The organism is Mycobacterium sp. NPDC006124 (genome assembly GCF_040614235.1).
In the GTDB taxonomy this organism is placed as follows: Bacteria; Actinomycetota; Actinomycetes; order Mycobacteriales; family Mycobacteriaceae; genus Mycobacterium.
Genome location: NZ_JBEXUA010000002.1, coordinates 559,416 through 641,580 on the forward strand (window position 1 = coordinate 559,416; position 82,165 = coordinate 641,580).

Consider the following 82,165-nt stretch of genomic DNA (forward strand, 5'->3'; position numbering starts at 1 on the left):
CGACGCCGTCGAGGCTGATCATCGCCTGGAGCTGGGTCCCGTCACCCTCCTGCAGAGTCGCGAAGCACAGCTTTCCGGAGTTGCGCGCGAAGACCACGCGCCCGGCGATCCCGACGACGTGGCCGCTCTTGGTGTCGACCTCGAGATCGGCGTGCTCGATGCGCAGTTCGGCGAGCGTATCGGTGCGGGCCACCTCGACCGGGTAGGGATCGCGCCCGTCGGCGAGCAACCGTTCCCGCTTGGCCTGCCGGATCCTGAACTGCTCGGGGAGATCGGAGTCGTCGTTCTTCTGACCGGCGTCGGGGACATCTGCGGAGCTCACGACGTGCCAGCTTAAATGAGGCTTGAATGGTCGGATGCCCGCGACCGTCGACGCGACTGCGGTCGCCGCCCTGTCCGACGAGCCGCTGGACTGGCGATACAAGGGTCTGCCGTCGAGCTGGTGGGGGCGCACACCGGCCCAGGTGCGCGCCGACGGCCCGGACCCGTTCGACGACGGCGCGGTCGGGCCGCTGTGCGTGCTGAGCGAATCCGCCCTGGCCGACAACCTCGCGACGATGTCGCAATGGTGTCGCGACCGGGGTGTCGAGCTGGCCCCGCACGGCAAGACCCACATGGCGCCACAGCTGCTGGCGCGGCAGTTCGGCGCGGGCGCCACGGCCGTCACGCTGGCGACGATCAGCCAGGTGCGGACGTTTCGCGCGTTCGGCGTCGACCGCGTGGTGCTGGCCAACGAACTGGTCGATGAGGCCGGGTTGCGTTGGCTGGCAACCGAACTGGACCGTGACCCCGACTTCCACCTGGTGTGCTGGGTCGACTCGGTTCGCGGCGTCGAGCTCGCGTCGGCCGCCCTGGCCGGCGCCGGCGCGCACCGCAGACTCGACGTGTGCGTCGAGGTCGGCATGGCAGGGGGACGTACGGGGTGCCGGGGTGCGACCGAGGTCGACGCCGTCGCGCGTGCCGCCGCGGCGTCGTGTCACCTGCGACTGGTCGGGGTCGCAGGCTACGAGGCCGCCACGGGCCACGACGTGACCCCGCAGGCGCGCGAGCGGGTGCGCGACTATCTGCGGGAGGTGCGGTCTGCGGTACGACGCCTCGCGACGACGTTCGAGACCGACGACGTTCTGGTCAGCGCCGGCGGCAGCACCTACTTCGACGTGGTGGCCGAGGAGCTGACCGGGTGGGCCAGCGCCGCCCCCGTTCGCACGGTGCTGCGCAGCGGGTGCTATCTGACCCACGACGACGGTCTCTACGACCGCACGTCACCACTGCCCGCCCTGCGGCCCGCGTTGACGGTGTGGGCGCAGGTCGTCTCGCGGCCGACCCCGGAGCTGGCGCTGCTGACGATGGGTCGCCGTGACGTGTCCTTCGACCAGGGCTTGCCGGTGCCCTACGGGTTGTCCGACAGCGCCGTCGGCGCGCTCAACGATCAGCATGCGTATCTGCAGGTGGGGCCCGCCGATCGCGACCGCGTCGAGGTGGGTGCGTGGCTGGAGTTCGGGATATCGCATCCCTGCACGGTGTTCGACAAGTGGCAGCTGATCCCGGTGCTCGACGACCGGCGGCGCGTCGTCGACCTGGTCCGCACGTTCTTCTAGGGCCGGCTGGCGAGGTCTATCCAGCCGAGCCGCCGACTGATCGTCTCGGCCGCCGCGACGGTGCGCTTGGCGGTCTCGACGAACTCGCCCTCGCCGAGACGGTAGGACGGGCCCGACACGCTCAGTGCCGCGACCACCCGTTCGTCGGCGTCGTAGACGGGGGCCGCGACGGCGTTGAGCCCGACTTCGAGTTCCTCCCGCACACACGCCCAACCACGCTCGCGCACGACGTTCAGCTCGGCCAGCAGGGCACTGCGGGTGGTGACGGTGCCGTCGGTGAACGATTCGAGCCGGGTCCCCAGCACGTCCCGCAACTCGTCGTCGTCGAGGGCTGCGAGCAGCACCTTGCCGCTGGACGTGGCGTGGGCGGGACAGCTCTGGCCGATCCAGGTGCGCAGGGCGATGCCGGCGGGGCCGATCGCCTCGGCGACGTTGACGATGCGGTCACCGTCGAGCACCGCGAGGTTGGTGGTCTCCCCAGACTCCAGAGCCAGGGCGTCGCAGGCCGCCTGGCTCTGCTTCACCAGATCCAATTGGGCGCTGGTCGCACGGGCCAATCTGGCGATCGCGAACCCGAGCCGGTACTTGCCCCGGTCGGCGAGCTGCTCGACGTAGCCGCGGGCCTCCAGCACCGAGATGATCCGAGACACAGTCGATTTGTGCACGCCCAGCTCGGTGGCGATCTCGGTGACACCGGCCTGCCCGAGGGTCGCCAGGATCTCCATCACCAGCAGGGCACGGTCGACGGATTGGACGGACGCAGACCGTCCGCCGTCGTCGCGGGTCTTGCCGTTCTCCGGTCGTGGCATCGGATTCGACCCTATACGGCGGGGATTCCGAAGTTGCCGACACGTCGCTGCACGGCACCGATCTCGCGTAGTCCGTCGTTGAGCAGGCTGCGGTTCAGCGGCGACAGCTCGGACATCGTGATGACGTCGCCGGGACTGTGCCCGACGGAGAGTTGCTCGACCTGGTGGGTCATCCGCAACCGCTGCAGCATCACGAACACCTCACCGAGGGTCTCGGCGTCCCGCTCGCTGAGCGCCCCGCACGCCGCGGCCGCAGCCAGCCGGGTCGGCGTCGACGCGGATGCGACGTCCCCGACGAGACCACCCCACCGCGCCAGGTTGACGATCGGGGTCACGGCGTGGCTCTTCAGGTCGAACGTGCCGCCCCGGCGGGACAGCACGTCGCGTAACGACCGGGCCCGCACCCGCCCGGACAGTGCGTCGAGCAGTTGCAGCCGCAATGCATTTGGATGTTCGGCACGCATCCTGCGGTAGGCCGCCGGAACCGCGTGCAGCTCGGGCTCCCCCCACACCACCCGGCCGTCCAGCAGCAGCGACGACATGATGAGCCCCTTGCCGGCCAGCGGATCCTCCAGCCAGCCGCGGGCTGCGCGCGACCAATCACCCTGGGAGCGCGAGAAGTTCGGACTCCAGGCGACGGCGCCGTTGCTGTCCGACGGCAAGCCGCAGCCGTCGAGGATGGCGTGGGTGCGCCGGGCGACGGCCCGCCATCCGTCGGCCGACGTCGACCGGTCGTCGCGCCATGACAGCGCGCTGTCGACGTCGGAGGACGGCATGGCCTCACGTCTGGCGATGCTGCCCAGCGTCAGCCAGGCGAAGCCCGACGTCGGGGTGGCGGCACCGGAGTTAGCTTCGGCGAGAGCGAGTTCCAGCGCCCGGCGCACCACGCTGTCGATCACGATGGACAGGATGCCGCTGGTCGCGGCCGCCTTGGTCCCGCTGCGGAACAGTGTGCTGGCGGTGTGGGTGACGCGCTGGGCGGCGGCCTGCAGTTCGTCGGCGGTCGCCGCCACACCGATCGAGCGCCGCAGCGTGAAGCTCTGTCGCGCGGAGGCGGCGAGCAGATCGGCGTCCTCCAGGACGCCGATCACCCCTCCGCGCGCCGAGGTGACCGGCATGTGGCGAAGCCCGCTCTCCAGCATCGACATCAGCACGGTCTCGGCGGTGAGGTCGGCGGTCACCCGGCGGGCCGGCGCGCTCATCACCCGGGTGATCGGCACCTCCACCGAGAGCCCCGCGGCGACGACGCGGGTGCGCAGGTCCCGGTCGGTGAAGATGCCGAACTCCCCGTCCGGCAACGGAATCAGCGCATACGACACGCGGTGTTCGGTCATGCGGACGACGGCCTCGCGCACCGAGACCTCGGGCGCGACGATGAGCACCTCGCCGTGCACCAGCTCGCCGACCGGTCTGCTGTCGGCGACGGGCACCAGGGCGGGGCGGGCGCGCGCGTCGGTGCTCCAGGCCGAGGACGCCAGGAACGCCAGCCCCGCCGGGGTGGCGAACTGGGTCCGCACGAGCTCACCGGGCAGCCGGATCAGCGTGCTGGGCTCCGAAGCCCGCGCGACGAATTCCATGCCGCCCCCGGTGAGCAGCGGCGTGTACCCGAAGATGCCGCCGGGCTCGACGACGTCGACCCCGGCGCCGTCGGCGGCTTGCAGCGCCACGCGACCGGTGCGCACCATCCACACCTCACCGGGCACCTGCGCCGAGTAGTCGGCCACCACCGCACCGGTGGCGAAGGAGACGGACACCGAACCCGCCGCCAGGTCGGCCAGTTCGTCGGCCGTGGCCGACTGGAACGGCGTGTGTTCGCCGAGGAACTGGGTCAGGTCCCCCGGATCAGGTCCGCGCACTTCTCGGCCATGGTCATCACGGTGATGTTGGGGTTCACCGCAGGCAGTTTCGGCATGGCCGACGCGTCGACGACCCGCAACCGCGACACGCCCTTGACCCGCAGCTGCGGATCGAGCACGGCCATCGGGTCGTCCACCGCGCCCATCCGGGCGGTCGCCGCCGGGTGGTAGACCGTGTTGTGCGTCTGGTGCACGTAGTCGAGCAACTCGTCGTCGGTGGTCGCGTCGGGCCCCGGGGCCAACTCCCGGGCGATCCACGCCTTGAGCGGCGCCTGGTCGGCGATGGTGCGGGCCAGGCGCAGACCGGTCAGCATGATGCGCTCGTCGTAGCCCTCCGGGTCGGTGAAGTAGCGGGGGTCGACGCGCGGCCGGTCCCGGTAGTCCAGGCTGCGCAGCCGGACCGTGCCCCGCGAGCGGCCCTGGGTCACGTTGGGGGTCAGGCAGAATCCGTTGTCCGTCGTCGGGTAACCACGCCGCAGCGTGTTCATGTCGAACGGCACGCTGCCGTAGTGCATCATCAGGTCGGGCTGGGCGGTTCCCTCGTCGACGGTGGTGAACAGCCCGATCTCCCACCACTGCGTCGAGGTGGTCACCATCGGCTTGGCGGCTTCCCAGAACACCAGGCCCTCGACGTGGTCGTCGAGGTTCGAGCCCACCCCCGGCGAGTCCACGCGGACCGGGACGCCGATCTCGCGAAGATGCTCGGCGGGACCAATACCGGAGAGCATCAACAACTTCGGCGTGTCGATCGATCCGGCGGTGACGATCACCTCGCGGCGTGCGGTCACCGTGTCGTAGCCCGTGAGGTCCGGCCGCTGGTAGCGCACGCCGGTGGCCCCATTGGCGTCGTCGAAGAGGATCTCCGAGACCCAGCAGTCGGTGCGGACCTCGAGGTTCTTGCGGGAGTCGAGGATTGGATGCAGGTAGGCGTGCGAGGTCGACATCCGGGTGCCGTCGGCGCCGACGTTGATCTGGAACCAGCCCGCGCCGTTGCGCACCGTCTCGCCGCGGTTGAAGGCCACCGTCGGTAAGCCGGCCAGCGCCGCCGCGTCGAGCACGGCGGTGCCACACGGGTCGTTCGGCGGGACGTCGGCCAGGCGCACCGGGCCGTCGTGTCCGTGGTCACCCGGTGCGTCGTTGGTCTCCAAGCGCTTGACCAGTGGGAGGATGGTGGCGGAATCCCAACCCGTGCAGCCCATCTCGACCCACTCGTCGAGACACTCGGCGGGTGGATGGAACGCGATGCACGAGTTGTGCGACGAGCAGCCGCCGAGCACCTTGGCACGGGCGTGCCGCATGAAACTGTTGCCCTTCTCCTGCGGTTCGACCGGGTAGTCCCAGTCATACCCGGAGTCGAGCAGGTGCATCCACTTCGCCAGGGGCAGGATGTCGTCGTTGCCGACGTCGGTGGGCCCGGCCTCGACCAGGCACACCGTCACGTCGGGATCCTCGGACAGCCGGGCGGCCAGCACGCAGCCGGCCGTTCCCCCACCGGCGATGACGTAGTCGAAGGTGCCCGCGTCTGCCATCAGGCCTGCCCCGACACCAGGTCGTCGGGATCGGCGTCCGACTTCGTCGCGGCGGCATGGGACTCGAGGGTGCCAATGTGGTTGCGGCCCTTGATTGCGTACCACAGCAGACCGGCACCGAGGATCACGCCGATGTAGACGAACGCGCCCCAGGTGTTGTACCAGGGGTCGCCGTACACGGCGACGCGCGGCCAGGCGAGGTTGAGCGCCATCCCGATGCCCCACACCACCGCGAGGATGTTGACCGGCATGCCCCACTTGCCCATGGTGAAGTAACCGCCTGCCTTCAGATCGGGCGGCGGCCACTGTCCCTGGAACCGCTTCTTGAGCATCGGGCCGGTGACCATCAGGTAGGCCAGGTAGATCATGATGATCGCGATCGAGGTCAGCACCGTGAAGATCTTCGGCTGGCCGATGTTGATCACCAGGATGATCGCCGCGATCACGCCGATCACGACGGCCGGGATGATCGGCGTCTGGGTCTTGGGATTGACGCGAGCGAGCTTCTCGCCGAACGGAAGTGCGTTGTCGCGTGCCATGGCGAACGTCAGCCGGATGGCCGCGGTGTGCACGGCGAGGGTACAGACCGTCACCGCGACGACGATGCAGACCAGGAACACCTTGCCCAGTGGTCCCCACATGACCTGCTCGACGATGTACTGCAGACCGCCGCTGCTCTCGCCGATCTTGGGATCGTTCAGGTCCGGTGCCGACATCACGGCGAACACCAGGATCGCGCCACCGATGACGAAGGAGGCGAGGATGGCACGCAGGATGGCCTTGGGCGCAGTGCGTCGCGGCTCGACGGTCTCCTCACCGAGCGAGCTGGCCGTGTCGAAGCCGTACATCACGTAACCCGATGCCAGAGAGGCGATCAGGAACGCCCCGAGATAGCCGCCCGGCAGCCCGGCCCCGTAACCGTTGGTCTGGAAGAACACCCCGGGACCACGGGTGGTGCTGCACGCCAGGATGATCGCGATCAGCACGGCGGCGATCAGCTCGATGAACACGCCCGCGCTGTTGATCATCGCCATGAGCTTGACGCCGAGGGCGTTGACGACCGTGGTGAACGCGATCAAAATCGTGCCGAGCAGCACGGCGTTGCCCGCGAACGACGCGGGGGTACTACCGTCGCCGATGATCTGGAATCCGCTCCAGAGCCTGGGCAGGTTGAGCTGGTAGGCCAATACCACCGCCGAGATGGTGACGATCGACGCGGTCAGCATCAGCCAGCCAGAGGACCACCCGACGATCTTGCTGCCCAGCTTCTTGGACCAGTTGTAGACCGACCCGGCGACGGGGTACTTCGCGGCCAGTTCCATGAAGCACAGCGCGACGGCCATCTGGCCGACGAACACGATGGGCCACGACCACAGGTAGGCCGGGCCCGCGCTGCTGAAGCCGAAGTAGAACAGCTGGAAGGTGCCGGTGAGGATCGAGATGTAGCTGACCCCGGCCGCGAAGCTGGCGAACTTGCCGATGCTTCGGTCCAGGGATTCCTTGTAGCCGAAGTCGTCCAAGCCGCCGCTGTCGACGCTCGGAGCCTGCGGGTCAACTGCCATGGGGGAGCCTTTCGTCGCGAGCTTGCCGCCTGGGCCCGGTCATTCGCCCTTGAACCAACCTGCGGGCTTTGGTGCGGTGTTGTGCCAAATATGCTTGAGCTCTTGATATTCCGCGAGCCCGGTGGGACCGAGCTCCCGGCCGTTGCCCGACTTCCCGAACCCGCCCCACTCCGCAGCCGCGGTGTAGTAGCCGAAGTCGTTCAACCACACCGTGCCGTGCCTCAACGCGCGCACCACACGTTCGCCTCGCGCCGGGTCGGACGTGCGCACGCCCGCCGCGAGACCGTACTCCGTGTCGTTGCCGAGGGTGATGGCCTCGGCTTCGGTAGTGAACCGCTCCACGGTCAGGATCGGTCCGAAGGTCTCGTCCCGAACGATGCCCATCGACCGGTCGCACTGGTCGAAGATCGTAGGCAGATAGAAACTTCCGGCTGCCAGCGCCGGATCCGACGGTCTGGCGCCGCCGGTGACGAGCTTGGCGCCCTCGGCGATCGCCGAGGCCACATGGGCCTCGACCTTGGCGCGGTGCTGCTCGGAGACCAGCGGACCGGTCTCGCTGACCGGGTCCATGCCGTCGCCCATCCGGATCTTCTCGGCCCGGGTGACCAACTCGGCGACGAAGTCGTCGGCGATCGACTCCTCGACGATCAGCCGGGTACCGGCCGAGCAGACCTGACCGGAGTGCAGGAACACCCCCGTCAGCACCTGGTCGACGGCGGCGTTCCACGCGTCCCCGGTGCCGATGTCGGCGAACACGAGGTGCGGGTTCTTGCCGCCGAGTTCGACGGCCACCTTGGTGACGTGGTCGGCGGCGGTCTTGGAGATGGTGCGCCCCGTGGCCAGTCCGCCGGTGAACGAGATGAAGTCGACGTCGCCGTTGTCCGTCAGGGCGGCGCCAAGGGTGGCGCCGCTGCCCTGGACGAGGTTGACGACGCCGGCGGGCACACCCGCTTCCTCCAGCAGATGCACGAAGGCGATCGTCGACAGCGGCGTGACCTCGCTGGGCTTGGCGACCATCGTGCATCCCGCACCCAACGCCGGGGCGATCTTCCACGACATCTGCAGCAGCGGGTAGTTCCACGGGGCGATGAGCACGCACACCCCGATGGGCTCGCGCACGACGCGGCTGATGACGGCCGGGTCGCCGACGTCGACGAGCCGGTCGGCCTGCACGCCGACGAGCTTGGCGTAGTACTGGAACACCGACGTGACGTCGTCGATGTCGATCCGGCTCTCCGCCAACGTCTTTCCGGTGTCGCGGGTCTCCAGCAGCGAGAGCTCCTCCCGGTCGCGCTGCAGCAGGTCGGCGATCCGCATCAGCAACGCGGCCCGTTCGGCGACCGGCGTCGCCGGCCACGCCCCGTCGTCGAACGTCGCGCGGGCCGCCGCCACGGCGTCGAGGGCGTCGGCGGCGGTCGCCTCGTCGACCACGGCGGTGACGCTGCCGTCGGCCGGGTTGACGATCTCGCGGGTGCCTGCGTCCGAGGCGTGCCGCCACTGCCCACCGACGTAGAGGTCGGGCTCACCGTTCACGTGTCACCTCGCGTCGTTGGCGTCGGGCGCCAGCCTGATGTCGCCGCCGGAGCGGCTCCGTCGCCGATTCGGGACACTACCCACTCGTGGAACTCCGCGATGTGATGTTCGGAAGGAACGAGTACGCCGCCGTGGCGGTACGCCCGCGACGACATGGCGGGCTGGGTGCGCTCACACGCCGCGAAGTCCTGCTCGTTGACCCGGTGGAACAGCGCGACCGAACGGGAGACGTCGCGGCCCTCGGCCACCACGTCGGCGGTGTAGAGCCAGTCGCACTCGACGATGGTGCGGTCGGGGGCGAGCGGGTACATCCGGTGGAAGATGATGTGGTCGGGCACCAGGTTGACGAACACCGTCGGCCTGATGGTGATGGCGTAGTAGCGGCGTTCCTGATCCTCGGTGACCCCGGGGAGATTCTCGAAGCCCGCACTCCCGTCGATGGTGAAACCGGCTATCTCCGAACCGAATTCGGCACCATGGCCTACGTAGTACTGAGCTGCGAGGCCCTGGGCGAACTCCGGGAGCACCTCGGTGAGCTCCGGGTGGATCGTCGCGCAGTGGTAGCACTCCATGAAGTTCTCGACGATGAGCTTCCAATTGGCCGCCACGTCGTAGACCACCCGGCGGCCGACGCTCAGACTCGCGACGTCGTAATGGTCGATCGCGCTCGCGTCGCCGAGGCGGCGGGTCACCTCGCCGACCACGTCGTCGGCGAACGACGGCGGGTCGTCGGCCAGGCAGACCCACGCGTAGCCGAGCCACTCCTCGAGCGCGACGGACACCAGGCCGTAGGCGTACCTGTCGATGCCCTCGCCAGAGGCGTCCTTGAGCGACGCCAGGTTGGGTGCGGCGATCAGCTTGCCGTCCAGCGCGTAGGTCCAGGCGTGGTACGGACACTGCAGGCTGCGCTTGACCTGACCCTCGGACTCGGTGCACAGTGCGGCCCCTCGGTGGCGGCACACGTTCAGGAACGCCCGCAGGGCGCCGTCCTTGCCGCGAACCACCAGGACGCTCTCGCGGCCCACCTGGACCTTCTTGAATTGGCCCGGGTTGGGCAGGTCGCCGGAACGCACCGCGCAGAACCAGAGCTTCTCGAATATCTCGTCCTGCTCGGCGGCGAAGATCCTCGGGCTGGTGTAGAACTCGCCGGCCAGGGTCGCCAGCAGTGCCGGCGGATTGTCGATCGTGGTCATCGCTTTCCTCTGCTCATCGCTTGATGCGCGTCATCTCGGGATCCACCACCGGCTCGGCGTGAACCGTCGCGCCGTAGCGGCTGCCGCGGTAGTCGACGGCGACCACGTCACCCGGCGCGGTCGTGGCGGGCAGCCACGCGTAGGCGATGCAGCGCCCGACCGTCGCCGAGTAGGCCGCGCTGGTGACGTAGCCGGCACATTCCGCGGTGCCGTCGAGGAACACCGGCTCCTTGCCGAGCACCACGGCCGTCGGATCGTGGAAGACGATGCTGCGCAGCGCCTTCTGCGGTGGCGCCGCCGCCTCCAGCGCGGCCTTGCCGACGAAGTCGTCCTTGGTCATCCGCACCGCGAAGTCCAGACCTGCCGCGGCTGGAAGGTGTTCGGCCGTCATGTCGGTGCCCCACGAGCGGTAGGCCTTCTCGATGCGTAGGCCGTTGAACGCGATTCGGCCGGCGGCGATGACGCCGTGCTCCTGCCCGGCGATCCACAACAGGTCCCACAGCGCTGCCCCGTACGCGGCGTCGGCGTAGATCTCCCAGCCGAGTTCGCCGACGTAGGACACCCGCATCATGGTCACCGGGATGGCGCCGAGGTGGGTGCGCAGCGCCCGGAAGTACTTGTTGCCCTCGTGGGAGAGGTCGTCGTCGCAGAGGGGTTGGGCCACGTCGCGGGCGGCAGGCCCCCACAGCCCGACGCAGCACGTGCCGCCCGTGATGTCGCGGACGGTCACCGAACCGTCGTCGGGCAGGTGGCGGCTGATCCAGTCGAAGTCCATCGGACCGTTGGCGCCGACCTGGAAGCGGTCGGCGGCCAGCCGGGCGACGGTGAGATCGCTTCGGACGCCTCCGGTCTCGTCGAGCATCAGCGTGTAGGTGACCGAGCCGACGCTCTTGTCGACGTTGTTGGTGGTGAGTCGCTGCAGCAGGTCCGCGGCGCCGCGGCCGGCGACCTCGTAGCGGGTCAGCGGCGTCATGTCGTACATGGCGACGTGGTGGCGGGTCCAGTGGGCCTCGGCGATGGAGATCGGCGACCAGAACTTCGCCGACCACTCGTCACGCTCGGGGAAGGCGAGCCCCTCGTCGCGAAGTCGCAGTGCCAGTTCGCCGTTGGCCTCGTACCAGGCGGGCCGCTCCCAGCCGCCGCCCTCGAAGAAGAACGCGCCGAGCTCTTGCTGACGCGAGTAGAAGGGACTGGTTCGCAGCCCGCGGAGCGCCTCGCGGAACTGGTGCGGATGGATGATGTCGTACACCTCGACGAACGCCTGCGAGCTGGTCGCCATGATGAAGTCGTCGGTCTTGGCGACGTCTTCGAAGCGGTAGAGGTCGCACTCGTGCACGTCGGTGGACGGGGCCCCGTCGATGATCCATTCCGCCGTGGCCTTGGCGACCCCGGCCGAGTGCGTCACCCACACGGCCTCGGCGACCCAGAAGCCGCTCAGCTCGCGGTGCTCACCCATGATGGAGAAGCCGTCGGGGGTGAACGAGAAGATGCCGTTGAAGCCCTGCTCGACCTTCGAATCACCCAGGACGGGAGGCAGTTTCGTGGATTCTCGCCACGCCGGGACGAAGTCGTCCTCGGTGAAGGGCAGCATCGACGGCATCTGCTCACCGGCGGTGTCGGCGTCCAGGGTCGCCAGATCCACGGGCATCGGCTGGTGTCCGTAGTAGCCGATGCCGATCCGGTCGACGTGCTCGCGGAAGTAGAGGTCCTGATCCTGATGCCGCAGGATCGGCAGCCCGGCCTCGGCGGCTTCGGTGTTGCGGCCGACGAGCGGTTCGATGCGACCGGTCATCGCGTACTGGTGCGCCATCGGGACCAGTGGCACGACGAGCCCGACCTGTTTGGCCAGCCGCGCGCCCCAGAATCCGGCGCAGCACACCACGACGTCGGCGGGGATGACGCCGTCGGCGGTCCGGACGCCGGTCACCTTGCGGCCGTCGTTGACGATGCCGAGCACTTCGGTGTTCGGCCGGAACGTGGCCCCGCGGGCGGTCGCCGCGAGCGCCTGCGCCTCGACGGCACGGACTGCCTTGACCAGACCATCGGTGGGCGTGTGGAACCCGCCGAGGATGCGGTCGGCGTCGAGCAGGGGGTGCATCTGCGCGCACTGGGCCGCGGTCAGCAGCTCGCCGGGGATTCCCCACGATTGCGCCCAGCCGGCCTTGCGGTGCAGGTCGGCCCAGCGCTCTGGCGTGGACGCGACCTCGAGACCGCCGGTGGGGTTGAAGGCCCATCCACCCGCGTGTTCGAGGGCGCCGAACTTGGCGACCGTGTACTTCGCGAACTCCGACATGGTCTTCGACGGGTTGGTCTGGAACACCAGGCCGGGGGCGTGCGAGGTCGACCCGCCGGTGGTGAACAGGGGACCTCGGTCGACGACGGTGACGTCGGTCCAGCCGCGTGCGGTGAGTTCGTCGGCCAGGGAGCCTCCGACGATTCCCGCACCGATGACGACGACCTTGGGGGCTGCCAAGATTTCCTCCGACTGTTGCATGGTGCGCAACTAAACTGCGATGCGCAACACATGATTCTCCCGTGCAGGCCACTCGTCAACAGGAGGACGTGGCGAGTCGGGTTCGGCAGAGTCGGGTCTAACGGGCGTTGCGAAGCTTGCCCCGGCCGTCGTTCTGGTTGCGCTCGAACACCAGGCGCAGACCCTCGAGGGTGAGGTGCTGGTCATAGTGCGCCACCGTGTGAAGGTCGGGCAGCAACAGCGGGGCGGTGTGCCCGGTCGCCACCACCGCGACGTCGTCGCCGGCGAACCCGTCGACGTCGCGGCGAACCCGGTCGACCAGACCGTCGACCAGGCCCGCGAAGCCGAACACCGCACCGGCCTGCATGCACTCCACGGTGTTCTTGCCGATCACCGATCGGGGCCGGGTCAGCTCCACCCGCCGCAGCGCGGCCGACCGGGCGGCTGCGGCGTCCGAGGACACCTGGATGCCCGGGGCGATGGCCCCACCCAGGAACTCGCCCTTGGCCGACACCACGTCCACGCAGATCGACGAGCCGAAGTCGACGACGATCGCCGCGCTGGCGTACTTCTGGTAGGCGGCGAGGCAGTTGACGATGCGGTCGGCACCGACTTCCTTCGGATTGTCGACCAGCAGCGGGATGCCGGTCCGCACGCCCGGTTCGATGAGCACGTGCGGCACCGACGACCAGTACTGGTCGAGCATCACGCGGATCTCGTGAAGCACCGACGGCACGGTCGACAACCCGGTCGCACCGGTCAGCCGTTCGGCGTCGTCACCGATCAGACCGTCGATCGTCAGGGCCAGCTCGTCGGCGGTCACCTCGGCCTCGGTGCGGATTCGCCAGTGCTGCACGACCTTGGCGTGGTCGCCCGACCCCGAGATCAGCCCGACGACGGTGTGGGTGTTGCGGACGTCGATCGCGAGCAACACGGCGCTAGTTCCTCCACGGCAGTTCGCGGCCGAGACCCGACTCGACGCGGGGGTGCCCGTCGACGCCCGCCGACGCGCCCACGTCGACGGCGATGTTGTCCAGCAACCGCGTGCGACCCAGCCGAGCCGCAACCAGCATGCGCGCCGCGCCCTCCGCCGGCGCCGGCCCGAGCCACGGATCCCTGAGCTCGAGGTAGTCGACCTCCAGCGAAGGCACCTCGTCGAGCACGGCGCGCGCGGCGTCCAACGCGCCCTCCGCGCCGCGCGAGGCGGCGTACATCCCCGCGAGCAACGCCGCCGACAGTGCGCCGGCCTGCTCGCGTTCCTCGTCGTCGAGGTAGCGGTTGCGCGAGGACATCGCCAGACCGTCGGCCTCCCGCACGATGGGCACCCCGACGATCTTCACGTCGAGGTCGAAGTCGTCCGACATCTGCCGGATCAGCACCAGCTGCTGATAGTCCTTCTCGCCGAAGAACGCCCGGTCCGGCCGGACGATCTGCAGAAGCTTCAGCACGACGGTGAGCATGCCCGCGAAGTGCGTTGGGCGAGAGGCGCCTTCGAGCTCGGCGCCGAGCGGTCCGGGGTGAACCGTCGTCCGCTGGCCGTGGGGATACATGTCGGCGGCACTCGGCGCGAACACGATCTCGACGCCCTCGGCTCTCAGGAGCGCCACGTCGTCGTCGAGGGTGCGGGGATACGCGTCGAGGTCCTCGCCCGCGCCGAACTGCAGGGGGTTGACGAAGATGGACACGACGACGACCGCACCGGGCACGCGTCGGGCCGTCCGCACCAGCGTCAGATGCCCCTCGTGCAGCGCTCCCATCGTGGGCACCAGCACGACACGGCGACCGGTGGCCCGCAGCGCGCGGGTCACACCGGCGACGTCGCCGACCTTGGCGTAGAGGTTGAGCTCACCGGCGGTGAACTTCGGCGGCCTCTGGGCGCTCACGGGCGACCCCCTTCGTTCGGCTGGCCAGTCAGGGCGGCGAACACCTCGGCCGGGGCGTGTGCGCGCTGGGCCGTGCGCAGTGAGTTGGTCCGGTAGGCCTCGGCCAGTTGAGGATTCACGGCGTCGAGGGCCCGCAGATGGGCGGTGACCGCGGCGGCGTCACCGCGCGCCACCGGCCCGGTGAGCGCGGACTGACCGCGTTGCAGCGCATTCTCCAGCGACGCCCGCGCCAGCGGGGCCAGCACCCGCTCGGCGATGCCACCCGGTGCGTCGCCGATGGCCTCCTGGCCGAGCAGTTCCTGTCCCCGCAGCGCCGAGCGCAATGCCTCCACCGCGTCGAGCACCACGGTGACGACGTGGTTGCCACCGTGGGCCAGGGCTGCGTGATAGAGCGCTCTGGCCTCCTCGGGGACGCCGAACGGTTCGCCGCCGACCTCCAGGACCAGCGACTGCGCCACCGCGTACCCGACGTCGTCGGCTGCGGTGATGCCAAAGCACGCGCCGGAGAGCCGGGCCAGGTCCTCGTCGGATCCGGTGAACGTCATCGCCGGATGAATGGCCAACGGGATGCATCCGCGCTCGCTCAACGGAGCCAGCACGCCGATGCCGTTGGCACCGGAGGTGTGCACGACGATGGTGCCCGGGCGTACCGAACCGGTGGCGGCGAGACCGGCGACCACCCCGGCCAGTTCGACGTCGGGGATGGCCAGGATCAGCAGCTCGGCCTGGGCGGCGACGTCCTGGACCGGCAGCACCTGGGTGTCGGGCAACCGCCGTTCGGCGCGCTGCCGGGAGGCGCGCGAGATGGCACTGCAGGCGACGACGACGTGTTCGGCCCGTTCCAGGGCGACACCCAGGGCGGTGCCCACCCGGCCGGCGGAGATGACGCCCACCGTGAGCCGGGCCGGACGCAGTCCGTCGGGCTGCACCATCGCAGACGACCTCGCAGGCTAGTGGTTGTGAGCGTCGAGACTAGCTCACTCGTCGCGGCGCCTGCGACGGCCGCCTCCGGTGGTGCCGGCCTGCAAACGGGCCATCAGTTCCGAGACCGGCTGGCCGCCGATGTGCTGGCCAGCGGGTTCCTCGTCGTCCTCGCCGCCGCGGTGTCGTGGCACCGGCGCGTCCGGGGCCTCGGGTGACGGCGGGGCCGGCGTGGCCAGGGTCGGCGGCGTGCGGCGGGCCGAGTCGGCGTCCTCCGCGGCGGCCGCGTGACGGGCGCGACGCGCCGACTCCGCGGCCGTCTCGACCGTGTAGTGCCGGCCCGGCCTGGCGGCCTCGGTCGGGGGCGGCGACATCATCGGTGGTGGCGGCGTCGGCGTCGGCGGGGATGCGGGCGGCGGGGGCGGGGGTAGCGTGACGGGCTCCGGCTGACGGGGCTCGGCGACGTCGTCGCCGGTCACCGGTGAGGTCCAGTTGCTGCCCGGAACACCGGCGGGGATGAACTGTCCCTGCGCGGGGGCGGGTCGCCAGCCCGAGTCCGCGGGTTCCCGAACCGGTGAAGGCTCGACGGGCATCCACGGCAACCGGGTCTCCTGGGGCGGGGGCGGCACGGGTTCCGGCGCTCTGCGCCGTCCCTCCGTCCGAACTTCCGGCCGGGGTTCGTCCACGGGCGGTGGCGGACGCCAGCCGGCGTCGGCCCGGCCCTGCTCGGAGGCCAGTCGGTGGGCTCCCCCCGGGGTCAGCGGGGCCCATTCGTCGCCGTCGGGCTGAGGCTCCACCGGCACGTCGATGATCGGGCTTTCCTCGGTGTTCGGATCGCTGTCGAAGTCGGCGGCGACGTCGACGGGGTGGTCGTCGTCGTGGGCGTCGATGCGGCTGCTGATCACCCGGCCGGGCCCGAAGCCGCGGTCGTCGCGCTGCGGCGATGCCTGGGGCACGGCGTCCCAGTCTCCGAAGTGGTGCACGGTCGTGCGTTCGGTCTCCAGTGCCGGCCGGCTCTGCAGGTCGGTGTCGAAGATGATCTCGAGGTTCGCGCGCAGCGCCGCGAGTTCGGCGCGCAGGCTGGCCACCTCGTCGGAGGTCTGGGCCTGCAACTCCGAGGCGAGTTCCCGGCGCAGCTGGGTCTCGATGGAGAGTTCGTATTCGCGGCGCGCCGAGATCTCCCGGTCGAGTTGGAGGTCGTAGACCAACTTCAGGTCCCGGGACTTGGCTTGGTCGAGGTCGGCCTGGCGGCGGTAGATGAACGACACGAAGGCTCCGACCACCGCGGCCCACAGTGCGACGATCACGGCAAGCTTCAGCAGGGCGACCTTGTCGGTGAACACCAGCGCCGAACTCGACACGATGGCAAGCACCAGCAAAGCCGTCAGCAGCAACGAGCCCGGCCTGCGGTTTCCGCGTCGCGCGCGGACCCCACGAGTCGGTTCGGTCATGGGCCGACTGTACCTGCGACGGCCCTCATCGCGTACCGACCGCGTCGGCGATTCGCCTGGTCAGATGCACAGACGAGCTAACCGGGCACACCGTCGGCGTCCTCGGAGGGCTCGTCGGGTGACTTGCAGCAATGCTCGAGCCAGAGGGCCGCGACCACCAGGGCCAGCGCACTCGCGGCGGCCACCACGGCACCCGTGGAGCCCTCGGCGGCGACCCGCAGGACGCTGCGTTTCGGAATGAAGAAGGCGCTGACGCCCAACCACCACCCCAGCACGAGCGCACCGACCCACGCCGAGGCCTTCGCGATCATCACCCCGCGCGCCACGGCCAGCGGGTGCACCCGGCCGGGTCCGACGCCGACCTTGCCGTCGCCGATCTTGCTCCGCACGTAGAACGCCCAGCCGGCCACCGCGACGGCCAGCACGAGCAGCGACACCCCGGTCAGCACCGTGATCGGCGGGAACGATCCTAACGTCCGCGACGTCACCACGTAACCCAGCAGTGTCAGGAGCACCACCGCGATCGTCAGGTCCCGTTTGCGGGTGGGGCCCATCAGCGCTCCAGGACGTCGGCGACGGGCCGCACGCCGTCGCGCTCGGCGGGATCGAGGCCGGCGAGCACCTCGCCGACTGGACGCGCGGTGCCGTCGACCGTCAGCGTCGCCGCCGAGTCGGCGGCCAGCCACGGCACGAGGACGAAGGCCCGCTGGTGCGCGTACGGATGCGGCAGGGTCAGCTCCTCGTCGGCACTGACCACCTCCTGGCCGCCGTCGTGGCAGGAGATGAGGTCGACGTCGAGTGTCCTTGGACCCCAATGTATCTCGCGCGTACGATCAGCGGCTCGTTCGAGTTCCTGGCCGCGGCGCAGCCAGGCGCGGCAATCCAGCCCGGCATCGGAGGCGACGACTACGGCGTTGAGGAACGGCCCCTGCTCGACGCCGCCCCAGGCGTCGGTCTCGTACACCGGCGACACGGCGCACACGGCCGAGCCGAGCCGGTCGACGACGGACTGCAGATGCGCGAGGCGGTCGCCGACGTTCGACCCGATGGACAGGACGACGCGGGTCACGGCGCCGAACCGGCCCGACCACCCCGTCGCGACCGGCGGGCCACGACCGCCACGTCGGCGAAGGTCAGCGGGATGGGCGCGTCGGGCTTGTGCACCACCACCTCGACGGCGTGCAGGCGTTCGTCGGTCATGATGGTGTCGGCGATCTCGGCGGCCACGGTCTCGATCAGGTTGCGGGGCGGTCCTGCGACCACGTCGGCCGCCAGTCGAGCCAGTCCGCCGTAGTCGACGGTGTCGGCCAGGTCGTCACTCGCCGCGGCGGCGGCGAGGTCGATCCAGACCGTGACGTCGACGACGAAGTCCTGGCCGTCGCGACGCTCGTGGTCGAAGACGCCGTGGTTGCCACGAACTGTCAAGCCGCGCAATTCGATTCGGTCAGCCATGGTCGGTCTCGCCCTCCCAGGTGGGCGCCGTCTCCCACGCCTCGACGACTTTGAGCGCGTCGACCGTCGCGGCGACGTCGTGGACCCGGACGCCCCACGCGCCGTGCATCATCGCCAGCGCCGAGATCACCGCGGTCGCGGTCTCCCTGCCGCCGGGCGGCCGCAGTTCTCCCGCGTCGTCGGCGAGGAGTGCGCCGAGGAAACGCTTCCTGGACGCGCCGACGAGCACGGGCAGGCCGACGTCGACGAATTCCGGCAGGGCCGCCAGCAACGTCCAGTTGTGCTCGGCGGACTTGGCGAAACCCAGACCGGGATCGATGATCAGCTTGCCGGGATCCACGCCGGCATCGACGGCGGCGTCCACCGCGGCCATCAGCTCCCCGCGCACCTCGGCGACCACGTCGACGTAGGGCGGGACGTCGTGCGGGCGGGCGGGGTCCACCGCACGCCAGTGCATGAGAATCCAGGGCACGCCGGCCTCGGCGACCAGCCGGGCCATGTCGGGATCGGCCCGGCCACCGGAGACGTCGTTGACGATCGTGGCGCCGTTCTCCAGCGCCGCGCGCGCCACGGCGGCGTGCATGGTGTCGATGCTGACGGTGACGCCCTGCTCGCCGAGCGCCTTGACCACCGGGACCACCCTGGCGATCTCGACCTCCGGGTCGACTCGAGTCGCCCCCGGCCGGGTCGACTCGCCACCGACGTCGACGATCGCCGCGCCCGCGGCGGCCAACGCCAGCCCGTGCTCGACCGCGCGGTCACGGTCGAGGTACAGACCGCCGTCGGAGAAGGAGTCGTCGGTGACGTTGACGACGCCCATCACCTTCACCCGGGTGGCCGTCACTTGCGGACGATGAGTTCCAGCGCCTCGGACCGCAACGCGCCGTCGGTCTTGAACTGGCCGCGGACCGCCGAGGTGGTGGTGGAGGCACCCGGCTTGCGGATGCCGCGCATCGCCATGCAGAGGTGCTCGGCCTCGATGACCACGATCACGCCGCGGGGGTCCAGCTTGCGCATCAGCGCGTCGGCGACCTGACCGGTCAGCCGTTCCTGCACCTGGGGTCGCTTGGCGTACAGGTCGACGACCCGGGCGAGCTTGGACAGGCCCGTCACCCGGCCGTCGGCGCCGGGGATGTAGCCGACGTGCGCGACACCGTGAAAGGACACCAGGTGGTGTTCGCACGTCGAGTACATCGGGATGTCCTTGACCAGCACCAACTCGTCGTGCTGCTCGTCGAACGTCGTGTTGAGCACGTCGTCCGGATTGGAGTAGAGCCCGTCGAACATCTCCCGGTAGGCCCGCGCGACGCGGGCCGGCGTGTCGACCAGACCGTGCCGGGTGGGGTCCTCGCCGACGGCGTACAGCAACTCCCGAACGGCGTTCTCGGCGCGTTCCTGGTCGAACGTCGCCGGCACGAAGGCAGGCGGGTTGGACGAGACAGCAGTCATCGAAGCTCCGTTTCGGGTCAGCTGGCCGAGGGCTTCGCAGGTCCACCGTCGGAGTCGTCGGCGTCGCCTTGCTGATGCGGCGCCTGTCCACCACCGTGCGGTGCGGGCGCCCCCGGCTGGGGGTACGGCTGATAGGGAGGATATGGCTGCGGATAGGGCTGCTGGTAGCCGCCCTGCTGCGGTGGCGGACCCCAGGCCGGCGGCGGAGGGGGCGGCGGGTACTGGCCGGGACCCTGCGGCGGCCAGCCCGGGGCGTGCCAGTTGGCGGGTGCCCCGTAGTTGGGCTGCGTCGACCCGCCGGGCGCGCCGTTCTGGCCGGGGCCCGACGAACCGTTCTGTCCGCCGTGCGACCCGTTGCCGTTGTTGCCGTTGCCGTTCTGGGCGGTGCCGTTCTGGGCATTGCCGTTCTGGGCATCGGCCGCCCGGCTCGCGGCGGCGATCGCCGCCTTGAAGGCAGGTTCCTTCATCGGCGGCGGCCACGGCTCGCCGCGCTCGATGGCCAGCTCGCCAGGCGTCTTGATCGGCGGCTTCTCCGACGGCACCCGGCCACCGAAGTCGTCGAACATCGTCAGGCGCGGGCGCTTCTTCACGTCGGCGAAGATGGCCGCGAGCTCGGCGCGGTGCAGGGTCTCCTTCTCCAGGAGTTCGCCGGCCAGCACGTCGAGGACGTCGCGGTACTCGGTCAAGATCTCCCACGCCTCGGTGTGCGCGGCCTCGATCAGCTTGCGCACCTCGTCGTCGATGATCTGGGCGACCTCGTGGCTGTAGTCGGCCTGCGTGCCCATCGAGCGGCCCAGGAACGGGTCGCCGTGTTCGGTGCCGTAACGCACGGCGCCGAGCTTGGAGCTCATGCCGTACTCGGTGACCATCGCGCGGGCGATCTTGGTGGCCTGTTCGATGTCGGAGGACGCTCCGGTGGTGGGCTCGCGGAAGATCAGCTCCTCGGCGGCCCGGCCGCCCATCGCGAACACCAGTCGGGCGATCATCTCCGAGCGCGTCATCAGGCCCTTGTCGTCCTCGGGCACGGCGACGGCGTGACCGCCGGTGCGCCCGCGCGCCAGAATGGTGACCTTGTAGATCGGCTCGATGTCGGGCATCGCCCAGGCGGCGAGGGTGTGGCCACCCTCGTGGTAGGCCGTGATCTTCTTCTCGTGCTCGCTGATGATGCGACCCTTGCGGCGAGGGCCGCCGACGACGCGGTCGACCGCCTCCTCGAGGGCTGCGGCCGCGATGACGGTGCCGTTCTCGCGGGCCGTCAGCAGCGCGGCCTCGTTGATCACGTTGGCGAGGTCCGCACCCGACATTCCGACGGTGCGCTTGGCCAACCCGTCCAGATCCGCGTCCTCGGCGATCGGCTTGCCCGCCGAGTGCACGCGCAGCACCGCGCGCCGGCCCGCGATGTCGGGGTTGGACACCGGGATCTGCCGGTCGAAGCGGCCCGGCCGCAGCAGCGCCGGGTCGAGGATGTCGGGACGGTTGGTCGCGGCGATGAGGATGACGCCCTGGCGCTCGCCGAAGCCGTCCATCTCGACCAGCAACTGGTTGAGGGTCTGCTCGCGCTCGTCGTGCCCACCGCCGAGCCCGGCGCCGCGCTGACGGCCGACGGCGTCGATCTCGTCGACGAAGATGATGCAGGGGCTGTTCTGCTTGGCCTGCTCGAACATGTCGCGAACGCGGGACGCGCCGACGCCGACGAACATCTCGACGAAGTCCGAGCCGGAGATGGTGAAGAAGGGCACCCCGGCCTCGCCGGCGACCGCGCGGGCCAGCAGCGTCTTGCCGGTTCCGGGCGGACCGTAGAGCAGTACGCCCTTGGGGATCTTGGCGCCGAGGGCCTGATACCGCGTCGGGTTCTGCAGGAAGTCCTTGATCTCGTAGAGCTCCTCGACCGCCTCGTCGACGCCGGCGACGTCGGCGAAGGTGGTCTTGGGCAGGTCCTTGTTGAGCTGCTTGGCCTTGGACTTGCCGAAGCCGAAGCCCATCCGGCCGCCGCCACCCTGCATGCGGGAGAACATCACGAACAGACCGACCAGCAACAGCAGGGGCAGCAGGTAGATCAGCAACGACCCCAGGATGCTGCCCTGGTTGACCATGGTGTTCGTCTTGACGTTCTTGGCCGTCAGGGCGTTGAACAGGTCGACCCCGTACCCCGTGGGGTACTTGGTGATGATCTTGTCCTTGCCCTCGGTGTCGCCGTTGCCGTTCTTCAGGTCGAGGCGGACCTGCTGTTCGCGGTCGTCGATCTGGGCCGAATTCACGTTGTCGCCGTTGATCTGGCTGACCGCCACCGAGGTGTCGACCGGCGTGTAACCGCGGGTGTCGTCACTGAAGTAGTAGAAGGACCAACCGAGCAGCAGGACGACCGCTATGACGGTCAGGGTGCGGATGACGTTCTTACGGTTCATTCGTTGTCTTAGGCCAGCGGGACTCGTGGGCTGAGTCGGGGCGGGCCGCGTCCTTCCGATAAGCACAGGTTGGGTTCGTCAAGGCTACCGCTTGACCAACGATCGACGGTTCCCGACGTCTCGTGCTTGGCTCAGCCGGTGATCACCCCGACTCAGCGGCTCGTACGGACCAACGGCGTGACGCTGCGGGTGACCGAGGCCGGTGACCGTGGGGCGCCCGTCGTCGTGCTCGCGCACGGCTTTCCCGAGCTGGCATTCTCGTGGCGCCACCAGATTCCGGCCCTGGCCGCCGCCGGGTATCACGTGCTGGCCCCCGACCAACGCGGCTACGGCGGTTCCTCGGCGCCGACGGCGATCGAGGACTACGACGTCGTGAAGCTGACCGGCGACGTCGCGGGGTTGCTCGACGACGTCGGCGCCGAAACGGCCGTCGTCGTCGGACACGACTGGGGTTCGGTCGTGGCGACCAACTTTCCGCTGTTCCACCCGGATCGGGTCTCGGCGTGCGTGACGATCAGCGTGCCCCCCGTACCCCGCCCCCGGGTGCCGCCGACCCAGGCATGGCGTGCCGCGTTCGGCGAGAACTTCTTCTACATCCTGTACTTCCAGGAGCCGGGACCCGCCGATGCCGAACTGGCCGCCGACCCGGCCCGGACCATGCGGCGGCTGATGGGCGGCATGCGCTCGACCGACGACACCAACGTCTTCATCCGGATGGCCACGCCCGGGCCGGAGGGCTTCATCGAGCGGCTGCCCGAGCCGGCCGGCCCGCCCGACTGGATCACCCCGGAGGAGCTCGACCACTACGTCGCCGAGTTCACCAGAACCGGATTCAGCGGAGCGCTGAACTGGTATCGCAACTTCGACCGGAATTGGGAGCTGACGGCGGCCACCCCGTCCCCGACGATCGCCGTGCCGACGCTGTTCGTCGGCGGGACCGCGGACCCCGCGCTGGCGATGACACCACGCGACCGCGTGGGTGATCTGGTGACGGGACCGTACCGGGAGGTGTTGGTCGAGGGCGCTGGTCACTGGCTGCAGCAGGAACGCCCGGCCGAGGTCAACGCCGCGCTGCTGGAGTTCCTGGCGACTGCCTGATGCAACGGTAGGGTGCGTGCCATGCCGAAGCCGCTGACCCGACTGCTCCTCCTCGCCGGGGCGGCGCTGACCGCCGCGGCCGTGGTGGGCTGCGACTCCACCGCGGCTCCCGCGGCGGTGCCGGGGACGGCCGCCCCGAGGCAGGTCACCGTGATCGGCGAGGGCAAGGTCGACGGCACGCCCGACACCCTCGTCATCAGCCTGTCGATCGCCGCGACGGCTCCCGACGCGATCGGTGCGTCCAACCAGACCAGCAGCCGCGCGGCGGCGGTGACCGACGCGGTGGCCGGCCAGGGCGTCGACCGCAAGGACATCAGCACCACGACGGTGACGCTGCAGCCGCAGTACGGCGGTGCCGACAACACCACCGTCGTCGGATACCAGTCCAGCAATTCGATCGACGTCAAGGTGCGCAAGATCGAGACCGGGCCGCAGGTCCTCGGCGTCATCACCACCACCGGGGGTGACGCCACCCGGATCAACTCGGTGACGTACTCGATCGAGGACGACTCCCAGCTGGTCAAGGACGCGCGCGGCCGGGCCTTCGACGACGCCAAGAGCCGGGCTCAGCAGTACGCCCAGCTCTCTGGTCTCGACCTCGGAAGGGTGCTGTCCATCTCCGAGACCGGCGGTGTGACTCCCCCGCCGCCGTCGCCGGTGCGGTACGACGTGGCGGCCGCGGCACCGCTGTCACCGGGCCAGCAGACCGTCGGCTTCGCCGTCACGGTCGTGTGGGAGCTGGGCTGACCCCAGCCCGTCAGACCACCGCGGCGATCTGCACCGGGATTCCGCTGAGCACCGCCGTGCCCGAGAGCGGGTCGACGGTCAGTCCGTCGTTGAGCTGGTTGACGTTCACGCCGGGCTGCCCCGCCGCCACGGCCAGCGCGGTGCCGTCGACGTCATGACCCCAGCCGTGGGGCAGCGACACCACCCCGCGGCGGATGCGGTCGGTCACCTCGACCGGAACCACCAGCTCGCCGCCGGGCCCCTTGATCCTGGCGTCGGTCGTCAGGCCGAGCTCGGTGGCGTCGTCCGGGTGGATCTGCAGCGTGCACCGGTTGGTGCCGCCGGCCAGCGCGGGCAGGTTGTGCATCCAGCTGTTGTTGGACCGCAGGTGCCGCCGGCCGATGAGCACGTAGCCGTCGGACGCGCCGGGGGCCGCCGACACCGACTCGCGCAGGCGGGCGACGTCGGCGACCAGCGGGGCCGGGGCGAGCTCGACCTTGCCCGACGGGGTGCGCAGCACCTCCCGCACGCGTGGGCCGAGCGGTCCGAGGTCGACGCCGTGCGGGGCGTCCTCGAGCGCCTGCAGCGTCAATCCGCCGGGGGTGGCGCCGAAGCCGTCGCCGAAGGGGCCCAGCCGCAACATCATGTCCAGGCGCCGTTGGTAGCCCGGTCCCGCCGGCAGCATCGCCGTCAGTTCCTCGATCGAGCGACCCGCGACCGGCGAGTGCGGGTCGGCCACCTCCTTGCCCAGCGTCGCCGCGATGACCTGATCGTCGACCAGCGACGGGTCGGCGTCTGGGCCGAGCCCGGCGATCGCCAACGCCAGCCGGGACAGGATCTCCGGCTCGTCGGGTTGGCCGTCGTCGAGCGGCAGTACCGGCGGTGAGTAGCGAGCGTTGTTGCGCACCGCGGCGTTGGCCAGCGCGATGTCGTAATGCGCGCTTCGCGAGGGCGGCGGCGGGGGCAGGATCACGTCGGCGTGCCGCGTCGTCTCGTTGAGATAGGGGTCGACGCTGAGCATGAAGTCCACGCCGTCGAGCGCGCGGCTCAGCCGGGCTCCGTCGGGAGCCGAGAGCACCGGGTTGCCGGCGACGGTGATCACGGCCTTCACCTGACCCTCGCCCGGAGTCTCCAGCTCCTCCGACAATGCGGTCACCGGCATCTCGGAGAGCACCTCGGGGAATCCGGAGACCCGGCTGTGCCACCGGCCCACCAGGAATCCGCGGCCGGGGCGCGGCGGTCGCGGCGCCGGTCCGACCGGAGACTGGGGGAACATCACCCCGCCGGGCCGGTCGAGGTTGCCCGTCAAGACGTTCAGCACGTCGACCAGCCAGCTGCCGATCGTGCCGAACTCCACCGTCGAGGTGCCGATCCGGCCGTAGACCGCCGCGACCCGCGCCTCGGCGATCTCCCTGGCCACCGCGCGGATCTCCTCGGCGGCGACACCGCAGTGCTCGGCGACGTGCTCGGGGGCGAACTCCCTGGCCAGCGCCTGCACCTCGTCCACCCCCTCGACGAGGTCGGTCAGGTGGGCAAGGTCGACGAGGTCTTCGTCGAAGAGCGTGTGCACCATCGCGAACAGCAGCGCGGCGTCGGTGCCGGGGCGCGGGGCCACGTGTCGGTCGGCCAGTTCGGCGGTGCGCGTGCGCGCCGGGTCGATCACCGTCAGACGGCCGCCGCGCTTCTTGAGCGCCTTGAGCTTGCCGCCGAAGTCCGCGGCGGTCGCGATGCTGCCGTTGGACACCAGCGGGTTGGCGCCGATGACGACGAGGCATTCGGCGCGGTCGAGGTCGGGCACCGTGAACGCCACCGGATTGCCGAACAGCAGCCCGAGCGCGACGTGCTTGGGCATCTGGTCCAGGGTGCTCGCCGAGTACACCTGCCGCGTGCCGAGACCGCGAATGATCAACGGCACGTACAGGGCCCCGGCGATGGTGTGGGCGTTCGGATTGCCGGCGTAGACCGCGACCGAGGATCCACCGTGCTCGGTCAGCACGGCGCCCAGACCGGCTGCCGCTGCGGCGAAGGCCTCATCCCAACCCACCTCGACGAGTTCGCCGTCGCGCCGGATGAGCGGCCGGGTCAGGCGGTCGGGGTCTCCGTCGAGTTCACCGAAGCTCGCACCCTTGGGGCAGATGTAACCGGCACTGAACACGTCGTCGCGATCACCGCGGGCGGCGACGATCGTGCGGGCGAGATCGTCGACCTCGAGGGTGAGGCCGCAGGTGGCTTCACAGAACGGGCAGATCCTCAACGCGGTACGGGTGTCGGCCATGCCATGCATTGTGCGCAGGACGGGCGTCCCGCGTCGACGATCAGGGGTTCTCGTAGACCTTCGGGTGCAGCAGGCCGATGTAGGGCAGGTCGCGGTAGCGCTCGGCGTAGTCGAGGCCGTAGCCGACGACGAACTCGTTGGGAATGTCGAACCCACACCACGAGATCTCGACGTCGGTGCGCACGGCGTCGGGCTTGCGCAGCAGCGTGCAGACCTTCAGCGACCGCGGGTGCCGCGTCGCGAGGTTGCGCAGCAGCCACGACAGCGTCAGACCGGAGTCGACGATGTCCTCGACGATGAGCACGTCGCGATCGTGAATGTCACGGTCGAGGTCCTTGAGGATGCGCACCACGCCCGACGACGAGGTGGACGACCCGTAGGAGCTGACTGCCATGAACTCCAGCTGCGTGGGCAGCGGGATTGCACGGGCCAGGTCGGTGACGAACATGACCGCACCCTTGAGCACCGTGACGAGCAGCAGGTCCTCGCCACCCTCACCGATCGTCTCGCGGTAATGCGCGCCCACCGTCGCGCCCAGCTCGGTGACGCGCGCGCGAACCTCGGCCTCGGACAGCAGAACCGACTCGATGTCGCCGGGATACGGGTCCGCGGCTGTTGGCTCGGGCACGGCAACAGCGTGCCACGTCACGGCAGCCTCGACCAACTAGACATGCGCGACGGGCTCGGTCCGCAGGATCAGCTCGCCGCCCCGGCGGTCGGCGAACAGCCGCTGCCGCTGCAGCGAGGATCCGACCGCGACACCGCCACGCCCGCGCCAGTCCACGGCGAGGCGGTCCACCCCCCGGATCTGGGCGTCGGTCAGTCCACTGCCGCCGCCGGTAAGCAGCCACGTCCGGATGACCCGGCGGCGCAGCGCAGCGGGCAACCTTGCCAGGGTGGACACGTCGAGCCGTGCGTCGACGCCCTCCCCCGAGACAACGGTGACGAAGGCCTCGGCGGCCAGTTCGTCGAGGGTGTCGGTGTCCTCCCGGAGGCCGGCGGCGGTGCGGGCCAGCGCCTCGGCCACGCCACCACCGAGGACCTGCTCCAGCAGCGGGAGCACCTCGTGGCGCAGCCGAACGCGGGTGAACCGCGGGTCGTCGTTGTGGGGGTCCTGCCAGGGGGCGAGCCCCAGTTCGTCGCACGCCCCGCGGGTGACCGACCGCGCAATCCCGAGGAGCGGCCGGCCCCACGGCGGGTCGTACGGGCGCATGCCGGCGATCGAGCGCGCCCCCGAGCCCCGACCCAGTCCCAACAGCACGGTCTCGGCCTGGTCGTCGAGCGTGTGCGCGATCAGCACGGGCGCCCCGGCACGGGCCTGGTCGAGGGCGGCGTACCGGGCGGTGCGGGCCGCGGCCTCCGGACCGCCTCGACCGTCGACCTGAACCCGGATCACGTGGGCGTCTACGCATCCCAGCTCGATCGCCTGGTCGCGAGCGGCACTCGCCACGGCGTCCGATCCGTCCTGCAGGCCATGGTCGACGATCAGGGCGACGGTCGGCCGCACGTGGGCGGCGGCGGCGGTCAGCGCCAGCGAGTCGGCTCCCCCGGACAACGCCACGCACCAGCGGACCTCGGCGGCGCAGTGGGCAACCGCGAACGCGTCGACCGCCGCGCGAACCGCCGCTACAGGACTCTGGCGATCCATTGGGCTGGCTCGTCGACTTCCGAAGGCAGCGGCAACGTCTCGGGACTGGTCCAGACGGTGTTGAACGCCGCCATTCCGACCTGGCCCACCACGTGGTCGACGAACGCCTTGCCCCGGGTGTACTGGCTCATCTTGGCGTCGAAGCCCATGAGGGTGCGCAGGATGCGTTGCAGCGGAGGCTGTTTGCGCTGACGGCGTTCGTCGAATCGCCGGCGGATGGTGGCCACCGATGGCACCACCTTGGGACCGACGGCGTCCATCACGTGGTCGGCGTGGCCCTCCAGCAGGGTGCCGAGGACGAGCAGCTGGTCGAGCGCCTTGCGCTGCGGCTCGGACTGAATGGCCCGCAGGAAACCGACCACGCCCTCCGAATGAGGTTGCGCCGCTTGCCCTCCTGCCGACCGTCTACTGCGGACGAACTCGCCGAGTCGGCCGACCACCTGGGTGAGCTCCTGCCCGGCCTCGTCGGTGATGACCGCCAGCGAGGACGACATGTGTTCGGCCAGCCAGGGATTGGCGCGAAACTGAACCCGGTGGGTGACCTCGTGCAGGCACACCCAGAGGCGGAAGTCCGCGGGCGGCACTCGCAGCTGACGCTCGACGGCGATCACGTTCGGGTACACCAGCAGCAGTTCACCGCCGTTCGCGGCGAAGGGGTCGTACTGCCCCAGGATGCCCGACGACACGAACGACAGGACGGCCCCGGTCTGCGCCCCGGTGACCCGGCGCCCGACGATGCCAGGCGAGCGTCCAGAACCTTCTGTCTGACCGCTGGTCGTCATGGCGCGCATGGAATTCGTTGCGGCACGCACCCATTCGGCCCGGTCGACGATGCGGGCCTCGGTGATGGCCGCGCCCTCGTTGAGACCCGTCACGTCGCGCACGGGCCCCTCTGCCGCCCGGGCGGACGCGGCCAGTTGGTCGATGGCCTGCCGTTTGGTGTAGTCGGTCACCGGCGGGGCGGGACGCACCAGCTTGGCTCCGACGGTCGCGGCGAAGTCCCAGTCGACGGCATTGCCGACGGTGACGGCGCTCATCGGCTGCACCCGCATGAACGCAGCGCCGAGGCCACCGCGTCGATGGCGGTGCGCCCGGTGGGCCCGGCCCCGTTGGAGATCAGCGAGAAGGTCAACACCCGGCCACTGTCGTCGGTGACGAAACCGGCCAGTGCGTTGGTCCCGGTGAGGGATCCCGTCTTGGCTCGCAGCAGACCCAGCGCGTCACGGCCGGCGTCGGTGTCGGTGAACCGGTTGGAGAGCGTACCGCTGCCGCCGGCGATGGGCAGCAGGTCGACCAGGGGACGCAGGTCGTGGTCGTCGAGGGTCGCGTTGGACGCCGCCGCGGAGACCACCTCGTCGAGCGTCTCGGCCGTCAAGCGGTCGTCCACCGACAGCCCGCTGGAGTCCATCAGCGTCGCGCCGCCGGTGTCGACGCCCGCCTTGGCGAGCTGACCGAGCACCGCCGAGACGCCCCCGGCGAAGCTCTGGGGCTTGCCGACCTCGGCGGCCACCTCGCGACCGGTCGACTCGGCCATCACGTTGTCGGATTCACTCATCATCTGCCGCAGCCGTTCGATCAGCGGCGGGGACTGCACCGCCGCGACCTGAGTGCCCTGCACCGGCGTCGGGCGCAGCGTGACGGCGGCCGGGTCGAGTCCGAGGGCGACGGCCAGGGCGCGGCCGGCGTCGAGCGCGGGCGTGGTCGAGCGGGCGGAGTCGACGCTCACCGGTTGGGTGCGGCCGCCGTCGAGCATGACCGCCTCCATGGGGGCGATGTCGCCGCCGTCGATGTCGAGCGGATCCCAGCCGGGGGCCAGCGTCGGCCCGCTGTAGGCGGTCGCGTCGACCTGGACGACCTTGGGCGCGATGCCGGACCGACGCACCTGGTCGGCGAGGTCGGAGATGCGCGCCGCACCGCGGTACCAGGTGTCGACGTTCTTGGGGGCCGCCGACAGCGTCGGGTCACCGCCCCCCTTGAGCACCACCAACCCCGGTGACGCGGTCTGGTCGGGGGCGACGACGGTCGTCGTCAGCCGGGCGTCGCGGTCCAGCGTCAGCAGGGCCGCCGCCGCGGTCAGCACCTTGTTGGTCGACGCGGGCTGCATGGGCACACCCGCGCCCTGCGCCCACAGCTGCTTGCCGGTCAGGGCGTCGGCGACCCGGCCGGTGAACGCACCGAGGTCGGGGTTGGCGACGACGGGAGCCAGGACGGCCGCGAGACCAGCCGGCGTCGGCACGGGAGCCGAGTCGGCCAATTCCGTGACGGCCGGTGCGGCGGTCGCGGGTGAGGGTCGCGCGGCGACGGCGACCTTCGGCTCATCGGGGGTGCTGCCGCGCGAGGTCGCCACCGCGGCGACGGCGACCACGACGGCCACCAGGAGCAGCACCACGACGCCGACCCACACGTGGGTGGATCGTCGCCACCGCGTGGGTGCCATGAGTCCGATGATCGCTCTCCTGTTTGGGTGGGGCTGCCGCGCCGACCCCACGAGTGCAGGGTATCGCTCGTCTATGGTTGACCCGCGTCGTCACCTGACGACCCCATGACGCTTTGCAGACGAGAAGGAGCCGGCGGTGCAGTTCGACGTCGTCATCGAGATCCCGAAGGGGTCGCGCAACAAGTACGAGGTGGACCACGAGACCGGCCGGGTCAAGCTCGACCGCTACCTCTACACGGCGTTTGGCTACCCCGCCGACTACGGGTTCTTCGAGAACACCCTGGGTGAGGACGGCGATCCGCTCGACGCGCTGGTGCTGCTGCCCGAGTCCGTCTTCCCCGGCTGCATCGTCGAGGCGCGGCCGGTTGCGATGTTCAAGATGACCGACGAGGCCGGCGGCGACGACAAGCTTCTCTGCGTACCGGCCGGGGACCCGCGCTGGGATCACATTCAGGACCTGTCCGACGTGCCGCCGTTCGAACTCGAGGCGATCAAGCACTTCTTCGTGCACTACAAGGACCTCGAGCCGGGCAAGTTCGTCAAGGCCGCCGACTGGGCGGGCCGCGAGGAGGCCGAGGCGGAGTTGCAGCGGTCGGTGGAGCGGTTCAAGACCACGGGTCACTGATGTGGGGGGCCTGCGCCCCGGCCCTGATTTAGCACCGACGTAACACTCGGTAACCCGCCCGTGTCTTCGGGCTTCCATCCTGGTCGTGTGCTGCTACATCAAGGAATCGGCCTCGACGCGTTCAACGCGTTACCCGAGCGCAAGGCCGTTCACGCGCTGTACGAGTGCTGCAACAGCATGACGATGGCCAGGCACCTGGCCTACGGCCGCAGCTACCCGAATCACGATGCGTTGTTCCGGCGCGCCGACGCCCTGCTGTTCGCCCTGCCGGAGTCCGCGGTCGACCAGATCCTCGACGCCTGCCCCGAACTGGGTCGCCGGCCGCGCAGCGAGAAGAGCCAGGACGAGCAGTGCGCGCTGTGGCACGACGACGAGGCCGTGATGGCCAAGCTCGCCAGCTCGGCCCGAACCTACGCCGACCACTTCGGATTCGGCTTCGTGATGTACGTCGGCGGGGTGAGTGCCAAGGCGGTGCTGACGGCGATCACCGACCGCCTGCACAACGACGCCGAGACCGAGCGCAAGGTGGTCCGCAACGAGCTCGCGAAGATCAACCGGTCGCGACTCGAACGCATGCTCGGCCCGGAGGGCGGCTACCAGAACTGGTAGCACGGTCGCTCACTAGGGTTGTGCCCGTGAGCACCCCGACTGAGAACGAGCGGACCCCGTCGCACTTCCTGGCCCTGCCGGACTTGGCCGCCCGACCCGCCGGCGGTGCCGTGGTGTGGGCCAACGACGAACTCTTCGCCGAGCGGGAGAACCTCATCAAGCCCAGGTCGGCGGAGTTCCGGCCCGCCACGTTCGGGCACAAGGGGCAGGTCTACGACGGCTGGGAGACCCGCCGCCGGCGCGACCTGCATCCGGATGCCCACGACGCCGCGATCGTGCGGTTGGGCGTGCCTGGGATCGTGCGCGGGGTGGTCGTCGACACCGCCTGGTTCACCGGCAACTATCCACCGCAGATCTCGGTCGAGGGCGCCTCCGTTTCGGGCTACCCGTCGGTCGACCAGCTGGTCGAGGACACCGAGTGGACGACCCTGGTCGAACGCGCGGACGTCGACGGTGACACCCGGAACCCGTTCGAGGTCGACTCGTCGCGGCGCTGGTCGCACGTGCGGCTGTCGATCTACCCCGACGGCGGCGTGGCCAGGTTCCGCGTGCACGGCGAGGGACTGCTGGACCCGGACTTCGCCGACGGCATGACGATCGACCTGGCGGCGCTGGAGAACGGCGGGCGAATCACGGCCTGCTCCAACATGTTCTACGGCTCACCCAACAACCTCCTGCTCCCCGGCAACGCACGGACGATGGGCGACGGCTGGGAGACCTCGCGTCGCCGCGACTCCGGAAACGACTGGGTGCAGGTGCATCTGGCGGGTCGCGGCACGCTGAACGCCGCCGAGTTCGACACCTCGTACTTCCTCGGCAACGCGCCGGGGGTCGGCAGGCTCTCCGGACGCGACGGTGACGGCGAGTGGTTCGAGATCTTGCCGGCCACCGACCTGCAGCCCGACACCAGGCACCGCTTCCTGATCGCCGACGACCGGCCGGTCACCGAGGCACGGCTCGACGTCTACCCCGACGGTGGCATGGCGCGGGTACGCCTGTTCGGCAGTCTGACCGACGACGGCCTGCAGCGAATCCGCGACGACTGGGCCGCCAGCGCCTGAGGCTCGGGTCCTAGAAGGCCCAGGCGCCGAAGCGACCCCAGGCCACCACCACCGCCACCACCAGAAGCCCGACGGCGGGGAGCGCGCCGGTGACCTCCTTGCGGCGCAGGTGGAAGACGACGGCACCGGCCATCATGACGGCCACGCCGGTGGCGGCCCACGCAACGAGTACCGGCGCGACGTTCACCAGAGCGGGGATGACCAGGCCGATGCCGCCGAGCACCTCGAGGGCACCGATGCCCTTGATGGCCCAGGCGGGAAGTTCGCCGAGTTCCATTCCCTTGTCGGGCAGTTCGGCCTTGGGCGTGATCAGCTTCAGCGACCCGGCGCCCAGCATTGCCAGGGCCAAGATCCCGGCGAGTATCCACAGCACGACGTTCACGACGATCCCTCATCTCTTTTGACTTGACGCTTCAAGTCAAAGCGTAGAACCGATGACTTGAAGCGTCAACTCAATTGACCTAACCTCGTCCCATGACCGAGGTGGGCGACGACGAGCCACGCTGGCTCGGCCACGACGAGCTCGCCTCGTGGAAGGCGTTGATGCAGGTCCTCTTGGCGCTGCCCGCCAAGCTCGACGCCCAGCTCCGCAGCGACTCCCAGCTGCGGCTGTACGAATATCACGTCCTGGCGGCGCTGTCGGATCAACCAACCCGGTCGATCGGCATGAAGGCGCTGTCGGTCGTCACGAACGGTTCCATGTCGCGTCTCTCGCACGTCGTGTCACGAATGGAGGGCCGCGGGTGGGTGGAGCGCCGGCCGCACCCGAACGACGGTCGACTCACCGAGGCACATCTGACCGACGAGGGCTTCGACGCGATCGTCGACGCCGCCCCGGCGCACGTCACGGCGGCCCGCGCCCTCGTCATCGATCGCCTGACACCCGAACAGGTGTCGCAACTCGGCGCCATCTGCCAAGCCATCGCTTCGGCGCTCGACGGCGACGCGTCAGAGCTGCTGAGTCCCGATTGCGGAGGCCAGACCCGCCAGGTGCCGCCCGATCGGTAGGGCGGCCGTCGCGGCCGGCGACGGTGAGTTCAGCACGTGGATCATGCGGTCGGTCCGCTCGACGACGAAGTCGTGGACCAACGTGCCGTCGCGACGGACCGCCTGCGCGCGGATGCCCGCCTCGTGGGGCAGCAGATCCGAAGCGGTCAATTCCGGTGCGTACTTTCGACATTCGCGAAGGTACCGCCGCTTGAAGAGCGAGTTGCCGACTTCTCTGACCCCCAGCCTCGCGTTGGCCCGCGCCACCCGCCAGAGCCCGGGGAACCTCGCCATGCGGGCGACGTCACGTGCGTCGAACGAGAACTTGGGGTAGCCCTCACGTGCCAGCCCGAGGACCGCGCTCGGCCCGACGGTGATGCCACCGGAGATGGTCGGGCTGAGGTGCACCCCGAGGAACGGCAGCTCCGGATCGGGCACCGGGTAGATCAGGCGTCGCACGAATCCCGCTCGCCAGCTTGGCAATTCGAAGTACTCCCCGCGGAAGGGCACGATTTGCACGTCGACCGGCACCCCGGCCAGCTCGGCGAGGCGGTCGGCCTGCAGACCGGCGCACACCACGAGCCGGTCGCACGTCACCGTCGTCGATCGCGTCGACACGGTGACTCCCCCGGGGCTTTCGGAGATCGCGACGACGCGTTGGCCGGTCAGCACCGTGGCACCCGCGGCCCGGACCAGATCCGCCATCGTCGCCGACACCAGCCGGTAGTCGACGATGCCGGTCTTCGGCAGGTGCAGTGCGCCGAGACCGGTGACGTTGGGTTCGAGTTCGGTGAGCTCGTCGCGGCCGATCCGGCGGCACTCGATGCCGTTCACCGCCGCCCGCTCCTCGAGGGCCGCCATGCGCGCGACTTCGGCGGCGGTCGTCGCGACGATCAGCTTCCCGCATTCGTCGAACGCGATGCCGTGCGCGGCGCAGAACTCCTTGGTCGCCCGCTCACCCGCCTTGCAGAACGTCGCCTTGAGACTGCCGGGTTCGTAGTAGATGCCCGAGTGGATGACGCCGCTGTTGTGTCCGGTCTGATGAGACGCGACGTCGGACGCCGCCTCGAGGACGACGACGCTGGCGTCCGGCTCGGCGTCGAGGAGGTGGTATGCGGTGGACAGGCCGACGATGCCGGCGCCCACGACGCAGTAGCGGAACCCACTCATGACTCGACGGTACGTGAGGGTTGTTGGACCGGCGCTCCCACGCGTACAGGCGATGCGTGTCGCCTGAAGGCTATCGGTGGACCACGTTGGACAAGGGCTCTCCGCGAGCGAGTCGGCCGATGTTGGCGGCCACGTCGTCGGTTCGGCCGCGGAACGTGTCCGAGGTGACGCCGGAGGAATGCGGGGTCATGAGCAGGTTGGCGAGTTCGTGGAACGGCAGCGCACTGGGGGTGGACTGACCGCCCGGTGTCGGATAGCGATACCAGACGTCGACGGCGGCCGCGCGAAGCACACCGTCGCGGAGCGCCTCGTAGAGCGCGCTCTCGTCGACCAGTGGGCCGCGGCCCACGTTGATCAAGATCCCGTCGGGACCGATCGCCTGCAGTTCGCGACGGCCGATCAGTCCCTCGGTCGCCGGGGTCAGCGGCGCGGAGAGCACCACGACGTCGGATTCGGCCAACAGTGCGTCCAGTGCCGAGACGTCCCCCGACCACGCCAAGCCGTGGGCGGCGGCATCGACGCGGCCCGATCCCGTGACCGCCGCGCCACTGGAGCCGAGCATCCGAAACGACTCCCAGGCGCGCTGACCGATGTGACCGAATCCGACGAATCCCACCCGGGCGTCCCCCACCGTGGGCAGCTGGCCAATGGATTCGTCGTACACCGACGTCGCCCACACACCGCGACGCAGCGCCCGATCCTGGGCGAGGAAGTCGCGTCGCAGCATGATCGCCGCGGCGAGCACGTACTCCGCGATGGAGCGCTCGTGGTGGAACGTGTTGGCGACCTGCACGCCCGGAGCTAGGGCGTCGACGTCGACCTTGTCGACACCCGCACCGGCGACGTGGATCAGCCGCAACTTCTCCGCTGCCTGCGCCATCGGCGCGGTGAACCTGCTGCCGACGTAGACCTCGACGTCGCGCAGTTCGTCGAGCAGGGTCAGCGGGTCATGTCCGGCGCGCCAGAGCACCTCGACACCGGGCGGCAGGGCCGAGGTGAACCGTTCTCGGTGCGGGGCCAGGTTGGCGTCGGCCAGTAGGATCTTCATGAGTCAGTTCCGTTGCAGAGCTGGGCGTTTGGGGTCGAACGTCCACCCTGGAATCAGGTACTGCATCGCGACGGAGTCGTCGCGTGCACCGAGTCCCTCGGCCAGGTAGAGCTGGTGTGCGGCGGCCACCGCATCCTCGTCGAGCTCGACGCCGAGCCCCGGTTCGTCCGGCACGTCGAGGTATCCGTCGACGATCTCGTACGGCCGCTTGGTGATTCGCTGTCCGTCCTGCCAGATCCAGTGGGTGTCGATCGCCGTCACCTCACCGGGTGCGGCGGCCGCGACGTGGGTGAACATCGCCAGCGAGACGTCGAAGTGGTTGTTGGAGTGCGAGCCCCACGTCAGGCCCCACGCGTCGCAGAGTTGCGCGACGCGTACCGACCCGGCCATCGTCCAGAAGTGCGGATCGGCCAGCGGTATGTCGACCGCGCCCACGCGGATGGCGTGACCGAGCTCGCGCCAGTCGGTGGCGATCATGTTGGTGGCGGTGCGCAGGCCGGTGGCGCGTTTGAATTCGGCCATCACCTCGCGACCGGAGAAGGCCCCCTCGGGGCCGACCGGATCCTCGGCGTAGGCGAGCACGCCGTCGAGTTCGCGGCACGTGCGCACGGCGTCGTCGAGCAACCAGCCGCCGTTGGGATCCAACGTGATTCGCGCGTCGGGGAACCGGTCGGCCAGTGCGATCACGGCCTTGGCCTCGTCCGGGGCGGGCAGCACGCCACCCTTGAGCTTGAAGTCGCGGAATCCGTACCGCTCCCGGGCGGCCTCGGCCAACCGGACGACGGCGTCCGGCGTCATGGCCTCGTCGTGGCGGATGCGCTGCCACTCGTCGGCGTCGGCTGCCTCGTCCGACGGCGACCGGTAGGGCAGGTCGGTCCTGGTGCGGTCACCCACGAAGAAGAGGTAACCGAGGGCCTGCACGCGTCGACGCTGCTGGCCCTCCCCCAGGAGCGCCGCGACGGGCACCTCGAGGTGCCGGCCGAGCAGGTCGAGAAGCGCCGACTCGACGGCCGTCACCGCATGCACGGTGATCCGTAGGTCGAAGGTCTGCTGGCCGCGCCCGCCGGCATCCCGATCGGCGAAGGTGCGACGGATGTCGGCGAGGATCGCGTGGTGCTCGCCGATGCTGCGGCCCTCGACGATGCGACGGGCGTCATCGAGCGTGCGGCGGATGGCTTCGCCTCCGGGGACCTCGCCCACTCCGACGTTGCCGTCGGAGTCGTTCAGGATGACCAGGTTTCGGGTGAAGAACGGACCGTGCGCGCCGCTGAGATTCAACAGCATGCCGTCATGACCGGCGATGGGCACCACCCTCATGGTGGTGACGACGGGGGTGCGCGACGGCCTCATGCTGCCAGCCTACAAACGCTCGTCGATACCCGTCCAACACTCTTATCGCATGGATTGATGCTCGATGTGGATGCCGCGTGGACCGTCATTGCGCAAACCACTTGTCTCCGTTGGCGACTGGACGGAGCACCCGGGTGACCTTGTCACCGACGGCGCACAGGGCCTCGACGAGCACCCGTTCGCGCTCCGGTGTCAACCGCGACAGGGGCACCGAGACGCTGATCGCATCCTGCGCAGGCCGGCGGTAGCCCAGTGCGACCGCGAAGCACCGCACCCCTTCGGTGTTCTCCTGGTCGTCGGTCGCGTAGCCGCGGATCCTGGCCGTCTCCAACTGTTCGGAGAGGACGTCGAGGTCGGTCGTGGTGTGCGGGGTGATCGCCGTCAGCACGTCCGGCACGTGCCGGTCCCGCTCGACGCCGAATCGGTCGGCCAGCAACGCCTTTCCCAGTGCGGTGGCATGGGCGGGCAACCGCCGCCCCACCCGGCTCGCCGTCCGCCGGTACTGGCGGGATTCCCTGGTGGCGAGGTAGACCACGTCGAGACCGTCCAGCCGGCCCAGGTGAAACGTCTCGTCGAGTTCCTGGCGCAGGTCGTCGAGGAATGGGGCGATCGTCGGCAGGTAGGGGTCCCCGTCCAGATAGCTGGTGCCGACCAGCAGCGCGCGGATGCCGATGCCGTACATCGTGCCGGTCTCGTCGGAGCGCACCCACCCCTGCGTCGTCAAGGTCCGTAGCAGCGCGTGAGCACTGCTGCGCGGCATGTCCAGGGCTGCGCTGATCTCCCGGATCCGGGCGGGTCGGTCCGGCCGGGCAGCCAGGTATTCGAGGAGTTCGACGGTGCGCACGGCCGACTTCACCTTGCGCACTGCGACGTCGGAATCTTCGTTGCCGGTCACGACACTCCCACCTCGTGGACGATCAGCGCGGTGGCACCGGCGAGCGACATGCCGATGGCCGTCCACCGCTGCCGGGCCGGAGTGAGCCAGCCGTTGACGTACCGGGACAGGACGTAGCCGCCGACGATCGCAGGGCTCAGCATCGCGAACGCCCGGAGGGTGTCGGTGTGCACGGCGCCCGTCACGGCCAGGACGGCGATCGAGAGGATCGACCCCACGAGGAAGAACCCGCTCATCGTGCCGCGCAACCTGGGACCCGAATTGCCCTGCCACACCAGGGCCATCGGCGGACCGCCGATCGCGGTCGCCGTCCCGAGCACGCCCGACGTGGCGCCCGCGAGCATCAGGTTGCGCGGTCGCGGCACCGGGACCCACCCAAAGCTGGTCAGCGCGACGCCGCACAGCACCACGCAGCCGATCAGGATGGCAAGGGCGCGTTCGGGTATCGCGAGCAGCAGCAGACCGCCCAGCACGGTGCCCGGTACCCGGCCCAGCAGTGCCCAGCCCGTTCCGGAGAAGTCGATCGCACCGCGCTCGCGCACGGCGACGGCCAGTGTCACCGCGGCCGCGAGCATGATGATGGTGCCGGGGATCAGGCTGGGGTCGACGATCGCCACGATCGGCGCGGCCAGCATCCCCATGCCGAATCCGATCGACGCCTGCAAGCACGACGCGACGAGGATCGCCACGGTCACCACCGCGAAACCCGCACCGCTCACGCGCTGGCCGAGAGCGCGGGCTCACCCACCAGGGGGTGGTGGCACTCGGCGCCGTGGGTGGCCGACTGCGGGTCGACCGCCAACGGGGGCCGCTCCGTCGCGCACACGTCCGTCGCCTTCCAGCACCTGGTCCGAAAGCGGCACCCCGACGGCGGATTCAGGGGCGAGGGCACCTCGCCCTTGAGCAGGATGCGCTCCTTGCGGTGCGCGGCGTCGAGCTTGGGTGCCGCCGACATCAGGGCGGCGGTGTACGGGTGGCTGGGTGAGTCGAAGACCGCGTCGGTGGGCCCGGATTCGACGATGCGGCCCAGGTACATCACGGCGACGCGATCGGCGACGTGCCGGACCACCGACAGGTCGTGGGAGATGAAGACGTACGCGATGCCCAGTTCCCGTTGCAGATCGTTGAGAAGGTTGAGCACCTGCGCCTGCACCGAGAGGTCGAGGGCCGAGACCGGCTCGTCGCAGATGACCACGTCGGGGTCCAGCGCCAGGGCACGTGCGATGCCGATGCGCTGGCGCTGCCCGCCGGAGAACTCCTGCGGGTACTTGTCCGCCGCCTTGGCTCCGAGTCCGACCAGCTCGAGCAGTTCGCGCACCCTGGCGTCGCGCTCACCCCGGGAGGCGAACATCGCCTTGTGGGTGCGCCACGGTTCGGCAACGATGTCGCCGGCGGTCATCCGAGAGTTCAGCGACGCGTATGGATCCTGGAACACCATCTGCACGCGACGCCGAAACCTCAGCAGGTCCTTGCCTCGCAGGGTGAACGGGTCGATGCCGTCGAACGAGACGCTGCCCGAGTCGGGGCGCTCCAACATCATCAGGGTTCTGGCCAAGGTCGACTTGCCACAACCGGATTCGCCGACCAGTCCCAGGGTTTCGCCGCGGCCCAGGTCCAGGGTGATGCCGTCCAGCGCCGTCAGCCCCGACTTGCTACCCGGCACCCTGAAGGTCTTGCGAAGGTCGCGAACCTGCAGCAGTGGATCAGACATTGACGACCTCCTGAGGAAAGTGGCACGCGGAGCGGTGTCCGTCGCCGACGGTGTCGAGTGCGGGTTTGGTCGTGCGGCAGACGTCGGCGACCAGCGGGCAGCGATCCTGATAGGCGCAGCCCCGCGGGATCGAGTGCAGGTCGGGCGGAGCACCACCGATCGACTTGAGGTCGTCGCCGCGGACCGCGCTGACCGGCACCGAGTCCAGCAGCCCCTTGGTGTAGGGGTGGCGCGGGTTGGCGAACACCTCTGACACCAGACCGGTTTCGACGATGTTGCCCGCGTACATGACCGCGACGCGGTCGGCTTCCTCGGCCACCAGCGCCAGGTCGTGGGTGATCAGGACGACCGCCATGTCGTACTCGGTGCGCAAGCTGCGCAGCAGCGCCATGATCTGCGCCTGCACCGTGACGTCGAGCGCGGTGGTCGGCTCGTCGGCGATCAGCACCCGGGGGTTGAGGGCCACGGCCATCGCGATCAGAAGGCGCTGCCGCATGCCCCCGGAGAACTGGTGCGGATAGGAGTTCAGCCGTGTCTCCGGCTGCGGAATACCCACGCGCGCCATCAGTTCGACGGCCTTGTCCTTGGCCTCGCGGGCCTTCATTCCGTGGTGGATCTGGAACGGCTCCGCCAGCTGGGTGCCGACGGTGTAGAGCGGGTTGAGCGCGGTCAGCGCGTCTTGGAAGACGATCGCCAACTCGGTGCCCGCTAGCTTGCGACGGGCCTTGCGGTCGCACGACAACAGATCGGCGACGCCGCCTCGGCCCGTCAGCTTGGCCGATCCCGCCGTCACCTCGGCGACGGGTTCGAGCAGGCCGACGAGTGCCGTCGCCGTCATCGACTTGCCGCAGCCCGACTCGCCCAGCAGCGCCAGCGTCTCACCGCGGCGGGCGTCGAAGGTCACCCCGTCGACCGCGCGGACGGTGCCGGAGATGGTGCGGATGTCGACCGTCAGGCCGTCGACCCGCAGCGCCGGGTCGGCATCGGCGAGGTCGACCTGCGGATGTTCTGCGATCGCGGTCATCGGTGTTCCCTTCACGGCAGAGCCTTCGTCGTCTTGGTGAAGCGGGACAAGCGTTTCTGGGGGACGGTCAGACGCCACCGCTGTGCCGGGTCGGTCGCGATCCGGGCCCATGCGGCCAGGATGGTCGCCGAGACCGTGGTGATCACGATGGCCAGGCCGGGGAAGAACGACAACCACCACGCCGAGTTCAGATAGGTGCGGCCCTGGGAGACCATCAGCCCCCAGCTGACGTCGGGCGGTTGAATGCCGATGCCGAGGAAGCTCAGCGAGCTCTCCGCCAGCATCACGTAGCAGAAGTCCAGTGTCGCGACGGTCAGCAGCGTCGGCAGCACGATCGGCAGCACGTGCCGGGTGATGATCGACGAAGCGCTGGCGCCGAAGGTGCGGGCCGCGTCGACGAAGAGCCGGCTCTGCAGTTCGGCCGACTCGGCACGCGCCGTGCGCAGATAGACCGGGATGCGCGTGATTGCCAGCACCGCAACGATGTTCGCCGCGCTAGGCGAGAAGACGTAGAGCACGACGACGGCGAGCAGCAGGGACGGGAAGCTCATGATGACGTCGGCCACGCGCATGGCGACCGTCTCCCGCCAACCCCGGTGGTAGCCGGCCCACATGCCGATCAGCGAACCGGCGACCGCCGAGATGACCACGGCGGGAATGGCAACCGACAGGGTGGTCCGGCTGGCGACGATCAGGCGGGCCAGCATGCTGCGCCCCAGCGGATCGGTGCCGAGGACGTTGGCCCAGCCGTGCGCCAGGGTGAACGGTGCCTGGTTGGAGTTGTCCAGGTCGATGGCGGTGGCGACGTGGCCCATCAGCATCGGCCCGAACAGGGCGGTGAGGAACACCAGGGCGAGCACCATCGCCGCGCAGAAGGCCACTCGGTCGTTGGCCAGCAGCCGGAACCACACTGCGCGGCCGGACTTCTTGGCGGTGGCCTCGCCGACGATCGCGGTCGTCGGCTTGACGGGAACCAGGTCGAGTTGAGTACTCATCGCGTGACTTCCTTAGACTCGGGCCGGTTCCCGCACGCGTGCGTCGAGCAGCGCGTAACAGGCGTCGATGGCGATGTTGAGGACGAAGATGCTTACGGCGGTGAGCAGGACCGCCGCCTGCAGGACTGCGAAGTCGCGCTGCAGGATCGCGTCGATCATCAGCTTGCCGATGCCGGGCCAGCCGAAGATGGCCTCGACGACCACGGCGCCGTTGATCAGACCGACCGCGAGGTCGCCCGCCACGGTCAGGGCCGGAGCGGCGGCGTTGCGCAGCGCGTGGTGGGTGACCACCCGCAGATCGCCGGCGCCCTTGCTGCGGGCCAACCGGACGTACGGCGCCGAGAGCGCGGATACCATTGCGCCGCGGACTACTTGGGTGAGTACGCCCAGCGGCCTGATCATCAGGGTGGCGACGGGCAGGATCCACGACAGCACGCCACTGTCCACGCCGGAGGTCGGCAGCACGCCGAGGAGAACCGCGAACAGCCACACTCCGGTGATGGCGAACCAGAAGTCGGGAATGCTCGCCGCCGTCATCGACAGCAGGCTGGAGAACCGGTCGGCCAGCGAGTTGGGCCGGTAGGCCGCCCAGCAGCCGATGACCACGGCGCCGACGATGGCCAGAAGCATGGTGGTGAACGCAAGCTGGAGGGTGGCGGGAAAGGCGCGAAAGGCCATCTCCGAGGCCGACTCTCCGGTCCGCAGCGAGGTCCCGAAGTCCAAGTGGGCCACCCCGGAGAAGTAGTCCCCGAGCTGCGTCAGGACGGGCTGGTCGAAGCCGTTCTTGGCCGCGAACGCCGCCCGCTGCTCGGCTGTCGCCGACTCGGACATGTACAGGTTGGTGGGATCGCCGGTGAGCCGGGCCAGGAGGAACACCCCTAGCAGCACGACGATCAACGGGACTGCGCTGGTGTACATCCGGCGCCTGACGAAGCGGAACATGGGAGGCCTTCCTGACTACTGGGCGTCGGTGCGGTCGGTACCGGAGGGCGTCATCTCGCCGAGACGCATCTCGTCACCCGTCGCGGAGTTGGGGACGTAGTCGACGCGGGGCGACTTGCCGAGGATGCCCTTCATGTGGGCGAGGTAGGCCATCTGCATGATGTCCCGGGGTTCCTCGGCGAAGAGCTTCGCGAAGGCGTCTTGACGCGGCTCACCGGTGAGAGCCTCTGCGGCACGGATCTTCTCGTCGAAGGCCTTCGTGCCGTACGCGGCCTGGGGGCCGTCGCTGAGCATGTACTGGTCCATGGTGAACGCAGCGTCACCGGCCTGGTTGCCGTGCATGATCATCAGCAGGTAGGGACCGGTGCCGGCGGGGAACGGTCGCAGTTGGTACTGCAGCTGCGAGGCCGTGTCCATCATCTCGATCTTGACGTTGAGGCCGATGTCGGCGAGCTCGCTCTGGATCACCTCGATGGTCTCGGCGATCTTGGGGAACTGGGCGGTGCGGCCGATCAGCCGGATCTGCGTGTCGACCGGGACACCGTCGGCCTTGGCCTCCGCGACGAGCGCCCTGGCCTTCTCGGCGTCGTGCGGCCACAGCGGCAGTTGGTCGTTGTAGCCCACCACGCCGGATGGAATCAGCTGCGAGGCCGGCTCGCCGAGTCCTCGAAACAGCGCCTTGACGATGCCGGTGCGGTTGACCGCGTAGTTGATCGCCTGCCGCACGCGGATGTCGTTCAGCGGCGGTTCGGTGGCCTGCATGCGCAACGCGGTGGTCTCGTTGTTCTGGAAGGGGACGCCCAGCGCGCCGGCCCCGTCCTCGGGCCCGAGGCCAGTGGCGATGTCGGTCTCGTCGTTCGTGATCATCGCGGCGCGGACGCTGCCCTCGCTGCGCCACTGGTACTCGGCGCGGGCAAAGGCCGGCTTCGGGCCCCAGTAGGCGGGGTTGCGCGCCAGTGTCAGCTTCTGCCCGAAGTCCCAGTTGGCGATCGCGTAGGGACCGGTGCCGATGGGCTCGCGCACCTTCTCGGTCGTGCTGGTGCTCCGGGGCACGATCTCGACGAATGAAATCCGCAGCGGCAGAATCGGATCGGGCTTCTCGGTGTCGATCGTCAGCGTGGTGTCGTTCGGCGCGGAGACCTCGAGCTTCTCGTCGCCGAAGACGTAACCGTCGACGTTGCACTGCAGGTCGGAGTTGACGGCTCGGTCGACGGCGAACGCGGCGTCGGCGGCGGTGAAGGGAGCCCCGTTGGAGAACGTCACGCCGGTCCGGATGTCGAACGTCCACCGGGTGGGCGAGGTTTGGCGCCATCCGGTGGACAGCAGCGGCTGCAGATCCCCGGAGTTGGGGTCGCGTTCGACCAGCGGCTCGGTGATGTTGGAGCGCACCACGATTCCGGTCGAGGTCAGCGAGCTCTCGCAAGGCTCGAGGGTCGGCGGCTCCTGGGACAGGACGATGCGCAGCGTGCCGGGGTCGTATCCGCCGCGGCCGGAGTTGGCGACGGTGCAACCGCTGGTGGCGACGGTGAGTGCCGCGACGCCGATGGCGAGGGCCGCTCTCGAACTCATGTGTCCTCCGGGGCTGCCGATGTGACGTCCACGTATGTGGATGCGACGTGTGATCGCAGACACACCGTAGGGACGCCGTTTCGGCAGCGTCAACCCCGCTCGAAAGGCCTCAGCAGGCCCGAGAGGCGGGAATTCGGCCCGGTTACCGCCCGCTCGAAAGCACCGTTGACGTGCGATGACACCTCTTCCGACCGACCGCCGATACCGAGGCCGCACGCCCAAACGCCTGCTCATGCAGGTTGGGCATTAGTCCATGCTAATTCGGCGTTGGACGGGTATCCGCAGGTCGTCGTAGCGTGGTGAGCACCATGAGCACCCCCGAGAATCACTCCGTATTGCAGGTCGGACCGCTGAAGGCCTCCCTGGAGCAGACCCTGTCCGAGTCCTACGACGCGACCAAGCTTTCGGAGGAACCGTCCGAACGCGCGGCGTTCCTGTCGTCGCAGGGCAGTCAAGTCACCGCCGTGGTGACCTCGGGTCGCACCGGAGTCGACGCCGAGTTGATGTCGGCGCTGCCGCGTCTCGGGGCGATCGTCAACTTCGGCGTCGGTTACGACACCACCGACGTCGACGCGGCCGCGGCTCGCGGGGTGGGCGTGAGCAATACGCCCGACGTCCTGACCGACTGCGTCGCCGACACCGCGGTGGGCCTGACGATCGACGTGATGCGCGGCTTCTCCGCCTCGGACCGGTACGTGCGTGCCGGCAAGTGGCCGGTCGCGGGCAGCTATCCGCTGACCCACCAGGTGAGCAACCGGCGCGTCGGCATCATCGGACTGGGCCGGATCGGATCCGCAATCGCCAAGCGGCTCAGCGCATTCGGATGCACCATCTCCTACCACAATCGCAGCGAGAAGGCGGGCGTGCCCTTCGCGTACGTCGCGTCGCCGGTCGAACTCGCCCGCGGGGTGGACGTCCTCATCGTCGCCGCCGCCGGCGGCAGCGGCACCCGGCGACTGGTCGACGCCGACGTCCTCGAAGCGCTCGGGTCGTCGGGTTACCTGGTGAACATCGCGCGTGGCAGCGTCGTCGACGAGGCCGCACTGGTCGACGCCCTCGTCGACGGCCGCCTCGCCGGTGCGGGCCTGGACGTCTTCGTCGACGAGCCCAACGTGCCCGAGGCGCTGCTGGGTCTGGACAACGTGGTGCTCCTGCCGCACGTCGGCAGCGGAACCGTCGAGACGCGGGCCGCGATGGAGCAGCTCACCCTCGACAACCTGGACGAGTTCCTGCGCAGCGGCCGGCTGGTGACGCCGGTCGTCGAACCTGCGATGGCAGTCTAGAACTAGGCGGTTGGGCTTCTCGACCATTCGATTCCCTGACGACTCCTAACCCGCCGAGTTGTCAGACCCTCTCTCTACGATGGTGGCATGGCCACGGCGACAACCACTTTGAGCTCACAGGAGCGTCTCGAAGTGCTGTTCGACGAGATGGCGGAGTTGACCGGCCAGCGCAACGCCATCGATGCCCGTTTGGTCGAGATCGTCGCCGAGATCGACGGTGACGGAATCTGGGGCAACACCGGGTGCAGGTCGGTTCCCGCGTTGGTGGCGTGGAAACTGGGCGTCACACCACACAATGCCGAGAACATGGTCACCGTGGCACGCCGGCTGCAGGGGTTTCCCCGCCTCGCCGAACGGATGCGCGAGGGACAGCTGTCGGTGGATCGTGCCGGGGTGATCGCCGAACGCGCCGCCGACGGATCCGACGAGCACTACGCCGAATTGGCGGTCGTCGCCACGGTGAGCCAGTTGCGGACCGCAGTGAAGATGGAACCCCGACCCGATTCCACGCCGAAGCCGAAACCGGAGCGGTCATTCAGCAAGACCGTCAGTGAGACGTACACGACCTATCGGATCCGGTTGCCGAAATTGGATGCCGCTAAGTTCGATGCGGGGTTGGCGTCGCACCGCGACGGGTTGATCGCGGAGTGGAAGCATGACCACGGTGACGAATCCCCCGCATCCGAGGATTCCCCGCAGGTGCCGCCGTTTCCCGACGCCGTCGATGCGCTCGTGAGCTTGGCCGAGACCGGGTGGGACGCCGACGTCGCCCGGCGCCCGCATGGCCAGCACACGACGGTGGTGGTTCACGTGGATGTCGAGAAGCATGCGGCGGAGCTGCATCTGGGGCCCGTGCTGACCGACGCCGAGCGCCGCCTCCTGCTCTGCGACGCCACCTGCGAGCTGTGGCTGCATCGCCACGGCCAGGCCAACGGATCTGGGCGCGCGACCCGCACCATCAGCCGCCGCCTCCGTCGGGCACTGGAGCACCGGGATCGCTGCTGCGTGGTCCCGGGCTGCGGGGCGACCCGCGGTCTGCACGCCCACCACATCGTCCATTGGGAGGACGGCGGGTACACCGAGTTGGACAACCTGGTGCTGCTCTGCCCGTTCCATCACCGCCTGCACCATTCCGGCGGAATCACCATCACCGGATCCGCGTCGACGCTCGTGGTCGTCGACGCCGACGGCGACCCGCTCGACCCCGGATCGTTGGCCCGCACCCCGACCCAACCCCCACCGGCGGTGAAACCCTGCCGCGGACCGTTGGGCGAACGCGCCGAGTGGTGGTGGTACACACCGTTCGAACCCCAACCACCACCGGAGTCGGGCAACTAGCCAGGTTCGGAGCGCTCAGAGAGCGAACTCGTCGACCAGATCGTCGGTCGTCCACTCCCGGGCGGGCAGCACGTCACGCAACAACCGCAACAGCGCGGGGTTGGTGCTGTCGCTGCGCCATGCAGCGTCGAGTTCCACCGGGCGCTCGCGGAAAGCCCCGATGGAGCGGAACGTCACCCCCTCGGGGTGCAGTGTCGCGGCCGACGCCGGCACCAGCGCGATCCCGATCCCGGACCGCACCAACACCAGCATGGTGTGCACCTGCGTGACGTACTGGACGTAGCGGGGGGTGGCACCGGCGATGGTGAAGGTACTGATCAGCAGATCGTTGAAGTACCGCGCCTGGACCGGTGAGTACATGATGACGTCTTGACCGTCCAAGTCGTTGAGCGTCAGCTGGCGGGGCAGGTGCGCCAGCGGATGCTCGCCGGGCAGGGCGGCGACGAGCTGCTCGTGCAACAGCGGGCGCGACACGATGCCCGGCCGCTTGACCGGGGGGCGGACCATCCCCAGGTCGATCTCCCCGCTCATCAGACCCTCGAGCTGAACGGCCGAGACCATCTCGCGCAGTTCGAGTTTCACGTCGGGAAGCTCCTCCCGAGCGCGTTCGAGCAGACGCGGCAGCACCGCGTGCGCGGAGGCGGCGGTGAAGCCGACGACCACGGTGCCGAGGTCGCCGGCGGGCACCCGCCGGACGGTCATCGCCGCACCTTCGGCCAGTTGCAGGATGCGGCGGGCGTCGGGCAGGAAGGCCACCCCGGCCGGGGTCAGCGTGACCGACCGGGTGGTGCGGTCGATGAGCTGCACCCCGAGTTCGGATTCGAGCTGCTGGATTTGGCGGCTCAGCGGCGGTTGCGTCATGTGCAATCGTTCGGCTGCCCGGCCGAAGTGCAGTTCCTCGGCGACCGCAATGAAGCAGGAGAGCCGCGCCAACGAGAACATCCATGCACTCCCCGAATCAGTCGGCGCCGTTGCCGCGTCGATCGGGTATGAGTGTAACTACCAGCGCGGGCTGGTGGCCTCGAACGAGGGCTCGACGCTCTGCATGTAGCCGGTGTCGTCCCGGTCGCGGATCCCGCACCGGAGATACTGCTCGTGCAGTGCGGCGAGGGCGTCGTCGTCGATCTCGACGCCCAACCCGGGCGTCGTGGGCACGGCCACCGCACCGTCGCGAATCTCGAGCGCGCCGGGCTTCACGACCTCCTCGGTCTTCCACGGCCAATGGGTGTCGCAGGCATAGGTCAGATTCGGCGTCGCACCGGCGAGGTGCACCATCGCCGCCAGGCTGATGCCCAGGTGGGAATTGGAGTGCATCGACAGGCCGAGCCCGAAGGTGTCGCAGATGCCGGCCAACAGCCGCGACCGCTGCAGGCCACCCCAGTAGTGGTGGTCCGAGAGCACCACCTTGACGGAGTCCTTGGCGACCGCGGGGGCAAGCTGATCGAACGCGACCACGCACATGTTGGTGGCCAACGGCATCGGCGACTGCGCGGCCACCTCTGCCATGCCGTCCAGACCCGGCGTCGGATCCTCCAGGTATTCGAGGATGCCGGCGAGACCTGCCGCGACCTTGACCGAGGTCTGCGGCGTCCAGGCCGCGTTGGGATCCAGTCTCAGCGGATGGTTCGGGAAGGCCTCGTGTAGCGCCTCGACGGCCTTCATCTCCTCGTCGGGGGGAAACACTCCGCCCTTGAGTTTGATTGCCGTGAAACCATATTCGCCGATCATCTTGGTGGCTTGCGCGACCAGGCCCGCCGGGTCCAGAGCCTCGCCCCAGGAGTCGGGTTCACCGCCTGGATGCGCCGCCCACTTGTAGAACAGGTAGGCGCTGAACGGCACTGCGTCGCGGACCAACCCGCCCAGCAGATCCGAGACGGGCCTGCCGGTGGCGTGGCCCTGCACGTCGAGACACGCCACCTCGATCGGTGAGAACACCTGGTCGACCGCACTGGCCGTGGTGATCATGCCGGCAGTGCCGACGGCTGCGTCGTCACCCCGTAGCCTCTCGGCGATGGCAGCACGAATGGCGTTGAGCGCGAACACGTCCAGTCCGGTGACGGCATCGGCGGCCGCCTGCAGGCGGGCCAGGTGGCGAGTGTCGGCATAGGTCTCGCCCAACCCGACCAGACCGACGTCGGTGTCCACCTGGATGATCGCCCGCAGCGCAAACGGCTGGTGCACGCCGACGGTGTTGAGCAAGGGTGGGTCGACGAACGCGACCGGCGTGATGCGCACGCCGGTGATCCGGATGCTCGCGGGCACTAGCGCGCGGCCGCGAGTTCGTTGGCGATCACCGCGCGACCGGCCGCGATGATGTCGGCCAGCGCCTCCACGTCCTCGGGCGACGGCATGATCAGCGGTGGCCGAACCGGTCCCGCCGCAACGCCTTCCATGCTGACACCCGCCTTGATCAGCGACACCGCATACCCGGGGACGGTGTCCCGCAACCGCACCAGCGGGTGAAAGAAGTCCCGTAGGAGCGCCGCGACCAGTGCCTCGTCGTCCCGCTCCAGCGCCTCGTAGAACGCCAGGGCCAACTCGGGGGCGAAGGCGAAGGTGGCCGACGAGTACAGCGTGACGCCCAACGCGCGGTAGGCCTGCTGCGACACCTCGGCGGTCGGCAGACCGTTGAAGAACTGAAATGGCTTGCCCAAGGGCGCTAGTGCGTCGGTGACGGCACGCACGATGCGTGCCACCAGGTCGACGTCGCCCGTTCCGTCCTTGAAGCCGACCACGGTCGGGAAGTGGGCGACCTCGACCGCGGAGGCCTCGGTGTAGCGGGCGTTGCCGCGGTTGTAGACGATCAGCGGCAGGTCGGTGGCGCTGGCGACCTCACGGGTGTACTCGACGAGCCCGCGCTGGGGCATCGTGACGAGGTAGGGCGGCAGCAGCAACAAACCGTCGGCACCCGCATCCGCGGCCGCACGGGCGAAGATCTTGGCCTGGGCGACCGAGCCGCCCGCGCCGGCGTAGACCGGCACCCGGCCGCCGGTCGCCTCGACCGCGGTGCGCACGACGCCGGCGAACTCGACGGCTTCGAGGGCGTGGAATTCGCCCGTGCCACAGGCGATGAAGACGCCGCCGGGGCCAGCGTCGACGCCCTTGGACACGTGCTCGGCAAGCCGGACGAGGTCGACGTCACCGCTCTCGGTGAAGGGGGTGACGGGAAAGAACAGTACGCCGTCCAGCATGTCGTGACTCCTAGGTCGCAGAGAGGTGTCGCAGTGGGGTTCGGTCAGTCTTGGGTGAGTTGGCCGTCGACGCGGCGCCACAGCCCGTCGGGGTTTCCCTCGGCAATTGCACTGGGCAGCAATGACTTCGGGACGTTTTGGTAGCACACCGGCCGCAAGAATCGTTCGATGGCCCGGCCGCCGACGGAGGTGGTGCGGGAATCGGAGGTGGCAGGCGAGGGTCCGCCGTGAACCATTGCGTGGCAGACCTCGACACCGGTCGGCCACCCGTTGAACAGGATGCGGCCGGCCTTCAGCTCGAGCAGCGGCAGTAGCTCCGCGGCCTGGTCGTGGTCGGAGTCGTCGACGTGCAGGGTCGCCGTGAGCTGACCCTCCAGATCACCGACGACGGCTGCCATCTCGGCGGCGTCGGCGCACCGCACGACGATGCTGGAGGCACCGAAGACCTCGGCCTGCAGTGCCTCGGAGCCGCGGAAGGTGGCGGCGTCGGTGCTGAACAGGGCGGCCCGACAGGTGGTGCGCTCGTCACCGGGTGTCCCGCGCACGAGCAGGTCGGCGTCGGCGTCGAGGGCCGCGACGCCCGTCGCGTAGTTCGCCGCGATGGCGGGGGTCAGCATCGGCGTCGCCTGCGCCTGTTCGACGGCGTCCTTGGCCGCGGCCAGAAACGTGTCGAGGTGCGGTCCGTCGACGGCGATGACCAGACCCGGATTGGTGCAGAACTGCCCCGACCCCATCGTCAGCGAGGCGACGAAGGCACGGCCGAGGTCGGCTGCGCGGGTGGCCAGCGCGCCGTCCAGAAGGAAGACCGGGTTGATGGAGCTCATCTCGGCGTAGACGGGGATGGGCTCTGGGCGTGCGGCCGCAGCCGCGACGAGAGCCATTCCCGCCAAACGTGATCCGGTGAATCCGACGGCCTTGATCCGCGGATCGGTGACGAGTGCGGTACCCAGCCCCGGTCCTGAGCCGAACAACAGCGAGAACGTGCCCGCGGGCAGACCGGACGCCTCCACGGCGTCGGTGATGACGCGGCCCACCAGTTCGGAGGTGCCCGGATGGGCGTCATGAGCCTTGACGACGACGGGACATCCGGCCGCCAGGGCCGACGCGGTGTCACCCCCGGCCACGGAGAACGCGAGGGGGAAGTTGCTGGCGCCGAACACCGCGACCGGGCCGAGTGGGACTGCGCGCTGGCGGATGTCGGGGCGCGGCAGCGGCTCGCGGTCGGGCAGGGCAGGGTCGATCCGGGCGCCGTTCCAGCTGCCCTCGCGCACCACGGCGGCGAAGAGGCGGAGCTGACCGGAGGTGCGGCCGACCTCGCCGGTGATGCGGGCGTGCGGCAGACCGGATTCGGCCGTCGCCCTGGCCACCAGGGCGTCGCGCCGGGCGTCCAGGCCGTCGGCGATGCGCTCGAGGAACTCGGCGCGGCGCTCGGAGGTCGTGGCCCGGTACTCGTCGAAGGCCTCGGCGGCCGCCACGCAGGCCTGTACGACGTGATCGTCGTCGCCGTACCGGTAGGCGGGTTCGATCTCGTGGCCCGCGACGGGGTCGAAGGCGCGCACCTCGGTGCCGTTGCCCGAGACGAGCTCACCGGCAATGATCATTCGGCCGGTCAAGGTGCTGATGGTCGGTGCGGTGTCGAAGGTCGTCACGCATCCCACGCTAGGTCCCGGATCAATACATGTCCAAGACCAAAATGGCACCGACTAATGCACGACCTGCATCAGCGGCGGCCTGCCCTCAGGCGGACTTGCGATCCCGCAGTGCGAGCCGCTGCAACACGTCGCGGCCCAGCTCGCGCAGGTCCACGCGGGGCGAGGCCGCGATGAGCGTGACGCCGTCGGCGACGCCGGCCACCTCGATGTCGGCGATCAACCCGGCCAGCCCGTCGACCGTGCCGGCGTAGCGCAGGGTGCCGTCGTCGACGACCGCCAGCTCGCGGACCGAGCGGAAGTCGGGTGCCACCGCGACGGTGACGTCGAGGATCACCTCCACACCACTTCGGTCGGACTGAATCCGAGCGCGGCCACGCTGGGCCCGCTGCAGGTCGGGAGCCGCCAGCCGGACGGTGGGCTCACCACCGTCGGTCAGCTCACTCCAGTCGTCGCCCGCACCGTCCACCACGAATAGCCGCATCTGCGCGAGGGTAGACGTGGCGCCGAGGTCGGGCGATGGTTGCGATCACGCCGATTCCCTCGGTATGACCCGGCGAACGCGCGGCGTGGCGCGAACCACGGGGCCGGGCTTAGTAGTTTGTAGTCGTGACAACGGAGGCTCGGCCGGACATCCCCGCGCAATACCTGTTGTCGGACTCCGCACCACCGTCGCGGACGCTGGTCGACATCCTTCACGAGACCGCCCAGCGGCATCCCGACGCACCCGCCCTCGACGACGGTGACGTGCAGCTGACCTACGCCGAGCTGATCGCCGACGTCGAGGAGAGCGTCGCGTGGCTGGCCGCGCGAGGGATCGGCCGAGGCGACCGCATCGGCATCCGGATGCCCTCGGGCAGCTACGCGCTCTACGTCGCGATCCTGTCGGCGCTGGCCGCCGGCGCCGCCTACGTGCCGGTCGACGCCGACGATCCGCAGGAGCGCGCCGACCTGGTGTTCGGCGAGGCCGGCGTCGTCGCGATCATCACCGACCTCGGGCTGGTGCGCGGCCCCGGCTCGTCGCGCGGATGGCGTGCCGGTCCGCCCATGCCCCGCGACGACGCCTGGATCATCTTCACCTCGGGCTCCACCGGAACCCCGAAGGGCGTGGCGGTGACGCACCGCAACGCCGCCGCCTTCGTCGACGCCGAGGCGCAGGTGTTCCTGAAGGACGGCCCGATCGGACCGGGCGACCGCGTGCTGGCGGGCCTGTCCGTCGCGTTCGACGCGTCGTGCGAGGAGATGTGGTTGGCGTGGCGCTACGGCGCCTGCCTGGTACCCGCCCCCCGATCGCTGGTGCGCAGCGGCATGGATCTGGGTCCGTGGCTGGTGTCCCGCGACATCACGGTGGTCTCGACGGTGCCGACCCTGGCCGCATTGTGGCCCGCCGAGGCCCTGGAGGCGGTGCGGCTGCTGATCTTCGGCGGCGAGGCCTGCCCGCCCGAGTTGGCGGAACGTCTCGCGGTGGACGGCCGCGAAGTGTGGAACACCTACGGCCCCACCGAGGCGACGGTCGTGGCGTGCCTGGCACCGCTCGGGACGGGGCCCGTCAGCATCGGCCTGCCGCTGCCGGGGTGGGACCTGGCCGTCGTCGACTCCGAGGGCAACCCCGTTCCCCTCGGCGCAGTCGGCGAACTGGTGATCGGCGGCGTCGGGCTGGCGCGCTACCTCGACCCCGACAAGGACGCCGAGAAGTACGCACCGATGCCGACCCTGGGATGGTCGCGCGCCTACCGCAGCGGTGACCTGGTCCGGCTGGAGTCCGACGGGCTGTACTTCCAGGGCCGTGCCGATGACCAGGTCAAGGTCGGCGGGCGGCGCATCGAGCTCGGCGAGGTGGACAACGCCCTGGTCAACCTGCCCGGTGTCAGCGGCGGGGCGGCCGCCGTCCGGCGCACCGCGAGCGGCACTCCCCTGCTGGTCGGCTACATCGCAAGCGCCGATCCCGACTTCGACCTGGCTGCCGCCCGCGTGGCGCTGGCCGATTCGCTGCCCGCGGCCCTGGTACCCAGACTCGTTCTGCTCGACGAACTTCCGACCCGAACGTCGGGCAAGGTCGACCGCAACGCACTGCCCTGGCCGGTCGGCGACGCGGCCGACGACGCCGCCAACCCCGATCTCGCCGGCACCACCGGCTGGTTGGCCGGGCTGTGGCGCGATGTGCTCGCCGCACCCGTGGCGGGCCCCGAGGAGGACTTCTTCGCCCTCGGCGGCGGGTCGCTGTCAGCCGCGCAGCTCGTCGCCGCGCTGCGCACGCGGTACCCGGAGGTGACGGTCGCCGATCTCTACGACCACCCCCGGCTCGGCTCGCTGGCCGGATACCTCGACGAACTCGATCCCCCGGTCGCCGTCGAGACACGCACCGTCGCACCCGTTTCCCGCACCGCCGCACTGACCCAACTCGCGGCGTCGGTGCCGTTGTCCACGCTGGCGGGCATGCAGTGGGTGGTGTGGCTGGCGCTGCTCAACGACGTCGCCGCGAGGTGGCAGCTGCTGCCGTGGGCCGTACCCGTCAACTGGTGGCTGCTGCTGATCGGCTTCCTGGTCTTCGTGACCCCGGTGGGCCGAATGGCGATCGCGGTCATCGGCGCGCGCATCCTGATCGGCAGCCTCGAGCCGGGTACCTACCCCCGGGGCGGGACGGTGCATCTGCGGGTCTGGCTGGCCGAACGCCTCGGTGAGGCCAGCGGTGCCGAGAACCTCGCGGGCGCACCGTGGTTGACGTACTACGCCCGCGCACTCGGCAACCGGGTCGGCAAGGGCGTCGACCTGCACTCGGCCCCGCCGGTGACCGGCATGCTGTCGCTGGGCCACCGATGCTCCATCGAGCCCGAAGTGGACCTCACCGGGCACTGGATCGACGGCGACCTGTTCCACGTCGGGGAGATCGTCGTCGGCAACGACGCCACCGTCGGCGCCCGCACCACCCTGTTGCCCGGCTCCGTGATCGGCAAGAACGCCGACATCGCCCCCGGATCCGGTGTCGTGGGCAAGGTCAAGGCCGGTCAGTACTGGAAGGGCTCACCGGCCATGAAGTCCGGCAAGGCGCGCCACCCGTGGCCCGACGAACGCCCGCCGCGCGCCCCACTGTGGGTGGCGATGTACGGGCTGACCTCGATCCTGCTCGGCGCCGTCCCGCTGCTGGCGCTCGGCGCCGGTCTCGCGGTGGTGGGCTGGGCGATCGGCGACACCGCCTCTCTCGGGGACGCGATCTGGCCCGCCCTGGCGTGGACGCCGGTCGCGACCGCCGTCTCCGTGGTGGTCTACGCCCTGCTGACGGTCCTCGGCGTCCGCATGATGTCGCTGGGGTTGCGCGAGGGCTACCACCCCGTGCGCAGCCGCGTCGGCTGGCAGCTGTGGACCACCGAACGGCTGATGGACGCCGCACGCAACTACCTGTTCCCCGTCTACGCGAGCCTGCTGACACCAGCCTGGATGCGGGTGCTGGGCGCGAAGATCGGTCGGGGCACGGAGATCTCGACCACGCTGATGACGCCGAAGTTCACCGTCGTGGAGGACGGCGCGTTCCTGGCCGACGACACCATGGTGGCGTCCTACGAACTCGGCGGCGGTTGGATCCACGTCGCCACCGCGACGGTCGGCAAGCGCGCGTTCCTGGGCAACTCCGGCATCACCCAGCCGGGCCGGCGGGTGCCCGACGACGGGCTCGTCGCGGTGCTCAGCGCCACGCCGCACAAGGCCAAGGCCGGTTCGTCGTGGCTCGGCAGTCCCCCCGTCCGGCTGCGGAGGCAACCGACCGCGGCCGACGCCCTGCGCACCTTTCATCCGTCGCGCAAGCTGAAGATGTTGCGCGGCATGGTCGAGACCTGCCGCTTGCTGCCGATGATCGTCACGTTCGCGATCGGCGTCGCCATGCTCTGCGCGCTGCAGGCCCTGGCCGTCGGGTTCGGCTGGGTGTGGGCGTCGTTGGCGTGCGGGCTGGTGCTGATCGTCGTCGGCGCCGTCGCGGGCGCGATCGCCGTGCTGGCCAAGTGGCTGTGGGTGGGCCGCATCGAGGCCAAGGAGCACCCGCTGTGGTCGTCCTTCGTCTGGCGCAACGAAGTGTCCGACACCTTCGTCGAAACCGTTGCCGCGCCGTGGTTTGCGCGCGCGGCGAGCGGGACGCCGGTGATGAACGTGTGGCTGCGGGCCTTGGGCGCCACCATCGGGCGCGGCGTCTGGTGCGAGACGTACTGGCTGCCGGAGGCCGACCTGGTCACCATCGGCGACGGGGCGACGGTGAGCCGTGGCTGCGTGGTGCAGACCCACCTCTTTCACGACCGCATCATGCGGTTGGACACCGTGGTCGTCGAGTCCGGTGCGACGCTGGGGCCACACTGCGTGGCACTGCCGGCGGCGAAGATCGGCGCCAACGCCACGGTCGGCCCGGCCTCGCTGGTCATGCGCGGTGACGAGGTGCCCCCGTCGTCGCGGTGGCAGGGCAACCCGATCGCGCCGTGGGGCCCGAAGCGCAAGAAGCGCGGCTCGTCGGGCAAGTCCTCGAAGAGCGCCGCATGACCCGAGGTGTGAAGCGCAGCAAGGGAACTCCGCCGGTCATCGACCCGTACCTCCCCGGCAACGGGAACTTCGGCTACCGGGTCTCCCGCTACGAACTCGACGTCGAGTACAAGGTCAACATCAACCGGCTGGCGGGCACCGCCACCATCACCGCGGTGACGCTCGCCTCACTGCGGACCTTCAGCCTGGATCTGTCCGATGCGCTGGCCGTCTCGAAGGTGACGGTCAACGGCCATCGGCCCGCGAACTTCTCGCGCTCGCGCGGCAAGCTCGACGTCACCCTGGCCACCCCCCTGGCCGCCGGTGCCGCGTTGTCGATCACCGTGAAGTACTCGGGTACGCCCAGACCGATCCGATCACTCTGGGGTGACGTCGGATTCGAGGAACTCACCAGCGGTGCACTGGTCGCCGGACAACCCAACGGGGCGGCGTCCTGGTTCCCGTGTGACGATCATCCGAGCAGCAAGGCGAGCTATCGCATCGCGATCACGTGCGAGAACCCCTACTACGCGCTCGCCAACGGCAAGCTGGAGTCGCGCAAGACCAGGGCCGCCATGACGACGTGGACCTACGAACAGCCCGAACCGACGTCGACCTACCTCGTCACGCTGCAGATCGGCCAGTACGAGCACCACCGACTGACGAAGCAACCAGTGCCGATGAATGCCGTTCGGCCACAACGGTTGCGCGCGGCATTCGATCACGACTTCGGCCGCCAGCCCCAGATGATGAAGCTCTTCGTCAAGCTGTTCGGCCCGTATCCGTTGGCGAACGGCTACACCGTCGTGGTGACCGACGACGACCTCGAGATTCCGCTGGAAGCGCAAGGCATTTCGATCTTCGGAGCCAATCATTGCGACGGCGAGCGCGGAGCCGAGCGGCTGATCGCCCACGAGATGGCCCACCAGTGGTTCGGCAACTCCGTCACCGCGCGGCGCTGGCGCGACATCTGGCTGCACGAGGGCTTCGCCTGCTACGCCGAATGGCTCTGGTCGGAGGAATCCGGCGGGCGCACCGCCGACCAGCACGCCCACCACTACCACCAGCGACTGCGCCACTCCCCGCAGAACCTGCTGCTGTCCGACCCCGGACCGCGCGACATGTTCGACGACCGGGTGTACAAGCGCGGCGCCCTGACGCTGCACGCGCTGCGGGGCACGATCGGCGACGAGAACTTCTTCGAACTGTTGCAAGACTGGACGACTCGGCACCGCCACGGCACCGCCGTCACCGACGACTTCACCGGGCTGGCCGCCAACTACGCCGACGAATCGCTACGGCCGCTGTGGCAAGCATGGCTCTACTCGACGGACGTCCCCGACCTGTGACCGACGGCGCGGCCGTCCCGACCCAGGGACCCGTCACCCGGAGCAGCGTCGTCCGGGTCGGGACGGCCACCGTCGTCAGCGCGCTGTGCGGGTACGCCGTGCTCTACCTCGCGGCGCGCAATCTCGAACCAGCCGGCTTCTCGGTGTTCGCGGTGTTCTGGGGTGCGTTCGGACTCTTCGCCGGCGCGGCCAACGGGCTGCTGCAGGAATCCACCCGCGAGGTGCGCCAGGCCAGGACGCTGACCCGGGTGCCCGAACCACGGTCGAGCCCGATCCGCGTCGCCGCCGTCGTCGGCGTGGCCTCGGCAGCCGCGATCGCGGGTACCTCGCCGCTGTGGTCCTGGCACGTGTTCTCCGAATCCCAGGCGCTGAGCGTCGTCCTGCTCGCCGCGGGTGTCGCCGGATTCTGCGTGCACGCGACGCTGCTCGGGATGCTGGCCGGGGTGGACCGCTGGTCCCAGTACGGCGCCCTCATCGTCGGCGACGCCGCCATGCGCGTGACCGTCGCCGCCGCCACCTTCCTGGTCGGCTGGGGTCTGGTCGGGTACCTGTGGGCGACCGTGGCCGGTGCGATCGCCTGGCTGGTGCTGCTGCTGGCCTCGCCGTCGACGCGCGCGACCGCCCGACTGTCGACCCCCGGCACGACGGCGGTGTTCCTGCGCGGCGCCTCGCACTCCATCGCGGCCGCCGGCGCCAGCGCGATCCTGATCATGGGATTCCCCGTCCTGCTGAAGGCCACCTCGGCGGACCTCGGTGCGGCGGGCGGCGTCGTCATCCTCGCGGTGACGCTGACCCGCGCTCCGCTGCTGGTGCCGCTGACCGCGATGCAGGGCAATCTGATCGCCCACTTCGTCGACCAGCGGGCGCGGCGCCTGCGGTCGCTGGTGACGCCGGTGGCGGCGCTGGCCGTGCTCGGCGCCGCGGCCGTGCTGGTCGCCGGACTGCTCGGGCCGTGGCTGCTGCGCACCGCGTTCGGACCCGACTACCAGCTCGACGGGGCGCTGCTCGCATGGTTCACCGCCGCTGCGGTGATGATCGCGGCGCTCACGCTCACCGGTGCCGCCACGGTCGCGGCGGCGTTGCACCGGGCCTACGCGATCGGGTGGATCAGCGCGACGGTGGCCTCGACCCTGCTGCTGCTGGCGCCGTGGGCGCTGGAGACCCGCACCGTCGTGGCATTGCTCTGCGGGCCGCTGGCGGGGATCGCGGTGCACCTGACCGCACTTGCCAGGGTTCCCCCGTCGTGAGCGTGTAATTTGACCTCTGACATGCAGGGCAACAGCTATGACGACGCGTGGATCGTCATCCCCGCCTTCAACGAGGCGTCCGTGATCTCCGACGTCGTCACCGACGTCCGCTCCGTCTTCGACAACGTGGTCTGCATCGACGACGGCAGCCGCGACGACACCGCCGAGCAGGCCCTGCGGGCCGGGGCCCACGTCGTGCGCCACCCCGTGAACCTCGGCCAGGGCGCCGCCATCCAGACCGGTGTCGAGTACGCGCGTAGCCGGCCGGGCGCCGCGGTCTTCGCGACGTTCGACGCCGACGGCCAGCACCGCATCGCCGACGTCATCCGAATGATCGGCCGCCTCCGCGCCGAGAATCTCGACATCGTGGTGGGCACGCGCTTCGCCGACGGCACCCCCAACAACATGCCCACGCTGAGACGCCTGGTCTTCCCCCTGATCGCCAAGCTCAGCCCCACCAGCCGCAAGCTCGGGCTGACCGACGCGCACAACGGGTTGCGCGTGTTCGACAAGGCCGTCGCCGACGGCCTGAACCTGACGATGAGCGGCATGGCCCACGCCAGTGAGATCGTCGCCCTGATCGTGGAGAACGGCTGGCGGGTGGCCGAAGAGCCCGTCGAGATCCTCTACACCGACTATTCGATGTCGAAGGGTCAGCCGTTGGTCAACGGTGTCAACATCGTCTTCGACGGGTTGCTGCGGAAGAGGATGCGCCGATGAATTGGATTCAGTTTCTGCTGATCGCCGCCGTGCTGACGCTGCTGGTGTACCTGCTGCGGTCACGGCGCAGCGCCCAGGCCAAGGCGTGGGTGAAGATCGGGTACGTGCTGTTCGTCCTCGCCGCGGTCTACGCGATCGTGCGCCCCGACGACACCACCGTGGTGGCCAACTGGCTCGGGGTCGCCCGCGGCGCCGACCTGCTCGAGTACGCGCTGATCGTCGCGTTCCTGTTCACCACGCTGAGCACCTACATGCGCTTCAAGGATCTCGAGCTGCGCTACGCCCAGCTGGCCAGGGCCGTCGCGCTCGACGGCGCGCGGGCCCCCGAACCCGCTAGACCTGGTCGCGGAAGAAGGCGACCGTGCGGTCGATGCCCTCGGCCAGTCCCACCTTCGGGGTCCAGCCGAGCACCTCGGTGGCCCGGCCGATGTCCAGGCTGGACCGGCGGAGATCGCCCAGGCGCGGAGGATGCATCTCGGGTTCGTCGGGCGCTCCGGCGGCCGTGGCGACGGCGGTGTGCAGCGCCCGCGTCGAGGTCTCGACGCCCGTGCCCGCGTTGAAGCGCTGACCGCTGCCGGCCGACCCACCGGCCCGGACGAACGCGTCGACCACGTCGTCGACGAACACGTAGTCGCGGGTGTCCGACCCGTCGCCGAAGATCTTGGTGGTCCTGCCCGCCAGCAGCGCCTTGGCGAAGATCGCGACGACGCCGGCCTCGCCGTGCGGATCCTGCCGCGGCCCGTAGACGTTGGCCGGCGCGATGTGGGAGCAGTCCAGGTCGTAGAGATTCCGGAACATGTTGAGGTAGACCTCGCCGCAGACCTTGCTGGCCGCGTACGGCGACGACGGGTCGACGGGCATCTCCTCGGTGGTCGGGTAGCCCGGCGGATTCTTGCCGTAGATGGAGCCACCGGAGGAGGTGTGGACGATCTTGCGCACACCACCCTTGCGGGCGGCCTCGGCGAGTCGCACGGTGCCGACCACGTTCACGCTGGAGTCGAATTGGGCGTCGTCGACCGAACGGCTCACCGAGATCTGGGCGGCGAGGTGGAAGATCACCTCGGGTCGGACTTCCTCGACGAGGCTCACGAGGTCGGCGTCGACGATGTCGGCCTTGGCGAACTCGTAGGCGTCGTGCCGCTCCGCCCCGACGATGTTCACGGCGTTGCCGGAGCTCAGGTCGTCGACCCCGATGACGACGTGACCATCCGCCAGGAGTCGATCTACCAGCGTTGATCCGATGAAGCCAGCCGCTCCGGTGACGAGTGTCCGCACCGGGCCACCATACCGACACGTACAGTCGCACCGGTGATTCGGCGGCTGGGAGCGTGGCGACCTCGGGCGCACTGGGTCCTCGTCGTCGCCGTGGCGCTGGTGGCCGCGCAGCTGGCCATGCGCGGGGTGCTCGCGTTCCGCGGCTACTTCTACTGGGACGACTTGATCCTCATCGCCCGGGCGGGCACCCACGACCTGTGGTCCCCGGCATACCTGTTCGACGACCACGACGGTCACGTGATGCCCGCGGCGTTCCTGCTCGCCGGGGCCATCGCCAAGGTGGCGCCGTTCGACTGGATGGTCCCCGCCGTATGCCTGGTGCTGCTGCAACTGGTGGCGTCGCTGGCCATTCTGCGGGCGCTGCACGTGATCCTCGGCTGGCGACCGCTGTTGCTGATCCCCCTGACCTTCGCGCTCTTCTCTCCGCTGTCACTGCCCGCCTTCGCATGGTGGGCGGCGGCGCTCAACGCGCTGCCGATGACCGCGGCCATGGCCTGGGTGTGCGCCGACGCGATCCTGTTGGTGCGCACCGGCAATCGGCGCTACGCGGTGACCGGCACGCTGGTGTACCTACTGGGGTTGACGTTCTTCGAGAAGGCCGCGGTCGTTCCGTTCGCGGCCTTCGCCGTCGCGACGCTGCTGGCCTACGTGCTGGGCGACCGGTCCGCATGGGTGACGGTGTGGCGGCGCGGACGACTGCTGTGGCTCGCCACGGGTGCGACGACCGTGGCGTGGGTGGGCGTCTACCTGCTGGTCGTCGACCAGCGACGCTGGACGCTGGACTTCCCCATGACCGGCGATCTGCTGGTGCGCTCGGTGACCCACGGCATCGTGCCCGCCCTGATCGGCGGCCCATGGCAGTGGGAGCGCTGGGCGCCGTCCTCGCCGTGGGCGCTGCCCCAGTGGCCCGTGATGGTGGTGGGCTGGGTGGTGCTGGTGGCGGTGATCGCGCTGTCGGTGGCCCGCAAGGAACACGCCCGGGTGCTGTGGTTCGCCGCCGCGGCCTACGTGATCGCCTGCCAGCTGCCGATCTACCTGATGCGGTCCTCGCGCTTCACCGCCATCGAGTTGGCGCAGACCCTGCGCTACCTGCCCGACCTGGCGGTGATGCTCACGCTGCTGGCCGCCGTCGGGGTGCTGGCGCCGAATCGGGCGACCTCCGCGCGGCTGGACGCCTCGCGGGTCCGCACGGTCGCCGTGGTGGCGGGTGCCGCGCTCTTCGTCGTCAGTTGCGGCTACTCCACCGCGACCTTCACCGCGAAGTGGCGCGACAACCCCACGCGGGCCTACGTGGCCAGCGTGTTGGCCAGCCTGTCGGCGGCGCACGCCGACACCACCGCACCCCTGCTGGAACAAGAGGTCGACCCGCTGATCCTGCAGCGGTTCGCGTGGCCGGACAACCTGTTCGGCCATGTCTTCGCACTGGTGCGTGACCGTCCCGAATTCAGCACCAGCACGACCGATCTGCGCACCTTCGACCGCAAGGGCCATCTGGTCGACGCACAGGTCACCTGGGTGCGGCACACCCTTGCCGGCCCAAAACCGCAGTGCGGCTACCTCGTTCAGCCCGGCACCCCGGTCCGGATGCCACTGGACGGTCCGATGCTGCCGACGGAGTGGACCGCCGAGATCAACTACTTGGCCAACAACGACGGGTCGATGACCTTCGCCCTGTCCGACGGCGACCCAACCCGGGTACCGGTTCATCCCGGGCTCAACCGGGTCTTCGTCAGGCTGTCCGGGGCGGGAAACGCGGTCGACGCCGTGGCCAACACCTCGGCGTTGTCGGTGTGCCTGGCCTCCGGTCCGGTCGGCTACGTGGCGCCGCCGTAGTTCGGAGCGAGTCGGCGGCCGAACGGGCAGTCCGACCCGCCGGACGTCATCTATGGTTCCCTCGATGCCCGCCACGCATGGTCGGCCATGACGGCAGAGAACGAGGCGATCGCATGACGTCCACCGACGCACGTCCGACCGAGCTGACCGGTCGCATCGTCCGCCCCGAGGACACCGACTACCGATCGGCCAGCGACTCGTGGAACCTCTTCTTCACCCACGAGCCGAGGGTGATCGTCTTCGCCCAGGAGACCCGGGACGTCGTCAACGCACTCACCTGGGCGCGGCAGCACGACGTCGCGGTGCGGGTGCGCAGCGGCGGCCACAACCTCGAGGGGTGGTCCACCGTCGACGGCGGCATCGTCGTCGACGTCAGCGAGCTGAAGTCCGCGACCGTCGACGCCGAGGCGCGTACCGCGACCGTCGGCGCCGGGCTCAACCAGGGGGAGGCCGTCGCCGCGCTCGCCAGGGCCGGCTTCGCGGCGCCGACGGGCACCGAGGCCTCGGTGGGGCTGGTGGGCGCCACCCTCGGCGGCGGCTTCGGACTGTTCACCCGGGCGTTCGGCATGGCGTCGGACCACCTGCTCGCCGCCGAGGTCGTCGTCGCCTCGGATGACGGCGGCGCCACCGCCATCATCGTCGATGAACGGAACGAGCCCGACCTGCTCTGGGCATTGCGCGGCGCCGGCAACGGCAACTTCGGAATCGTCACGTCGCTCACCTACCGGGTCCATCCCCTGACGCAGATCGTCTACCTCACCGCCACCTGGTCGGACATGACGGAGTTGCCGAGCGTCTTCGACGCCTGGCAGCGCTGTGCGATCGACACCGACCAGCGGCTCACCAGCCAGCTCGAGATCGACCCGGGCGAGCTCGTGCTCGTCGCGGTGCTCGTCTCCGGATCGCAGACCGAGGCCCTCGAGTTGCTCGCGCCGATTCTGTCGGTGGGCAACGCGGCCGTCTCGACCCGGGACGCGGGCTGGGGCGAGACCTACGCGGGCTTCCAGATCCCGACGGCCGACGAGCCGAGAAACTGGAAGTTCAACTCGCAGTTCATCTATGAGCCGTTTCCCGCGGAGGCCATCGCGATAGTCGCCTCGTTCATGGCCAAGGTTCCCGCACCGGGGTGCAACTACTTCACCCAGGCCTTCGGCGGTGCCGTCAGGAACAGTGAACCGTCGGGTGGATCCGCCTTCGCGCACCGCAACGCGCTGTTCTACGCCGAACCTGGCGCAGGTTGGGGCCCGCGCCGCGGCGACGCGCCTGCCCACGCATCCGGCGAACCCGACCCGGCCACGAGCGCATGCCTGGCCTGGGTCGCGGAATTCAGCGAAGCGTTGTCGCCCTTCGTGAACGGGGCCTACGTCAACGTGCCGAATGCCGACATGCCCGATTGGGAGACGGCGTACTGGAGAGACGGCGTCGACCGCCTGCGCGCGATCAAGGCGAAGTACGACCCCACCAACGTCTTCAGCTTCGAGCAGAGTATTCCCGTCGCGGGCCGCTGACCGAACCATCCCGGTCGACGAATCGTGGGGCCGCCTTGGGGAATCGAACCCCAGACCTTCTCATTACGAGTGAGATGCTCTACCGACTGAGCTAAGGCGGCGACGCCTGGTCAGCCAGGCGAGCCGAGTCTACGGCAGGCAGCGGTGCCAACCCAAAACGATGGGCGCTCAGCCGCGAAGTGCCTGCCCGACGGTGGCCACCAGGGCGTCCACCGCGAACTTGGGCTTCACGTTCACCGCCAGCGCGTCGCGGCACTCGAGCACTGCCTCGATGCAGCGCAGCAGTCGGTCGGGCGGGACGTGTGCCGCCATCGCCGCGACCTTGTCCGCCATGTCGGGATGGTTGGCCACCACGCCGGTCGCCCCGGACGACACCAGCATGGCGTCGCGAAAATAGGTGGCCAGGTCGATGAGCGCGCGATCCAGCGCGTCGCGCGAGGCGCGCGTCTGCCGCGACTTCTGGCGCTTCTCGAGATCCTTGAGGGCCCCGGCCGCGCCTCGCAACGCACCCGCGGCGCCCTTGCCGGTGCCTCCGCCACCGAGTGCCGTGCGCAGTTCCTCGGTCTCGGCGTCGTTGCGGTCGCCGGTGAGCGCCTTGGCCTCGTCGTCGGCGGTGACCACCAACTCCTCGGCCGCGGCATAGGCCCGCGCCGGCGTCGCCGCGTCCCGAGCCAGCCCCAGCGCACGCTCCCGGCGGCTCCTGGCCTGCTCGTCGGTGGCCAGCCGACGGGCCCGCCCGACGTGCCCGCCACTGACCGACGCCGCCCACGTGGCGTCCTCCTCGGCGATGCCGTCGACGTCGACCAGAACCCGCGCGATTGCGTCCAGCCGCGGGGTCACCAGGGCGACGTGGCGGCACCGCGAGCGCAGGGTGATCGCGATGTCCTCGGGGTCGACCGACGGGGCGCACAGCAGGAAGACCGTGGACGCGGGCGGCTCCTCGACCACCTTGAGCAGCGCGTTCGCCGCACCCTCGGTGAGCCTGTCGGCGTCCTCGACCACCACGACCTGCCACCGCCCGGTGCCCGGCCGCCGCGACGCGATCTGGACGATGTCGCGCATCTCCCGGACACCGATCGACAAGCCCTCGGGAATGATCCGGCGCACGTCGGCATGGGTGCCCGCCATCGTGGTCGTGCAGGCGCGGCACTCCCCGCACCCTGGGGCGCCGTCGGACGTGCACTGCAGGGCCGCGGCGAAGCACACCGCCGCAATCGACCGGCCGGACCCGGGAGGCCCGGTGATCAGCCACGCATGGGTCATCCGGCCGCCCGTGGCGCCGGTGCCCATTGGGTTGTGAGCCGAATCACCGCGCGCTGCGCGGGCGGCGGCAACCAGTTCCGCTTCGACGGCGTCCTGACCCACCACACGCGAGAAAACACCGCTCATCAGGCGCCACCCTAGTGGTCGCGGCCGACACCGGCTCGGACGACGTCTGCGACAGCGCCCGTGCCGACGCCCGTGGACCGATACGGTTGTCGGATGACCGGTCCGACACCGCCGATGGGGCGGATCACCGCCTTCGTGCGGTGGGTCGCACGCACGCCGTGGCCGGTGTTCACCCTCGGCATGCTCCAGGCCGACATCATCGGCGCGCTCTTCGTGCTGGGCTTCCTGCGATTCGGGCTACCGGCCGAGGACCGGGTTCAGCTCCAGGACCTGCCCACCCTCAACCTGGCGGTGTTCCTGGGTTATCTCTTCGTCTCGTTCACGATCCTGTCCTGGCTGACGTTGCGGTTGCTGATCCCGGTGATCCGCTGGCAGCGCCGCGACAGTCTGCTCGGGGGTGGTGACCCGGCGGTGACCGACCTGGCCCGCGTGCGGGCTCTGAGGATGCCCTTCTACCGGTCGGTGATCAACGTCTCGAACTGGTTCCTCGGCTCGATCGTGTTCATCGTCGCCAGCTGGCCCGTCGCCAGCAGGTCGGCGCCGGTCGTCGCCGTCGCCGCGGCCCTCGGTGCCACCGCGACGGCAATCATCGGCTACCTGCAGTCAGAGCGGGTGCTGCGGCCGGTCGCCGTGGCCGCGCTACGCGGTGGAATCCCCGAGAGTTTCAAGGCGCCAGGTGTCATCCAGCGGCAGGTGCTCACCTGGGTGCTGTCCACCGGCGTGCCCATCCTGGCCATCGTGCTGGCCCTGGTGGCCAGCAGGTTCGAGATCCTGACCGCCCCCGCGGAGCGCCTCAACACCCCGATCCTCCTGCTGGCGGTCGCCGCGCTGGTCATCGGTCTGGCCGGCACCGTGCTGGTGGCCATGTCGATCGCCGATCCGCTGCGGCAACTGCGCTGGGCACTGGGCGAGGTGCAGCGCGGCAACTACAACGCCCACATGCAGATCTACGACGCCAGCGAACTGGGCCTGCTGCAGGCCGGCTTCAACGACATGGTGCGCGACCTCGCCGAGCGGCAGCGCCTCCGGGACCTGTTCGGCCGCTACGTCGGGGAGGACGTCGCCCGCCGGGCACTGGAGCGCGGCACCGAGCTGGGCGGACAGGAGCGCGACGTCGCCGTGCTCTTCGTCGACCTGGTCGGCTCCACCCAGCTGGCCTCCACGCGGCCCGCCGCCGAGGTCGTCAGCCTGCTCAACGAGTTCTTCCGAGTCATCGTCGACAGCGTCAACCGGCACGGTGGGTTCGTCAACAAGTTCCAGGGTGACGCGGCGCTGGCCATCTTCGGCGCCCCCATCGAGCACCCCGACGCCTCCGGGGCCGCGCTGGCCGCCTCACGCGAACTGCACGACGAACTGATCGAGGTGCTGGGCGAGACCGACTTCGGCATCGGCGTGTCCGCAGGCCGGGCCATCGCCGGCCACATCGGCGCTCAGGCCCGCTTCGAGTACACCGTGATCGGCGACCCGGTCAACGAGGCCGCCCGGCTCACCGAGCTGGCCAAGCTGGAGGAGGGGCACGTGCTGGCGTCGGCCATCGCGGTCAGTGGCGCGCTGGACGCCGAGGCGTTGCGCTGGGACGTCGGCGAGATCGTCGAACTGCGCGGCCGCGGCGCGCCGACGCAGCTGGCCCGGCCGCTCAACCTCGCCGCCTCCCGGCGCGTGTCGAGCCAGGCGCCGAACTAACCCTTCTTCGCCGCGGCCTTCTTGGCGGGCGCCTTCTTGGCCGGCGCCTTCTTGACGGTCTTCTTGGCCGGCGCCTTCTTCTTGACGGGGCCGCGCGCACGCCGGTCGGCGAGCAGTTCCGAGGCCCGGCCGTCGGTGATCGACATGACGTCGTCACCCTTGCGGAGGCTGGCGTTGGTCTCGCCGTCGGTGACGTACGGACCGAATCGGCCGTCCTTGATCACCATCGGCTTCTCCGAGACCGGATCGGTGCCCAACTCGCGCAACGGCGGCGTCGCAGCGCCCTGCCTGCCGCGCCGCTTGGGCTCGGAGTAGATCTTCAGCGCCTCCTCGAGGCTGACGGTGAACATCTGCTCCTCGTTGGCCAACGAGCGAGAGTCCGTGCCGCGCTTGAGGTATGGACCATAGCGGCCGTTCTGCGCGGTGATCTCCTCGTTCGTCGCCGGGTCGACGCCGACCACCCGCGGCAGTGACAGCAGCTTGAGCGCGTCGTCGAGCGTGATCGTCTCGAGGTCCATCGACTGCAGCAGTGAGCCGGTGCGCGGCTTGGGCCCTGGCGGCGGCTTCTTCGTCTTCTTCGCGGGTGCGGCGGCGTCACCGTCGTCGGGAGTCTCCGGCGGCGCAGGTAGCACCTCGGTGACGTACGGCCCGTATCGCCCGTCCTTGGCGACGATTTCGTGACCACTCACCGGGTCGACGCCGAGCGAGCGACCCTCCTGCGGTGTGGAGAACAACTTCTCGGCGAGCTCGAGGGTCAGCTCGTCGGGGGTGAGCTCATCCTTGAGATTGGCCCGCTGCGGCTTCAACTCGCCGTTGGGATCGTCGGGGTCGACGATCATGCGTTCCAGGTACGGACCGTTGCGGCCGACGCGGACGTTGATGGTCCGACCCTGGTCGTCCTCGAAGAGCTTGATGGAGTTGACGACTCGCGCGTCGATCTCCTCCAGGTTGCCGCCGACCAGCTTCTTGAGCCCACCGGCGCGCGCGATCGAACCGTCGACGCCGTGCTCGCCACCGAAGTAGAAGTTGTTGAGCCAGTTGGTCCGTCGCTCGTTGCCGGATGCGATCTCGTCGAGCTCGTCCTCCATGGCCGCGGTGAAGTCGTAGTCCACCAACCGGCCGAAGTGCTGCTCCAGCAACCCGATCACGGCGAACGCCACCCACGACGGGACCAGCGCACTGCCCTTCTTGTGGACGTAGCCACGGTCCTGAATCGTCTTGATGATCGACGAATACGTCGACGGGCGGCCGATGCCGAGCTCTTCGAGCGACTTGATCAGCGAGGCCTCGGTGTAGCGCGCGGGCGGGCTGGTGGTGTGCCCGTCGGCGGTCAGGTCCGACGCGTCGACGCGTTGTCCCTGCGTCAGATTCGGCAGTCGACTCTCGGCGTCGTCGGCCTCGCCACCGGCCTGCTCGTCGAGACTCTCGACGTAGGCCTTGAGGAAACCGGCGAAGGTGATGGTGCGGCCGCTGGCGTTGAAGACGACCTGCTCGCCCGACCGCGCGGCACCGGCGATGCGCAGACTCAGCGTCGTACCGCGCGCATCGGCCATCTGAGAGGCGACGGTGCGCTGCCAGATCAGCTCGTAAAGGCGGAATTCGTCGTTGTCGAGCGCAGAGTGCAGCTGCCCCGGCGTCTGGAAGACGTCGCCCGACGGCCTGATGGCCTCGTGAGCCTCCTGGGCGTTCTTGACCTTGCGGGTGTACTGGCGGGCCGTCGGATGGACGTACTCCTCGCCGTAGAGCTGCCTGGCCTGGTTGCGGGCCGCGTTGATCGCCGTCTCCGACAGCGTCGTCGAGTCGGTGCGCATGTAGGTGATGTAGCCGTTCTCGTACAACCGCTGCGCGATGCTCATGCACCGCTCCGAGGAGAACCGCAGCTTGCGGCCGGCCTCCTGCTGCAGCGTCGAGGTCATGAACGGCGGGTACGGCCGGCGGGTGTAGGGCTTCTGCTCGACCGAGGCGACGCTGAGCTGGGCGCCGCGCAGACCGCCGGCCAGGGCCGAGGCGGCCGATTCGGTCAACACCCGCACTTCTTCGGGGCGTTTCAGCCCACCTAGGGAGTCGAAGTCGCGACCGCTGGCCACGCGCTTGCCGTCGACGGTGTTGAGCTTGGCGGTGAACTTCGGTGGAGACGCCTCGGGGTCGGACACCGACGCGTCCAGCTCGGCGGTGACGTCCCAGTAGCCGGCGCTGCGAAATGCCATCCGCTCGCGCTCGCGCTGCACGATGATGCGCGTCGCGACCGACTGGACCCGGCCCGCCGACAGCTTCGGCGCCACCTTCTTCCACAGCACGGGGCTGACCTCGTAGCCGTACAGGCGGTCGAGGATGCGACGGGTCTCCTGGGCGTCGACCAGGTCGATGTCGAGGTCACGGGGGTCGTCGGCGGCGGCCCGGATGGCCGATTCGGTGATCTCGTGGAACACCATCCGCTTGACCGGGATGCGCGGCTTGAGCGTCTCGAGCAGGTGCCAGGCGATCGCCTCGCCCTCACGGTCACCGTCCGTCGCAAGATAGAGCTCGTCGACGTCCTTGAGCAGCGCCTTGAGCTCGGCGACGGTGCCCTTCTTCTCGGGGCTGACGATGTAGAGCGGTTCGAAGTCCGCGTCGACGTTGACCCCGAGGCGCGCCCAAGGCTCCGTCTTGTACTTCGCGGGCACGTCGGCGGCGGCCCTGGGCAGGTCGCGGATGTGTCCACGCGACGATTCGACGACGTAGTTCGAGCCCAAGTAGCCCGCGATCTTGCGCGCCTTGGTAGGCGACTCGACTATGACGAGTCGCCGAATCCTGCCGTTGCCGCTGCCACCGCCGGAGTCAGCCAACTGTGTTTACGCTCCACTTCTATGTTGCCGAAAGCGCGATACCACTGAATCAGTGGTCCCACCAGCCCGCGGCAACTGACAATTTGGCACTACCGGCGAGCCTACGCAAACTGGCCTAGCCTGCGGGACTCACCCGGAGTGCGGCCAGCTGTGAAACGCCTCAGGCTCCTCGGGTGGTTCCCCTACGTTCTCTACCAGGCGCGATAGGCGTCGACGGCCACTGATCCGCAGCGCCGGGTGTGTCCCGCGGGTGCCGATCAAGGTTGGTGCAATTCCCACCCGCATCATCGCCGCCGCGAGTGCGGTATGCGTGTCCGGCGCATGCGGGTCCAGACCGAGCAGGTAACGGTCGGCTTCGGGCGTTCCGGCGGCCAACGTCCACGCCCGCAGCTCCCGCGGCCCGGGCAGCCACTGCGGCGGGACGGTCTTCACCGCACCGCGCGTCCAACTCTTCGCGATGCCGAACAGCAGCGGATCCGGCGCGGTGCGCACCAGCGGGGTGTTCTCGTCGGTCCGGCCGATCTCGGGCACCAGACCCGCGTCGGCGATCATCGCGGCCAGCGCCTCCGCGCGCCACTGCGCGTCGACCACGACGGACAAGCGCGCTGCCTGCTCTTTGCCCTGGCCGACGAGCACCACCTGTCCCGAGGCGGCCAGAATCCCGGTCAGGTCGGCGACCGCTGGCGGCACCGCCTCTGCCGAGAAGAAGGACAGCTGGCTCACGACTGCGACATTAGGCCAGCACGGCCTTCCCGCCGCGACACCGGGCCGCGACGACGTGGACGATCATGGAGTGGTTGGCGACGTCGAGGGGGTGCAGCGTGTCCGAGGGGGTCTCTGACTTCGGTCGCGCGCTGCTCGCCCGCGCCGTGGAGGGCACCGACGTCGACGAGCATCCGCTGCGCCACGTGGCCGACCTGGCGCCGCGGCGGGCTCGCACCCAACCCTGGCCGCAATGGGCCGATCCGGACGTCGTCTCGGCGTTCGTGGACCGCGGCGTCACGCAGCCCTGGAGCCACCAGGCCGCCGCCGCCGACCTCGCGCACTCCGGTCGCCACGTGGTGCTCAGCACCGGCACCGCGTCGGGCAAGTCCCTGGCCTATCAATTGCCGATCCTCACCACGCTCGCGGCCGATCCCCGCGCGCGGGCGCTGTACCTCTCGCCGACCAAGGCACTCGGACACGACCAGCTGCGGGCCGCGCAGTCGCTGACCAACGCGGTGCCGCGGTTGCGCGACGTCTCGCCGAGCCCGTATGACGGGGACAGCTCCAACGACGCCCGGCGGCTGGCCCGCGAGCGGTCGCGATGGATCTTCTCCAACCCCGACATGATCCATCTGTCGCTGTTGCGCAACCACGCCCGCTGGGCGGTGTTCCTGCGCAACCTGAAGTACGTCGTGGTCGACGAATGTCATTACTACCGCGGCATCTTCGGTTCCAATGTGGCGATGGTGCTACGCCGCCTGGTGCGGCTGTGCGAGCGGTACGCGGCCGACGACGGCGGCCCGACCGTCGTCTTCGCCAGCGCCACCGCCTCCGCACCGGCCGAGACGGCGTCGGAACTGCTCGGCCACACCGTCGCCGAGGTCACCGACGACGGCTCCCCGCAGGGTGGCCGCACCGTCGCGCTGTGGGAACCCGCGCTGCGCGACGACGTCACGGGCGAGAACGGCGCCCCGGTGCGGCGCTCCGCCGGCTCGGAGGCCTCCCGGGTGATGGCGGACCTGATCGCCGAGGGCGCACGCACGTTGACCTTCGTCAGGTCTCGGCGCGGGGCCGAGCTCACCGCGCTCGGGGCCCGGGCCCGGCTGGAGGACGTCGCACCCGACCTCGCCCATCTGGTGGCGTCCTATCGGGCCGGGTACCTGGCCGAGGACCGGCGCGCTCTGGAACGGGCCCTGTCCGAGGGCGAACTGCGTGGGCTGGCCACCACCAACGCCCTCGAGTTGGGCGTCGACGTCGCCGGTCTCGACGCGGTGGTGCTGGCCGGGTTCCCCGGCACGGTGGCGTCGTTCTGGCAGCAGGCGGGGCGGGCGGGGCGGCGCGGGCAGAGCGCCCTGATCGTGCTGATCGCCAGGGACGACCCGCTGGACACGTTCCTGGTGCACCATCCGGCGGCCCTGCTGGACAAGCCGATCGAGCGCGTGGTGATCGACCCGACCAATCCGTATGTCCTTGGTCCTCAAATGCTATGCGCAGCAACCGAATTGCCGCTGACTGAGGCCGAGGTGCGAACCTGGAACGCCGAAGCCGTGGCCGACGCACTGGTCGACGACGGCCTCCTGCGGCGCCGCCCCGCCGGCTACTTCCCCGCACCGGGTCTGGATCCTCATTCCGCCGTCGACATCCGCGGATCCACCGGCGGGCAGATCGCGATCGTCGAGACCGGCACGGGCCGCATGCTGGGCAGCACGGGTGCGGGTCAGGCACCGTCGTCGATTCATCCCGGCGCGGTGTACCTGCATCAGGGCGAGACCTACGTGGTCGACTCGCTGGACTTCGAGGACGGCATCGCGTTCGTCCGCGCCGACGATCCGGGGTACTCGACCTCGGCGCGCGAGTTGACCGACGTCGCGGTGACCGGTGCCGGAGAGCGACGCACGGTGGGGCCGATCACCATCGGCGTCGTGCCGGTGTCGGTCAGCCACACCGTGATCGGGTTCCTGCGGCGCCGGATGAACGGCGAGGTGATCGACTTCGTCGACCTCGACATGCCCACCCAGACGCTCGACACCATGGCGGTAATGTGCAACATCGAGCCGGAGGCGTTGGCGGACAGCGGAATCGACGACATCCGCGTACCGGGATCTCTGCACGCCGCCGAGCACGCGGCCATCGGGCTGCTACCACTGGTGGCCAGCTGCGACCGGGGGGACATCGGCGGGGTGTCCATGGCGGTGGGGCCGGAGACGGGTGAGCCGACGATCTTCGTCTACGACGGCCACCCGGGCGGCGCAGGCTTCGCCGACCGCGGGTATCGACGGCTGGGCACGTGGTGGGAGGCCACGGCCTCGGCGATCGAATCGTGCGAGTGCCCGTCTGGCTGCCCGTCGTGCGTGCAGTCGCCGAAGTGCGGCAACGGCAACGACCCGCTGGACAAGGCCGGGGCGGTGGCGGTGCTCAGGCTGGTGCTCGACGAGCTGGCCAAGTCCCCCGCGTGAGCCGGTCGGGACGGACGACCGACCCTGGTCGTGCAGGGGTGACGCAACCACGGTGCATGGTGGCGGCGCGTCCCCGAGACCCGGCTGACGCTGCGACGATGCAGTCCGAGCCGCACGTCGCAGGGCTGATCCCGCTAAGCCGCAGGTGGCCGAACGCCTAGGATGTCGGCATGACCGACGACTGGCTGCTGGTGGAGACACTCGGCGACGAACCGGCCGTCGTCGCCGAGGGCCAGCACACCAAGAACCTCGTCCCGGTCAGCGCGTTCCTGCGGCGCAGCCCCCACCTGATGGCCATCCAGACGGCCATCAACGAGACGGTGCAGGGCGGCAAGGCCTTGAGCAGTTTGACGCCCAAGAGCGACCGCGTGATTCGCACCGAGGTGGTGCAGATGACCGACGGTCGCATCCACGGGGTGCACGTGTGGATCGGTCCGCTGGATCGGGATCCGCCCGACCGCGTGATGCCGGGTCCGTTGAAGTGGGACCTGAGCGACGGCGTCGCCACCGACACGCCCGAGTCGCTGATGAACAGCGGGCTGGACCCCACCACCGAGGCCACGCAGGGCCGGGCATTCGCAGAGGATCTGCCCGCCAGAAATCTCAACCCGGACGAGGCCAGGGTCCTGGCGGTGGCGATCAGGCCCGAGGCCGGACGCACGTTCTGCAGCACCTGGGAGGTCACCGACTACAAGGGCAAGCCGATCACGGTCGGCTTCGCGGCCAGGGTGCTCGCCGAAGTCGACGACTCCAGCCGCGAGCGGTTGATCTGCCGGGCGATGAACTGGCGGGCGGTCACCGACGTGCCGTCGAGGCGCTCCGACGACCTCGGCCAACGAATCCTCAACGGACTGGCACGGCCGGGCGTGCACCGGGCGCTGGTGGACCTGACGACGTGGAAGCTGCTGAAGTGGCTCGACGAGCCGTGCCCGTTCTTCGACTGGCACGCCACGGAGGCGGGCGAGTCCATCGTCCATCCCGACGACCAGGCCGACATGGTTGCGATGTCCACCGAGTTCGACGAGGGCCCGGCATCGCGCGTGCTTCGACTGCGGTCCGTCGACGGCGGGTGGACGCCCGTGCACGTCACGGCCCACCGGGTCGAGATCGCGGCCGACACCTACGCCGGCCTGCTGTCGCTGAGGTTGCCGACGCACGACGAACCCCCCGCGACACGCACGACCACCCGCCGCGCCAAGTCGGCGTCGCGTCGCGCCCGCACCTAGCCTCCCCCTCACGCCGGTCCGGCGCGGGCGCTGGCACGGGCGACGTGTACACCCCAGTGACCCAGGCGCACGGGCACCTCGGTGGCCACGACGACGTCGAGTTCCTCGACCGTGCACCCGGCCACCGTCGCCGACATCGCCGCGGCCAGCGACCCCGCCGACGCGCACGCCGCCTGCGGGCCGGACGCCAACCGGCCAGCCGCCGCGAGGGCGGCCAGATCCGCCGCCGCCTGCGCACGATGCCGGGCAATCACCGCCGAACCCACCAGCGCCCCACCGACGGTCAACGCCATCAACACCGCCATCATCATCGCGGCCACCACGCTGGCCGCGCCGCAGTCAGAGGCCAGGCTCGACCGCCGCGACCGACTCGGCCGCAATCGTGATGCCGGGCAACAGGATCGACTGCGAGCTGACCCGCGCCACCACGTATCCGCCGTCTCGGTGAAGTGCCAGCCGAGCATCCGCCGGTCCGCCCCGGCGCACCACGTCGGCGGCAGCACCCTCGTCACCACGGGCGGCCAACCTGGCGGCCTCGCGCGAGGAGTCCACGCACCGCACCTGCATTCCCACGGCCGCGAGGCCGCCGACACAGAACGCCAGGACGACCACCAGCGCGGCGATCGCGAAGGCCGCCTCGACGGTGGCACCACCCGCATCGTCACCTAGACGTTGGTGTTCAGCGCCCGGGTGATGATGTTGCTGAGGGCGTTCACGATCGAATCCCCCGTGACCACCGTGTAGAGGATCGCCCCGAACGCCGCCGCAGCGATCGTGCCGATGGCGTACTCGACGGTGCTCATGCCGTCCTCGTCGACGGCCAGCAGCACCAGTCGCGCCTGAACCCGTCGTAATACGTTGCCGTGCAACACTTCTCTCTCCATTCATCCGGCACCCGCACGCGGCGTCTCCGCGTGCTCCAATGCGTTTCACCACATGCCCGACTGCAACACGTCCCCGGCCAGCCCGACCACCACGGGCACGATCCCCAGGCAGACGAACGCCGGCAGATAGCACACACCGAGCGGACCGGCGATCAAAACCGACGCGCGTTCGGCCGCGGCCCGCGCCGAATCGCCCGCGTCGCGGCGGGACTGGTCGGCGAGGTCCGCAACCGCCTGCGCAAGAGCGCTTCCCGACGCCGCGGACCGACGGGCGAGCCGGCACAGCGCCTCGACGCGCGGCTCCCCCGCGGGGTCCACGGTCGACCAGACGGTCGTCGCGTCGGCGCCGACGGCGAGCAGGTCCGCAGCCCGTTGCAGCACGTCGGCCAGGTCGCGCGGCGCGAACGGTGTCGTCGCCCGCGCGGCGGCCGCCACGGCCATGCCCGACGACAGACACGCGGCGAACACGTCCAGCGCCGAGGCCACGGCGAGAGGGTCGTGCGCCTCGCCAGCCGTCGCCGGTGGCACGACACCCCCGGCCGGGTCGACGCCACGCGTCCGACCTCCGGTGAGCAGCACCGCCAAGGCGAGAAGCACTGCGGCGAGGCTCATCCGAGGGCCCGGTCGGTGATGCGGTCCGACCACGACAGCCCTGCGCAGGCGAGCGCCACGCCAATCACCAGGCACCATCCGCCGACGCCGCCGGACAGCAGGAACCGCATCGGCTCGGCGCCGATGGCGTGGCCCAAACCGACGCCCAGCAGCGGCAGTCCCGCCAGGATCGTGGCGGTGGCCCGCGCACCCGCCATGCCCGCCGACACCCCGGAGGCGAAGCGTTCGCGCTCGACGATGTCGCGTTCAGCCGCGCGGACGAGTGCGACGATCGCCAAACCATGGCTCTGGGCCAGAAGCCAGGTCGCCGACAGCCTCTCCCAGTACTGCGGCACCGTCGACTGCCTGGCGACGGCGCTCAATCCGGCGGCGACGTCGGCTCCGAGTCGAGCGCGAGCGGCGACCGCACGCAACGAATCCGCGACTCGACCGTCCACTTCGGCGGCCGCGCTCTCGAAGGCCACGACGGGGTGTGCCCCCACCCTGAGCTCCCCCACCAGGACGCCGAGCGCACCCTCGAGAGTGGTCGCCTCGTGGACACGCACGCGTCGCATCCGGGTTCTCCTGCGGCGCAACATGATCGACGCAACGACCATCCCGAGCGCGACGGTCGCGGTGACGGGGACGACCACCGCGGTCGCCGCGACGGCCAGCACGCACCCCACCGTCACGACGCGGCGGCGGGGCCGCGCCGGTGTCGGTGGGGGACCCAGCCGCCGGTGCGGTCGGCCCGGGGACACGACCAGCGCCACCGCCAGCATCAGCGCCGCGACCGTCACGAGCCGCGCGCCGACAGGAGATCGGTCAGGGCGTCCATGCCGGCGCCCACGCCGCGGTCGGCATGCCAGGCGGTGACCGCCCCGACGAGTCCGTTAACACCCCGGCGTAGGACGGCGATCTCCTGGAGTCGGCGCAAACCGGAGCCGTTCCGGCCGACGTGGAGCACCACCTGGACGGCCGCGGCGAGCTGACTGTGTAGCGCAGCCCGGTCCAGCCCGCCGACCGCCGCCAACGCCTCGAGACGGGCGGGCACCTCGGCGGGACTGTTGGCGTGCACGGTGCCGGCGCCGCCGTCGTGACCGGTGTTCAACGCGGCGAGCAGGTCGACGACCTCGCCGCCACGCACCTCTCCGACGACGATGCGGTCGGGTCGCATCCGCAGAGCCTGGCGGACGAGGTCGCGAACCGTCACCTCGCCGACACCCTCGACGTTGGCGTAGCGGGCGACGAGGTTGACCAGGTGCGGGTGGCGCGGGGCGAGTTCGGGCGCGTCCTCGACGCAGACGATGCGTTCGGTCGCGGCGACGGCACCCAGCGCCGCGGACAGCAGCGTCGTCTTTCCGGCGCCGGTGCCGCCCGAGACCAGGAACGCCAAACGTGCGGCGATCACGTCTCCGACGAGGGCGACGGCGTCGGGGGCGATCGCCCCGGCGTCGACCAGCGCCGCGAGATCCTGGGTGGCCGGTCGCAACACCCGCAGCGACAGGCAGGTGCCTGCGGGCGTGATCGGAGGTAGCACGGCGTGCAGTCGCACGGTCAATCCGCCGGCGCCGAGACCGGGGAGTTGCCCGTCGACCCAGGGCTGGGCCTCGTCGAGGCGTCGCCCGGCCGCCAGCGCCAACCGCTGGGCCAGCCGCCGGACGGCCGCCTCGTCGTCGAATCGCACGGCGGTCCGCCGAAGCCCACCCCCGTCGTCGACCCACACCGCGTCGGGTGCCGCGACCAGGACGTCGGTCGTGCCCCTCGCGCAGAGCAGCGGTTCCAGGATTCCGGCGCCGGTCAGTTCGGTCTGCAGCAGACGCAGGTTGCTCAGGACGTCGGTGTCTCCGAGCAAGCCACCCGACTCCGCGCGTATCGCCTCCGCGACGACGTTGGGCAGCAGCGGTCCTGACTCGGTTGCCAGGCGCTCCCTGACCCGCTCGATCAGCGAAGCGCTCATGCGATCAACTGCTCGTCGGTCGCGCCGGGCTGGCGGTGTAGCACCTCGAGTACCTGCCGAGCGGCCGCGGTCAGGGGTGAGCGCCGCCTCGGTCGCAACCCGCCCCGTTCGAGTTCGGCGGCAAGACCGGGTTGCGGTCGCATTGCCGCCAGCAGCGGTCGGTCGACGATGCGGGCCACGTCGGCGGAGCGCAGGCCGCCCGGGGCGGGTCCGCGGACCACCAACCCGACGTTCGGATTGGCCTCGTTCAGCCACGTCGCCACGGCCGACGCGGCGGCGCACGACCGGACGTCGGCGGGGACCACGAGGACGACGAGGTCTGCGGCGTCGAGCACGGCACCCACCGCCGGGGTGGCACGACGGGGCAGATCACAGATCGTCGTGGCACCCGCCCGACAGCCGCCGTCGACCACCGCGGTGAGCGCGCCGGCGTCGATCTCGCCGCCGGAGCGACCTGCCGACAGGACGGTGACACCATGCCGCGACGGCAACGCGGCCGACAACGCGTGATGCCCGACCCGGCCACCGCCGAGGTCCAGTTCGGGCCATCGCAGACCGGCATCCAGCTCGCTGCCAAGGGTCAGGTCGATTCCGCCACTCCACGGGTCGACGTCGACCAGCAGGGCGTTGGGCGCGACGTGCGCCAGTGCGGTGGCGAAGACCGAGGCGCCCGCTCCGCCGCAGCCGCCGACGACGGCCAGTACCGGGCCACGCCTGCGGTCGTCGGCCATGGATTCGGCTGCGTCGGCCAGCGCCGAGATCAGGCTCACCTCGTCCGACGGCAGCGACAACACCCGCTGGGCGCCGACGGCCACGACGAGGTGCCACTGATCGGGGTTGGGCGTGGCGGTGCCGACCACCACGACGTGGTCGCGGCGCGGCAGGCCCAGTTCGGCGCAGCGGCGGGCGCCCTCGAGATCCAGGACGACCGCCGACGCCGCCAGCCAGACCTTGCGGCTGGAGGGTTCGCCGACGTGCACGACGCGTACGCCGACCGCCGCCGCGACGCGGTCGACGTCGTGCCGAAGGGAGGCGTCGGCGACCACGGCCAGAGTGACGTTGCTCGAACTCATGCCTCCACTGTGTGGCTACGGCGGACGCCCGAAGGGTCCGCTGAGGCCGCAACGTGCCAGACATGTGTATGAAACAGCGTCTGTGGATGGACCGGCGCGCACGAGCGCCGCGCAAACTCATGGGGGGAACGGTCACTTCGGTTGGAATTCTGAAGGGGCCGTTGCGAAGAAACACCCCGGAAAAAGGGACGACCCCCGCCAGGGGGGAGGAGGCGGAGGTCGTCGTGTATCAGCCCCGGGGGGTCGGGCTGATGCACACCCGGCATAAGCCGAGTGATGCTTACTATACACACGGCGATGAGGGCGAGCGCAAGTCATCGACACCCTATGAATCCTCAATGGAATCGTACGGTGACCTGGAAAGTTACCCAGGAGGACACGTGGCGGGGACTGCCACTTCGCTACAGCGGGCGCCTCACCCGACACGCCCGCCGCCTATGCTGGCTTCGTGACCGCTTCCGGCGCCGCCTCGGCGGACCCGACAGAGCCGCGTTTCGCGCCCGCCACCGACCCGCCATTTCGCACGGCGGCGTTCTTCGACCTCGACAAGACGGTGATCGCGAAGTCGAGCACGCTGGCTTTCAGCAAACCGTTCTTCGATCAGGGTCTAATTAACCGACAAGCGGTCCTCAAGTCGACCTACGCGCAATTCCTGTTCCACATGTCGGGTGCCGACCACGAACAGATGGACCGGATGCGCTCCTACATCACCACCATGTGCGCAGGGTGGAACGTCGAGCAGGTCAAGTCGATCGTCGGGGAGACGATGCACGACATCGTCGACCCCCTGGTCTTCGTTGAGGCGGCCAACCTGATCGCCGACCACAAGCTGTGCGGTCGCGACGTCGTCGTGGTGTCGGCCTCGGGCGAGGAGATCGTCGCACCGATCGCCAAGGCCCTCGGCGCGACGCATGCGATGGCGACCCGGATGGTCGTCGAGGACGGCAAGTACACCGGCGAGGTGGCCTTTTACTGTTACGGCGAGGGCAAGGTCGAGGCGATCCAGGAACTCGCCGCACGCGAGGGCTATTCGCTGGACCACTGCTACGCCTACTCCGACTCGATCACCGACCTACCCATGCTGGAGGCGGTCGGGCACCCCACCGTCGTGAACCCCGACCGGGCGTTGCGCCGGGAGGCCCTCGGTCGGGACTGGCCGGTGCTGACGTTCTCCCGAGCCGTGTCCCTCAGGGAACGCATCGGCGCACCGTCGGGCGCCGCGGTCGCCACCTCCGTCGCGGTCGGCGTCAGCGCCCTGGCCGCCGGTGCACTGACCTACTCGTTGCTGCGTCGGTTCGCCTTCTAAGCGCGCAAAGAGGCCGCCGACGCTTTTGCTGGGGTGTGCGCGTAACGATCTGGCGACTCGCCCGAATTGGCCCTTGATGTGACCGCGGTCACGGAGTACAAAGGAGTCACGGAAGCCGATCGAGGCCAAGTTCGAACCGGAAGAGAAGGTTCGCGCTCCCAACAGAGGCTTCCCAGCACGGAACCTGCGAACCCACGCGGAGCACATGCCGCGATAATGGTAGAAGTGTTGCGGGCCTGCGGAATTGCGAAGAGCGGACGCCAAGCGACGACCCCTTGGGTGGGGCCAGCAGCCGAACCGCAGCGCAAGAACGCCGAGGCCACCCACGCAACCCACGAAGCACGCATGGTATCCGGAGTTCCGTGCTAGCGGGCGGCGAGCCGAGTCATTCGGAGCGCCGCCCGCTTCATTTTGCTGAGCTCACTTCTTCGACGACGCCTCGGCGATCGTCAACGCCTCCCGCGCACCAGCCCTCAGAGCGTGGCAGCCGTTGAGCAGCCAGGCGGTCAGCCCCTCCGCGGTGCCCGACTCGAACCCGCGCGCGGCCGCCCGGTAGTCGCCGGGCTTCTGCATCCAGAACTGTTCGGGGACGCCCAGACCGCGGGTGTCCAGACCGCTGGCGATCGTGGCCAGGCGCGACACGCCCCGCGCCACCACGCCGTCGGCGACGCCGAAGGGGGCCAGCACCAACAGCTCGCCGTGCACCACCGCGGCGAGCACCGGAGCCGAAACCCGCGTGCTCGTCACGACGTCGGCCAGCATCTCGAGCCGACGCCCGACGCCGTCGTCGGCACGCGGACGCCCGAGGCGGTCGTCCTCCGTCAGGTCGGCGGCGGCGAGGGCGTGCAGTCGCGCGATCGCCTGCAACGGGGCGCGTTGCCAGACCCCGATGAGCTGGGACGCGCCACCTTCGAGCGCCTCGGCGACACGCAGCGCGCCCGCCAGCACGGGATCGGGTCCCTCGCCGGGGGTGAGCACCAGCGATCCGCCGTCGAGCACGGACGACGCACGGGCCGCCCGCATCGCGGCCTCGGCCGCGGTGGCGGGCCACCCGCGACGGTTCGCCTTGTGCCGGTGCGCCAAGGCCAGCGCCTCTCTGGCCTGTTCGGCGGCGTCGGCCACCCCCGGCAATTCCGCCAGTGGGGCAAGGGGATCGGGAGCGGCCACGAGGACACGCTAGTGCCACGGCGCGACGTCCCGTCGTGGGGTCGCCGACCGTTGGACCCGTCCACGTGCGCGTTCGGCGCGCATCGGGCACCGTCCGCAGCCGTCGACGTGAGTTGTCTCCCTTGGCCACATCGGTGGTGACTACGCTCACGTTCATGGCACAGAACGACACTGCGGCGCCGTCCCATCAGACCTCCTATCCGCCGTCGGACGCATTCGCCGAACAAGCCAACGCGACCGCCGCGCTCTACGACGAGGCCGACGCCGACCGCCTCGCGTTCTGGGCGGCGCAGGCCCAACGGCTGGCCTGGGAGACGCCGTTCACCGAGGTACTGGACTGGTCGGAAGCCCCGGTGGCCAAGTGGTTCGCCGACGGCGCGCTCAACGTGGCCTACAACTGCGTGGACCGCCACGTCGAGGCAGGCAACGGCGACCGGGTCGCCATCCACTGGGTCGGCGAACCCGTCGACGACCACCGCACCATCACCTACGCCCAACTCAAGGACGAGGTGTCCAAGGCCGCGAACGCGCTGACCGACCTCGGCCTGGTCGCCGGTGACCGCGTCGCCATCTACATGCCGATGGTCCCCGAGGCGATCGTGGCGATGCTCGCGTGCGCCCGGTTGGGCGTCATGCACTCGGTGGTGTTCGCCGGCTTCTCCGCCAGCGCCCTGAAGGCCCGCGTCGAGGACGCCGAGGCCAAGCTCGTCATCACCACCGACGGGC

General features: G+C 69.9%; 71 protein-coding genes, 1 tRNA gene and 1 pseudogene (1 of these 73 running past the window's edge). 21 read left to right on the top strand and 52 right to left on the bottom strand.

Annotation, left to right across the window (positions count from 1 at the left end; genetic code table 11):
* A protein-coding gene (lysS, locus tag ABZ195_RS06520; protein ID WP_355215916.1) for a lysine--tRNA ligase crosses the window boundary here: on the bottom strand, positions 1 to 322 show its start. 1,205 nt of this gene lie to the left of the window's left edge; the window shows 322 of its 1,527 coding nt (coding positions 1-322); the start codon lies at positions 320 to 322; the stop codon falls past the left edge of the window.
* Between the two features lie 34 nt (positions 323 to 356).
* On the opposite strand from lysS, the gene ABZ195_RS06525 reads away from it, so the two are divergent.
* Positions 357 to 1,598 carry an alanine racemase gene (locus ABZ195_RS06525; protein ID WP_355215918.1) on the top strand — a complete coding sequence of 414 codons (1,242 nt, stop codon included), beginning with the start codon at positions 357 to 359 and terminating at the stop codon, positions 1,596 to 1,598.
* Here the strand turns inward: ABZ195_RS06525 and ABZ195_RS06530 are convergent.
* From ABZ195_RS06530 to ftsH, 17 genes are all read right to left on the bottom strand, one after another.
* On the bottom strand, positions 1,595 to 2,407 hold the full coding sequence (locus tag ABZ195_RS06530; protein WP_355215920.1) for an IclR family transcriptional regulator: 813 nt from the start codon (positions 2,405 to 2,407) through the stop codon (positions 1,595 to 1,597). The two genes, ABZ195_RS06525 and ABZ195_RS06530, sit on opposite strands and share 4 nt — an antisense overlap.
* An 11-nt stretch (positions 2,408 to 2,418) precedes the next feature.
* Positions 2,419 to 4,263: a putative nucleotidyltransferase substrate binding domain-containing protein gene (locus ABZ195_RS06535; protein WP_355215921.1), complete on the bottom strand. Its 1,845-nt coding sequence runs from the start codon at positions 4,261 to 4,263 to the stop codon at positions 2,419 to 2,421.
* The gene (locus ABZ195_RS06540; protein ID WP_355215923.1) at positions 4,236 to 5,792 is read right to left on the bottom strand and encodes a GMC oxidoreductase; all 1,557 of its coding nucleotides are present in this window, start codon (positions 5,790 to 5,792) and stop codon (positions 4,236 to 4,238) included. The genes ABZ195_RS06535 and ABZ195_RS06540 overlap by 28 nt, the downstream gene beginning before the upstream one ends.
* Complete coding sequence (locus ABZ195_RS06545) at positions 5,792 to 7,354, bottom strand: amino acid permease (protein WP_355215925.1); 1,563 nt, start codon at positions 7,352 to 7,354, stop codon at positions 5,792 to 5,794. Before ABZ195_RS06545 ends, ABZ195_RS06540 begins: the two co-directional genes overlap by 1 nt.
* 39 nt (positions 7,355 to 7,393) lie before the next feature.
* Positions 7,394 to 8,887, bottom strand: a complete 1,494-nt coding sequence (locus ABZ195_RS06550) for an aldehyde dehydrogenase family protein (RefSeq protein WP_355215926.1) — start codon at positions 8,885 to 8,887, stop codon at positions 7,394 to 7,396.
* On the bottom strand, positions 8,884 to 10,080 hold the full coding sequence (locus tag ABZ195_RS06555; protein WP_355215928.1) for an aromatic ring-hydroxylating dioxygenase subunit alpha: 1,197 nt from the start codon (positions 10,078 to 10,080) through the stop codon (positions 8,884 to 8,886). The genes ABZ195_RS06550 and ABZ195_RS06555 overlap by 4 nt, the downstream gene beginning before the upstream one ends.
* A gap of 13 nt (positions 10,081 to 10,093) precedes the next feature.
* Positions 10,094 to 12,574, bottom strand: a complete 2,481-nt coding sequence (locus ABZ195_RS06560) for an FAD-dependent oxidoreductase (protein ID WP_355215930.1) — start codon at positions 12,572 to 12,574, stop codon at positions 10,094 to 10,096.
* A gap of 97 nt (positions 12,575 to 12,671) precedes the next feature.
* The gene (locus ABZ195_RS06565) at positions 12,672 to 13,487 is read right to left on the bottom strand and encodes a type III pantothenate kinase (protein ID WP_355215932.1); all 816 of its coding nucleotides are present in this window, start codon (positions 13,485 to 13,487) and stop codon (positions 12,672 to 12,674) included.
* A 4-nt stretch (positions 13,488 to 13,491) separates the two neighbouring features.
* Positions 13,492 to 14,436, bottom strand: a complete 945-nt coding sequence (panC, locus tag ABZ195_RS06570) for a pantoate--beta-alanine ligase (protein WP_355215934.1) — start codon at positions 14,434 to 14,436, stop codon at positions 13,492 to 13,494.
* On the bottom strand, positions 14,433 to 15,368 hold the full coding sequence (locus tag ABZ195_RS06575; protein WP_355215935.1) for a DUF2520 domain-containing protein: 936 nt from the start codon (positions 15,366 to 15,368) through the stop codon (positions 14,433 to 14,435). Before ABZ195_RS06575 ends, panC begins: the two co-directional genes overlap by 4 nt.
* Before the next feature lie 45 nt (positions 15,369 to 15,413).
* Positions 15,414 to 16,808 (bottom strand): DUF6779 domain-containing protein, encoded by a 1,395-nt coding sequence (locus ABZ195_RS06580; RefSeq protein WP_355215937.1) that lies wholly within the window; start codon positions 16,806 to 16,808, stop codon positions 15,414 to 15,416.
* Positions 16,809 to 16,885: 77 nt separating this feature from the next.
* On the bottom strand, positions 16,886 to 17,362 hold the full coding sequence (locus ABZ195_RS06585) for a DUF3180 domain-containing protein (protein WP_355215939.1): 477 nt from the start codon (positions 17,360 to 17,362) through the stop codon (positions 16,886 to 16,888).
* Positions 17,362 to 17,877, bottom strand: coding sequence for a 2-amino-4-hydroxy-6-hydroxymethyldihydropteridine diphosphokinase (gene folK, locus ABZ195_RS06590; RefSeq protein ID WP_355215941.1), 516 nt, complete (start codon positions 17,875 to 17,877; stop codon positions 17,362 to 17,364). Before folK ends, ABZ195_RS06585 begins: the two co-directional genes overlap by 1 nt.
* A complete protein-coding gene (gene folB, locus ABZ195_RS06595; protein ID WP_355215943.1) occupies positions 17,874 to 18,260 on the bottom strand; it encodes a dihydroneopterin aldolase in 387 nt (128 codons plus the stop codon). The genes folK and folB overlap by 4 nt, the downstream gene beginning before the upstream one ends.
* Positions 18,253 to 19,104, bottom strand: coding sequence for a dihydropteroate synthase (gene folP, locus ABZ195_RS06600; RefSeq protein ID WP_355215945.1), 852 nt, complete (start codon positions 19,102 to 19,104; stop codon positions 18,253 to 18,255). The genes folB and folP overlap by 8 nt, the downstream gene beginning before the upstream one ends.
* Positions 19,101 to 19,709, bottom strand: a complete 609-nt coding sequence (gene folE, locus ABZ195_RS06605) for a GTP cyclohydrolase I FolE (protein WP_355215946.1) — start codon at positions 19,707 to 19,709, stop codon at positions 19,101 to 19,103. Before folE ends, folP begins: the two co-directional genes overlap by 4 nt.
* Positions 19,710 to 19,726: 17 nt before the next feature.
* Entirely contained in the window at positions 19,727 to 22,114 is a 2,388-nt protein-coding gene (ftsH, locus tag ABZ195_RS06610; RefSeq protein WP_355215948.1) for an ATP-dependent zinc metalloprotease FtsH, read from the bottom strand.
* A 138-nt stretch (positions 22,115 to 22,252) separates the two neighbouring features.
* On the opposite strand from ftsH, the gene ABZ195_RS06615 reads away from it, so the two are divergent.
* Positions 22,253 to 23,212, top strand: coding sequence for an alpha/beta hydrolase (locus ABZ195_RS06615; RefSeq protein ID WP_355215950.1), 960 nt, complete (start codon positions 22,253 to 22,255; stop codon positions 23,210 to 23,212).
* 21 nt (positions 23,213 to 23,233) lie between these two features.
* On the top strand, positions 23,234 to 23,959 hold the full coding sequence (locus ABZ195_RS06620) for an SIMPL domain-containing protein (RefSeq protein ID WP_355215952.1): 726 nt from the start codon (positions 23,234 to 23,236) through the stop codon (positions 23,957 to 23,959).
* A gap of 10 nt (positions 23,960 to 23,969) precedes the next feature.
* Here the strand turns inward: ABZ195_RS06620 and ABZ195_RS06625 are convergent, their stop codons facing one another.
* The 5 genes from ABZ195_RS06625 to dacB are packed head-to-tail and all read right to left on the bottom strand — an operon-like array spanning position 23,970 to position 30,298.
* Entirely contained in the window at positions 23,970 to 26,213 is a 2,244-nt protein-coding gene (locus ABZ195_RS06625; RefSeq protein WP_355215954.1) for a molybdopterin-dependent oxidoreductase, read from the bottom strand.
* Between the two features lie 40 nt (positions 26,214 to 26,253).
* Entirely contained in the window at positions 26,254 to 26,877 is a 624-nt protein-coding gene (hpt, locus tag ABZ195_RS06630) for a hypoxanthine phosphoribosyltransferase (protein WP_355215956.1), read from the bottom strand.
* Positions 26,878 to 27,861, bottom strand: coding sequence for a tRNA lysidine(34) synthetase TilS (gene tilS, locus ABZ195_RS06635; protein WP_355215957.1), 984 nt, complete (start codon positions 27,859 to 27,861; stop codon positions 26,878 to 26,880).
* The gene (locus ABZ195_RS06640) at positions 27,840 to 28,913 is read right to left on the bottom strand and encodes a zinc-dependent metalloprotease (protein WP_355215959.1); all 1,074 of its coding nucleotides are present in this window, start codon (positions 28,911 to 28,913) and stop codon (positions 27,840 to 27,842) included. The genes tilS and ABZ195_RS06640 overlap by 22 nt, the downstream gene beginning before the upstream one ends.
* The gene (gene dacB, locus ABZ195_RS06645) at positions 28,895 to 30,298 is read right to left on the bottom strand and encodes a D-alanyl-D-alanine carboxypeptidase/D-alanyl-D-alanine-endopeptidase (RefSeq protein ID WP_355215961.1); all 1,404 of its coding nucleotides are present in this window, start codon (positions 30,296 to 30,298) and stop codon (positions 28,895 to 28,897) included. Before dacB ends, ABZ195_RS06640 begins: the two co-directional genes overlap by 19 nt.
* A gap of 136 nt (positions 30,299 to 30,434) precedes the next feature.
* Between dacB and ABZ195_RS06650 the strand changes: the two genes are divergently transcribed.
* The 3 genes from ABZ195_RS06650 (at position 30,435) to alc (ending at position 32,593) form a co-directional block, all read left to right on the top strand.
* The gene (locus ABZ195_RS06650; protein ID WP_355215963.1) at positions 30,435 to 30,923 is read left to right on the top strand and encodes an inorganic diphosphatase; all 489 of its coding nucleotides are present in this window, start codon (positions 30,435 to 30,437) and stop codon (positions 30,921 to 30,923) included.
* 87 nt (positions 30,924 to 31,010) lie between these two features.
* Positions 31,011 to 31,532 carry a 2-oxo-4-hydroxy-4-carboxy-5-ureidoimidazoline decarboxylase gene (locus tag ABZ195_RS06655; RefSeq protein ID WP_355215965.1) on the top strand — a complete coding sequence of 174 codons (522 nt, stop codon included), beginning with the start codon at positions 31,011 to 31,013 and terminating at the stop codon, positions 31,530 to 31,532.
* Between the two features lie 74 nt (positions 31,533 to 31,606).
* Complete coding sequence (alc, locus tag ABZ195_RS06660) at positions 31,607 to 32,593, top strand: allantoicase (protein WP_355216112.1); 987 nt, start codon at positions 31,607 to 31,609, stop codon at positions 32,591 to 32,593.
* 10 nt (positions 32,594 to 32,603) lie between these two features.
* Here alc and ABZ195_RS06665 read toward each other — a convergent pair whose 3' ends face one another.
* Positions 32,604 to 32,975 (bottom strand): DoxX family protein, encoded by a 372-nt coding sequence (locus ABZ195_RS06665; RefSeq protein WP_355215967.1) that lies wholly within the window; start codon positions 32,973 to 32,975, stop codon positions 32,604 to 32,606.
* Positions 32,976 to 33,067: 92 nt separating this feature from the next.
* Here ABZ195_RS06665 and ABZ195_RS06670 point away from each other — a divergent pair, with 92 nt between their 5' ends.
* Positions 33,068 to 33,601: a MarR family transcriptional regulator gene (locus ABZ195_RS06670; RefSeq protein ID WP_355215969.1), complete on the top strand. Its 534-nt coding sequence runs from the start codon at positions 33,068 to 33,070 to the stop codon at positions 33,599 to 33,601.
* Here the strand turns inward: ABZ195_RS06670 and lhgO are convergent.
* From lhgO to ABZ195_RS06720, 10 genes are all read right to left on the bottom strand, one after another.
* Positions 33,542 to 34,750, bottom strand: a complete 1,209-nt coding sequence (gene lhgO / locus ABZ195_RS06675) for an L-2-hydroxyglutarate oxidase (RefSeq protein WP_355215971.1) — start codon at positions 34,748 to 34,750, stop codon at positions 33,542 to 33,544. The two genes, ABZ195_RS06670 and lhgO, sit on opposite strands and share 60 nt — an antisense overlap.
* 70 nt (positions 34,751 to 34,820) lie before the next feature.
* Positions 34,821 to 35,798, bottom strand: coding sequence for a 2-hydroxyacid dehydrogenase (locus ABZ195_RS06680; RefSeq protein ID WP_355215973.1), 978 nt, complete (start codon positions 35,796 to 35,798; stop codon positions 34,821 to 34,823).
* Between the two features lie 3 nt (positions 35,799 to 35,801).
* Positions 35,802 to 37,148, bottom strand: coding sequence for an enolase C-terminal domain-like protein (locus tag ABZ195_RS06685; RefSeq protein ID WP_355215974.1), 1,347 nt, complete (start codon positions 37,146 to 37,148; stop codon positions 35,802 to 35,804).
* Between the two features lie 85 nt (positions 37,149 to 37,233).
* Positions 37,234 to 38,043: an IclR family transcriptional regulator gene (locus ABZ195_RS06690; protein WP_355215976.1), complete on the bottom strand. Its 810-nt coding sequence runs from the start codon at positions 38,041 to 38,043 to the stop codon at positions 37,234 to 37,236.
* A complete protein-coding gene (locus ABZ195_RS06695) occupies positions 38,040 to 38,762 on the bottom strand; it encodes a sulfite exporter TauE/SafE family protein (protein ID WP_355215978.1) in 723 nt (240 codons plus the stop codon). Before ABZ195_RS06695 ends, ABZ195_RS06690 begins: the two co-directional genes overlap by 4 nt.
* Complete coding sequence (locus ABZ195_RS06700) at positions 38,759 to 39,754, bottom strand: oligopeptide/dipeptide ABC transporter ATP-binding protein (RefSeq protein ID WP_355215980.1); 996 nt, start codon at positions 39,752 to 39,754, stop codon at positions 38,759 to 38,761. The genes ABZ195_RS06695 and ABZ195_RS06700 overlap by 4 nt, the downstream gene beginning before the upstream one ends.
* Positions 39,747 to 40,778: an ABC transporter ATP-binding protein gene (locus tag ABZ195_RS06705; RefSeq protein ID WP_355215981.1), complete on the bottom strand. Its 1,032-nt coding sequence runs from the start codon at positions 40,776 to 40,778 to the stop codon at positions 39,747 to 39,749. Before ABZ195_RS06705 ends, ABZ195_RS06700 begins: the two co-directional genes overlap by 8 nt.
* Before the next feature lie 11 nt (positions 40,779 to 40,789).
* The gene (locus ABZ195_RS06710; RefSeq protein WP_355215984.1) at positions 40,790 to 41,773 is read right to left on the bottom strand and encodes an ABC transporter permease; all 984 of its coding nucleotides are present in this window, start codon (positions 41,771 to 41,773) and stop codon (positions 40,790 to 40,792) included.
* A 12-nt stretch (positions 41,774 to 41,785) separates the two neighbouring features.
* Complete coding sequence (locus ABZ195_RS06715) at positions 41,786 to 42,715, bottom strand: ABC transporter permease (protein ID WP_355215986.1); 930 nt, start codon at positions 42,713 to 42,715, stop codon at positions 41,786 to 41,788.
* Between the two features lie 15 nt (positions 42,716 to 42,730).
* The gene (locus tag ABZ195_RS06720; RefSeq protein ID WP_355215988.1) at positions 42,731 to 44,284 is read right to left on the bottom strand and encodes an ABC transporter substrate-binding protein; all 1,554 of its coding nucleotides are present in this window, start codon (positions 44,282 to 44,284) and stop codon (positions 42,731 to 42,733) included.
* 308 nt (positions 44,285 to 44,592) lie between these two features.
* Here ABZ195_RS06720 and ABZ195_RS06725 point away from each other — a divergent pair, with 308 nt between their 5' ends.
* Both ABZ195_RS06725 and ABZ195_RS06730 read left to right on the top strand, forming a co-directional pair.
* The gene (locus ABZ195_RS06725) at positions 44,593 to 45,567 is read left to right on the top strand and encodes a 2-hydroxyacid dehydrogenase (protein WP_355215990.1); all 975 of its coding nucleotides are present in this window, start codon (positions 44,593 to 44,595) and stop codon (positions 45,565 to 45,567) included.
* Between the two features lie 87 nt (positions 45,568 to 45,654).
* On the top strand, positions 45,655 to 46,905 hold the full coding sequence (locus ABZ195_RS06730) for a DUF222 domain-containing protein (RefSeq protein ID WP_355215992.1): 1,251 nt from the start codon (positions 45,655 to 45,657) through the stop codon (positions 46,903 to 46,905).
* Positions 46,906 to 46,920: 15 nt separating this feature from the next.
* On the opposite strand, the gene ABZ195_RS06735 is transcribed toward ABZ195_RS06730, so the two are convergent.
* The 5 genes from ABZ195_RS06735 to ABZ195_RS06755 all read right to left on the bottom strand — a co-directional run bounded on the left by ABZ195_RS06735 (position 46,921) and on the right by ABZ195_RS06755 (position 52,229).
* Positions 46,921 to 47,847, bottom strand: a complete 927-nt coding sequence (locus ABZ195_RS06735) for a LysR substrate-binding domain-containing protein (RefSeq protein ID WP_355215994.1) — start codon at positions 47,845 to 47,847, stop codon at positions 46,921 to 46,923.
* A gap of 57 nt (positions 47,848 to 47,904) precedes the next feature.
* Entirely contained in the window at positions 47,905 to 49,167 is a 1,263-nt protein-coding gene (locus tag ABZ195_RS06740; RefSeq protein ID WP_355215996.1) for a glucarate dehydratase family protein, read from the bottom strand.
* The gene (locus ABZ195_RS06745; RefSeq protein WP_355215998.1) at positions 49,167 to 50,096 is read right to left on the bottom strand and encodes a 5-dehydro-4-deoxyglucarate dehydratase; all 930 of its coding nucleotides are present in this window, start codon (positions 50,094 to 50,096) and stop codon (positions 49,167 to 49,169) included. The genes ABZ195_RS06740 and ABZ195_RS06745 overlap by 1 nt, the downstream gene beginning before the upstream one ends.
* A gap of 44 nt (positions 50,097 to 50,140) precedes the next feature.
* Entirely contained in the window at positions 50,141 to 51,697 is a 1,557-nt protein-coding gene (locus tag ABZ195_RS06750; RefSeq protein WP_355216114.1) for an aldehyde dehydrogenase (NADP(+)), read from the bottom strand.
* 136 nt (positions 51,698 to 51,833) lie between these two features.
* The gene (locus tag ABZ195_RS06755; protein WP_355216000.1) at positions 51,834 to 52,229 is read right to left on the bottom strand and encodes a hypothetical protein; all 396 of its coding nucleotides are present in this window, start codon (positions 52,227 to 52,229) and stop codon (positions 51,834 to 51,836) included.
* A 125-nt stretch (positions 52,230 to 52,354) separates the two neighbouring features.
* Here ABZ195_RS06755 and ABZ195_RS06760 point away from each other — a divergent pair, with 125 nt between their 5' ends.
* The 5 genes and pseudogenes from ABZ195_RS06760 to ABZ195_RS06780 all read left to right on the top strand — a co-directional run.
* A complete protein-coding gene (locus ABZ195_RS06760; protein WP_355216002.1) occupies positions 52,355 to 56,263 on the top strand; it encodes a Pls/PosA family non-ribosomal peptide synthetase in 3,909 nt (1,302 codons plus the stop codon).
* Positions 56,260 to 57,591: a M1 family metallopeptidase gene (locus tag ABZ195_RS06765; RefSeq protein WP_355216003.1), complete on the top strand. Its 1,332-nt coding sequence runs from the start codon at positions 56,260 to 56,262 to the stop codon at positions 57,589 to 57,591. The genes ABZ195_RS06760 and ABZ195_RS06765 overlap by 4 nt, the downstream gene beginning before the upstream one ends.
* Positions 57,588 to 58,838: a hypothetical protein gene (locus tag ABZ195_RS06770; RefSeq protein ID WP_355216005.1), complete on the top strand. Its 1,251-nt coding sequence runs from the start codon at positions 57,588 to 57,590 to the stop codon at positions 58,836 to 58,838. Before ABZ195_RS06765 ends, ABZ195_RS06770 begins: the two co-directional genes overlap by 4 nt.
* 21 nt (positions 58,839 to 58,859) lie before the next feature.
* Positions 58,860 to 59,558, top strand: coding sequence for a glycosyltransferase family 2 protein (locus ABZ195_RS06775; protein WP_355216007.1), 699 nt, complete (start codon positions 58,860 to 58,862; stop codon positions 59,556 to 59,558).
* Positions 59,555 to 59,896 (top strand): annotated as a pseudogene (locus ABZ195_RS06780) (DUF2304 domain-containing protein); the annotation flags it as partial. The gene ABZ195_RS06775 and the pseudogene ABZ195_RS06780, both read left to right, overlap by 4 nt.
* Here the strand turns inward: ABZ195_RS06780 and ABZ195_RS06785 are convergent.
* Positions 59,892 to 60,833: an NAD-dependent epimerase/dehydratase family protein gene (locus tag ABZ195_RS06785; RefSeq protein WP_355216009.1), complete on the bottom strand. Its 942-nt coding sequence runs from the start codon at positions 60,831 to 60,833 to the stop codon at positions 59,892 to 59,894. The pseudogene ABZ195_RS06780 and the gene ABZ195_RS06785 overlap by 5 nt on opposite strands.
* A gap of 117 nt (positions 60,834 to 60,950) precedes the next feature.
* Here ABZ195_RS06785 and ABZ195_RS06790 point away from each other — a divergent pair, with 117 nt between their 5' ends.
* Both ABZ195_RS06790 and ABZ195_RS06795 read left to right on the top strand, forming a co-directional pair.
* Complete coding sequence (locus ABZ195_RS06790; RefSeq protein WP_355216116.1) at positions 60,951 to 62,666, top strand: hypothetical protein; 1,716 nt, start codon at positions 60,951 to 60,953, stop codon at positions 62,664 to 62,666.
* Between the two features lie 113 nt (positions 62,667 to 62,779).
* Entirely contained in the window at positions 62,780 to 64,174 is a 1,395-nt protein-coding gene (locus ABZ195_RS06795) for an FAD-binding oxidoreductase (protein ID WP_355216011.1), read from the top strand.
* A gap of 25 nt (positions 64,175 to 64,199) precedes the next feature.
* Here ABZ195_RS06795 and ABZ195_RS06800 read toward each other — a convergent pair.
* Positions 64,200 to 64,275 (bottom strand) — tRNA-Thr (locus ABZ195_RS06800).
* 67 nt (positions 64,276 to 64,342) lie between these two features.
* The gene (locus tag ABZ195_RS06805) at positions 64,343 to 65,563 is read right to left on the bottom strand and encodes a DNA polymerase III subunit delta' (protein WP_355216013.1); all 1,221 of its coding nucleotides are present in this window, start codon (positions 65,561 to 65,563) and stop codon (positions 64,343 to 64,345) included.
* Positions 65,564 to 65,656: 93 nt separating this feature from the next.
* Between ABZ195_RS06805 and ABZ195_RS06810 the strand changes: the two genes are divergently transcribed.
* Positions 65,657 to 67,246: an adenylate/guanylate cyclase domain-containing protein gene (locus ABZ195_RS06810; protein ID WP_355216014.1), complete on the top strand. Its 1,590-nt coding sequence runs from the start codon at positions 65,657 to 65,659 to the stop codon at positions 67,244 to 67,246.
* Here ABZ195_RS06810 and topA read toward each other — a convergent pair.
* Together topA and ABZ195_RS06820 are read right to left on the bottom strand one after the other, a co-directional pair.
* On the bottom strand, positions 67,243 to 70,071 hold the full coding sequence (gene topA / locus ABZ195_RS06815) for a type I DNA topoisomerase (RefSeq protein WP_355216015.1): 2,829 nt from the start codon (positions 70,069 to 70,071) through the stop codon (positions 67,243 to 67,245). The genes ABZ195_RS06810 and topA overlap by 4 nt on opposite strands.
* Positions 70,072 to 70,200: 129 nt before the next feature.
* Positions 70,201 to 70,794 (bottom strand): hypothetical protein, encoded by a 594-nt coding sequence (locus ABZ195_RS06820; RefSeq protein ID WP_355216017.1) that lies wholly within the window; start codon positions 70,792 to 70,794, stop codon positions 70,201 to 70,203.
* A 98-nt stretch (positions 70,795 to 70,892) separates the two neighbouring features.
* On the opposite strand from ABZ195_RS06820, the gene ABZ195_RS06825 reads away from it, so the two are divergent.
* Positions 70,893 to 73,232 (top strand): DEAD/DEAH box helicase, encoded by a 2,340-nt coding sequence (locus ABZ195_RS06825; protein WP_355216019.1) that lies wholly within the window; start codon positions 70,893 to 70,895, stop codon positions 73,230 to 73,232.
* Positions 73,233 to 73,402: 170 nt separating this feature from the next.
* Positions 73,403 to 74,458: a PAS domain-containing protein gene (locus tag ABZ195_RS06830; protein WP_355216021.1), complete on the top strand. Its 1,056-nt coding sequence runs from the start codon at positions 73,403 to 73,405 to the stop codon at positions 74,456 to 74,458.
* An 8-nt stretch (positions 74,459 to 74,466) separates the two neighbouring features.
* On the opposite strand, the gene ABZ195_RS06835 is transcribed toward ABZ195_RS06830, so the two are convergent.
* Genes ABZ195_RS06835 through ssd form a run of 7 tightly spaced genes read right to left on the bottom strand, consistent with a single transcriptional unit; the run spans position 74,467 to position 78,966 of the window.
* Entirely contained in the window at positions 74,467 to 74,838 is a 372-nt protein-coding gene (locus ABZ195_RS06835; RefSeq protein WP_355216023.1) for an Rv3654c family TadE-like protein, read from the bottom strand.
* Positions 74,798 to 75,082 carry a TadE family type IV pilus minor pilin gene (locus ABZ195_RS06840; RefSeq protein WP_355216118.1) on the bottom strand — a complete coding sequence of 95 codons (285 nt, stop codon included), beginning with the start codon at positions 75,080 to 75,082 and terminating at the stop codon, positions 74,798 to 74,800. Before ABZ195_RS06840 ends, ABZ195_RS06835 begins: the two co-directional genes overlap by 41 nt.
* 41 nt (positions 75,083 to 75,123) lie before the next feature.
* Positions 75,124 to 75,342: a DUF4244 domain-containing protein gene (locus ABZ195_RS06845; protein ID WP_355216024.1), complete on the bottom strand. Its 219-nt coding sequence runs from the start codon at positions 75,340 to 75,342 to the stop codon at positions 75,124 to 75,126.
* A gap of 45 nt (positions 75,343 to 75,387) precedes the next feature.
* A complete protein-coding gene (locus ABZ195_RS06850) occupies positions 75,388 to 75,954 on the bottom strand; it encodes a type II secretion system F family protein (RefSeq protein ID WP_355216026.1) in 567 nt (188 codons plus the stop codon).
* The gene (locus ABZ195_RS06855) at positions 75,951 to 76,715 is read right to left on the bottom strand and encodes a hypothetical protein (protein ID WP_355216120.1); all 765 of its coding nucleotides are present in this window, start codon (positions 76,713 to 76,715) and stop codon (positions 75,951 to 75,953) included. The genes ABZ195_RS06850 and ABZ195_RS06855 overlap by 4 nt, the downstream gene beginning before the upstream one ends.
* Positions 76,716 to 76,729: 14 nt before the next feature.
* Positions 76,730 to 77,893, bottom strand: a complete 1,164-nt coding sequence (locus tag ABZ195_RS06860) for a TadA family conjugal transfer-associated ATPase (protein WP_355216028.1) — start codon at positions 77,891 to 77,893, stop codon at positions 76,730 to 76,732.
* Positions 77,890 to 78,966, bottom strand: a complete 1,077-nt coding sequence (gene ssd / locus ABZ195_RS06865) for a septum site-determining protein Ssd (protein ID WP_355216029.1) — start codon at positions 78,964 to 78,966, stop codon at positions 77,890 to 77,892. The genes ABZ195_RS06860 and ssd overlap by 4 nt, the downstream gene beginning before the upstream one ends.
* Positions 78,967 to 79,414: 448 nt before the next feature.
* Here ssd and ABZ195_RS06870 point away from each other — a divergent pair, with 448 nt between their 5' ends.
* Complete coding sequence (locus tag ABZ195_RS06870; protein ID WP_355216031.1) at positions 79,415 to 80,272, top strand: HAD-IB family hydrolase; 858 nt, start codon at positions 79,415 to 79,417, stop codon at positions 80,270 to 80,272.
* 420 nt (positions 80,273 to 80,692) lie between these two features.
* Here the strand turns inward: ABZ195_RS06870 and ABZ195_RS06875 are convergent, their stop codons facing one another.
* Positions 80,693 to 81,439, bottom strand: a complete 747-nt coding sequence (locus ABZ195_RS06875) for an oxidoreductase (protein ID WP_355216033.1) — start codon at positions 81,437 to 81,439, stop codon at positions 80,693 to 80,695.
* A 155-nt stretch (positions 81,440 to 81,594) separates the two neighbouring features.
* Between ABZ195_RS06875 and ABZ195_RS06880 the strand changes: the two genes are divergently transcribed.
* A partial coding sequence (locus ABZ195_RS06880; protein ID WP_355216035.1) for an AMP-binding protein occupies positions 81,595 to 82,165 on the top strand: 571 nt, incomplete at its 3' end.

Coding starts and splice junctions, on each gene's coding strand:
- ABZ195_RS06735 (WP_355215994.1), bottom strand. CDS start 47,847: ATGTTCTCGTTGGCGCGGCTCTCCTGCTTCATTGCGGTCGCCGAGGAA.
- ABZ195_RS06640 (WP_355215959.1), bottom strand. CDS start 28,913: ATGCGGGTGCAGCCGATGAGCGCCGTCACCGTCGGCAATGCCGTCGAC.
- ABZ195_RS06670 (WP_355215969.1), top strand. CDS start 33,068: ATGACCGAGGTGGGCGACGACGAGCCACGCTGGCTCGGCCACGACGAG.
- ABZ195_RS06700 (WP_355215980.1), bottom strand. CDS start 39,754: ATGTCTGATCCACTGCTGCAGGTTCGCGACCTTCGCAAGACCTTCAGG.
- ABZ195_RS06710 (WP_355215984.1), bottom strand. CDS start 41,773: ATGAGTACTCAACTCGACCTGGTTCCCGTCAAGCCGACGACCGCGATC.
- ssd (WP_355216029.1), bottom strand. CDS start 78,966: ATGAGTTCGAGCAACGTCACTCTGGCCGTGGTCGCCGACGCCTCCCTT.
- ABZ195_RS06745 (WP_355215998.1), bottom strand. CDS start 50,096: ATGCTGGACGGCGTACTGTTCTTTCCCGTCACCCCCTTCACCGAGAGC.
- folB (WP_355215943.1), bottom strand. CDS start 18,260: ATGGCTGACCGAATCGAATTGCGCGGCTTGACAGTTCGTGGCAACCAC.
- ftsH (WP_355215948.1), bottom strand. CDS start 22,114: ATGAACCGTAAGAACGTCATCCGCACCCTGACCGTCATAGCGGTCGTC.
- ABZ195_RS06720 (WP_355215988.1), bottom strand. CDS start 44,284: ATGAGTTCGAGAGCGGCCCTCGCCATCGGCGTCGCGGCACTCACCGTC.
- ABZ195_RS06795 (WP_355216011.1), top strand. CDS start 62,780: ATGACGTCCACCGACGCACGTCCGACCGAGCTGACCGGTCGCATCGTC.
- ABZ195_RS06625 (WP_355215954.1), bottom strand. CDS start 26,213: ATGGCCGACACCCGTACCGCGTTGAGGATCTGCCCGTTCTGTGAAGCC.
- ABZ195_RS06680 (WP_355215973.1), bottom strand. CDS start 35,798: ATGAAGATCCTACTGGCCGACGCCAACCTGGCCCCGCACCGAGAACGG.
- ABZ195_RS06860 (WP_355216028.1), bottom strand. CDS start 77,893: ATGAGCGCTTCGCTGATCGAGCGGGTCAGGGAGCGCCTGGCAACCGAG.
- ABZ195_RS06805 (WP_355216013.1), bottom strand. CDS start 65,563: ATGAGCGGTGTTTTCTCGCGTGTGGTGGGTCAGGACGCCGTCGAAGCG.
- ABZ195_RS06715 (WP_355215986.1), bottom strand. CDS start 42,715: ATGTTCCGCTTCGTCAGGCGCCGGATGTACACCAGCGCAGTCCCGTTG.
- ABZ195_RS06555 (WP_355215928.1), bottom strand. CDS start 10,080: ATGACCACGATCGACAATCCGCCGGCACTGCTGGCGACCCTGGCCGGC.
- tilS (WP_355215957.1), bottom strand. CDS start 27,861: ATGGATCGCCAGAGTCCTGTAGCGGCGGTTCGCGCGGCGGTCGACGCG.
- ABZ195_RS06575 (WP_355215935.1), bottom strand. CDS start 15,368: ATGGTGCAGCCCGACGGACTGCGTCCGGCCCGGCTCACGGTGGGCGTC.
- ABZ195_RS06620 (WP_355215952.1), top strand. CDS start 23,234: ATGCCGAAGCCGCTGACCCGACTGCTCCTCCTCGCCGGGGCGGCGCTG.
- ABZ195_RS06810 (WP_355216014.1), top strand. CDS start 65,657: ATGACCGGTCCGACACCGCCGATGGGGCGGATCACCGCCTTCGTGCGG.
- ABZ195_RS06855 (WP_355216120.1), bottom strand. CDS start 76,715: ATGCTGGCGGTGGCGCTGGTCGTGTCCCCGGGCCGACCGCACCGGCGG.
- folE (WP_355215946.1), bottom strand. CDS start 19,709: ATGACTGCTGTCTCGTCCAACCCGCCTGCCTTCGTGCCGGCGACGTTC.
- ABZ195_RS06685 (WP_355215974.1), bottom strand. CDS start 37,148: ATGAGGCCGTCGCGCACCCCCGTCGTCACCACCATGAGGGTGGTGCCC.
- ABZ195_RS06850 (WP_355216026.1), bottom strand. CDS start 75,954: ATGAGCCTCGCCGCAGTGCTTCTCGCCTTGGCGGTGCTGCTCACCGGA.
- ABZ195_RS06585 (WP_355215939.1), bottom strand. CDS start 17,362: ATGGGCCCCACCCGCAAACGGGACCTGACGATCGCGGTGGTGCTCCTG.
- ABZ195_RS06580 (WP_355215937.1), bottom strand. CDS start 16,808: ATGACCGAACCGACTCGTGGGGTCCGCGCGCGACGCGGAAACCGCAGG.
- ABZ195_RS06560 (WP_355215930.1), bottom strand. CDS start 12,574: ATGCAACAGTCGGAGGAAATCTTGGCAGCCCCCAAGGTCGTCGTCATC.
- dacB (WP_355215961.1), bottom strand. CDS start 30,298: ATGGCACCCACGCGGTGGCGACGATCCACCCACGTGTGGGTCGGCGTC.
- ABZ195_RS06790 (WP_355216116.1), top strand. CDS start 60,951: ATGCGCGGGGTGCTCGCGTTCCGCGGCTACTTCTACTGGGACGACTTG.
- ABZ195_RS06845 (WP_355216024.1), bottom strand. CDS start 75,342: ATGGAGAGAGAAGTGTTGCACGGCAACGTATTACGACGGGTTCAGGCG.
- ABZ195_RS06705 (WP_355215981.1), bottom strand. CDS start 40,778: ATGACCGCGATCGCAGAACATCCGCAGGTCGACCTCGCCGATGCCGAC.
- ABZ195_RS06540 (WP_355215923.1), bottom strand. CDS start 5,792: ATGGCAGACGCGGGCACCTTCGACTACGTCATCGCCGGTGGGGGAACG.
- ABZ195_RS06765 (WP_355216003.1), top strand. CDS start 56,260: ATGACCCGAGGTGTGAAGCGCAGCAAGGGAACTCCGCCGGTCATCGAC.
- ABZ195_RS06750 (WP_355216114.1), bottom strand. CDS start 51,697: ATGATCATTGCCGGTGAGCTCGTCTCGGGCAACGGCACCGAGGTGCGC.
- ABZ195_RS06775 (WP_355216007.1), top strand. CDS start 58,860: ATGCAGGGCAACAGCTATGACGACGCGTGGATCGTCATCCCCGCCTTC.
- ABZ195_RS06730 (WP_355215992.1), top strand. CDS start 45,655: ATGGCCACGGCGACAACCACTTTGAGCTCACAGGAGCGTCTCGAAGTG.
- ABZ195_RS06755 (WP_355216000.1), bottom strand. CDS start 52,229: ATGCGGCTATTCGTGGTGGACGGTGCGGGCGACGACTGGAGTGAGCTG.
- ABZ195_RS06525 (WP_355215918.1), top strand. CDS start 357: ATGCCCGCGACCGTCGACGCGACTGCGGTCGCCGCCCTGTCCGACGAG.
- ABZ195_RS06530 (WP_355215920.1), bottom strand. CDS start 2,407: ATGCCACGACCGGAGAACGGCAAGACCCGCGACGACGGCGGACGGTCT.
- ABZ195_RS06725 (WP_355215990.1), top strand. CDS start 44,593: ATGAGCACCCCCGAGAATCACTCCGTATTGCAGGTCGGACCGCTGAAG.
- lhgO (WP_355215971.1), bottom strand. CDS start 34,750: ATGAGTGGGTTCCGCTACTGCGTCGTGGGCGCCGGCATCGTCGGCCTG.
- ABZ195_RS06830 (WP_355216021.1), top strand. CDS start 73,403: ATGACCGACGACTGGCTGCTGGTGGAGACACTCGGCGACGAACCGGCC.
- ABZ195_RS06545 (WP_355215925.1), bottom strand. CDS start 7,354: ATGGCAGTTGACCCGCAGGCTCCGAGCGTCGACAGCGGCGGCTTGGAC.